We start from the raw sequence: 113,750 nt of genomic DNA on the forward strand, positions 1-113,750 counted from the left end.
CCTCGATGCGCGCGGCTGAATTGATGGTGAAGGAGGCGACGCGCAAATACGAGGCCGGGCTCGACTGCGGCGCCGAGGCCAACATGGCAAAAATGCTGGCGGCGGATGCATCCTGGGAAGCGGCGAACGCCTGCGTCCAGACCCATGGTGGCTTCGGCTTCGCCGAGGAATACGACGTCGAACGAAAATTCCGCGAGACGCGGCTCTACCAGGTCGCGCCGATCTCGACCAACCTGGTGCTGTCGTTCATCGCCGAGCACGTGCTCGGCATGCCCCGCTCCTACTGAGGTCGCGCCATGGGAGCACTTGACGGGATCAGGGTGATTGCGGTCGAGCAGGCGGTCGCGGCGCCGTTCTGCTCGTCGCGCCTGGCGGATGCCGGCGCCGAGGTGATCAAGATCGAGCGTCCCGAGGGCGACTTCGCCCGCGGCTATGACGCGGCGGCCAAGGGCCAGAGCAGCTACTTCGTCTGGCTCAACCGCGGCAAGCAATCGGCGGTGGTCGATCTTGCGACCAAGGAAGGCCGGGCAGAGCTCGAAAAGCTGATCGCGAGCGCCGATGTGCTGATCCAGAACCTCAAGCCCGGCTCGATGGACAAGCTCGGGTTTTCGCGCGAGCGGTTGCTGCGCGACTATCCGAAGCTGATCTCCTGCACCATCACCGGCTATGGCGACGAGGGCCCCTACGCGCATCGCAAGGCCTATGATCTCCTGATCCAGGCCGAGAGCGGGCTTGCTTCGATCACCGGCAATCCCGACGGCGCCTCGCGTGTCGGCATGTCGATCGTCGACGTCGCGACCGGCGCCACCGCGCATGCTGCGATCCTGGAAGCGCTGATCGCGCGCGGGCGCATGGGCAAGGGCGCCGACATCCGCATCTCCATGTTCGACGTGATGGCGGATTGGTGCACCGTGCCGCTGCTCAATTCCGAAGCCGGCAATCCGCCCAAGCGCATGGGCCTGCGCCATCCCTCGATCGCGCCATACGGCGTGTTCACCTCAAAAGACGGCAAGGACATCCTGATTTCGATCCAGAGCGAGCGCGAATGGAAGACGCTGTGCGCGGAGGTGCTGGACCAGCCCGCGCTACCGAGCGATCCGCGCGTCGCCAACATGGTCGAGCGCGTGCGCAACCGCGACTTCACCGACAACACGGTCGCAGACAGCTTCGCGAGCATGACGCGCGATGAATTGTTGAAGCGGCTGTCGGATGCCGACATCGCCTTCGCCGAGGTCAACACCATGGCTGATCTCACCACCCATCCGCATCTGCGGCGTATCGAGGTCGATACACCGAGCGGCCGCGTCAGCTATCCTGCGCCGGCGCCTATCATCGTCGGTGAGACGCGCACCTACGGCGCTGTGCCCGCCATCGGCGAACGGCCCGGCCAGAAGAAGTAGCAAGAGCGAGGCGTCATGACCGAGAAGCTCGACATCGATCATTTGCGGCAATGGATCGGCCGCACCCAGGACGCGACCGATATCGTCACCGCGCAACTCGTCAAGGGCCTGCGCGCGACGCTGTTCCAGGAGGTCGGCGAGCCCAAAAAGGGCGACGCGGCGCCGTTCACGGTGCACTGGTGCCTCACGCAGCCGGTGTTTCCGATGTCGATGCTCGGCCCCGACGGTCACCCCACCCGTGGCGGCTTCCTGCCGCCGGTGCCGCTGCCGCGCCGAATGTGGGCCGGCGGCGAGATCGAGTTCATCGAGCCCTTGTGCGTCGGCGATGAAACGACCCGGACCTCGCGGATCGCCGACGTCACCGTGAAGACCGGCTCGACCGGCACGCTATGCTTTGTCGCGGTCGAGCACACCATCACCTCGCCGCGCGGCATCGCCATTCGTGAACGGCAGGACATCGTCTATCGCGAGATGACGGGCAGCCAGCCCGGAGGCGCGAAAACCCCGCCCCCGCCGCCCGGGGCGCAGCACCGCGAGACGCATGTTTCCGATCCCGTGCTGCTGTTCCGCTATTCCGCTCTGACGTTCAACGGCCACCGCATCCACTACGACCGCGACTACGTCACCAAGGTCGAGGGCTATCCGGGCCTGATCTTCCATGGGCCGTTGCAGGCAGCACTGATTGTCGAGATGGCGGCAAAACTGCGCGGCGGCAAGGCGCCGAAGAAATTCAGCTATCGGGGCATGCAGCCGCTGTTCGAGGGAACGGAGTTTTCCGTCAATGCAAACGAGACCGACGCCGGCCTGGAGCTGTGGACGGCGAATGCGGAAGGGCAACCGACGATGAAGGGAACGGCGGTGTGGTGATACACTCTCGTCGCCGTTGCGAGCGCAGAGGCGATGTAGAAGTCTAGCAGGCTGTTGAAGAAGTCTCTGGCGAAGCGTTTTGGATCGTGATTCCCTAGGATCAGGATTTTGCTGGGGTGGCACGATGCGGGGAAGTGACGAACGGTCTGGCTCGCTGTTCAGTTATGTTGACCTGGAGGCTCGGGTTCGCGTCGACCACCCGCTGCGGGCGATCAGGGATCTGGCAAATGCGGCGCTGGGCGATCTTTCTGGGGAGTTTGGCAAGCTCTACACGGACTTCGGTCGGCCCTCGATCGCACCGGAGAAACTGCTTCGGGCGATGCTCCTACAGGCGTTCTATGGGGTTCGCTCGGAAAGGCATCTGATGGAACGGATGGAGTTCGATCTTCTGTTCCGCTGGTTCGTCGGGCTTGGGGTGGACGATGCGGTTTGGGACCATTCAACCTTCTCGAAGAACCGCGACCGGCTGCTTGAAGGTGAGATTGCGGCCAAGTTCTTGAACGCGCTTTTGGCGCAGCCGAAGGTGAAGCGTCTTTTGTCGAGCGATCACTTCTCGGTGGACGGCACGCTCATTGAAGCCTGGGCTTCGATCAAGAGCTTCCGGAGGAAGGATGGCAGCGACAAAGATCAGGACGGTCCGGGACGCAATGCCGAGCGCAGCTTCCACAAGGAGAAGCGATCCAACGAGACCCATGAGAGCACGACCGATCCTGAGGCCAGGCTCTATAAAAAGGGCGACGGCCAGCCGGCCAAACTCTGCTATATGGGCCATGCGCTGATGGAGAACCGCAATGGTTTGGCGGTTTTAGGTGGAGTGAGCCAAGCTACTGGCACCGCCGAACGAGAGATTGCGCTTGCCATGATCGACAGGCGCGGGTGTGCGAAGCGGGTCACTCTGGGGGCGGACAAAGCCTACGACGTCACGCAGTTCGTGCATGACCTGAGAGATAGATCGGTTACTCCGCATATCGCGATCAATGGACATCTGAGTAAGACCGGCAAGCGGCGCAAGACGGCGGTCGACGCGCGTACCACGCGTCACGACGGCTATGACATCAGCCAACGCTGCCGCAAACGCATCGAAGAAGTCTTCGGCTGGATCAAGAGTTCCGCTGGCCTGGCCAAGGTCAAGCTGCGAGGCCGCGACCGGGTGGATGCCGTCTTCGTCCTGGCGCTTGCGGCCTATAATCTGATCCGGCTGCCCAAGCTTCTGGCGGCACCGGCATGAGCATCCGAGGTAGATGGCGGGTCGTCGAGACACCAGGCTACGACATGGCCGTGGCGGGCGCCTACATCCTGTTCGATGACGACGGCGGCGAGTTCGCCTTCGATTGCCTCACGGGCTGCATTCATGGAGCCTGTGACGGCGATGCCGTCCAGTTCGGCTGGCAGGGAAACGACGAAATGGAGCCAGCCAACGGTGATGGCTAGGCCGAACTGCGGGATGACGGCTCACTCGAAGGTGAAATCTGCCTCCTTAATGGCGACGACATCCCATTTATCGCGCGTCGCTCGAAGACTTCTTCAACAGCCTGCTAGACCCTCACCCTGAGGAGCGCGCCCTTCGCGCGCGTCTCGAAGGGCGAGGCCGAGAGCCGGGCCTTCATCCTTCGAGACGCGCGTTCCGCGCTCCTCAGGATGAGGAACTAAAAAGGGACGGAAACAATGGCAAAGAACGGAAAAACCGGCAGCAAATCCGTCTCCGTCAAAGAGGCAACGCTCGACCTGCTGCGTGGCTTCGGCATCAAGCGCGTGTTCGGAAATCCGGGCTCGACCGAGCTGCCTTTCTTGAGCGACTGGCCCGACGACATCGACTATGTGCTCGCGCTCCAGGAAGCCTCCGCCGTCGGCATGGCCGACGGCTACGCGCAGGCCACGCGCAATGCCGGCTTCGTCAATCTGCATTCGGCGGCCGGCGTCGGCAACGCGCTCGGCAATATCTACACCGCGCATCGCAACCAGACGCCGCTCGTCATCACCGCGGGCCAGCAGGCGCGCTCTATCCTGCCGTTGCAGGCGTTCCTCTACGCCGAGCGCGCGTCCGAATTCCCGCGGCCTTACGTCAAATACAGCGTCGAGCCGGCGCGGCCTGAGGACGTGCCGGCCGCGATCGCGCGCGCCTATCACACTGCGATGCAGGCGCCCTGCGGCCCCACCTTCGTCTCAATCCCGATCGACGACTGGACCCATGCGACGACGCCGGTCGAGGCGCGAAAGGTCAGCCGCGAACTCGGACCCGAGCCCGAGGCGATGAAGGCGCTGGTCGCAGCGCTCAATTCCAGCAAGCACCCTGCCCTCGTCGTCGGCCCCGGCGTCGACCGTGCCGGCGCCGTCGATCTGACGGTGCGCGTGGCGGAAAAGGCCAAGGCGAGCGTCTGGGTGAGCCCGTTCTCGGCGCGCTGCTCCTTCCCGGAGCGCCATCCGCAATTCGCAGGCTTCCTGCATGCCTCGCCCGGCCAACTTTCGGATGCGCTGCGCGCGCACGATCTCGTCGTCGTCATCGGCGCGCCGGTCTTCACCTTCCATGTCGAGGGGCACGCCTCGATCTTCGACGGGGGCACGACCATCTTCCAGATCACCGACGATCCGGATGCCGCCGCGGTGACGCCGGTCGGCACCAGCATCGTCGCGACCATGAAGCCGGCGCTGAACGCGCTGCTCGACATGCTGCCGGAGAGCAAACGCGCGACGCCAAAGGGCCGCACACTGCCACCAACGCCGAAGGCGGCCGATCCGCTGCCGGTCGAATTCCTGCTGCATTCGCTGTCCGAGGCCATGCCGGAGGGTACTTCGCTGGTCGAGGAAGTGCCCTCGCACCGTCCGGCGATGCAAAAGTTCATGCCGATGCGCGGACAGGACAGCTTTTACACCATGTCGAGCGGCGGCCTCGGCTACAGCCTGCCGGCCGCAGTCGGCATGGCCCTGGGCAAGCCGACCAGCCGTACCGTCTGCCTGATCGGCGACGGCTCGGCGATGTATTCGTTCCAGGCGCTGTGGACCGCCGCGCAGCGCAAGCTGCCGCTCACCGTCGTCGTCATCAACAATTCCGGCTATGGCGCGATGCGCTCCTTCAGCCAGGTCATGCAGGTGCGCAACGTGCCCGGGCTGGAATTACCCGGCATCGATTTCGTCAAGCTCGCCGAAGGCATGGGCTGCGACGCGGTGCGGGTGACGAAAGCGGCGGAGCTTGGCGAGGCGCTGAAGCGGGGGATGTCGTCCGAGGGCACGAGCCTCGTCGAGGTCGTCGTGGATTCCGCCGTGCCGCTGCTCTACGCACAGAAGAATTGACGCATAGTCATTCCGGGGCGATGCGAAGCATCGAACCCGGAATCTCGAGATTCCGGGTTCGGGTCCTGCGGACCGCCCCGGAATGACCTCCGGTCACTTCCCGAACTCCTCCCGCATCTTGGCCTGGATCTTGGCCATGCCGCCGATCCAGCGGTCGTAGTTCTCGGTCTTCTTGCGCATGTAGCCGAGCACCTGCGCGTGCGGCAGGATCAGGAACGTCTCCTGCGCAATGCCGGCGAGCGCGTCTTTCGCGACCTGTTCGGGCGAGAGGTCGCCGTCGCCACTTTGGGGGCCCTTGGGGATCCCGCGCAGCATGTTGGTGTCGACGCCCTGCGGGCAGAGGATCGAGACGCGGATGTTGTGGGCCTTGTGCGAGATCGCAAGGTTTTCCGCAAAGCCGACCGCAGCGTGCTTCGTCGTCGAATAGGCAGGGCTGCCGACCTGCGAGAGCAGGCCCGCGGCCGAGATCGTGTTGAGGAAATAGCCGCCGCCGCGCGCTTTCATACGCGGGACAAGGTGTCGTGCCGCGTAGACGTGGGCCATGACGTGGATCGCCCAACTTCGCTGCCAAGGCTCGTCCGACGAGCCGCCGGCGTTCACTGATAAGGGATCGAAGCCGCCGCCGATGCCGGCATTGGAGCAGAACAGCTCGATCGGGCCGAACTGCCGCTCGCTCTCCTCGATGACGTGGGCGATGTCCTTTTCCTGTGCGACGTCGCATTTGAAGGCGGCGCCGTTCACGGTCGCCGCAACGGCTCTGGCGCCGGCGGCCTCCATATCCGCGACCACGACCTTGGCCGCGCCTGCCTGATGAAACACCTCGCACAGCGCCTTGCCGATGCCATTGGCGCCGCCGGTGACGACCACGACCTTGCCGGCCACCTGCATCCGACGTCTCCTCTTATGCCGCTTATACCGCTTCTGTTCGCGCTCAGCTCAGGACGAGATCGAGCACCGCGGTATAATGGCACGCCGCGCCGGCCAAGACAAAGCCGTGCCAGATCGCATTCTGGAAACGCAGGCGCCGCCAGGCGTGGAAGATGACCCCGAAGGAATAGAGCGCGCCACCCGCGACCACGAACCACAGCGCCATGGTCGGCAGCGCCTTGACCACGGCGTCGTAGAGCATCAGGCCGCTCCAGCCCATGGCGAGGTAAATACCGACGGCGACGCGGTCGAAGCGGCCGGGCCAGCCGAGCTTGAGCACGATGCCGAAGATCGCCACGCACCAGACACCGACGAGCAGCGCCAGAGCGAAAATGCTGTCCTTCAGTTCCAGGATGAACGGCGTGTAGGTCGCGGCGATGAGGAGATAGATCGCCGAGTGGTCGAAACGCCGCAATATCCATTTGGCCGGCGACACCGGCCAGAGATTATAGGTCGCCGACAGCACCAGCATCGAGAGCAGGCCGGCGACGTAGATCGAGACGCCGACGATATCAACCGTGCTCGCATTGGCCGCCGCCAGCACCACCAGAACGGTCGCCGCGACGATGCCGGTCAGCACGCCGACGGCATGGATGACCCCGTCAGCGATCAGCTCGGCACGGTCATAGTCCCAGCCAATCGCATCGGCTGCGGCATGGACGGAGCTGGACGCAAGTTGTTTCAATCTGAAAACGCTCATGGCAGTCCGAAGGCGACGCGGTGGCACTCTTGTGTGGGTCTTTCGTGGTCGGCGAGGCGTTCAAAGGCTGGTTCACCCGAAAACGCGGTGGAAGTATGAAGCTTGATTTTCGTCAGGCAGTTGCCACTTTTGTGACTAGTCCAATTTGCCTATTCCGCCGGCACGAGAGCCCTCGCCTCCCCCATGGTATTCAGCTTCCAGGATATGGTCGAAGAGGCACGCCTGTCGGCCCGGGCGCTCCTCGACTATGGCGAACATTTCTTCAACCCGACCGTCCGGCTCGGCGTCACCGGCCTGTCGCGGGCCGGTAAAACCGTGTTCATCACCGCGCTGATCCATGGGCTGACGCGCGGAGGCCGTTTTCCGGTGTTCGAGGCCTTTGCCTCCGGCCGCATCGCACGTGCAAAACTCGCGCCGCAGCCCGACGATGCCGTGCCGCGCTTCGACTACGAGAACCATCTGTGCGCGCTGACCGAGGACCGTCGCTGGCCGAACTCCACCGTCGACATCAGCGAGCTCCGCCTCGTCATCGACTACCAGCGCCAGAACGGCGCGGACCGTAACCTGACGCTTGATATCGTCGACTATCCCGGTGAATGGCTGCTCGACCTGCCGCTGCTGCAAAAGAGCTACGAGCAATGGTCGGCGGAAAGCCTTGCGCTGTCGCGCGCGGCGCCGCGGGCGCATCTGGCGGCCGACTGGCACGCGCATCTGGCAACGCTCAAGCCGGAGGCGGCCGAGGACGAGCAGGCGACGCTGACCTCGGCAAGGCTGTTCACCGAATATTTGCGCGCCTGCCGCGACGAGCGCTTCGCCATGAGCCTGTTGCCGCCCGGCCGTTTCCTGATGCCTGGCAGTCTCGCCGGCTCGCCGGCGCTGACCTTTGCGCCGCTCGAAGTGCCCACCGAGGGACAGGCGCCGGAAGGATCGCTCTGGGCGATGATGGTGCGCCGCTACGAAGCCTACAAGGACGTCGTGGTGCGCCCTTTCTTTCGCGACCACTTTGCCCGCCTCGACCGCCAGATCGTGCTGGCCGATGCGCTCGCCGCGTTCAACTCCGGCCCCGAAGCGCTGCACGACCTCGAAGCCGCTCTCGCCGGCATTCTGGATTGCTTCCGGATCGGACGCAGCACCTTCATCTCCAGCCTGTTCCGCCCGCGCATCGACCGCATCCTGTTCGCGGCGACCAAGGCCGATCATTTGCATCATTCCAGTCACGACCGCCTCGAAGCCGTATTGCGGCGCGCGGTGTCGCGGGCTGCAGCGCGTGCTGAAAGCACGGGCGCCGAGATCGACGTGGTGGCGCTCGCCGCCGTCCGCGCAACGCGCGAGGCGCAGGTCGCGCGCGGCCGCGACAGATTGCCGTCCATCCTCGGCACGCCAGCGGCCGGTGAAAACGCCGGCGGCGAGTTTTTTGACGGCAATACGGAGGTAGCGACCTTTCCGGGCGACCTGCCTGCCGACCCGGAAGCGCTGTTCAACGGCGCCGAGTCCTTCCGCGGGCTTTCGACCTCCGCCGCCGAGACGAGCGACTTCCGCTTCCTGCGCTTTCGTCCGCCAAAGCTCGAGCGCGAGGGATCCGAGGAGCCGGCGCTGCCTCACATCCGCCTTGACCGTGCCTTGCAGTTCCTGATCGGAGACAGGTTGGAATGAACGAGCGACACCAGCAGCGGCGGCCCGCGACGTTCCGGCTGGATGACCCCGGCGTCGTCGTGACGGAAGCCGACGAGCCCGCACGGCTCAGCCACGGCGCGATCCAGATCACGCCCGAGCCTGATCCTTTGGCGCTGCCCGTGCCGGTCGAGACGCCGGTCGTGGTGCGGCGCGGCTTCCCCTGGGGCACGCTGTTCTGGTCGGGCCTTGCCGGGCTGACGCTGCTCGGGGTCGGACTTGGCGTCGTCCATTTGATCGAGGATCTCTTTGCGCGCAGCGAGAGCGTCGGCATCGTCGGTCTCGCTCTGGCTTTCGTCACCACGCTCGCGCTCGCGGTCGTGGTCGGGCGCGAGGCATTCGGCCTGATCCGGCTCGCGACGATCGAAAAACTGCACCAGCGCGCCGCCGCCGTGCTCGCCAGCGACAACCGCGCCGAGAGCCGCGTCATCGTGCAGGATCTGCTGCGCATCGCACATCAAAACCCGCAGCTCGCACGCGCCCGCGCGACACTGCAAAACCACGCCGGCGAGATCATCGACGGCGCCGACATGATCCGCCTCGCGGAGCGCGAGCTGATGAGGCCGCTCGATGCGGAAGCGCGGCGGCTGGTGTTCTCGGCCGCGCAGCGCGTGTCGATCGTCACGGCGGTGAGCCCGCGCGCGCTGATCGACGTGCTGTTCGTGTTCGTGGCCTCGCTGCGCCTGATCCGCCAGCTCGCGCGACTCTATGGCGGCCGCCCCGGTGCGCTCGGCATGATCCGGCTCTTGCGCCACGTCATCGCCCATCTCGCCATCACCGGCGGCATGGCCGCGAGCGACAGCCTGGTGCAGCAGATGCTCGGCCACGGGATCGCAGCAAAGTTGTCGCAGCGGCTCGGCGAAGGCGTGCTCAATGGACTCTTGACGGCGCGGCTCGGGCTCGCCGCCATCGACGTCACGCGCCCGCTGCCGTTCGCGGCGCTACCGCAGCCGAAGCTGTCAGATCTTGCGACGGACTTGCTGCGGAGGAAGGAAGACGAGGAGTAGCGTTCGCGCGACACGCACTCGGTCCCCCTCTCCCCTTGCGCTCCAAAGGACCCGAGAACCCGATTGGGACGCGGTCGCCCCTAACTCCTGCCGTACTGGTCTTCATCGTATGCCTGAAGGATGCGGACAAAATCGGCCATGCTGGATCGATCCCGATTGTCGACCATAGCCGCAACCTGAGTATTGGACGCGGGCTGGCTCCCTTGCCAAAACCGCATCACGAGATCGGCGATGTTTTTCATGGCGCACTCTCCGCAGTCAACTGTGGCAGTGGACACTAATTGCTGAAGCGGCGACGCGCGGCTCGATCAAGGGAAAGGCCGGCGGGCGCTACGCCGCCGACGCTTGTCCTGCAACTGCCTGCACGTGGGCCGGTTCCGTTGCTTTTCACTTCGCATTCAATAGCTAGCACTGAGCACTCGGTTGACGCCATTGTGCGCGGGTATGAAGTGATCGTACTGAGGTACGCTCGGGCTAATCATCGGTATAAGTCGATCAGACGTCGGTTTAATCCCAAGTGCACACAAAAGAATGGCCGCCTGCGTTGCCACAAGCGGCCCAAGTCCAGGGAGGAAACGCCCAAGGAGGGCAGCGATAGCGGGAGCGCTACCGCATCCCGATAGATACGACGATCGCGATTGGCGGCTCAATTGAACGTCGGTAAACGTCGGGTATCCCAACGATGTAACGGACCTATACGAAGGTTTAAGGCGCTCGCCCCCAAGCCGACCACTTCCGCAACGCGTAGGCCGTCACTGCCAGCGCGTTACGTCAAGCATCGAGCACCGCCGCGACCTTGACGCGAACCGTGCCAGCTTCGAGCGCACCCCATCACCATCTGCTACGCGAGCGCTCGTGTCGCTACGTCTCCCGCCAGCACGCGCCACCAAAACAGCGGCGAGTCCTTTGGCGGGGACAGCTCCGGGGTCCAGCCGGTGAGCTTTTCCAGCGCGTAGGTGTCCATCACGAGGCCGCGCCAATGGCGGTCGACCTGTTCGAGCGGCTCGCGTGTGACGGGCAGTGAATTCCACAGCGGCAGATGATTGTCGGGCTCGCGTCCGACATAGAGGCCGGCATGGCCGCGGATCCGGTCGATGCCGGGATCAGCGAAATCCTGGAAGCGGCCGCGCTCGTTGATCTCGATGACCGGCACGCGCCCCCTAAACAGCCAGCGCAGCATGGCGTAGGTGCGATAGTCCGTCGTCGCGATCCAGGTCGCACCGGTCTTGTCGAGCTGCGCTTGGGCGCGCGCCGCGACCTCGTCATAGCCGGCTTCGGCGCCGATCGGATCGATCTTGCCGAGGAAATTCCAGGGCGCGACCATGTAGTAGAGAAACACGGCGACGACGAAGGCAATGCCGGTCGTGACGGCCGTGTTGGCCCAGAAGTTTGCCGATCTCGTCATCCGCTCGGACCAGCCCTCGCGCCGCAAGCTCACGAGATTGATGGCCGCAGCGGCGAACCCGACCGGCCACATGAACATCGGCCAGGTCTCGCCGACCCGCAAGGTGAGCGATTTCCAGAGGAAGTAGAGGAACGGCACCAGCACCGCGGTCGAAAGCAGGATCGCGACCGGCTCGCGCGTGCGGTAGCCACGCCACGCCGTCAGCGTCAGGCCGGACAGCACCACCGGCAGCAGGACGAAGCCGACCAGACCGAATTGCAGGCCGATGTAGTCGCCGATGGTGCGCCAGGAGATGCCGTAATTCGCGGTCGCGCGCACGCCCTGGAAGCGGAACGAGGCCCAATCGTGCTGCGCGTTCCAGATCAGGACCGGGGAGAACACGGCTATCGCGATCAGCACGGCGAGATAGGGATAGGGGCTGCGCAGCCAGCGCCAGCGCCAATCCGGCACCAGCGCGAAGGCGGCCACCGCGGGCAGGAACATGATCGCGGTGAATTTGGACAGCAGCGAGAGCCCCGCGAAAAATCCGGCAGCGAGCCACCAGCGGCCGTCGCCGCTCTCTGTCAGCCGCACCAGCGACCAGAACATCGCGACCGCGACGGGGATCATCGCGACGTCGGGCGCGACCTTGGACATCAGCAGCCCGTAATAGAGCGCCGCCTCCGGCATCAACAGCGCGAACACGATCGCACGCGCGTCGCGGGTGACACGGCGCACGATGTCGGCGAGCAGGCACTGCGTGACCAGCATCGCCACGATGCCGCCGAAGCGGACGCCGAGAGGCGTGTCGCCGAAGATCGTGGTGCCGAAGCGGATCAGCCAGGCAATGCCCGGGGGATGATCGAGGAAGCTCAGCGCAGCTTCCTTTGACCAGGTCCAGTAGTAGGCCTCGTCGGTGCGCAACTCGAGCATCGAGGCATAGACGATGCGCAAAGCCGTCATCGCCGCGATCACGAGCGCGGCAATGATGAGGCGCCGGCGCGCGGCGCCGTCGGGCTTGGCTGTCTTGTCGGGGGCTGTCGTCACGGGCGCGCTTTTCCCCGACTTGGAAGGGGGAGTCAATGCGGGGGATGTTGCCGCGCGTGTCCATGTCATGCCCCGAATTGTAGGGCGGGCAAAGCGACTTGTCCGCCGTAGCTCGAAGAGCGAAGGCGGAAGCGTGCCCACCATCTTGCGCCGTGCCCGGGAGCGGTGGGCACGGCGCAAGAGCGCCTTTGCCCACCCTACAATTCCGTGTCTGCGGCCCCATGCCGCGCAAGTGATCGGGCAAGCTGTTCTCGGCCGGAATTAAACTCTACGATGGCTGATCTACATGACGAGCTGATACAAACGAATCATGGCAACCACTCTCGCACGATTTTCCGAACTCTTCCGCAGCACCAGCATTCGCCAGGTGCGGCTGGTCTGCGGCGTCATCCTGTTTGCCTATGTGGTCAGCCATTTCCTCAACCACGCACTCGGCAATATCTCGGTCGAGGCCATGCAGACGGGCGTCTATTACCACGTCCTGTTCTGGCAGTTCCTGCCGGTCGCGATCCTGTTCTACACCGCGGCATTGCTGCATGCCGGGCTCGGCGTCTTCGCGCTGTATCAGCGCCGGCAGTTCCGCTGGAAGACGGTCGAGCCGCTACAGCTCGTGCTAGGCCTCAGCATCCCCGCGCTGGTAATGGCGCATCTGATCGGCGTGCGGCTCGCCCATACGCTGTATGGACATGAGAAGCTCTATCCGCAGGAGCTCTATCTGTTCTTCGTCGCGTCCTCCGCCCGGCTGTGGCAGATGACGATCCTGCTGGTCGTCGCCTGGATCCATGGCTGCATCGGGCTCTATTTCTGGCTGCGCATGAAGTCGTTCTTCCAGCGTGCCGCACCCTGGCTGCTCTCCGCAGCCGTGCTGATCCCGACGCTGGCGATGCTCGGCATCTACCAGGGCGGACGCAGCGTCGCTGCAGACAGCGACGATGCGGACTGGCGCGCGGCCAATCTGACCCAGCGCCAGGTCGGCACCGTCGCGCAAGACCACACGCTCAACCGCATCACCGGCGGGCTGACGTTCGGCTATCTCGGCCTGCTCGGCATCGTGCTGCTCGCGCGCGGCGTGCGGGGCCTGCGCGAGCGCCGCGGCGGCATGATCGCGCTGTCCTACGGCAACGGCAAGACGGTGCGCGTGCCCAAGGGCCTCAGCGTGCTGGAGGCGAGCCTGCGCCACAACGTGCCGCATGCCAGCGTCTGCGGCGGCCGCGCGCGCTGCTCGACCTGCCGCATCCGCGTGATCGGCGATCATGGCATCCTCCCCGAGCCCTCGCAGCGCGAAGCCTTCGTGCTTGCGCGCGTCGGCACCACCGATCCCTCCATTCGCCTCGCCTGCCAGCTGCGGCCAACCTGCGATCTCTCCTTCTTCCAATTGTTCACGCCGCACACCGCGGCAAGCACGGAAGGCTCAACGCCGGCGCGGATCGGCCAGGAGCGCTATCTCGTCAGCCTGTTCGTGGACATGCGCGGCTCGACCCAGCTTGCCGAGAAGCGGCTGCCGTTCGACACCGTCTTCATCGTCAACCGTTTCCTGGGCGCAGTCTCGCAGGCGGTGATCGAGAATGGCGGCCAGCCGAACCAGTTCGTCGGCGACGGCATGCTGGCGCTGTTTGGCCTGGCCGCCAATCCGCAAACCGCCTGCCGCCAGGCGCTGCGCGCAGCCGGCAGCATCGCCAGCCATGTCGACGAGCTCAACGAGCTTCTGAGCCATGATCTGCGCCAGCCGATCCGCTTCGGCATCGGCATTCACGGCGGCGAAGTCATCATCGGCGATATCGGCTATCGCGATCACATCGTATTCACCGCGCTCGGTGACGCCGTCAACGTCGCGGCGCGGTTGCAGGACATGACCAAGGCGCTCGCCTGCGAAGCCATCGCCTCCGACGAGGTCCGCCATACCGCCGGCCTTGCCGAGGACGCGCTGCCGCAGCAGGAGGTCGCGATCCGCGGCCGCGACGAGCCGATGACAGTGCGCGTCATCGCCGATGCACGGCTGCTCGCCGGCCTGGTCGATCGCGAAGAACGCGCCGCGGCCTGACAACACGCGTTCGTGCTGCGATGCAGCGTCAGGGTTACGCTGCGAAAGCACGAATTGACTTCGCGCCCGCCGATGCGACAGATGATCGCGAGATCAGCGGTGATGACCGCGACTCGACCGAAATGCTCCGGAGGGAGACAATGATCGACAGACGCGACCTGCTCAAAGGAGCAGGACTTGCCGCGGTCGCGGCCACACTGAGCTCGACCAAGGCGTTGGCACTGGACACCGTGACCCTGCCCTTCGCCAATGGCGAGCGGCCGCTGGTGAGATATCCGCAGAAGCGGCCGATGATCGGCCTGACCAGCCGGCCACCGCAGCTCGAGACGCCGTTCGCGATCTTCAACGACGGCCCGCTCACGCCGAACAACGCGTTCTTCGTCCGCTATCACCTCTCCGACCTCCCCTACAATCTCGATCCCGACAAGTTCACGCTCGAGGTCAAGGGCAAGGTCGACAAGCAACTCAAGCTGTCGCTGACGGACATCCGCAAGATGAAGGCGACCGAGATCGTCGCCGTCAACCAGTGCTCCGGCAACAGCCGCGGCTTCTCCGATCCGCGCGTCGCCGGCGGTCAGCTCGGCAACGGCGCGATGGGCAACGCGCGCTGGCGCGGCGTGCCGCTCAAGGCCGTGCTCGAGATGGCCGGCGTGCAGGCCGGCGCCAAGCAGGTCACCTTCAACGGCATGGATGGCCCGGTCAGCGACAAGACGCCGGACTTCGTCAAGGCGCTCGACCTTGATCACGCAACCGACGGCGAGGTCATGCTGGCCTATGGCATGAACGGCGAGGACCTGCCGTTCCTCAACGGCTTCCCGCTGCGCCTCATCGTGCCCGGCTATTACGGCACCTACTGGGTCAAGCACCTCAACGAGATCACCGTCATCGACAACGTCTACGACGGCTTCTGGATGAAGTCGGCCTATCGCATCCCCGACACGCCCTGCAATTGCGTCGAGCCGGGAACCGCGCCGAAGGCAACGATCCCGATCAACCGTTTCACCATCCGCTCCTTCATCACAAGCGTCGCCGATGGCGCCAGGCTGAAGGCCGGCCGCACCACGCTACGCGGCATCGCCTTCGACGGCGGCACAGGCATCAAGGAGGTCTCGGTCTCGATCGACGGCGGGAAGAACTGGACGCCGGCCAAGCTCGGCAAGGATCTCGGCAAATACTCCTTCCGCGAATGGAAGCTGCCGGTGAAGCTCACGGCCGGCCCGGTCGAGCTGAAGGTGCGCGCGACCAGCATTGGCGGCGAAACCCAGCCGGACACACCGCGCTGGAACCCTGCCGGCTACTTGCGCAACGTCGTCGAAACCGTCCGCGTCACGGTCGCCTGAAGGAGAATGACGATGAAGCGCACCGTTCTCCTCACGCTCACTCTCGCGGCCGGCATTGGCGCCGTCACCGCCGCCCCCATCGGCTACCAGAATCCGGACGAGGTCGCCGCCTTCAAGCCCGGCCCCAATCTCGACGTGGTCAAGAACAACTGCACGGCCTGCCACTCGGCCGACTACGTCAACACCCAGCCACCGATGAAGGACAGGAAAGCCTTCTGGCAGGCCGAGGTGACCAAGATGATCAAGGTCTACGGCGCGCCGATCGACGATGCCGATGTCGGCAAGATCGTCGACTATCTCGCCGCGACCTATTGAGGGGCCGCCCGCCGCCGGCCCGCCAAATGACCGCGAAACGGGCAAAAGCGGCAAAAACGCCGCGAAGTTGAGCGAATTTCCGCAGGAAAGCGGCATGGTTTGAGCTACCAAGCCCGTAACATTCCGGTGTATCCTGCTTCGACCGAGCCGGCCGGTTTGCGGGGACTGGCGGCTCGTGCTTGTGGAGGAAAGTCCCGCGGAGAAGACGTGATGCCCAAAGGTACGGTCAAGTGGTTCAACCCGACGAAGGGTTATGGATTCATCCAGCCTGCGTCGGGAGGCAAGGATGTGTTCGTGCATATCTCGGCAGTGCAGAAAGCCGGTCTGTCCACCCTGAACGAGGGTCAGACGGTGGAATATGAAGAGATCGCAAACCGGGGCAAGACGTCCGCAGAAAACCTCAAGGTATAAGCCCTTCGGCATTTCGCCGCCTCCCGGATCGGATCCGGGAGCACGGGCCAAAAAAATTTAGAAGACGATCAAGTGCATTCGACGACAGGCGTTGCGATTGCGCGAGGGGTGAGCTTTTTTGCGCGTAAAACCCCTGATCGACACATCCTCCCCGACAATCGCGACGGCACGTTTCAGCCGACCGGCAAAGGTGCGTCGCGCTTGATCTCCTCCATCACCGCATAGGTGCGCGTCTCGCGCACGCCCGGCATCGACAGCAAGGTCTCGCCGAGAAAGCGGCGATACGCGGCCATGTCGGAAAGGCGCGCCTTCACGAGATAGTCGAAGCCGCCGGCAACCATGTGACACTCGAGCACTTCGGGCGCGAGCTTCACCGCGCGCGCGAACCGCTCGAAATTGTCCGGCGTGGTCTTGTCGAGGAGCACCTCGACGAACACCAGAAGGCCGAGCCCGAGGCGGTGCGGATTGAGCCGTGCGCCATAGCCTTCAACAAACCCCTCGCGCTGGAGCCGCTTCAGCCGCTCGCCGATCGAGGTCGGCGACAGGCCAATGCGCTCGGCCAGCTCGACATTGGCGATTCGCCCATCCTGCTGAAGAATCCCAAGGATTCTCCGGTCGATTTTATCAAGATCCATACTATCCACGGAATTCACGTAGCTATGCTTTATTATCTAAGGCAAAATCGTTATCTTGTCTATCGAACTACGGCGATGTGCGGATTAGGTTTGAGCCGCCACAGGACACGCCATGTCGAACATTTCCTCCCCCTTAAGCGCGGCTTACGCGCCCGATGACGCCGAGATTGCAGCCCCACTGTTGCGGACGGCGCACCTCGCCCCTCCCCAGGAGGCGCGGATCGACCGCACCGCCACGCGGCTGATCGAGGCGATCCGCAAGCGTGATGACCGGCTCGGCGGCGTCGAGGACATGCTGCGCGAGTTCGCGCTCTCGACCAAGGAGGGCCTCGCGCTGATGGTGCTGGCCGAAGCCCTGCTCCGCGTGCCCGATGCCCGCACCGCCGACCAGTTCATCGAGGACAAGCTCGGCGAGGGCGATTTCGTCCACCACGAGACCAAGTCGACCGCCTTCCTGGTCAACGCCTCGGCCTGGGCGCTCGGCCTGTCGGCACGCGTGATCCAGCCCGGCGAGACGCCGGACGGCACCATCGGCCGGCTGGTGAAGCGGCTGGGCGCGGCCGCCGTGCGCGCGGCGACGCGGCAGGCGATGCGGCTGATGGGCAACCATTTCGTACTGGGCGAGACCATCGAGCAGGCCCTGGAGCGCGCTCGTCCACGTTCCGGCCAGCAGCCGCGCTACTCCTTCGACATGCTCGGCGAAGGCGCGCGCACCGCCGCTGACGCCAAGCGCTATTTCGATGCCTATGCCAGCGCGATCGACACCATCGGCAAGGCGGCGGGCGAACGTCCCCTGCCCGACCGGCCGGGCATTTCCGTCAAACTCTCGGCGCTGCATCCGCGCTTCGAGGCGATCAGCCGCGAGCGTGTGATGAAGGAGCTGGTGCCGCAGCTGCTGGAGCTCGCTCAGCGCGCCAAGGCGTTCGACCTGAATTTCACCGTCGATGCCGAGGAAGCCGACCGGCTGGAGCTGTCGCTCGACGTGATCGCGGCGACGCTCGCCGATCCCTCGCTCGCTGGCTGGGACGGCTTTGGCCTGGCGATCCAGGCCTATCAGAAGCGCGCGGTCGCCGTAATCGACTATGTCGACGGCCTCGCCCGCGCGCATCGTCGCAAGCTGATGGTGCGGCTGGTCAAGGGCGCCTATTGGGACACCGAGATCAAGCGCGCGCAGGAGCGCGGGCTGGACGGCTATCCGGTATTCACCCGCAAGGCGATGACGGACCTCAACTACGTCGCCTGCGCGCAGAAGCTGCTGAGCTTAAGGCCGCGCATCTTCCCGCAATTTGCGACCCACAACGCGCTGACGGTCGCAACCGTGCTGGAGCTTGCCGGCGATAGCGGCGGATACGAGTTCCAGCGCCTGCACGGCATGGGCGAGGCGCTCTACGAGCAACTCGCGCAGGATCACCCAAAACTCGCCTGCCGCACCTATGCGCCGGTCGGCAGCCACCGCGACCTGCTCGCCTATCTGGTGCGGCGCCTGCTGGAGAACGGCGCCAACTCGTCCTTCGTGGCGCTAGCCGCCGACTATCGCGTGGCGATGACCGCCCTGCTGCAACGCCCCGCTGACATCATCGCAAAACCGCAAGCTGCGCATCACCCGAAGATCCCGCTGCCGCGCGAGCTGTTCGCGCCGGAGCGGCGCAACTCCCGCGGCGTCGAGTTCGGCGAGCGCGCCGCGCTCGATCGTCTGCTGGCCGACATCGCAGCCGAGCCAACCGATCTCAAGCCTGTCACTGAGGCCACGCCCGAGCAGTCGAACGCGGCGGTCGCTACGGCGCGCACGGGCTTTGCGGCCTGGAGCCGGACGTCCGCTGGCACCCGCGCGGCGGCGCTGGAGCAGGCCGCGCATCTCCTGGAGCAGCGGGCTCCGCACTTCATCGCGCTGCTCCAGCGCGAGGGCGGCAAGACGCTCGACGACGCGCTCTCGGAGTTACGCGAAGCCGCCGATTTCTGCCGCTACTACGCCGCGCAGGGCCGAAAGCTGTTCGGCACAGGCGAAGCGATGCCGGGCCCGACCGGCGAGAGCAATGTGCTGACCTTGCGCGGCCGCGGCGTGTTCGTCGCGATCTCGCCATGGAATTTTCCGCTCGCGATCTTCCTCGGCCAGGTGACGGCGGCGCTGATGGCCGGCAACAGCGTGGTGGCAAAGCCCGCCGAGCAGACGCCGCGGATTGCACGTGAGGCCGTGCGGCTGCTGCACGAGGCCGGCGTTCCCGCAAATGCGCTGCAGCTCGTCACCGGCGATGGCCGGATCGGCGCCGCACTGACCGCGCATCCCGATATCGCCGGTGTCGTGTTCACCGGGTCGACCGAGGTCGCCCGCGCGATCAACCGGGCGCTCGCCGCCAAGGATGGCCCAATCGTGCCGTTGATCGCGGAGACCGGCGGCATCAATGCCATGATCGCGGACGCCACCGCGCTGCCCGAACAGGTCGCCGACGACGTCGTCACCTCGGCGTTTCGTTCTGCCGGCCAGCGCTGCTCGGCATTGCGGCTCCTGTTCGTGCAGGAGGACGTCGCCGACCGCATGATCGAGATGATCGCTGGCGCCGCGCGCGAGTTGAAGATCGGTGACCCCAGTGACGTTGCGACCCATATCGGCCCGGTGATCGACCGCGAGGCCAAGCAGCGGCTCGATGCGCACATTGCCCGAATGAAGACGGAGGCACGGCTGCATTTTGCAGGCAGTGCACCAGAAGGCTGTTTCGTGGCGCCGCATATTTTTGAGCTCGCTCATAGCGGGCAGCTCACCGAGGAGGTGTTCGGCCCCGTCCTGCATGTCGTGCGCTACCGTGCCGAAAATCTCGAGCGCGTGCTGGCCGCGATCGAGCGCACCGGCTATGGGCTCACGCTCGGTGTCCACTCGCGCATCGACGACACCGTCGATGCCATCGTCGAACGGCTGTCGGTCGGCAATGTCTACGTCAACCGCAACATGATCGGCGCCGTGGTGGGCGTGCAGCCGTTCGGCGGCAACGGCCTGTCCGGAACCGGCCCCAAGGCCGGCGGCCCGCATTATCTGGCGCGCTTCGCCACCGAGCAGACAGTCACGGTCAACACCGCTGCAGCCGGCGGCAACGCCGCCCTGCTTGCGGGCGAGGAGTAGCGCCGAGATCGCGTCAATTACCGTCACCCTGAGGCCGCCGCGAAGCGGCCCTCGAAGGGCGACGGCCCGGCTGCATCTCGGCCGTTCATCCTTCGAGGCTCAACATGGGGCGCGGCGCGCCCCATGTTCGCACCTCAGGATGACGGAACTGATAGGCGCAAAGCACGGCTGCGCAATGACCTGCTATGCCGTTGCATCCCGCAAAAACATCGGTCAAATGATCGGATGATCGAGACGCGCTAATTCCAGCGCGCGGGAAACAAGCCGGAGCGGCGGCACGATGCAGAAGGGCATTTTCGACGGCCTGAAGGTTTTGGATTGCGCAAGCTTCATCGCCGCGCCCGCTGCCGCGACCGTACTGTCGGATTTCGGCGCCGACGTCATCAAGATCGAGCCGCCCGGCATGGGCGATCCCTACCGCAATCTGCCGAACCTGCCGGGCTATCCCGCGAGCGAGCACAATTTCGCCTGGCTGCTGGAGGCGCGCAACAAGAAGAGCCTTGCGCTCGACCTCACCAAGCCGGACGCGCAAGCCGTGCTGTACAAGCTGGTCGCCGAGAGCGACGTCTTCATCACCAACATGCCGCCGCAGGTGCGCGCCAAGCTCGGCATCACCTATGACCATCTCGCCCATCTCAACGAGCGGCTGATCTACGCCTCCTTCACCGGTTACGGCGAGAAGGGTGAGGAGGCCAACAAGCCCGGATTCGACAGCAACGCCTATTGGGCGCGCTCCGGCCTGATGGACCTCGTGCGCGCCGACATCAACACGACGCCGGCGCGTTCGATGGCGGGCATGGGCGATCATCCCTGCGCCATGGCGCTCTATAGCGCGATCGTCACCGCGCTCTATCAGCGCGAGAAGACCGGCAAGGGCGCGCATGTCGCCTCAAATCTGATGGCGAACGGCGTGTGGGCCGCGAGCGTGCTGGCGCAGGCAAAACTCTGCGGCGCCAAGTTCGGCGAGCGGCGGCCGCGCGAGCGCGCGCTGAATGCGGTGACCAACCACTACCAGTGCAAGGACGGCCGCTGGATCATCCTCTCGCTGCTGAGCGAGGATCGGCAGTGGCCGACGCTCGCGCGCTGCATGGGGCGGGAGGATCTGATCACCGACGCGCGCTTTGCCACCAAGCCGGCCCGCCATGCGCGCTCGGTCGAGCTGATCAGGATCTTCGACGAGGTGTTCGCCACCAAGGATCTCGCCGAATGGCGAAAGATCCTCGACGGCAACGGGCTGGTGTTCGGTGTCGTCGGGATTCTCGACGACATCCCGAACGACCAGCAGATGCTCGACAACGAGGTGCTGGTGCCGTTCGAGAACGACACCATGCTGACCATCAACAGCCCGATCTGGGTCGACGGTACAACGAAGGTCCAGCCACGCAAGCCGCCTGAAGTCGGCGAGCACAGTGACGATATCTTGCGCGAGGCGGGATACGACGAGGCGACGATCAAGACGCTGCGCGCGTCGGGTGCGGTGGCGTAGGGGCGCTGCCCTCGCACAACATTTACGGATGTCGTCCCGGCGAAGGCCGGGACCCATACCGCGGACTTCAGCCGATGGAAGTTCGCGCGTTACGACCGCGACGCGATCCAGATCAGTGCGAATATCATCGCGCCGATCACGACGGCGACCGCGATCGCCCAGGTGCTGACCCGGATGCTGCCGGTGATCTGCTTGGCTTCCTCGTTACGCGCGATCTGGCGATTGCGCTCCTTGTTGGCTTCGCTGCTGTCCGTCATCGGTCATCCAAAATCGGTTCTGGTCGCCCTAACGCGTCTTCACAAAGCACATGCCGATGCGGGTCGAAGTCGCAGCGGCCTGACAGGCAAGACCTTTACCACAGGTCCATGACGTAAAACTCTTGTCGGCGCCGGCCGATCCCGGCGGTTGCAAATAACAATGCGCGCCCCATCCGTCCTGATATTCGGTTCCCGCAAGCTCGGTACTGCCGCGAAGCTGCGGCCGGCTGGCGAAGCCGCGCGAGAAGTCAGGACGCCTGCCCTGCGCAAACGCGGTCAGGATGTCGCGGCGGCGAACCTGGTCGCCGAAGAAATGCGGCGAGGCCGGCACGATGGTCGACGGCTTGTCTGCGAGCCAGTCGACGCCCGGGAAATGGAAGCCGCCGATGCCGCGGGTCTGGTGGCAGCCGGCGCAGGTGATGTCGTTGAGCCGGCGCTGGAAGCCCGCAACCGAGCGGATGTTCTGCAAGCCGATGCCGCGCTCGCTGGCGGTCTTCAGCGCGCCGACCACGTCGCTGTCGGTGAACGCGGGATCGCCTTTGCCCTCACCCTGCATCAGGCCGAATTCGGGCTGCAGCGCCGACGTATCGAGGCCCGCCGGCGTCGGCGCGATCGCGGCTTTTGCGAGGAATTTTTCCGGGATCAGGACCGTGCCGCGATCGAACTCGCCAAAATGCTCGGGGGCGAGCAGCCAGTCCTTGAAGTCGCGCCTGAGCGCATCATCGCCAAGAATGCGATCGCGGTCGATCTGGTTCTCCAGCGTCGACTCTTCGAACAATTTGGTGTCGGGATTATATTTGAACACCTTCAGGAGATAGTCGGTGCGGAAATCGTGGCTCGCCGATTTCGGCATGACCGCGATCTGGATGTTTGTCTCGATGCGGTCGAGCATCGCATCGGAGGGAAACGGGAGTTGCTCGACGAGATCAAGCGGATTGTCGTTGGCGAGCCAGCGCCGCGCGATCTCCGCGCAGGTCGCCGGCTTTCCGCTCGGCACTGTCTGCCGTTCGTCCCGCGCCTTCAGCACCAGATTGAACGTCATCGGCAGGCGCGATGCGGTCTTGCCGCCATCCGGGTTCGTCTCGAAGCGGGCAAGACGGTAGATCAGCCGGATCTCGCCGCAGGAAGCCTCCGACACGTAGGCGCGGTCCATGCGGTTGACGATGCCCGCCAGCACAAAGCGGGTGTCTCGGGAGTTGAGATTGGCCCGGTCGAACAGTTGAACGTCGAAGCCTTCGCCGGCGCCAATCGTCTCGCTCGGCGCATCCGCCTTGTGGCGCGCAACGTAGCGATCGAACTCCGCGTCGATCGCGGGCTGTATCCGCGCAAGCTGCGGCAACCATGCAAACAACATGTCGGTCGTGAGCGGGAAATTCGCGTTTCGCTCGCTCCATAACAACCGCGAGATCGTCAGCGCGTCATGCTGATCGAGCTTGCGCAGCTGCTCCGGATCGGTGATCGCGGTGCCGCGATCCAGGCCTGCGTTCTCCGCAGCCGACGGCGACAGCGCGCCGCTGCATAGCGCGACGAGGGCAACGAGAATTCGCAAACAGCGACGGCTCATGCCTCCACTAACACCGCCGCCATCGGCCTATTCAAGCAAAAAGGCGCTTCACATCGCGGTGAAGCGCCTTTCCTCAAACTCGGAGTCGTCCGGCTTAGCGCGCGACGATCAGGCCCTTGGTGGTGACGACGACCCAGCGGCCGTCCTGGCGGCGGATCGCATCGATCCGACCGAGACCCGGCACGGGGTCGCCGGCATAGACCTCGTACAACCCGCCGCGGCCTTCGATCAGCGCACCACCATTGGCGACGTCGCGGAGGCGCCAGCCGTCGATCGTCGGCAGCCGCCCGATTTCGGGCTTCGGCACCGGGAGCGGTACGGCGGCCTGTACAGGAGCTGTGGCCGGCGCTGCTGCGGGCGTCGCGGCGGCGACCTGAGCAGGGGCCGGGGCGATCGAGCCCGTGGTCTCCTTCGCCGCGGTGGTCTGCGCGGGCGCAGCGGCCTGCGCCGAGCGCAGCTTGTCGACGGCATCGGACAGTTTTGCGAGCTTGGCCGCAGGCTCAGCCTGCGCCTTCTCGAGCTTGTCGAGGCGGTCGCTGGTCTTGTTGAACTGACCGGTCGCGGACTTCGAGGTGTGATCAAGGCCCGCCTTCAACGCGACGACGTCGGCATCGATCCGCGCGACGGAGGATTCCAGTGCGCTGGTGTCGGCAACCGGTGCCGGTGCAGCAACCTGGTTCGCCGCGAAGTGCATGACGCCCGCGGTCGCGAGCGCGCCGCTGATCGCGCCGACGACGGCTGCGAGCGCGACGACGGCGGCCATCGCCGAGAGCCGGCGCTTGCCACCGGTGTCCTTTGCCTCCGCCTTGACCTGCGGATCCGGGTGATCCCAGGCGCGGTCTGACGGCGCCATGACGATCAGCTTGCCGGGCTTCAGCTCAGGCTTGGGTTCGTGCAGCTTGGGCTCTTCCGGCTTGGGTTCTTCGGGCTTGGGCGCGTCGAGCTTGGGCACCACCAGCCTGGGCGGCTCGACCTGCGGCGCTTCGGCCGTGGGGGCATCCGGCATCGGGGCATCCGGCTTGGGCGCCTCATGGTCGGGCGCGATCGATGGGGCGTCGGCGCGCGTTTCCAGGCCAGCCTCCGACGAAACCTCGGCGGGCTGCGGTCCAGCGGCCTGTTCGGGCATTGCTTCGCTCACGGCTCAAATACTCCAGTCAGGATTGACCTTTTGGTAACTTTCATTGCTTGCGAAATCCTTACCCTTGGACCCGCTTACCGAAATTTTAGGAACTCATCCGGGGCCGAATTGGGCCGGGATCATGGAACCGGCGTGGCGGGCCGGGCGCAAAATTGCGTTCGGCACGGGCGGGCCGATCCGCGATATCGGGCGAAGCTGTTGTTTGCCTGACAAATTTCCCCGGTTAACGTGGCCTTAACCGTCCCGTCAGCGCCAAGGACGTCCGTTTGCGAGGCGAAGCACGACGCTTCCCCAATAGTCGTCCTGGCGAAGGCCAGGACGACACTGGAAATTCACATCACCACCGGCTTGTCCGGCAGCTCGTTCGGGTGCGGGCCGCGCGGCTGGAAGTGGTGCGCGAGCTCGCGCGAGACGGCTTCGATGCCCTTGATCACGCCGTGTTCGAACCGGCCGGCGCGGAACTCGCCTTCCATCTCGCGGCAGATCTTTTCCCAACCTGCGGCGCCGACCTTGGCGTCGATGCCGCGGTCGGCGACGATCTCGACGTCCCGGTCGGCGAGCAGGAGATAGATCAGCACGCCGTTGTTGTGCGCGGTGTCCCAGATCCGCAAATGCGAGAAGACGTCGAGCGCGCGCTCGCGTGCAGGCTGGTTGCGAAAGAGCGGCCTGCCGTCGAGCGCGCCTTCGACGACGAAGCGGACCTGACCGGAATGGGTGGTCTCGCCTTGCTTGATCGCCTGCTCGATGCGGTCGAGCACTTTTGGCGTGAACACCTGCTTGGCGCGCCAATGGTGCTGAACGAGATGCCTGGTGATGCGCTTGATACTCATGGCCTACCAGCTCCCCGAGGCGCCGCCGCCACCGAAACCGCCGCCGCCGCCGCTAAAACTGCCGCTGTCGCTCGACGACGAGCCGCTGCTCCAGCCGCCTCCCGAGGAACCGCTCGACCAGGAGCCGCCGCGCGCGGAGCGCCTCCCCGGACCTGATGTCGGAGCGAGATCAGCGATGAACGCCAGGATAAAGGCGATGGCACCGACGCCGAGCGCCAGTGCCAGTGCCAGTGCCAGTGAGCCGATCATGAACCAGGCCATTGCCGCAAGCACACCGCCGGTCGCAACCGAGCCAAGCAATCGGCCAAAGATCGTGCGCAGGATGCCGCCGACGAATAGCGAGGCGAACAAAGCAAAGGGAGCGACAGACCCGAGATCGTTCAAGTCGCTGGCAAAGCTCGTGCTGCGTTGAGGCGCCGGCAGCGGCTCGCCGTCGATCACGCGCATCATGCGATCGACGCCATCCGAGATGCCGCCGGCAAAGTCGCCGCTCCTGAATTTTGGCGTGATGACCTCGTCGATGATCCGCCGCGAGGTCACGTCGGTGAGCGCGCCTTCGAGGCCATAACCGACCTCGATGCGCAGGTGACGGTCGTTCTTGGCGACGAGCAGGATTGCGCCGTCATCGATCTTCTTGCGGCCGATCTTCCAGGCATCTGCGACGCGGATCGAGTACTGCTCGATCGTCTCCGGCTGCGTCGACGGCACGATCAGGACGGCGATCTGGCTGCCCTTGCGGTTCTCGTAGTCCCGCAAGCGCGAGGACAGCGAGGCGACATCGCCGCTCGACAGCGTCCCGGTCAGGTCGACGACGCGCCCGGTGAGCTGTGGCACGGCGACGTCGGCTATGGCGGCGAAGGCCCAACTGACCAGCAACGCAACAAGGAAGGCGCCGCGCGGTGCGAAGGCAGGACAGGCGCGCAACAACCTCACTGTCATCGCCCGGCTTGACCGGGCGATCCAGTATCCCAGAGAAGCCGGAGCGATACGGAGAGGCTGCGGCGTACTGGATTCCCCGCTTTCGCGGGGAATGACGGCGGAGGACGTGGTGGGCATCGGGGCCGAACGCGCTTACTTCGACGGCGACGGCGCCGGGTTGAAATCGACCTTCGGCGCGGTCGAGATTTCCTTCTCGTTCTCGACGCTGAAATTCGGCTTCTCCTTGTAGCTGAACATCATCGCAGTGAGGTTGGTCGGGAAGGAGCGGATGGTGACGTTATAGTCCTGCACCGACTTGATGTAGCGGTTGCGCGCCACCGTGATGCGGTTCTCGGTGCCCTCGAGCTGCGACATCAGATCCTTGAACAGCGCATCAGATTTGAGCTGCGGATAGTTTTCGGTGACGACGAGGAGGCGCGACAGCGCGCTGGACAATTCGCCCTGCGCGGCCTGGAATTTCTGGAACGCTGCCGGATCATTGAGCACCTCGGGCGTTGCCTGGATACTGCCGACCTTGGCGCGCGCATTGGTGACCCCGAGCAGCACGTCCTTCTCCTGCTGGGCAAAGCCCTTCACCGAGTTGACGAGATTGGGCACGAGATCGGCGCGGCGCTGATACTGGTTCACCACCTCGGACCAGTTGGCCTTGATCTGCTCATCCTGACTCTGGATCGCGTTGTAGCCGCAATTGGTCAGGCTAAGGCAGGCGAGCGCTGCCAGCACAGTCAGGATCTTGCGCATGAAATTTCTCCCGGTGGAATCTGGCGCAAACTATCAGATTGGTCATGGCGCGTGTCGAGATTTTCGTCATTCCGGGGCGATGCGAAGCATCGAACCCGGAATCCTCCGCCGCATTCGCGCGAACATCTCGAGATTCCGGGTTCGCGCTGACGCCCGCCCCGGAATGACGGCTAACCCACCTTCACGTCGCGGATCGCCTGCCAGATCTTCTGCGGGGTCAGCGGCGTATTGAGCTGGGCGATGCCGAGCTCGGCGAGCGCGTCCATCACGCCGTTGGTCACGCAGGGCGGGCCGCCGATGGCGCCGGATTCGCCGCAGCCCTTGGCTCCGAGCGGGTTGGTGCGGCAGGGCGCGGAGTCGTCGAGCGTCACCTCGATCGGCGGCACGTCGTCGGCACGCGGGATGCAATAGTCCTGGTAGCTCGCGGTGAGGAGCTGCCCCTCGGCATCGTAGGCGACACCTTCGTAGAGCGCCTGGCCGATGCCCTGGGCGACACCGCCATGGATCTGGCCGGTGACCAGCATCGGGTTGACGGCAACACCGACGTCATCGACCGTGGTGTAGCGCACGACGCGGGACACGCCGGTCTCGGGATCGATCTCGACCTCGCAGACATGCGTGCCGTTCGGCCAACTCGCACCGTCCACCTCGCCTTCGGAATCGACGCTGAGCTTGGCGCCTTGCTCCTTCTCGGCGATCTCGAACAGGCTGATGCGACGGTCGGTGCCGACCACGGTGAGCATGCCGTCCTGATACTCGATATCCTCGACCGAGGTCTCCAGCACGTTCGACGCCTTCTCGCGCGCCTTCTGGATCAGGTCGTTCGAGGAGACCGCGACCGCCGTGCCGCCGACGAACAGCGAGCGCGAGCCGACGCTGCCGAATCCGGTCGCAAGATCGGTGTCGCCCTGCACCACGTCGATCTTGTCGAGGGGAATGCCGAGCGTATCGGAGATCATCTGGGTGTAGGTGGTCTGAAGTCCCTGTCCCATCGCCATGGTGCCGGAATGCAGAATGACGCGGCCCTGCGAGGTCGCGTGCAGGCTGACCTTCTCGGTGTGCGCGCGGCCACCGGTCCACTCGATGTAGGAAGTCAGCCCACGGCCATAGAGCAGGCCCTTCTTCTTCGCGGCGCGCTTGCGCGCGGCAAAGCCGTCCCAGTCGGCAAGCTTCGCAGCGCGGTCGAGCATGTGCGCGAAGGCGCCGGAATCGTAGACCTGTCCGGCAGCGTTGGTATAGGGAAGCTGCGCCGGCTTGATGTAGTTGGCTTTGCGGATCGCGCGCGGATCCATGCCGATTTTTCGCGCCGCGGCGTCGAACAGGCGCTCGACGATGAACACCGCCTCGGGGCGGCCCGCGCCGCGATAAGCGCCCACCGGTGCGGTGTGGGTCATTACCGTCTTGATCTCGAAATGCACCAGCGGCAGGTCGTAGACGCCGGTCTGCACGAAGGGACCGAGCACCAGCGGGATGATGTTGGCGGCGCCCGAGGAGTAGGCACCGGTGCAGCCGATCGACTTGACGCGATAGGCCAGTACCTTGCCCTTCTCGTCGAGCGCGAAAGAGGCGGTCGAGGTGAGGTCGCGGCCATGGGTGCCGCCGACGAACTCGTCGGTGCGGTCGCCGCGCCAGCGGATCTTCTTGTTCAGCTTGGTCGCGGCGTAGGCGACGATGCCGTCCTCCGGATAGAGGTTGGTCTTCTGGCCGAAGCCGCCGCCGATGTCGCCGACCAGCACGCGCACACTTTCGATCGGCCGCTTCAGCACCGCACCCGCGAGCACGTCGCGGGTCGAGGCCGGCGTCTGCGACTGCACATGCAGGAGAAGCCGGCCGGACTTCTTCTCGATCTCGGCAATGGTCGAGCGCGGCTCCATCGCAGACGGCACGAGGCGCTGGCTGACGAGATCGAGATCGACCACATGCGCGGCCTTGGCGAAGGCTTCTTCCACCTTGGCAGCATCGCCATAGGCCATCGCGCCGACGATGTTGTCGGGCGCCTCCGGCCACACCACGGGCGCACCGGGCTTCACTGCCTCGACGGGATCGACGACCGCGGGCTGCACATCGTAGTCGACCACGATCGCCTCGGCCGCGCTCTGCGCCTCTACGCGCGATGAGGCAACCACCGCCGCAACGGCCTCGCCGGCATAGCGCACGACCTCATGGGCGAGCAGCCGGCGCGGCGGCACCGTCATCGGCTTGCCGTCGGGGCGCTTGAAAATATTCAGCGTGGGTATCTCGCCGATATTGTCCTTGATCAGATCGGCACCGGTGTAGACCGCGGCCACACCTGGCATCGCGGCCGCGGCGCTGGTGTCGATCGACGCGATCTTTGCGTGGGCATGCGGCGAGCGCAGCACGTGCAGCCACAGCGCGCCATCCTCCGGCTTGTCGTCGATGAACTGTCCCTTCCCGGTGAGCAGTCGCTGGTCTTCCAAACGCTTGACGGGCTTGCCCGCCCCGAAACGCAAATTGCCGGGAAGAATGTTCATTCCGCTTGTCCTCTAAGCCTAAAGTGCGGCCGCCTTTTAGCGGATCGAGGCAAACGAGGCCAGCCGACGTTTTGTGCGGGCAGGACCCTCAAATTCGTCATGCCACGACATGTTCGTCATTCTGGGGCGATGCGTAGCATCGAACTATGGTGCGCAATTGCGCACCTGAGAATCTCGAGATTCCGGGTTCGCCCTTTGGCACCCCGGAATGACAGTCATGAAAGATCTCGCAACGCCGCCTCGACGATCTTGCGCTGCTCGGCCGTCAGTGCGGCCTGCGGCGGGACGGGGTCGCCGACGTCGTAGCCCTGGATCGCCAGCCCTGCCTTGATGCAGGCGGCGAGGTTGAAGCGGGCGAAGGCTTCGTTGATGCGCCACAGCTTGCGCTGGAGCGCCATGGCCGCATCCCAGCGTCCGTCCTTGCAGAGATCGTAGAGCGTGACGCTCTGGCGCGGGATGATGCAGGCTGGTCCCGCCATCCAGCCGAGACCGCCGATCAGCATCACCGCGGCCGGAATATGTGCGGAAGCCGAGAACACGCGGATCTTGTCGCCGCAGCGGTTCATGATCGACAGCAGCCGGCCGGTGTTGGTCGAGGCGTCCTTGATGTAGCCGATGCGCGGATGCTCGGCGAGGCGCGCAATGACGTCGAGCGTGAGATCGGAGCGCTGGAATTGCGGATTGGTGTAGATGACGACGGGAATGTCGACAGCGTCCGCAATGCTGCGGAAATAGGATTCGACCTGGGCCTCGGTGAGCGGGAAGTACGCCTCCAGGATCGCGAGAATGCCGTCGGCGCCGAGCTTCTGGTAAGCCTTCGCCTGCGCGACCGCATCGGCGGTCGAGGTCGAGGCAACACCGGCCACCACCGGCACACGGCCCCTCGCGGTCTCGATCGTGGTCTGCACGACCGTCGCGCGCTGTGCGGCGTTGAGATAGGCGAACTCGCCGGTCGAGCCGAGCGGCGTCAGCCCATGCACGCCGGCGCCGATCAGGTCGTCGCAGAGCCGGGCGAGCACATCGGTGCGCACCGTGCCGTCCGCATCGACCGGCGAGACGAGATAGGGAAAGACGCCGTGGAAACCGGGCATGTCAGGCAACCCTGCGGCAGATCGGGCGTTGCAGGTCCGCCCATGTGGTTTCGCGGGTGCTAACATGCCCCCGTGAGACCGACAAGCAAGCCGGCGAATGATCTTTCGGAAAACCGCTCCACACTTTTCCGGATCATGCTCTAAGGCTTGATGAGATCAGGTCTGTCGCAAGCGACTACCAAAATCCGCAAAACAACCCCATGCAAAGTAGCGAATGATTGCGGCGCGATGCGCTGAAACGCTTCGGCCTAGCGCTTCGTCTTGTCGAGCACCATCCTGCCCTGTGAAGCAATGCCACCCCACCTGGCGGACCAACCGACTTTCGCGGCGGAAGGTCGCTCGGTGCCCTTCTGATCCCAAGCTCCCTGCAGCGCAAACAGGGCGCCTTGAGGATCGGCGCATCGCACGATCCAGCAACCATCGGGCAACTCGCTTGGACCCTGGAGGACGCGGCCTCCGCCAGCATGAACGCGCTTGGCGGCCGCCCCGATGTCGTCGACATTGAAGTAATAGAGCCAGCACGGCTGCGATACGCTTGGAAGCTTGGTGAGCATGCCGCCGATCGTCTGCCCGGCCACCGAAAACGATTCATACAAGTCTGCCGGATCGGTTCCAGCATGGGCCTTCTGCCAGCCAACAAGCTCGCCGTAAAACGGAAAGATCTTGGTTCGGTCTTCAGCCAGCAACTCGTGCCAGCCCACGCGCCCGGCCTCGTCCAATCCGCCGGGTTGCCGTTGGCCATATGTCAGTCCTGTGACCAGCGCAAACGTCGCTCCTTGCGGATCGGCAACCACTGAAATTCGGCCGATATTGCTGTCGGTGGGCGATACCAGAATGGCGCCCCCAAGACGGCGGATCTGCGCGGCCTTCGCATCCATGTCATCGATGGCGACGTAGCCGACCCACCGCGGTGTCGCCCCCAACCGCCGTCCCTCTTCCGGCAGATCCATGAGACCGCCTACCGGAATGTCGCCGGCCGTAACCACGCTGTACGCCAATCCTGCCGTCGAGGCGTCCTTCACGTCCCAGCCCACAACCTCGCCATAGAAGGCGCCGGCTGCCGCGAGGTCGGTGGTCATGAGCTCGTACCAGGCGAAATGTCCGAGGTGATCGACCAAACCAGTTTCTCCGTTCAGGCTGGGGACGATTGTGGCACTGCATCAGGGGCCCGCAGCGCAGACGGGGTGAGGAACCAAAGGCAAACTCGTTCATGAAGATGAATGCAATCTGAACGAGCGCGACTGCATCTTGGTCCGTTCGTGAATCTTGCCTGCCTTGTCCGCTCGGCGTACACTTTCCTCCGTGGATGTCCTTCCTGCAAACATTCGGAGGATGCGACCATGCAGCGAGTGAAGCAAGCGTCGAAAAAGAAGCGCGTAGCCAAGGCCGCCGTGCCGGCGTTGGGAGCCGCCGGGTTGACTTTTTCGCTCGCCGGCAGCGCATCAGCAGCGGCGATACCAACAGACGACGTTCAGCAGAGACTCAACTTTTCACCGGGGCATGCGATCATGCTCGGTGAAGAGGAAATGACTGACGTCAGCCTCGCCACCTTCCATCTCTTCGACAAGGAAGACGCAAGTAGCCGCGTACAAGTGGCTTGGCGCGGATGCGGCGGTTGCCGCGGCTGCAGAGGCTGCGGCGGCTGCAGAGGTTGCCGATGCGGCGTCGGTTGTCGATGTGCCGGATGTGCCGTGGTGGGATGTGCCGTCGTATCCTGCGCGGGCTGCTGTGCATCGTGGGGCCGCTGCCGCTTGTGCTAGGAGGCAGCACTCCTGACTGTGTATCGACACGTCGCGATTTCTTTGGCCGGGCCCGCGAACGACCCGGCCAATTTGTTGCTTTCGTGCGCCCGCAATCGGAAGTGACAGGAACAGGATCGGCGTGCTGACCCGATGACAGTCAATGGCAAGAGCCGCGCTGCGAGGCAGACCCGCAAAGGCATTTTGCGATTCGCGCCCAACTTCACTGCCTATGTAATTCCTCCCGATGTGGTCTGTCTCTATTCCGAGAGCCGCAAGTTCTTCCTGCACGGCGATCTGTATTGTGCAGTAGCCACAGCGATCGGAAAAAATGGCAAGGCTGCGCCCGAGATCGTTCGCCGGCTTTCGAAGAGTTTCCCCACCGACAAGATCGAGGAAGCGATCAGGCGGCTGCTGGAGCGCCGATACGTCGTTAGCGGAGCATCGCACGCATTCGCAGGCGCCGTTGATGGATATTGGGCTAGCCTTGGCCTGCCTCCCGAGGCGGCGGAACAAAATCTCCGCGCCTGCCCCGTGCGGGTCGAATCGATCGATGTCAAAGGCGCCAAAGAACTTGTCGCAGCCATGAGCAAGCTCGGCGTTCAGATCACCAAGCGGGCGCCTGCGCTCACGATCACGCTGGTGAACGACTATCTTGATCGGCGGCTCGCTGACCTGAACGGGGAGCGCGTGGCCGACAAGACGCCCTGGCTGCTGGTGCAGCCGTCCGGCGTGTTTCCGCTGGTGGGACCTGTGTTCAAGCCGGACGAGAGTGCCTGCTGGACCTGCCTGTTCGATCGCATGATCCGCAATCGGGAGATCAAGGGCTTTCTCGACCGCGGACCGGCGCAGCCGGTCGCCGTATCGCCCCTGGTCGACGACACCGTAGGACAGATCGCCATCCACTTCGCCGCCGTCGAAATCGCAAAAGCGATCGCCTCGGGATTTCGTACCGATCTGTGCGATCACATCGCAAGTTTCGACCTGACTGGTGCCGTCATCGCCAAGCACTACGTCGCGCGGCGCCCGCAATGTCCGACCTGCGGCAGCAAGAAGCTGCAGAATCCGCGCCGGACGGAGGCGCCGATCGAGATTGCCGAGGGCAGAAAGCTCATCATGACCAGCGGCGGTTACCGCACCGTGACGTCGCAAGCCACCGTTGCGCGGTTCCGCAAGCACGTCAGTCCGCTGACCGGCGTCGTCTCGCGGCTCGAGCGGATCGAGGCCGATCTGCCGATGAACACCAATTATTTCGCTCACCACAATTTCTCTGCGCCGGCCTCGAACGTCGACCAGCTCAGATCCGGACTGAGCGGCGGCAGCTTCGGCAAGGGTTCCACGGCCGAGCAGGGCGAGGCCAGCGCGCTGATGGAAGCGATCGAGCGCTACTCCGGTATTTTCCAGGGTGACGAGATCAGGACGACGCGCCGCTTTACCGATTTCGCTCCCGGTGACGCTCTTCTTCCCAACGACGTCCAGCTCTTCAGCGACACGCAGTTTCAAAACAGGCATGCCCCGCAGGCCGACGATTCACATCCGGTTCCCGAGCCGCTCGATCCCTCGACCAAGACCGAGTGGTCGCCGGTCTGGTCGTTACGCGACAAACGGTTCAAATATCTTCCGACCGGCCTCTTGTACTTCTTCTATGGCGGCTTCCACACGGATTCCAACGGATGCGCGGCCGGCAACACCCGCGAGGAAGCCATCGTTCAAGGCTTCCTCGAACTGGTCGAACGCGATGCCTACGCCATCTGGTGGTACAACCGGGTGCACCGTGCCGAAGTCGACCTCGCGCAATTCGACGATACCTATGTGCGGGATCTGCAAGCCCAGTTTGCCGATGCGGGGCGCCGGCTTTGGGTGCTCGACATCACCAGCGATCTCGGCATTCCCTCTTACGTGGCGATCATGCACTGGATGCAGAACGGACACGAGAACATCGAGTTCGGCTCCGGCTCGCATTTCGATCGCCGCATCGCGCTGCTGCGCTCCCTCACCGAGCTCACCCAGTTCATGTCGGTCGGCATGATGGGCGGCGGAAGTGGCGAGAAGCCGACGCTTGACGGTGTCACGCCGCTGCGACTGGACGATTATCCGTTCCTGATCCCAAGCGACAATCCGATCGTCCCGCCGGCACCGAGCCTCAAGGTTCACGACAATACGCGCGACCAGGTCAATGCCTGCATCGAGATTGCGATCCGAGCGGGATATGATTTCCTCGTGCTCGACCAGACGCGGCCCGACGTCGAGGTCCCCGTCGTCAGAGTGCTCGTTCCGGGCCTGCGGCATTTCTATCGCCGCTTCGCGCCCGGCCGGCTTTACGACGTTCCGGTGAAGCTTGGACTATTGGATCGCCCGCGACTGGAAAGCGAACTCACTCCGTTCCTTCCACACACCTGAAGGTTGGCATCGTTGCGCAACTTCCGGAAAAAGCAGACCAGGAAGATCGCACCCGTCATCGCCGCCCGATTGAACGGTCGTTTTTCTCTTCACATGCAGGCGGACGGAAGCATCGCCGCTGCCCTGGGCGGCTATTCGGTCAATCTCGGACAACTCAGTGCGGCGGCCATCGATCGCGCGGGACATCTCGCCACCGGTCTGCCGTTCGCCTCCTTTGCCGGCAAGAGCGTCCTCGCAAGGCAGGTTCATGCCCTGGTGCAGCGAATGGCACGGCACGGGCTTCTCGAATTCCGCCTGTCCTCTCCGCGCGACGAGCAGGACCTGGTCGTCATCGAGCCGCAGGTCGCCGAATACTGGCCACAACGCGCAAAGCTGGGCAACGGTGATACCGTCGTGTTGTCGCGCTTCGCCTATATGCGCCGGCGCGGCAACGAGATGGTGCTGGAATCGCCGCGCGCCGGCGCGCTGTTCCGGATTTGCGATCCCGCCATCGCGGCCACCCTCGCGGCCCTGTCGCGGCCCCAGAAGATCAGCAAGCTTCGCCGCCAAGCGGCCTCCCTGAATCTCGATCTGCTCGGATTGCTGCTCGACAGCCAGATGCTGATCAAGCTCAATGCGAAAGACGGCGACGGCCTTCGGGTGGGTGAAGGTGACGGCAATCTTGTTCTCTGGGACTTTCACGATCTCGTGTTTCACACGCGGAGCACGGAGGGTCGGCATGCCAATCCGGTTGGCGGCACGTTCGCCTATGCGGGCGTCGTTCCACCGCTGCCGGCGGTGCGTCCGCCCTGGCCCGGCAAGACAATCGACCTCCGCAAATTTTCCACACCGAATCCGATCTCGCCCTTCGCGGAGCTGTTGCGCGAACGCCATTCAATACGCGATTTCGACGACCAGCACCCGGTCACGCTCGCCGAGCTCGCACAGTTTCTCGGCACGACAGCCCGCGTGCTGTCGGAATGGAAGAGCGGCGCGAATCTGGACGGCGGCCCTGAAGTCACCTACAGCACGAGGGCTTATCCATCGGCGGGCAGCGCTTACGAGCTGGAATTGTACCTGGCGGTCTCGAACTGCGAGGGGCTTGCGCGCGGATTCTACCACTACGATGCGGGTGGTCACGCACTGGTAGCGATCGGTGCTTCCGCCCAGCAGCTCCAGGCGCTTTCGACGGCGGCCGCGTTTGCCATGGACGCGCCCGGTCCACCGCAAATCTTGATCACGATCGCCGCGCGCTTTGGGCGGATCTCCTGGAAATACAGCTCAATCGCATATTCGCTGATCCTGAAGGATGTCGGCACCATGATCCAGACATTCTATCTGGCGGCGACCGATATGGGCCTTGGCGGCTGCGCCATCGGCACCACCAACATCGACCTGTTTGCGAAAATCACCGGGCTCGACTTTCATGTCGAGAGCCCGGTCGGTCAATTTGCACTCGGACGCGGCAAGAAGCCGCTGGCCGCAAGCTAGAGAGCCAGCCCCGATTTTTGGGCCTGACCTCAAGGACGCTCGATGCCGTTCATATCTTAAGCAGCCGCACCCGCGTGCCCCAGGGATCGACGGCTTCAACGCCGTTGCCTAGCGCCGTGACCTGCGCACCCGCCTTGCGCAGGCGCTCGTCCTGGGCGGCGAGAATGTCCTGCTTCTCCGTCACCAGCGAGAACCAGGCGAGCCCGGTCGTGGTGTCGTCGCGGCGGCCGGCGCCCTGGCTCTGCCAGACGTTCATACCGAGATGGTGGTGATAGCGGCCGGAGGAGAGGAAGGCGGCGCCGTTGCGGCGGCGGGTCGCATCGAGGCCGACGGTGCCGTGATAAAAGCCTTCGGCCTGCACGAGGTCGCCGACACGCAAGTGCATGTGCCCGACGCGCAGGCCCTCCGGTGCCTTGGCGTAGTCGCTGACACGGGTGTTGGTGAGCGACAGCAGATCCGGAATGTTCAGCTCGTCGGATGCCATCTTCACCGAGCCCTCGCTCCACTGCCATTGCGAGGGATCGCGGTCGGCATAGACCTCGATGCCGTTGCCTTCGGGATCGTCGAGATAGACGGATTCGCTGACGAGATGATCGGCAAAGCCCGACAGCGGCACACGATGCGAGGCGGCATGCACCAGCCAGCGCGCCAGATCCTTGCGCGTCGGCATCAGGAAGGCGGTGTGATAGAGGCCGGCCGCATTGCGCGGCTCGATCGCGGCATCGGGATGCGCTTCCAGCACGAGCAGCGTCACGCCGCCGGCGCCGAGCCGCGCTGAACCTGCCGAGCGCTCCATCACCGAGAGGCCGAGCACGTCGCGATAGTAATCAGCGACCGTATCGAGATTTTTGACCCGCAGCGTCACCATGCCGACCCGCATCGGCGTGCGGCTCGCATAGGTCGGCCCGACGCTGACCGGATTGCCTTCGGCGCGCGCCGCGGCCGCGGCGGCCGCCGCGAGCGTGGTGGCGCCAGCAAGGTGAAGCAGCGTGCGGCGGGTAAGATCGATGGTCATCCGGGTCTTCCGAAAATGCGTTGAGGCCGTGCGGCGCAATAGCCGGCCGATTGCTACACGTTCCCGTGACCTCCTCCCAATCACATGTTCGTCGGCCGGGACATTACGGAGCTTCCTGGCCATCCGGCCAGTTTCCGGATCGCCCGCGGCATCCCAGATTTGGGACAACCGACAGGAGCCCTCCATGACCGACCCCACCCCCCTCGCTGCGCTCTCGTCAGCGCTTTCCGATGTCGCTACGCGCGCCGCGCCTTCGCTCGTCTCCGTCCACTCGCATCGGCTGCGGGCCTCCGGCTTCGCCTGGAAGGCGGGCCTCATCATCACCGCCGATGAGGCACTGGCCGACGAGGGCGAGGTCGAGATCAGGCTCGCCGACGGCAGCACGCGGAAAGCCACGATTGTCGGCCGCGACCACACCACCGACATCGCGCTGCTGCGCGTCGATGCCGACATCCCGCCGGTCAAGCTGGCCTCCGCCGCCCCCGCGCTCGGTTCGCTCGCCGTCGTCGTCGCAGCCGACCGTGGCGCACCCACGGCATCCCTCGGCATGGTGTCGCTCGCCGGCCCACGCTGGCGCAGCCTGCGCGGCGGCGACATCGAGGCGCGGATCGAGCTCGACGTGCGCCTGCGCCACAGCCATGAGGGCGGCCTCGCGCTGAATGCACAGGGCGAGCCGTTCGGCATGGCGGTACAGGGTCCGCGGCGCGTGCTGGTGATCCCGGCCGCGACCATCGAGCGCGTCGCGGCGCAGCTCGAGACGCGCGGCCGGATTGCACGCGGCTATCTCGGGCTCGGCCTGCAACCCGTGCGGCTCGATGACGGCGTCGGCGCGATGGTGATGAATGTCGACAAGTCCGGACCATCCGCCGCGGCCGGAATCCGGCAGGGTGACGTCATCGTGGCCGTCAATGGCGAGAAGCTCGCTGGCGTCCGCGCGCTGTCGCGATCTCTCGGACCTGAGAGCGTGGGCTCGGTCGTCGACGTCGCGGTGCGGCGTGGCGGCGAGCCGGTGAGCTTCAAGGTCACGATCGGCGAGAGGCCGGAGGCGTGAGCGAGGACACGACGCAGGACATCGCGATCGCGCTGGAGATCGGCGATCCCGCCCTGGCCGATCGACTTGCATTGCTGCTCGGCAGGGTCGCCGGCCTGCGCCTCGTCGCGCCCGGAGATCCAGCCGCGGTGGTCGTACGCGACCGGCAGGTATCGCCGGCCGATATCGAGCTGACGCCCCGCGAGTTCGACGTGCTCGCGCTGATGGCCGAGGGCGCCTCGAACAAGATGATCGCGCGCCAGCTCAGCATCTCCGTGCACACCGTCAAGTTCCACGTCGGCTCGCTGCTCGACAAGCTGGATGCCACCGGCCGCACCGACGCGGTCGCGCATGCCGCGCGGCGCGGCGTGATCAACCTGTAGGATCAGAGCGCAGACGGCGGCGGGAATCTGAGCGCGACGGTCAGTCCCGGCGCGTTGTCACGCAGCGAGACCTCGGCACCGTGCAGGCGCGCAACGGCTGCGACGAGGCTCAAGCCGAGACCATTGCCGGGCGTGTAGCGGCTCTGCTCGAGACGGTAGAAGCGCTTGAACACCTGGTCGTGCTGGCCGCTCGGGATGCCTGGGCCGTCGTCGGCGATTGCGATCACTGCGGCGCCGTCCTTGGCGGCGCAGGTCACGCTCACCTGCCCGCTTGCGCGACCGTGCTTGATCGCGTTGTCGACGAGGTTGGCGATGGCGTCGAACAGCAGGTCACGATCGCCGGTGACCCTGACCTCGCGATCGCCCGTCAAGTTGAGACGAGTCGCAACCTGCTCGGCCGCGGCATCGTAGAGCTCGACCACCTCGCCGGCGATCTCCACGAGGTTCAGCTCGCGGAACGCACCCTTGCGCGCGCGGGTCTCGATCTCGGAAATGCGGGTGATCGATGCGAACATGCCGAGCACGGCATCGAGATCGGCGATGGTATCGCCGATCAGCGCCGCATCATTCTCGCTGTTGCGCGGGGCGTGATAGGCCTTTTCCAGCCGGCCGCGCATGCGCGTCAGCGGCGTGCGCAGATCGTGCGCGACGTTGTCGCTGACCTGCTTGACCTCGCCCATCAGCGTCTCGATGCGGTCGAGCATCTGGTTGAGGTTTTCCGCGACGCGATCCCATTCGTCATGGCTGCCGCGCAGGGGGATGCGCTGATCGAGGCCGGAAAGCATGATGGCGCGGCTGGTGGCGTTGATCTGCTCGATCCGCCCCACCGTCCGCCGCGTCACCAGCACGGCGGCCACCGCGGCGAGCACCAGCAGCAGCAGGGCGACCGCGATCATCGCGAGCTCGATCATCCCGGTAAAGCCGTCGTGATCGCCGACCTCGCCGACCCGGCTCTGCACATAGGCGAGCGTCCCGAAATAGACCCATGCGATGATCGCGGCGACGATCAGGCCGAAGACCGCAATCGCGATCAGCGCCAGGCGGAACGTCGATGATTTCAGCGTGTTAGCCAGGAGCACGGAGACAATATCCGATGCCGCGGATGGTGTGGATCAGCGGATAGGCTTGGGCATCGTCGACCTTGCGGCGGACGCGGCCGACATAGACGTCGATGATGTTGGTGGAGGGATCGAAATGCAGGTCCCAGACGTGCTGGAGCAGCATCGCGCGGGAGACGACGCGGGCCTCGTTGCGAACGAGATATTCCAGCAGCTGGAATTCGCGCGGCAGCAGCGGGATCTTCTTGCCGCGACGGCTGGCGTTGCGGGAGATCAAATCGATGGCGAGATCGCCGACGCGCAGGATCGTCTCCTTTGCGATCGTCTCGCTGCGGCGGCCGAGCGCCTCGAGGCGCGCGAGCAGCTCGACGAAGGAGAACGGCTTGACGAGATAGTCGTCGCCGCCGGCGCGCAGGCCCCGCACGCGGTCGTCGACCTCGCCGAGCGCGGAAATGATCAGGAAGGGCGAAGCGATGCCGTCGTCGCGCAGCTGGCGCATCACCGCGATGCCGTCGATGTCGGGCAGCATGCGGTCGATGGTGATCACGGCATAGTCGCGCTGGCTGCCGCGGCTGAGCGCCTCGCGCCCGGTCGCGGCGAGATCGACCTCGTAGCCGCTCGTCGTCAGCTCTTCGGCGAGCTGGCCTGCGGTCTCCAGGTCGTCCTCGACGACGAGAATGCGGCGGTGACCTCCGGTCATCCTTCAACTCCGCGCGACGATCGCCACCAGACTATCCCGTTCCGGGGCAGGACGGAACTGCCCGGCGGCGATCGCGACAACGGTGCGGTCACGCGATGCTAGTACCAATCGTCCCCGCACACATTGACCCACTGCCAGCCCCAGGGCGTCCAGCTCCGGCGCCAGCAGCCGTCGTAATAGCCGGCATAAATGAAGGGCGCGCCGAAGAAGAAGCGATGGTGATGCCGGAAGAAGAAAGCGTGGCGGCCGATGAATGGCCTGCCGTGCCAGCCGGTGCCGGCGAAGCGCGGGCCGACGAAGGCTGCACGGGCGGCCATCGGGCTGCCTGCAAAGCGCGGCGCGAAGGCCGCGCGGCCTGCAATCGGAGCGCCGGCGAAGCGCGCGCCACCAAGGCTCGCTCCGCCAAAGCGAGCACCGCCCATGCCGCCAAAGTGAGCGCCACCCATACCGCCGCCCATGCCGCCGGCACGCATGCCACCGCCCATGCCGCCACCGCCAAAATGCCCGCCGCCACCACCGCCAAAGCCGCCACCATGCCCGCCGCCGCCACCGCCGCGTTGGGCTAAGACGGGCGACGCAACCGCCAGCGTCGCGGCGACCGTCGTCGCGACGAGGCCGGTGAGAAGCCTGTTGGTCATCGGAATATCCTCCATACAGAGCGGCGACAATCGCGCCGCGCGAGAAGGACCAGATGAGGAGATGGCAGGCTCTCCTTCAACTTACAAATGCGCCAGATTCTGACGCGGAAGTTAGGAATGCACGACTCTCTCGCTCCCTCTCCCCGTCTCACGGGGAGAGGGTGGGGTGAGGGGTTGCTCCGCGAGTCCGATTTCGCCTGGGCGATCACCCGTCAACTCCACGCAAGTCGGAGCGACTTTTGACCTTGGCCCGCGGGGTTGCCTTGCCCCTCACCCGGTTCGCTGACGCGATCCGACCTCTCCCCGCTGAAGGGCGGGGGGAGGTTAAGACGAGCGCTCGCCTTACGCGGGCTTGCCGCGGCCGCTCTTTTCGGCGGCACGGCGCAGCGCTTCGGCGAGTGCGCCGCCGCCGGAGGATTCCTGCTTGCGCGGCGCCGATGAGGTCATGCGGCCGGCGTTGCGCGAATTATCGCGCTGCATGCCGGGCGCGTCCTTCGTGGCGCCGACCTCGTCGTCGAGCCGCAGCGTCAGCGAGATGCGCTTGCGGGCAACCTCGAAGTCCAGCACCTTCACCTTGACGATGTCGCCGGGCTTCACCACCTCGCGCGGATCCTTGATGAAATTCTTGGACATTGCCGAGATGTGCACGAGGCCGTCCTGATGCACGCCGATGTCAACGAAGGCGCCGAAAGCGGCAACGTTGGTCACGGTGCCCTCGAGGATCATGCCCTTCTGAAGGTGCTTGATCTCCTCGACGCCCTCCTTGAACACCGCAGCCTTGAACGCCGGGCGCGGGTCGCGGCCCGGCTTTTCGAGTTCGCGCAGGATGTCGGTGACGGTCGGCAGGCCGAAGCTCTCGTCGACGAAATCCTTCGGCTTCAGCGTACGCACGATCTCGCTGCTGCCGATCAGCGCCTTGATGTCGCTCTTGGTCGCCACGAGAATCCGGCGCACCACCGGATAGGCTTCCGGATGGACACCGGAAGCATCGAGCGGATCCTCGCCGCCGAGGATGCGCAGGAAGCCCGCGCACTGCTCGAACGCCTTGGGTCCTAGCCGCGGCACCTCCTTCAGCGCCTTGCGCGACTTGAACGGACCGTTGGCGTCACGATGCTGCACGATGCTCTGCGCCAGGCCGGAGCCTACGCCCGACACGCGCGCGAGCAGCGGCGCGGAGGCGGTGTTGACGTCGACGCCGACGGCGTTCACGCAGTCCTCGACCACGGCATCGAGCGACTTGGCGAGCTTGGCCTGGCCGAGGTCGTGCTGATACTGGCCGACGCCGATCGCCTTGGGCTCGATCTTGACGAGCTCGGCGAGCGGATCCTGGAGGCGCCGGGCGATCGAGACCGCGCCGCGCAGGGTCACGTCCAGGCCCGGCAATTCCTGCGATGCGAAGGCGGAGGCCGAATAGACCGACGCACCGGCTTCCGACACCACGATCTTGGTCATCTTCAGCTCGGCGAGGCCCTTGACGAGCTCGGTCGCGAGCTTGTCGGTCTCGCGCGAGGCGGTGCCGTTGCCGATCGCGATCAGCTCGACGCGATGCTTCAGTGCGAGCCTGCCGAGCGTCGCGAGCGACTCGTTCCACTGCCGCTGCGGCTCGTGCGGATAGATCGCGGTCGTGTCGACCACCTTTCCGGTCGCATCGATCACCGCGACCTTGACGCCGGTGCGGTAGCCGGGATCGAGCCCCATGGTGACGCGGGTGCCGGCGGGCGCGGCCAGCAAGAGGTCGCGCAGGTTCGAGGCGAACACGCGCACGGCCTCGGTCTCGGCCGCGTTCCATAGCCGCATCCGCAGGTCGATGTTGAGATGCACCTGGATCTTGGTGCGCCAGGCCCAGCGCACGGTGTCGATCAGCCAGCGGTCGCCCGCGCGCTTGAGGTCGGCGATGCCGAACCGCTTCATGATCTTCAATTCATAGGCGCTGGGCACGCCCGCCGGCAGCGCTTCGGCCTCGGCCTGGATCTGCAGGTCGAGGATCTCCTCCTTCTCGCCGCGGAACATCGCGAGGATGCGGTGCGACGGGAGTTTTGTCAGCGGCTCGGAGAACTCGAAATAGTCGGCGAATTTCTCGCCCTCGGTCTTCTTGCCCTCGCGCACCTTGGAGGCCATGCGCGCATTGGTCCACATCTCCTCGCGCAAGCTTCCGATCAAATCGGCGTCCTCGTCGAAGCGCTCGACCAGAATGGCGCGGGCGCCGTCGAGCGCGGCGGCTACATCGGCCACACCCTTCTCGGCGTTGACGAAGACTTCCGCCACCACCTTCGGATCGTTCGTGGGCTCCGCCATCAACTGGTTGGCGAGCGGCTCGAGGCCGGCCTCCTTGGCGATCTCGGCCTTGGTGCGGCGCTTCGGCTTGAACGGCAGGTAGATATCTTCCAGGCGCGCCTTGCTGTCGGCGGCCATGATGGTGGCCTCCAGCGCCGCGTCGAGCTTGCCCTGCTCGCGGATCGATTCGAGGATGGCCTTGCGGCGGTCTTCGAGCTCGCGCAGATAGACGAGGCGCTCTTCCAGCGTGCGGAGCTGCGCGTCGTCGAGCGCACCGGTGGCTTCCTTGCGGTAGCGAGCGATGAAGGGAACCGTGGCACCGCCGTCGAGCAGCGTTACCGCCGCCTCGACCTGCTCCTCCCGGGCCCCGAGCTCCTGCGCAATCTTCTGGTTGATGTTTGCCACGCCAGTTTCCTCTAATCCAAGCACGCGACGCGAACCGAACCACCGGTCGCGGGACGCCGCTTATGGACCATCCCGACTTGATTCATCAAGGTACGCCACGGAACCGTCGACAGGGGATTTTTTTGTTGCGCTGATGCGATCTCGCCACATTCGGCTGGTTGCACGCCGAGGCGACCTGCAAGGGGCCCGGCCTCAGGACGACGTTCGGCGGCATGGCTTTCGCCCATCCCGTCATTGCGCGCGCGACGGCACACAGGAATATCGATATTCCGAAGTCCTGTAACGTGAGCTATTTGGTCGCGGGAATTGACCCATCGCTGGCGTTGCCCGACCGGCAGCGCTCACAGCGCGACGCGCGGAAGGTCTTCAATCTCAGGATTTAGTCCCGCACGGCGTGCCGGCAGAACTATCGGCAAATCGTCAGATTCGGCGGCGCAGCCATGCGGGTCCCGTCGATTGACACGCCCTTGCGCGAAACTATGGTCGCCGCCGAACGAGAGGATTGAATCGCCATGACTTTGCCGATGAGCTGGAACGAGTGGGCGCAACATGATGGCGTGGCGCTGGCTGCGTCCGTCAAGAAGGGCGAGGTCACCCCTGCCGAATTGGCGCGCCAGGCCGCGGCAGCGGTCGCGAAGGTCGATTCCGCATTGTCGGGCGTGGTCGAGCTGTTCGACGACGTGATCGCGGATCCCGCCAGGGACGGCGCCAATCTCACCGGCCCGTTCGCCGGCCTGCCCTTCCTGATGAAGGATCTCGGGCCCACCATGAAAGGCCGCTTGCAGGAAATGGGCTCGCTGCTGATGCGCGGCAATCGCGCAGGCGCTGACACCTTCCTCACCTCGAAATTCCGCCAGGCCGGGTTGAACCTGATCGGGCGCACCACGACGCCCGAATTCGGCGTATGCAGCTCGGCCGACAATCCGGCCGTCTATGTCACGCGCAATCCCTGGAATACCGACTACACCACCTGCGGCTCGTCGGCGGGCAGCGCCGCGTCGGTGGCGGCCGGCATCGTGCCGATTGCGCATGCGACCGACGGCGGCGGCTCGATCCGCATTCCCGCAGGGGTCAACGGCAATATCGGGCTGAAAGTGTCGCGCGGCGTGTTCTCGCTTGCGCCGCATATGTCCGATCTCACCGGCCTCGTCTCGATCCAGGGCTGCCAGTCACGCAGCGTGCGCGATACCGCCGCCTTCGTCGATCATGCCCGGGGACCTGCGCCCGGCGAGTTCATGCCGTTCTGGACCACGGCGCAGCCCTACACAGAGATGATCAAGCGCGATCCCGGCAAGCTCCGCATCGCGCTGTCGCATCAATGGGGCGATTATCGCGCGACGCCGCACATCGCCGCCGAGCTGGAGACGGTCGGCCGCTTCCTCGAAGGCCTCGGCCATCACGTCGACTTCACCCTGCCCGAGCTCGACTTCCGTGCCGCCTTCGACGCACAGACCACCTGCTACATTTCCAACTTCGCCGTCGTGATTTCCAACATGCTCGCCGCGCGCGGGCTGGAGCGGCCACCGGAGGATCTGATCGAGCCGATGAACATCCGGATCTGGGAGGCGGGCCGCGACACGAGCTTTGCCGAGCGGGCGAAGATGCAGGCGGTGTTCAACACGACATCGCGCGGCTTCGGCGCGTTCTTCGAGCAGTGGGACGTCATCCTGACGCCGGTCACCGCGCTGCCGACGCCGAAGGTCGGCACGAAGGAGTATCTCACGATCTCCGACAATCCGGATGTGCTGGACTGGTTCGGCAATCTCTGGCGCAATTTCGCCTTCACGCCGTTGGCGAACCTCTGCGGCATGCCGGCGATCTCGCTGCCGCTTGCGGAGAACGAGCACGGCCTGCCGCTCGGCATCCAGGCCATCGCCAAGCAGGCCAATGACGGCCTCTTGCTGCAACTCGCAGCACAAATCGAGCGCGCCATCGATGGCAAGTGGAATGCGGGCAAGAAGCCGAAGGTGCACGTGACGAAGGGCTGAGCGGGCGGAGCTCATCCTGACGTCGTCCTGGCGAAAGCCAGGACCCATTATCACAGGCCTTAGTTGCTAAGGCGCGATGATGGCCGACATCTCTCGCAGCAAGTGCATTTTGGGGTTATGGGTACTGGCCTTCGCCAGGACGACTTCCAATCTCAATTCTTCATCGCCGGAATCGTTTCCGTCGGCTGCTGCTGGCCCTGCTGCATCATGGCGAGGGCCTTGTCGAGCGCTTCGCGCAAGGCGATGGCCGCGGCGGGGCTACAGCGGATGTGTCCGGTCTGAATCACGTCGACCCGCACGCCCGGGCCGACCGGCATCAAAAGGTTCGCGGCGAGCTCGATCTGGATCGCGCCGTTGTGATGGCCGAAGCAGGAGACGCCGTCGAAATAGATGAATGGTGCCCGCTCGGCGCTTCCTGTCGAAATGGTCACGCCCCCTGGATTTGTCGCCGGCGCGTCGGGGTCTGCCATGAGGTTCCTCGTCGTTCTGCAAACAGATGGACCCGCACCATCGTTGCTTCTCCCCCACATGTCGAGCCCCGAATGGCGCCTGAGATTTTTGCGGAAGCGACGAGAACGGTCTAAAAGACGGCCATGTCAAGATCGCAAGATACGACGCTCCCGTTCGACGCACTTGTCGAGGCCATCAAGGGCCGCCGCTCCGATTATGGCTATATCAGTGGGCTCAGGCTCGACCGCGCAGCGCCTGGTGAGGCCTGGTCGAGCCTGCCCTACCGCCCCGTCTTCGTCGGCGACACCGAGACCGGCGTGCTGCATGGCGGCGTCGTCACCGCGATGCTGGACGAGAGCTGCGGCATGGCGGTGCAGCTCGCGCTCGACGGCACGCGCGCGATCGCAACGCTGGATTTGCGCATCGACTACCAGAAGCCGGCCACACCCGGCCTCGACATCAGGGCGCATTCGATCTGCTATCGCACCACGCGCTCGATCGCGTTCGTGCGCTCGACGGCCTACCAGGAGTCGGAAGACGACCCGGTTGCAACCGCGACCGCCTGCTTCATGATCGGCGCCAACCGCACCAACATGCTTGCCGACCGCGCGACGGACCAGCACAGCATCCCGACGCTGGACGCGCCGGAGGATCCGGCCGGTCCCTTCGCCAACAGCCCGTTCGCGCGCTGCCTCGGCATCCGGATCCAGGACGGCGGCACGCTGATGATGCCGTTCTCGCCAAAGATCATCGGCAACCCGATCCTGCCCGCGATCCATGGCGGCATGACCGGCGCGTTCCTGGAGACAACGGCCATCGTCGGCGTGACGCGCGAGCTCGGCATCTCCGCGCCGCCCAAGCCGATCGGGCTGACGATCAACTATTTGCGCTCGGGCCGCGCGCTCGACAGCTTTGCCAACGTCTCGATCGTCAAGCAGGGCCGGCGCATCGTCGCGTTCGAGGCAAGGGCCTGGCAGGGCGACCCGGACAAGCCGATCGCATCCGCCTTCGGCCATTTCATGCTGCGGCCAACACCGGGGAGTATTGAGGAATAGCCGCATTGGGGCTTGACGGCCGACGCGCGCGCCACAACGATGACGGAGGTTATTGTCTGAGCATGGTCTTTTCGGAAAACCGCTTCACGCTTTTCCGGATCATGCGCTAGGAGGGGTATCCGATTGCGGCACCCGATCGACATCATCGCCATGTTCGCCGCCATATGGCTGTTGGCGTCGATGGTGCTGGACGCGCTGACTCCGAAGGAACTGACAGCGGTCATGATCGGTATCGCGATCGGACCCGCGGTGATCATCACCGCCATCTTCTACTATCTGCGCTTTCCGCGGACCGATTTCGCGGTGCTGTTTGCCGCGCTGTGGCTGATCTCCGACATCGCCATCGCGTTCATCTCGCCAAAACCGCTGCCGAATTTCCTGATCGTGCTCGGCTTCGTACCGCCGCTGCTGGTCGGCGCGGTGCTGCACTGGCAGCGCTTTGCGCGCCGGCACGAGCGACTGGTGTGGCCCTCGGCAAGGCGAAGCTGAGACGCACCGCTCTCACACACCCGCAATCGCGAGATCGTAGGCCGCAATCGTCGCACTGGCGCGCGCCGCAACGTCGGCCGCGGTCATGCCCGGCTTGTAGAGGCTGCTGCCAAGGCCAAAGGCACGAACGCCGCTTTTGACGTATTCGGCAAAATTCTGTTCGGAGACCCCACCGACGGCCGCGATCATTGCGCTTGCCGGCAATACGGCGCGGATCGCGGCAATGCCCGCGGCGCCCAGCACGCTCGCCGGAAAGAATTTCAGGCTCGATGCGCCGGCGCGCGCCGCAAGCAACGCCTCGGTCGGCGAGAACACGCCGGGCATGGTCACCATGCCGTGCTCATGCGCGCGCGCAATCACCTGCGTGTCGACATTCGGGGCCACCAGCAGCTTGCCGCCGGCCTCATTCAGCCGATCGACATCGGCGGTCGTGAGCACCGTGCCGGCGCCGACCAGAACCCCGGCCGGCGCGCGCCTGACCGCGATCTCGATCGAGCGGAACGGATCAGGCGAGTTCAGGGGAATTTCGATCGCGGTCATGCCGGCCTCGATCAGCACGCTGACGATACCGTCCGCCTCGTCGGGCTTCACGCCGCGCAGGATTGCGACCAGCGGACGCTTCATGGTCGGAAATGGCACGCTCATGTAAGGGATCCTTCTATCTCGTCCAGATGGCGCGCGCCGCCATCGCAAGGCCGCGGCGCACCGCCTCGTCGGCGTCGATCGGCTCGACCGCCACCGCGAGTGTTTCAAACGCCAGCCGATACAGCATTTCCAGCCGCCCCGATGCAACCAGCCTGATGCCGCTTTGCGGCCAGCCGTGTGCGAGCCCCGCCGCGAGCTCGATCCCGATCAGGGTGCCCGAGATGGTTTCGCGCGCCGCGGCCGGCGTGCCGCCGAACAGGAGCTGCCGCGACCGTACCTGGAACAGGAGGTTGGCTGCGGATGCCGGGGTCTTGAACCCAGCCGCAACCGCTGACCTGAACGCCTCGCGGTCTTCCAAGTCATCGGCCCCAGTGACAGCGTGCGAGAGGATCGTCTCGCGCGAGACGACGCTGAAGAGCTCGCCTGTCATGAAGGTGGCAAAACGCGCGACCGTTCCGCCGCTGACGCTGACCCATTTCGAATGCGTGCCGGGCATGCAGACCAGCGCCTCGCCGGCTGCATCGAGACCAAGCACACCGAGCAACTGGGTCTCCTCGCCTCGCATCACATCCGGCGCGCCGGCGTCACGCTGCGCAATTCCCGGCAGAATGCGGATGTCGCGCGACTGTCCGGCGACCGGTACCGCGCGCGCCAGGATCGCAGCGAGCGGCGCCGGGGTATCGACATAGCCGGCTTCGACCCAGCCCTGGCGGGCCCCGGCCATGCCGCAGATCAGCACCGGCAGCTCGCTTCCCGCTCCGACCGCATCCAGATGCGATTGCAGCACGGTGGCAAAACCGGTCTTGGCCGCCGCCATCATGCCTTCGCTGCTGCGGCGCTCGGCCAGAACCCGGCCGTCACGGTCGATGAGCCAGAGCCGGAAGCTCGTGGTGCCCCAATCCACCGCGGCATAGGCAGCTTCCGTCATGATACCCCACGTCCTCCGATTTGATCGTCTGGCCCTGACATGACGGCTCGTTGAGGCGGCGTCAATCGGGAACCGGCACGCTGGCGTTGCTTCGCCTGCTCACCAGGCATCGATGCAGGGGCGTTTCTTGGAGGTGCGCTCTGGGGGCTTCGGTACGGAGCGCAGGCCCGCCATGATCCAGCGCCGCGTCTCGGCGGGATCGATGACGTTGTCGATTTCGAACACCGAGGCGATCGAGACAGCCTTGCCGTTGGCATAGAGCTCGGCGACCTTGTTGCGATAATAGGTCTCGCGCTCGACCGGGTCGGCGATCGCCTCCATCTCCTTGCGGAAGCCGAGCCTCACATACCCTTCGAGGCCCATGCCGCCGAACTCGCCGGTCGGCCAGGCCGCAGTGAAGAAGGAGGCGTGGAAGCCGCCGCCGATCATCGACTGTGCGCCGAGGCCATAACCTTTGCGCAGCACGATGCCGAACAGCGGCACGGTGAGGCTCGCACCCGTGACGAACATGCGGGATACGTGGCGCACGATCGCGGTCTTCTCCGCTTCCGGCCCGACCATGAAGCCGGGCGTATCGCAGAGCGAGACGACGGGTAAATCGAAGGCGTCGCAGAGCTGGAGGAAGCGCGCTGCCTTGTCGCCGGCATCCGCATCGATCGCGCCACCGAGATGGCGGGGATTGTTGGCGATCAGGCCGAACGGCTTGCCTTCGATGCGGATGAAGGCGGTGATCATGCCGACGCCGTAGTCGCGGCGGAGCTCGAGCACGGAGTCGGTGTCTGCGATCAGATCGATCACGGTGCGGATGTCGTAGACGCGCAGACGGTTCTCGGGGATCGCACGGCGCAAGAGACGCTGATCGGCCGCTTGCCATTCGCCCACCGCCCCCTGGAAGTAGGACAGGTATTTCTGCGCAACCCGCGTCGCCTCCTCCTCGTCCTCGACAAGGATGTCGATGACGCCGTTCGGGGACTGGAACGAGACCGGACCGACCTCGGCGGGATGATAGACGCCAAGACCACCGCCTTCGATCATGGCCGGACCGCCCATGCCGATCGAGGCGTTCCTGGTGGCGATAATCACGTCGCAGCAACCGAGCATCGCCGCGTTGCCGGCAAAACAATAGCCGGAGACGACGCCGACCACCGGCACGAGGCCGGAGAGCTTGGCGAATTGCAGGAACGACGGGCCGTCGAGACCGGTCATGCCGAGACGGTCGGTGTCGCCCGGCCGGCCGCCGCCACCTTCGGCGTAAAACACCAGCGGCATGCGCCATTGCTCGGCCAGCGTCAGCATGCGGTCGATCTTCTTGTGGTTCATGTGGCCTTGCGTGCCGGCGAGCACGGTGTAGTCATAGGCGACCACCATACAGCGCGCATCATCGGGGCCGAACTTGTCCGCATTGACCGTGGCGACGCCGGTGATGAGACCGTCCGCAGGGGTGTTCTTGATGAGGTCGTCGAGCTTGCGGCGGCGACGCTGCGCGGCGATGGCAAGGCTGCCATATTCCATGAAGGAGCCGTCATCGACGAGCTGCGCAACGTTCTCGCGCGCCGTGCGCTGATTGGTGTTGCGGCGGCGCTCGACGGACGCCGGGCGATTTTCGTCGCGCGTGTTGGCCTGGCGCGAAAACGTCTCGGCGAGATCGGGGCGGATGTGATCGAGATCGATCACGGCTTCCTTGGCCGCGCTGTCGGCTGCGACGTCGAGCGGCTCGAGATAGAGGATCGGCTCGCCATGCAGCAGCGTGACGCCGTCGCCGGCCACGAGCTTCGTCACCCGGCCGCCCTGCTCGGCCATCACCAGGTGCTCCATCTTCATGGACTCGATCACGGCGAGCTGCTGGCCGGGACGCACGATCTCGCCCTCTTTGACCTGGATCGTGACCACGGTGCCCTGCAAGGGCGCCGCGACCATCACCGTTCCCTCCGGCACCTCCTGCACGGCATGCGATTGCGCCGCGTGATCGCCGGGCTTTTCGCTCGCGGCGAAGAACAGCGGCCGCGCCGCGCCGTCGGCGGCCTCCACGAGTTTGCCGACGTTGCGATCGATGAAGTCGGTCGCGATACGATTGGTCTTGAAGTCGGGATGGGCCAGCACCGCCTGGAGGAAGGGGATGTTGGTGACGACGCCATCGATGCGGAATTCACGCAAGGCGCGCGAGGCCTTCGCGACCACGTCGTGCCAGGCCTCGCCCGGCGTATGGACGATGACCTTGGCCAGCAGCGAGTCGAAGGCAGCGCTGGTCTTGTAGCCGGCATAGCCAAAGCTGTCGACGCGCACCCCGGGGCCCGACGGCGGCTCGAACACGGCAAGCACGCCGCCGGTCGGATGCGTGGTCCCAAGCTCGTCCAGCGTCTCCATGTTGACGCGGAGCTGCATGGCATGGCCGCGCGGCTTCGGGATCGAAGCCTGGTCGAGATCTAGAGAAGCCAGCGAGCTACCTGAGGCGACCGCGAGCTGGGCCCGGACGAGATCGACGCCGAGCACCTCTTCCGTCACGGTGTGCTCGACCTGAAGCCGCGGATTGGCCTCGATGAAGGCGAAGCTGTCTTCAGCGGCGCCATCGACCAGGAACTCGAAGGTGCCGAGATTGTCGTAAGCCGCGTGCGAGGCGAGCTGCTTCGCCGCGTCGATGATGCGGCCGCGCAAGCCGTCGCTGAGCGAGGGGCTGGGCGCCACCTCGATCAGCTTCTGGTGGCGGCGCTGGACGGTGCATTCGCGCTCCCAGAGATGGCTGATCGCGCCATGATGGTCGCCGATGATCTGCACCTCGATGTGGCGCGCCTTGCGGATCAGGCGCTCGGCATAGACGCCGTCAAAGCCGAAGGCTGCCTTCGCTTCAGACTGGCAGCGCGCATAGGCTTCCGCCAAATCCGCAGCCTTCTCCACGACGCGCATGCCGCGGCCGCCGCCACCGGCCATCGCCTTGATCACGACCGCGGCAGACTTGCCGAGGGACTCGAAGAACGCCTGGATCTCGCCAAGCGAGGACGGCCCGCTGGTGCCGGCGATGATCGGCACGCCGCAGCGCCTGGCCAACTGACGCGCCGCGACCTTGTCGCCGAACAGCTCGAGCGCAGTGACCTTCGGCCCGACGAAGGCGATGCCGTCAGTCGCGCAGGCCTTGGCGAAGTCCGCGTTCTCGCTGAGGAAGCCATAGCCGGGATGCACAGCGTCGCAGCCCGCCGCCTTCGCCGTCTTCACCACGCCTTCGATGTCGAGATAGGCCCGCGCGCCGCGGCCGGGAATTTCGATCGCCTCGTCGGCGACCCGGACATGCAGCGACAGCGCATCATCGGCCGGAAAGATCGCCACCGTCGCAATGCCGGCATCCGCAGCGGCCCGCGCGATGCGGATGGCGATCTCGCCGCGATTGGCGATCAGAAGCTTTCGGAACGACATTGAGCGGGCCTCCATGCACCGCCTGTTTGCAGCGGGCATGGAAGGACGTCAACGACAAGCGGGGGTGGAGTCAAGGGTGACGCGTGTTATGGCGCGCGCCGGTGCCACGAGGCGGAATTCTTCACCTCGCCCCGCTTGAGGGGAGAGGTCGGATCGCATCGTCAGATGCGATCCGGGTGAGGGGGAGTCTCCGCGAGCTCATTCCTCACCGTCATGGCGGATAGAGCCCCTCACCCCACCCTCTCCCCGTAAGAACGGGGAGAGGGTGGGGATAGACCGGAGATAAAGGTTCACGCCGCCCTTACGCCGGCGACGAAGGTCGTCACCTCGTGCTGCAGCGCCTGCAGCTTCTGCGTCAGCCGGCCGCTCGATTGCAGCACCTGACCTGCGGCATGGCCGGTCTCGGAGGTTGCCTCCGTGACGCCGGAGATGTTTTGCGAGACCTGGTTGGTGCCCGACGCGGCGTCCTGCACGCTGCGGGCGATGGCTTGCGTCGCGGCGCCCTGCTCTTCCACGGCCGCTGCGATCGAGGAGGAAATCTCGTTCACCTCCATGATGGTGGTGCGGATGCTCTGGATGTTGCCGACCACCTGATCGGTCTCGGCCTGGATCGCCGAAATCTGCGCACCGATCTCGTCGGTTGCCTTCGCGGTCTGGCTCGCCAGCGACTTCACCTCGCTTGCGACCACGGCAAAGCCCTTGCCGGCTTCGCCGGCGCGCGCCGCTTCGATGGTGGCGTTAAGCGCGAGCAGGTTGGTCTGTGAGGCGATCTGGTTGATGAGGTCGATGACCTCACCGATCTTGTGGGCCGCCTGAGCCAGCCCCTGCACGGTGTCGTTGGTGCGCTGGCCGTCGGCCGCCGCCTTGTCGGCGACTTGCGCGGCCTGCGCGACACGCTGGCTGATCTCCGTGATCGACGACGAAAGCTCGCCGGCGGCGGAAGCCACGGTCTGCACGTTGCTCGAAGCCTGCTGGCAGGCATCGGCGACGATGCTCGCGCGCGCGCTCGCCTTGTCGGCGGTTTCCGACATGCCTTGCGCCGCCTGCTGCATCTGTTGCGCCTCGTTGAAGACGTCGCGGACCACGGCCTGGACACTGGCCTCGAACTTGCCGGCGAGATCGACCATCACCTTGCGCTTCTCGGCGTCCGACTTCTGCTTCAGCTCCTGCTGCTCGGCATGCATCTGGTGCACGGCCGCGGCATTGTCCTTGAACACGGCGAGCGCCTTGGCCAGCCCGCCCACTTCGCCACGGCGGCCGGTATAAGGCACCTCGAACGCGCTGTCGCCGGCGGCAAGCCGCTCCGTGAGCGCAGTGATGTTCGCGAGCGGCTTGGTGACGCTGCGGCCGATCAGGAAGGAGGCGACGAGAACCAGCGCGAAGACGGCAAGACACACCCATGCGAACGTCATCGCGGTCTGGCGGAACACGGCGTCGACGTCGTCGAGATAAATTCCGGTGCCGATGATCCAGTCCCACGGCGCAAAGCCCTTCACATAGGAAATCTTCGCCACCGGTTGCTCGAAGCCGGGCTTGGGCCAGAGATAGCTGTAGAAGCCCGCGCCCTGCCCCTTCACGACGTTGACGAAGCCCATGAACAGCGCGTTGCCAGCAGGATCCTTCATGCCGGAGAGATCCTTGCCGTCGAGCTCGGGCTTGATCGGATGCATGACCATTTTCGGAGCCATGTCGTTGATCCAGAAATACTCGACCTTGTCGTAGCGCAGGCTCTTGATCTCGGCCTGGGCGGCGGCCTGCGCCTGCTCGCGCGTCAGCTTCCCTTCGCTCTCCAGCTTCTGGTAGTGCGACAGAATGCCATAGCCGACGTCGACCATCTGCTGGGTCTTGGCCTGGCGGTCGGCGACCATCTGCGCACGCATGGTGTAAAGCGCGATCGGCGCCAGCACGATCATTCCGAGGAGGCTGATGGCGACGATCAGAACAAGCTTGAAGCTGATGCGGGAAAACATCTTGGTGCTCGCATGAATTGGCAGAATGCTGAAACGCCAATTTATCCCGAACCGCTTAGCAAATATTTAAGCATTCGGGCTCCATCGCGCGTCACCAAAGCGCGGATCGCGCTTTAGGCTATTGTTTGAGCATGATCTATGTCGCCGGCACCCCGTGCAGGAGACGATTGCGATATTCCCCCGGCGAGGCCTTGAACCAGCGCCGGCAGGCCCGGAAAAAGCTGCTCTGGTCGGCGAAGCCGAGGAGATAAGCTGCCTGCCCGAGCGACAAATGCAGCCGACCGAGATATTGGTCCGCCAGTTCCCGCCGCGTATCGTCCAGAAGCTGCACGAACGAGGTCGCTTCCTCTTCCAGCCGCCGCTGCAAGGTGCGCTCGCTCATGCAGAGCTCGACCGCGACATCGTCTCGCCGCGGCTCACCGTCGGGAAGCCGCCGCACGATCGCCTCCCGCACGCGAAAGCTCGTCTGTGCGTGATCGAAGTGGCGCAGATATTCGCCGGCATAACGCTCGTGCAGCTCGGCGAGTTGCGGATTGAAAGTCGGCAGCGCCAGGTCCATGTCGCGGCGCGCCAGCGCGACGCTGTTGCGCTCGGCGTTGAACGTGACCGGGCAGCGGAACGCGGCGTGATAGGGCGAGATATCCGCGGGCGCGGGATAGGTCAGCGCGATGGCACGCGGATTGACCTCGCTGCGCGCGATCCAGCGGCAGAAGCCGATCACGGTGACGAAGATGAACTCGATGCGCTGACGCGGGACCGGCCGGCTGCCGCCGAACAGCACGAAATCGATGCGACAGCAATCGCTCTCCTCCGTCATGCTCATGGTCAGCGCGTCGCTGAGGATGAGCAGATAACGGTTCAGCCGCTCGAAGGCACCGCGCAGATCGGCGCATGACATCATGGTGTAGCCGACCACGTCGAATGCCGCCGGACGCGCGACCTGGTGCTGCGCAAGCGATAACGCCGGATTTTTCGACCGTTCGACCGCGAGTTCCCAGAGGTGGCTGATCTTCTCGGTGGCGAGCCTTGCGCTCGGACCTTCCAGCTCCTGCGGATCGATGCCGGCGGCCGCAAACAGGCTCGCGACATCCAGCCCCTCGGCGGCGAGCAATTCAGCGATGCTCCGCACCCAGACCGCGGCGGTCGTCCGCTTCGACATCCCCAACGCTCCTCCAGCGCTTGTTGGTTGATTGGCGCCGCAACTGCCGACGCGCCCCGGCCGCCTGTCTCGGAATATGACACGAAACGGCTGGCCGTGCCACTGAAGCAACGCTTCGCGCGGTCGAACCTGAAGCGAGCACGCGCCGTTACCCTGCAGTCTCGACATTGTCATTCCCGTGGGCTCTTATCTCCGCACGACGCCATCTTGATGTGAACATGGAGCCTGCCGCAGGCGGGCGTATTGGAGATCGCCATGGCGGATCTGGAAGGCACCGAGGGCATGCCATGGCCGCTCGGCTGTTCCCGCAATGAGGCGGACCAGAGCTGCAACTTCGCGCTCTATTCCAAGCACGCGACCGCGGTCACGCTCCTGCTCTATCGTTATGGCGAGTTCGCGACGCCGCTTCGCGTCCTCCCCTTCTCGTTTCCGGCCAACAAGACCGGCCGTGTCTGGCACATGCGGGTGTCATCAGACGCGGTCGCAGACGCAAGATATTACGCGTATCAGGTCGATGGTCCTTTCGATCCCGGCAACGGGCAGCGCTTCGATCGCGACAAGATCCTGCTCGATCCCTATGCGATGGGCGTGCTCTTCCCTCCCGCATTCAGCCGCGATGCCGCGATGGCCGCCGGATCGAACGCGGGCAAGGCGCCGCTCGGCCTGCTCGCCGATGGCGCGACAGCCCCGCCTCCGGACCGGCCGTCGGCACCACGCCATGACCACGAGCTGATCATCTATGAAATGCATGTGCGCGGCTTCACGCGGCGAGCCAATTCGAATGTCGCTGTGGAGCAGTGCGGCACCTTTGCCGGTATCGTCGCAAAAATCCCGTATTTGAAGGAGCTCGGCATCACCGCTGTCGAGCTGATGCCCGTGCACCAGTTCGAGCCGGGGACGACCAATTACTGGGGCTACATGACGCTCAACTTCTTCTCACCGCACGCGCCCTACAACGTGGCCGGCACGCCGGAGGGTGCGCTTCGTGAATTCCGCTTCATGGTCGACGAGCTGCACAAGGCCGGCATCGAGGTGCTGCTCGACGTCGTCTACAATCACACCGCGGAGATGGGCAATGGCGGCCCGACCTATTCCTTCCGCGGCATCGACAACTCGACCTACTACGCGCTGTCGCCGACCGACTTCTCGAGCTACGTCAATTTCAGCGGATGCGGTAACGATTTGCGGACCGTGCACCCGGCACCGCGGCTGATGGTCGTCGACAGCCTGAGATATTGGGCGAACTCGATCGGCGTCGATGGCTTCCGCTTCGACCTCGCCTCGATCTTCGCCCGCAACGAGGACGGCTCGCTCAATTCCGACGATCCGCCGATCGTCGTGGAAATCTCCGGCGACCATGATCTCGCCGATATCAGGCTGATCGCAGAACCGTGGGACGCCGGCGGCGGCTACCAGATGGGCCGTGCCTTTCCAGGCCGCTCCTGGAGCCAATGGAACGATCATTTCCGCAGCACCGTCCGCGGCTTCGTCAAGGGCGATGGCGGCCTCGTCGCCGATCTGATGACGCGCCTCTACGGCAGCACCGACCTGTTTCCGGACACGCTGACTGACGCCAACCGGCGTACGCAGAGCATCAACTTCGTCGATTGCCATGACGGGCTCAATCTCTGCGATCTCGTCAGCTACACCAATAAAGACCAGCGCAGCTGGGGCTGCGGCTACGAGGGCACGAACAACGTGCCTCCCGAGGTGGCCGCGCTGAGGAAGCGGCAGGTCAAGAACTTCTGCTGCCTGCTGATGCTGTCGAACGGCGTGCCGATGTTCGTTGCGGGCGACGAGTTCATGCACAGCCAAAACGGCAATCCAAACGTCTACGACCAGGACAACGAGACCACCTGGCTCGACTGGGACCTCGCTGAAACCAACGCCGACGTGCTGCGCTTCTTCCGCATGATGATCGGCTTCCGCAAGGCCCATCCGGTGATCGCAAGGAGCACCGGCTGGGGCGCCGACTGCACGTGGCACGGCACCGACGGCGATCCCGATCTCGGCAGCGGATCGCGCTCGGTCGCGCTGCATCTGCGCGGCGCATCGACGGGCGGCGCCGACATTTTTGCGATGTTCAATGCGTATTGGGAGATGCTGAGCTTCAATCTCCCGGCGTCGTCGATCTGGAGGCGCGTGGTGGATACGGCGCTGGACAGTCCGCTCGATATCGTCGCGGAGACGAATGCGCAGCCATACATCTCCAACTCGTACAGCGTCGGCCCGCGATCGGTCGCGGTCCTCGTTTCGAGCAAAGCGGCTTAGCCGGAAGGCCGTCGCTACTTCGTCCTCTCGGCCGTGCGCGTCTCCTGCGCCGCCAATTGCACGTTGTCCGGCCTGGACGGCAGCATCGGCTCGACGACGTTGAACAGCAGGAAGTTCTTGGCCCGGTCGAGCGGCGTCCGCGGCAGGACGCGCCAGAAGCGGCCGTCCGGGGGCGCGATACAGCGGGGATTCATCGAGACGCCGTACTTCAACGCCGCGCCCGCGAACAGGCGCCCTCCCTTGTCGACGACGCTCTGATCGCTCTGGGATTCGACCGCAAGCTTCACGAGGCTCTTGATCTCGTCCGACGAAGCCTTCGCACTGGCGGTGAGCTTGTCCTGCGCGTCGCGATCAAGCTTGTATTCGGCCGTCGCCTGCAGGATCTTCTGCCCCTGGCACACATAGCCTCCGCCATGGAGATACTGCATCGCGACCTCGTTGCATTGCGGCTTGCTCATCAGCTTGGTGAAGATCTGCAAGTTCGCGCCGAGCGGAATTTCCTCGATCATGACGTCGTTCAGCGAGGCGCGCACCTTCACGACGTAGTCCTTGTCCGCGCTGCCGCTGATGACCCAGCCGAGATCGATCTTCACGCCGGTGTTGAAGCGCCCGTTGCGCTCCAGGTTTTCCTGCATCTCCCAGCTGCGCGACGATACGACCGCGCCATCGAGGTCCGCCTTGTCGGCGTGGCAGATCGCCTTGAATTCCCTCACCTCGGGGTCGACATAGTAGAGCGATCCGACCTCCATGAGATTGGACGGCGGATTGATCGGCACGAAGCCATAAGTACGCAAGGTGTCGCCCAGAGGATCCTCACCGCCGGACATGTTCCAGTAGTGCAGCGCCAGCGGAACGGCCACCGTCGCCACTGTCGCCGCGAGCGCAAACTTCGTCATGGTGCGCATGACTACCTCCCGCCATCAATGCTGGCGTCATTCGGTTGATCTGAGCCTGCTTATCGGCCGGGGCAGCAAGCCGACCCGCACGGGACATAGCCCGCGGGACAGGCGAACACCGGCGCGAGACTGCAGCTCGTTACCAAGATTGCGGCGAGCAGTCCGAGGATCCTGACGATACGCATGACGCTTCTCCCGGTCATACCGGCCCGGTCACATCCGGGCATGCGTCCCCCTCTGCGCATCAGCCTACGCGCGACACCCGTTGAGGTCGTGTGAAGTCGTTCACACCCGCGACGAAAAACCGCGCCTTCGCGAACGAGTGCAGCCACCGGGCTGCGCGCTCGGAAACGTCAATTTTCGTTTCAAAAGGAGACAGGCCTAATAGCTGATAAAGCAGGCGCGCTTGCGCGAACTCCAGGTGTAGCCGGATGGACATGGCCGCCGGGGCTGCGCGCCCGCGGGGCACTCGTTCCAGACGCGCGCGCCGCTTCCCCATCCATCGGCGGCGCAGGCCCCGGAAACGGTGGGGTGGCAGCCGGGGCCACATCCGTCAGCGGCGGTGGCAAGACCAATGCCGGCAACGGTTGCGGTGAGCAAAGCGGTGACGAAGAGCGCTCTCATGATGTCCGCCCCTTCTGGTTGTCTCCGGCCTCCAGCCGTCGGCAGGAGCAGCGGGAACCCGGAATGACGCGCAGACGGGGGCTTTGGTTCCCGGCGGTCAGTGGTTACCGGATGCGCCGTGGCCGCGCTGATAGGTGCTCGGCGACGGCCAGTTCCAGGTGCCCAGTGTCGCCCGGTCCGGCTCGAAGATCTCGATCTTGAGCGGATAGCAGGCCGCGACGTCGCTGGAATGCGTCGCGCTGCAATCGCCGCCCGGGCAGGCCGACAGCGCGCCGAGCAGATCGATCTCCGCGAAGAGCTCGATGAAATCGCCGGGACGGACCGGACTGGCCTTCATGAAATACTGGTGCGTATCCGCAGTGAAGCCGGTGCACATGAAGACATTGAGCACGTCGTGGACGTGATGCTCGACCGCACGCGCGTCCGTCTTCAGTTCGGCAGCCAGCGCGCGCGACAGGTTGGAGTGGCAGCAGAAATCGTAGGACGCGCCGCCCAGCAGCAGGTTCGTATAGGGATCGCAGCGCGTGCCGATGACGTCGTGGATGCCGGCGCCATCCGTGTCAAAACCGTACCAGCCGAGCGTATCGTGGCTGATGGTCGCCATCGGCCGCAGATGCGGCATGGTGCTCCACAGCCGGTCGCCGGCGCCGACATGCGTTGCGTGAAGCGCGCGCGTCTTGCCGCTGAAGAAGCGCTCGGAGAGATCGTGGGCGTTCCAGAGATTGAGATCGCCCACCTGCGGGCCTTCGATGCTGACGATGCGGAAGAACTGGCCGCGCAAGACGCGAAACGCGCGGGCATCGCGCGGCGGCACCACGATCTCCTGCGTCTTGACCATCGTGCTCCGCGCGGCTTCCAGCACGGTCATGTCGGGCTTTGGCATGGTGCCTGCGGGATAGACAACAGTCGGCTTGGCCGCCCGGCGTGAGGCTGCGTCGGCGGGGGCAGGTGGGATTTTGGGAGACATGAGTGACCTCAAGGTGAGCGCAGAGCGCGATCGCGCCTGCAGATCATGCCGCAAGCTCCTGCGCCATAAAAGATCAGGACCGCCGCAACGCGCGGTAAACCCCGTGCTCGAATTGGCGATAGGCGTTGAGAGCTTCGCGGTCCGCGAAGGGCAGGATTTGCATCATGATGACGCCCGCAAGGCGCTTCGCCGGATCGATCCAGTAGTAGGTGTTGAACAGGCCGGCCCAGGTCAGGCTGCCGGCGCTTCGGCCATCCGGGACGGGATCGAGATTGATCATATTGCCCAGCCCCCATCGCAGATGAGTGCCCGGAAAGAAGTTCACGTCGTTCGACAGGGCCGGATTGGTCGTCTTGAGGATTCCGGCCTCGAGAGGTCCGATCTGGTTTTCGGACATCAACGCAACCGTCGCCGGCTGAAGGATGCGGTTGCCGCGCAGGCTGCCGCCGTTGAGCAGCGCCTGTAGCACGGCCAGGTAATCGGACGCGGTGGAATAGATGCCGCCTCCACCCAGAAACACCTTGCTCCCGCCCGGCTTTTCCAGCGGCTGCACCAGAAGCTTGCCTTCCGCATCCCGCACGAACAGGCTCGCCTCTCGCGCGCGCTGCTTGTCATCGAGCGCGACGACGGTGTCGTTCATGCCGAGCGGACCCGTGATGCGGTCGCGGAAGTAGCGCTCGAGCGGCTCGCCGCTCGCGATCTCCACCATCCGGCCGACACGGTCGAGACTGCCGCCATAGGCCCATCTTGCACCGGGCTCGAACATCAGCGGCATGCGCGGCAGGTTCGGCTTGCCGCGCGCGACCTTGAGATAGCGGGCGACCTTCGGATCCCAGAGCAGATAGCTGAAGCCGGAGGTGTGCGACAACAGATGGCGCAACGTCAGCGGCCTTTCGGGAGGATGCAGTTGCGGGGCACCCTTCGCATCGAAGCCGGCGAGCACCTGGACCTCTGCCAGCGCCGGATCGATATTGGCGGCCGGCTCGTCCAGATGCAGCCTGCCCTGCTCCACGAGCTGCAGCGCGGCGACCGATGTCAGCAATTTGACCATCGAGGCGATGCGAAAGATCGTATCGGTCGACATGCGCGAGGCGGCATCGCCGTTGCGCAGGCCGAAGGCGCCCTCGTAGAGCACCGACTGCTCGTTCGCGGCCATCGCCACCACGCCGGGAATCTTCTGCGCGCCGACGCTGGCCGACAATGCGCCATCGATCTCCCGGCTGCGCAGCGGCGCCAGCGACGATGCGGCCCGGCCGGGCACGGGAATGGCGGCGGCCATGCTTGCGGCCGCAAGCCCGACGGTTTGCTTGAGCGCATCACGCCGGCTGAGCGGACCCCACATGAGGTTTCCTGGAAGCTGATCCGGATTCTGATCTAGTATAACCCAGACAACCCCGGGTCGCATGCCCCGAGGTGACTCGACGGGGCTGATCAGGGCATCAGCCGAGGGGGAACCAGGATGCAAGTCGCCGGCCTCGTGCTTCCCGTATTTGCCATCATCGTCACCGGCTGGCTCGCCGGTTGGCTCGGCTACATCTCGCGGTCGCTGGCCGACGGCCTGGTGCATTTCGCCTATAACGTGGCGATGCCGGCGCTGCTGGTCGTCACCATCGCGCAGGAGCCGGCGAGCAATTTGCTGGAATGGCGCTTCCTGTTCGCCTTCGGCGGCGGATCGATGCTGTGCTTCGCGCTGGTCTTTCTCGTCGTTCGCATGGCTCTGGGGCGCGACCTCGCCTCCAGCACGATGCAGGGCATGACCGCGGCGATGACCAATACCGGCTTCGTGGCGCTGCCGGTCCTGCACTCGATCTATGGACAGCCGGCCGTGCTGCCCGCGGCCATCGCGACCGTGTTCGTCGCCGCGGTGATGTTCCCGGTGACCGTCATCCTGCTCGAGAGCGGCGGCCGCGACGCGGCTGGTGCTGCGCACCCCTCCGCACTCGCAAAGCAGATCCTGCTCAACCCGATGGTCCTTTCGACCCTGATCGGTCTTGCCTGGGCGATCACGGGCCTGCCGATTCCCGGTCCACTCAAGGCCTATCTGAACATCTTTGCGGCCGCGCTCACGCCGTGCGCTCTGTTCGCTATCGGGCTCGGCCTCTCGATCGAAGGCGTGCGCGCGAACCTCAAGGCGTCGCTCGTGCTCGCGACCGTCAAGCTCGTGCTCATGCCGCTGCTCGTGTACGGACTGTGCGTGGCCTCGAACCTCAACCCCTTCTACACGATTGCCGCCGTCATCTGCGCCGCCGTGCCGACGGCGAAGACGGCGTACATCCTGGCCGGCGCCTACAAGGTGGAGCATTCGCTGGTCGCGGCCACGGTCTCGATCACGACTCTGCTGTCGGTCGCAACGCTGTTAGGCTGGCTCTACGCGCTGCAAGGCCTTGCGGCCAAAGCGGGCTAGCTGTGGACGCGGCGCTGTTTTTTTTCGCGGAGCCTTCCTGTCACCTTCCGGGAGGACAGAACAAAATGTCGAAAACAACCCCATGCAAAGTAGCCGACGGTGCCCGAAGCATGCATTGCTGATTTTACGAAATGAACTTGACACGTCGGGCAAATCACCTGCAATATGCCATCATCGCACGACCGACTTGATCGACCGACGCTCCCCCACCCTTAGGCCGCCAACACCTCTCGCGCCGTTGCTGCGAAACGTGGCGGAAACGCCTCGGCGCACCATCGCGGCAAACTCACTCAATTGTTCGAGCAACAACCGGTCCTGAACGGAAGGAGACGGCAATGGCGACATTCTGCGGAAGCTGCCTCTGTGGTGAAGTGGCCTTCGAGGTCGAGGGCCCGTTCGACCGTTTCCTGAACTGCCACTGCTCGCGCTGCCGGAAGGCAACCGGGTCAGCGCATTCCTGCGAGGTGATCGTGAAGACCTCCGCACTGCGATGGCTGCGCGGCGAAGCATCGGTCACACGCTACGACCTGCCGACGGCGCGAAGCTTTGCGACCGCCTTCTGCAAGATCTGCGGCAGCCCCATGCCACACCTCACCCGCAGCGGACGCGAGGCGATCATCCACGCCGGCGCATTCGACGAACCGCTCGGCGCGACCCCGGACCGGCACGTGCAGTGGGCCTCACGCGCGGAGTGGTACGTGCATGGGGAGGGGCTGGAGGTGGAGGAGTAGTTCGTTGGCGCGCTCCGCTGATCGCCCTGGAGTTGCATATCGACACAGAACAGGGTACAGGGGCGCACAGCAACTTCATTTGCAGGAGGCGATCATGCTGACGATTGCACGCTTCCCGGGTTCGATGCGCGATAGTTAGCGCGTGCCCCGGGATTTTAGTCCCGGGTGAGACCTCAAAACCCTCGACTCTTCGAATCTGAATCTGCCTGCGAACGCCTCGCGTCCGCGCGCGCGGAAACTATTGTCATGACCTCGTCTCTTGTCCTGGTCCCACGCCGGGGGGCCGGGCGTTCGAACATGCTCGAACGTCAACTCCGGAGGTACCATCCCCGCTTCGAGGGAGCGGTGCGTGCTCTGGCGATGCGCCACCCTCGCATTGCGGACCTCGCCGCGAGCTTTCCTGCGCTGCTCTTTGCGCTGGCCGTCCCGCGCGCCGGGCTCGATCCTGCGCATGCGCTTGCGCGCATCATCGACGGCTTGGCGCTAGCGGACATAGCGGCGGCGGCTGGCGTACCGATGTGGCTGCGCAAGCTGCCTCCAGAGGCGTTCGTGCGTCCGATCACGGGGCTGCCCGACGGCGAAGTGTTTCGCCGGCAGATCGCCAACCACATTCCGCGCTCACACAGGCTCGCGCCGACGTGGCTCGAGGCCGTCGCTAACGTTGCCGAGCTGGCGCATGAATCGGCGGCGGTGTGGATCGCGCGCGAATGCATCCGTGAGCCGCGGCGCATCAAGCCGGCGCGCTTGCGGCTCATCAGTCTCTGGTCGTGGTTTTCCGTCGCGCCGGCAACGTTCGGACGTGAGCTGATCGAGCGGCCGTGGGCGCCGAACATGCATATTGGTCCGGCGCTCGCGGCCGCCGACGACTGGCGATTGAAAATCGCGCTGCATGTGAACCTTGGTCCGCGCCCGATCAGCGACATGTGGCTCCACGCGGGTCACGTCGACGGGTACGATTTCCATCCGTTGAACTCGATCGCCTCGATCGCCGAAGAGGCGATCGCGATGAGGAACTGTCTTCGCACCTATGGCAACAACCTCGCCCACAATCGCTCGCCGCTCTGGAGCGTCAGGCGGAACGGAGAGCGCGTCGCGACGCTGCGCGTTGCCTGCCGCTATCGCGATCCGCTCCCCAACATCGTCGAGCTCAAGGGCGCCGGTAACAGAGATGTATCGCGGGAACTGTGGTGGGCGGCGCGCCGGTGGCTGCACACGCATGACCTGTCGAAGATCGATATGGCGGGTCGCGCATGGGGCACGGCACCGCTCGATCGCGACACCTGGCTGTCGCTCTGGCGGCCCTATTGGATCGCCAGGCGCCGCATCCCGGAATGGCTGCCGGTCGCGCCGTCGCGCGATGCTCTGGAGGCGTTGTGAGCTGCACATGGCGCTCCCTAGGGGAATCGAACCCCTGTTCAGCCTTTGCAGGCGGCGCCGCTCCCGTTCGGCTGCGGGCCATTAGCCCGGCGCGCCCTTGACTTGGATCAACCTCCGCCCCCGTAGCCAGTGTCCAAGTCATTGCTCCACGCACCTTCGGCTGAAGAGGTGTGACCAATCGTGAGGCCGCTCCTTGTTGGGGGCTTGCGTTTAGCAGGGGTGCCGGAAGAGTGATGTCCGTAACCTGATAACGCTGCGGAGAAGCCTACCATGCAGTTGTCTAAGGTCGCCGCTTTAACACTTATCGTTGACTGTCTAACCCTACTGTCCGTGTCTTCTGCGCAGGCCGCTCCTGAATGTTCCATTTCTGGGACACTAGCGGATTGGGGCGAGAATTCGACGGCCGACATTGACCTCGCGTCCGGGGGAAGTTGCCAATTTCCAATCAAAATGCGCGGCACGGTGAGTGGCTCGGACATCTCTCAAAAGCCGTCACACGGCAAGCTGAAAAGGCTCAACCCGTCTACGTTCGAATACAAGGCGAAGGCAAAATATAAGGGGAGCGACACATTTGCCATCAAAGCAACGGGTCAGGGGCCGACGGCTTCTGGCACGTCGGTAATCACCGTGCACGCGACGATGAAATAACGTCCACGGCCGCTTTACCCGCGAGTATCGGCCGTTCGAGGAAATGCCACCGGCGTCGCCTCAGATCGTCGCGCTTCTCGCATCAATCTTGGCCACATCGCCGCGCCGCCGCAAAATCATCATGCGCCTCCTGCAAGCAGCGGCGCCGGCCTGAAGGAGAACTCCGCCGCGAACCGCTCGCAGAAAGCTGGCCAAACCTCCGGATTCACGAGATGCGGCGGAACAATGCCGGAAAACAGCGCGATCCACTGCCGCGCCGCGGATGCGGCCATCTCGCGCAGCGCTTCATCGGTCATGCCGGCAATGTGCGGTGTCACGATAAGATTATCGAAAGCCAGCAGAGGATGATCGACCGGCGGAGGCTCCTTCAGGAAGACATCGAGCGCCGCACCGGCGATCGCGTTGCTGGCCAGCGCCGCAGCAAGTTCGTCCTCGCGGACAATACCACCGCGTGCCGTGCAAATCAGATAGGCCGAAGGCTTCATCACCTCGAAGATCGCGGTCCCGATCATACCGAAGGTCTCGTCATTGCGCGGGCAATGCACCGACACGAAGTCCGATAATGCAACCAGTTCGTTCAGCGAGACCTTCCTTGCTCCGTGCCTGGTGATCTCCGCCTCATCGAGATAAGGATCACAGGCCAGCACCGTCATGCCGAACAGGCCGCGGCACAATTCAGCGACGCGCTTGCCGACGAAGCCAAGACCAATCAAGCCGACGGTCTTGCCGCGAATCTCTCGGCCGATATGACCGTACCGATCAACCGTTTCGGAGCGACGCAATTGCCTGTCAGTCACCGAGATCCGCTTGGACAGCGCCAGCATGAAGCCCAGCGTGTGCTCTGCGACCGCCTCGAAGTTCGATCCGGCCTGATTGCAAACGGCGATACCGGCCCTGGTGCAGGCCGATACGTCGATCACGTCAAAGCCGGCGCCGCTGGAGAAAATCGCCAAAAGGTTGGGACAGCGCTTGATCAGGCTTGCATCGGCAAACCACGGCGTATGCATATCTCCCCGCGTCGACGCCTGATAGCCGTGGGCACGCTGCAGATTGGTCCAATTGACGTCTTCCGGATCGGAATAGCTGAGCTTCGTGAGATCTATACTGGAACAATCACCAAGCATTTGTTCGGCAACCGGATCCAACCAGCGCTCGAAGAAACTCAGTCGCGCGATATTGGTGGCCATGACGTCCTCAAAGGCAGCGACGGTTCAGACGATGTCAACCGTTGCTCGATTTGAACGGCTGCGGATGTGCCGGAAAGCGGGCGGAGCTGTCGATATTGAATATGCGCTGGGCGTTGAGACCGAGGATATTGCGCTTGGCTTGCTCGTCCAGGAACGGAAGGTCCCAGATCGTGCTCGGCAGATCCATGTCCCAATGGGGATAGTCCGACGAGTACAGCAACTGGGTCCTGGCGTTGATCATCTCGAAGGTCAGCTCAAGCGCCTTGCTGTTGTTGACCATTTCCATCGGCTGCGTCGTGTAGAACATGTCGCGCATATAGTCGCTGGGCAGCTTTTTCAGCGCGGGACATTCCGACGTCCGCATCCGGTAATCGTTGTCGAGGCGCTGCATCAGCCACGGCACCCAGGCGATGCCAGATTCGATCCAGATCACTTTCAATTTCGGGAAACGTTCCGGCAGCCCGTTGACGACCCAGTTGGCGCAATGAACGGCGTTGAAGAAGGTGAAGCCCAGCGCATGCGCCGTAATGAAGCGATTGGTCGTTGCCATCATCTGGTCGGTCCAGTTGTAGGAACCGTGGAACGCCAGTGGCAATCCCATTTCCTCTAGCAATCGGTACGATTTCATATAGGCGTTGTCGTAGACACCCTTGTAGCGTGTCGACACCACCATGAATCCGATCACGCCCTTGCAAGTGCCGAACTCCTGAATCATCCTGTACGTCGCTTCGGGATCATTGAAGGGCAGATACAGCATGGTGCGCAGCCGCGGATTGAGCGGCAGCAACCTCTCGATCATCCAGCGATTGTAGGCGCGAGCCATCTGGGTCTCGACTTCGGCTTGCGGATGCAGGCCCAGAAACAGCATTGGGGTCGGAAACAGGCAGGCATAGTCCACACTGAGCGAATCCATCCAGCTCATGGCCTGCTCGGCATCGCGATGAGCGCCGACGCCGACGGTTTTCTCGGTTTTCCGGCCAAAGTAGCGCGTGACGCGGCCGCCGAGGTCCTGATAGCCGGGCTGATCGTACAGCAAGGCGGAAACGCTCTTTGTCTTTAGCGTGTTCAGCATCACCTGGCGAAGCGGCTCGTTCTCGACATACTGAATCACCTCGACAATGTTGTCGGTCTCGTAGTGATGACAGTCGACGTCGATGATCAGCACGTCATCGAGACCGCGATCTTCCGCCTGTTTACGGGCATTGGCGAGATGCCGACGAGTCTCGAAGCCATTCATCGACAGGTCGTATTCGGGAGCGCTCGAACGAAAATCCATATCATTCACCTCAACGCGTTCCCGACCAGGACTGCCACATGCCGAGCTCGAACAATTCGAGGTTGGCTGATTTCAGCAGACCGGTCGCAGCGACCATGATGGAAGTTGCACTGATCTGCGTCCCGACGGGCAGTGGCAGAGATTTCTCGCCACCGTCGAACTTGGTTCCGAGCATGTTGACGCCGGCCGTGAACAGATCATGCAGCGAGGTCACGGGAAACCGATCGGCCTCGCCGTTGGCCTCGATGTCACGCATCAATCGCGCCAGCTCGGCGATCAACATTGCCGCTCTTGCGCAGTCCGGCGAAGGAGAAGCCGGCGATGGTGCCGCTGAGGTATCCAACTCATACAACGACATAGATGTCCCCGTCCCGCTCGACGACCTCAAACTTGCGGATGCCGTGCTTGCCGTCGCCGGCGCAGCGGCCTGTCTCGACGTTGAACTCCCAGCCATGCCAAGGGCAGACCAGATGCAGATCTTCGGTAAAGCGCATGCCGTGATAGGTGCGATCTTCCGCAATGATTTCTTCCGGCCTGTGCACCAGGACGCCTTCGCAGACCGGACCGCCCTGGTGCGGACAAAGGTTGAGAAAGGCGTGGAGCCTGCCCTTGGCGCGAAGCACACCGATCTGCTGCTTCCGATGTTCGATCAAGGCGCGATCGCCTTCCTTCAAATCTGCGGATCGCCCAGCAAAAACTTCCATCCGATATCCTCACGAGCTATGCCGCATGCAGATTGGCGATCGATTGACCTTGTGGGAAACGAGAATTCTTCCAAAGCTTATGAAAATGCTGAATATGCCATTCCGCCGCGGATAGCCGCGAGACAATGAGCCCCGAGCGAGCGTAAGATGCACAACAGATACTTGCCCTCGACCAGCTATTTGCTGGCTTTCGAATCCGCAGCGCGGCACCTGAGCTTCACCCGCACCGCGATGGAGCTCAACATCACCCAGACTGCCGTCAGTCACAGGATCAAGGCGCTCGAGGATTTTGTCGGTGTGCGGCTCTTCGACCGCGACACCACCTTCATTCGCCTCACACCGTGGGGGCACGAATATCTGGAAACCGTCCGCGGCGCCCTGACTGCCATCTCCGGCGCAACGTCGCGCCTGATCGACGGCCAAAACGAGAACTCGTTGTCGATTACAGCGCACATCAATTTCGGATTGAACTACCTGATCCCTCTTCTGCCCGATTTTCGAAAAGCGTTTCCCAAAATCGCGTTGCGGGTCAACACAATCACCTCGTTCGATGAGCTCGAACGGCACGACTACGACGTGGCCGTGCGTTACGGATCCGGACATTGGCCCGGTTACGTCTCTTGCCGACTCAGCCATGACGAGTGCTTCCCGGTCTGTAGCCCGGGACTGCTGAAGTCCGGAGTCGTCCTGACGAACCCCCTGGACCTGAACGGCGCGCCGATCATCCGCACCGCGTCGCAGATACTTGGCGACGACTGGCCTCAATGGCTGGAAGCCGCGGAGGCAAAAGACGTCCAATTGAACGATGCAATCGTTTGCGATCGGCTCTTTGCAACCGTGCAAGCAGCAGTTCACGGCCTGGGGGTCGCGATGGGGCGCGCGTCCGTCGTCAACAACGAGTTGGCGACAGGCGCTCTGATCGAACCCTTTTGCATCCGCCTGCCGCTGACCACCGGCGCTTACATCACTGCCGATGTCGATAAGGCCACGCGCCCTGTGGTGCAGGACTTTACAAATTGGCTGATAAGCCGAATTGGCGGCCACGAGCCGATTTCTCCGCCACCCGCGGTGTAGCGCGTACGCCTTGTGCCGCGGATCGACGGGGCGGTATTCGGCGGAGCGCTGCCCCGCCGAAAGCAGATTTCGGTGGACTGGTTTCTGCAAGGTCATCCGCTGCAGGGAAATGGAAGATAGGACCGGTCAATGACTTTCGCGGCGTCGATCGACGTCGCAATCAAGCCTTCGCGCGCCATGGCGTCCAGCGGCCCCTGAAACAGCGCTGGCGAGAGACATGCGTTGGGGTCGCGGTAATAGTCTTTCTCGGTCAGAAAAAATGAATCGATCACCTCAGGCGGGGATTTGGACAACGCGGCCGTAACCTCAATGGCCTTCTTGCGGTTTGCCGGATCGTAGAGCCACTTCAGCGCATCGACATAGTCCGCAAGCCACGCCCTGACGGCCCCAGGTTGCGCCTTGAGATAGTCGTTGGTCGCGGCCTGGAAGATCACCGCATAGGGCGGAAACGCGTCTCGTCCCTGGAACACCTGACGAATTCCGCCCTTGGCGCGCTCATTGGCAATGAAGGGGAGCGGCAACACGCCGGCATCCACGCGCTTTTCGCGGATCGCAGCCCCGATGCTCGGGAACGATATCTCGACGATCTTCACGTCCTTGCGCGGATCGATGTTGTTCTTCTTCAATACCACGCGCAGCAGAAGGTCGGTCGCAGTACCGAATGCATTGACCGCAATCGTCTTGCCCTTGAGATCGGCAACGCCGTGGATCGGGCTATCTTCAAGTGTGTAAAAGCCCTGCGTTGCGTAACCTTCGCGCGCATCCTGGAAATTGTCGGCAATTGCCTTGATGCCGTTCGGCACGGCTCCGCGGGCGACGGTGGTGGCGAACGCCGGCAGGGACAGCGTGGCGAGATCGGCTTGACCCGCGGCAAGCAGCGACGCCGCTTCCGGCGTACCGCGCGTATAGGTCACATCGAGGATGTACTCCTTGCCGTGACGCTTCAAAACGTTCTCCTTCATCCAATCGGTGAAAAGAACGGTATTGATCTCGTTCGCGCCCAGTCCGCCGCCCGTTGCATAGCGAATGTGCGGGATGCCCTGCCCGCGGGCAGCATGGGGAGAGACAACCGCCGCCGCCGAGATGGCCGCGCCGATCTGCAGGATCGCGCGGCGCGAGATTGGTTTGGCCGCCTTTATCACCGGGGCAGGCATGGATATCGTCTCCTTCGGCTCGGACAATTGGACATTAGGATCGTAAGACAATATCATCTGGCGATCGATGTCCGGTGACCAAAATGGCGTCTTTGGTGCGAAAGCTGCTGAGCTCGCGACCGACCTGATCCGCGGCCGTACGCTTCTTCTCGCGGCGACGATCTGATCGCTACCAGCCGTGCAGCAGGTGATCGACTCCTTGCGGTGTGTCGATCGCGAGGTCGGGGTCGATCTCTCGGTAACGCCCGCGATAGAAAAGGAGCGGACGCGGGTTACTGCTCGACGTGGTCGTATACGACATCACGCGGCCGACCAGGATCAGATGATCCCCGCCGTCATGCTTGGCATAATCCTCACATTCGAAGCAGGCGCTGGCATGGGGGATGAGCGGCAGGCCGTTAGCGCCAGTCATTTCTGCCATGCCGTCCCATTTGTCCGTGAGCGCGCGCGCAAAGCGGTTCGAAACATCGCTCTGCGCTTCGCTCAGGATGTTGACGGCATAGTGCTTCGCGCCGGCCCAGGTATCGTAGGCCTTGGCGCTGCAAGCGATACTGAACAGAATCAGCGGAGGATCAAGAGATACCGAATTGAACGAACTCACCGTAGCGCCGATGCGTTCACCATCGGGCGCCAACGTGGTCACGATCGCAACACCGGTCGGAAACAGGCCGAGCGCATTACGAAATGCCCGGGAATCTATCGTCATCACAGGAGCTCCAGGATTACGGATCAAAAGGTTGCCGCCCCGGCCAACCGGGAGACGCAAAGTCGCGGATGGATTTCCAGACCTCGAACGATCTGTCTGGCCGTGGCGCGAAAAAGGCCCATCGATGCTCACCATTGAGGCAGAGGATTGACAGCAGATTGTCATATGATCTTAATGTCTGATTATAGAACTAGGCACCCGGAATCGAACGATGGGATTGATGGAATTGACGCGACCGTCTCCAGCAACGCAGGACATCGGTCCGACCCGTCCAGGTTCGAAGATCGCCATCACCGGCGTTTCGAAGCAATTCGAGCGTCGCGGGGAATCGGTGTCGGCGCTCGATCGCGTCGATATGTCCATTGCGGATGGCGAGTTCGTCTCGATCGTCGGCCCGTCGGGCTGCGGCAAGAGCACGCTGCTCTATATGCTCGGCGGCTTCGTCGCCTTCGGAAGGGCTGATCGAAGCCAACGGCCGCCGCGTCACCGGACCGGGCATCGATCGAGGGGTGGTCTTTCAGGAATACGCCCTGTTTCCCTGGCTATCCGTGGAAGACAACATCGGCTACGCGCTCGCGCAGAAGGGCATGAAACGGGACGAGCAGCAGCATATCGTATCGCGCTACGTCAAGCTCATGGGCCTGTCGGGGTTCGAAAGGTCATTTCCGCGGGAACTTTCCGGTGGGATGAAACAGCGGGTGGCTCTGGCGCGTACGTTTGCCTACGAACCGGATATACTGCTGCTCGACGAGCCGTTCGGCGCCCTCGACGCGCAAACGCGCGAGGTCATGCAAGACGAGCTGCTGCGGCTTTGGAAACTCAATCGCAAGACCGTGGTGATGGTGACGCATGACGTGGACGAGGCCGTCTATCTGTCGAACCGCGTCTGTGTGATGTCCAAGCGCCCCGGACGTATGGTCGAGGAATTCCGGATCGTTCTCGATCACACGCAAACGCGCGAGAACGTTGTATTGTCGGATACTTACCGCGAATTTCGCAACGCGGTGTGGCTTTCGGTACGCCGCCAGGTGACGCCAGCAAACGGCGCGCCGGCATGATCGGACCGTCTTTCCGACACTTCGTCGATCAAGCTGTGCCGATCGCGCTGTTCATTGCGATCTGGCAGATCCTGCCGTCGGCCGGCCTGATCGATCCGGCCATTCTGCCGACCCCCCTGCTTGTCGGGAAGGCCTTGTGGCAACTGGGTCAGACCAAATCCTTCTACATGGACCTGGGCATGACACTGTGGCGCGGCTTCGCCGGCCTGATGGTGGGCGCCGGACTAGGCATTCCACTCGGCGTACTTATGGCCACCAGCGCGCGCGCTCATGCTTTCTTCGATCCGCTGGTCAAGGCGACCTACTCGCTCCCCAAGACCGCGCTGGTCCCGCTCTTCATTCTGTGGTTCGGCATCGGCAGCATGACCAGCATCGTCGCGGTCGCGATGTCGACCATGTTGCCGCTCATCGTCTATACCTATCATGGCGTTCAAGGTACGCCCAACATCCTTGTCTGGAGTGCCCAGGCCATGGGGACCAATGCCCGGGCGCTGACTTGGCGCGTGAGGCTACGCTCGGCACAACACGGCATCCTGACCGGCTTAAGGATCGGGCTTGGCTTCTCATTCCTGATTGCGATTGCAGCGGAGATGATTGCGGCCAAGGTCGGTATCGGCAAGTTGCTGTTCATGTACGGCGAGACCGGTTCCTACGACTATATGTTTGCTGCCGTTGCCGCCGTGGTTTTGTCCGCCTATGTGGCCGACCAGGCGTTGCTATGGATTTCCAACTATTGCCTGCGTTGGCAACAACCACTGCTGGCGGGGCAAGGCTGATGGTGACCGAACGGACGAAACGTAGCGGCTTCATCGAAGCCGCATCGTCCCTCTACCCTCTCATCCTTGTAGCTGCCGCCTGGGAGATGGTGACGCGTGCCGGATTGGTTCGGCCGATCTTCCTGCCGCCACTGTCGCAGGTCATTGCAAGCTTTCCGGACTTGCTTGGCAATGGCGAGATTCTGTCCCCCCTGGCCATCAGCCTGGGCCGCGCGGCAGCCGGCCTTGCCATCGCCGCGGTCGCGGGAATTTCGCTCGGCTTTCTGATGGCACGGATCCGCTGGATCAGATGGCTGTTCGAACCTCTCATCGCCCTGAATTTCCCGTCCCCCAAAGTCGCCTTCCTGCCGATCTTCATTCTCTGGTTCGGAATCGACCATATGTCGAAGATCGCGCTCGTCGTCACGACCTGCATCTTCCCTTTCATCATCGCCGCCGAAGCCGGCGCGCGGACTGTGCCGCGTGCGCAGATCTGGGCCGCCGAAATGATGGGCACGTCGCGCTTCAACATATTGGCCCGGCTGATCCTTCCAGCGGCCTTGCCATCGCTGATGAGCGGCATTCGCATCGCTGTGCCCTACGCCCTGGTCTCGACGTTCACCGCGGAAATGATCGCCGGCGGGGGCGGTCTCGGCGGCGGCCTCGTCTATGCGCAACGGCTCTTCGAAACAACCACGGTATTTGCGCTGCTTCTGCTCATGATGCTCACCGGATACTTGATCGATTTTGCCGTGCTCGCGCTGCGCCGGCGTGTGCTGCACTGGCACGAAGAATCGTGAAACCGCCGACGTCCAAGAACCGAGCGGGCCGCAATCCATAAGGTGTAAAGTACGAGGTTGGCCGAATTCACTTCTCGACGAGCGCCGCCAGACGGCCCCAGCGGATCTCTGAGAATACCCGCTCGACGTTCACGGTCAGCGACTGCGTAACGCGGACGACGGCCTGAAAGTCCTGGTGGCTCACGCCTTCGAACAGAATGTCGTTGACCTGACGTACCAATGGGGCAATGCGCTCGACTTCGGCCTCTCCATACGGCGAGAGCGAAACCAGGACGCTGCGGCGGTCCACCTGATGCTGACGCTTGACCAGCAGACCATGCTTGATCAGCCGATTGACTTCTGTCGTCACGTGAGGCGCGGCCAGCCGCACATGCTCGGCAAGATCGCGGATGGTAACCCCGCTGGCCTTTTGCCGATAGGCGGTCCCAATCAGCACCGCGAATTGACTGCCGGTCAGGTCGAGTGCCTTGCCGAAAACATCCCGGCACCGCAGCAGACCGTCCAGCGCCGTGACCATGGCGTAAAGTCCATCGCGGAAGCCGCGATCATGACCGTCCTTGAGGAAATCTTCCCGCGAGATGGTGATTGGCGGGCTGTAGGCGCCATGATCAGGGCGCGCTGAAGCCGGCGCAGCCCTGCGCGGGCGCGCGTCGCCCCTGCGAACACCCGCCAGCCTCTGCGGGGCACCGCCGCTCGATCGCTTATTGCTCAAATCCGATACCTGTCTGCTTTGCAACGCACTCGATTTTTTAGCACCGTTAAATCCGGCCTCCAATCAATCTATTCCCGGCACAGTCAGTTGACAGCTACATATATATGTACATTATGTATGTATATCTAGTCAGGAGGCAGGGATGAGTTTGCAAAAGGTCAGCACCACCGCGCCCAACGGCGCATTCCGTACCGGCGCGGACTTTCTGGCCAATCTCGCGACGACGCCGCGTGCCGTGTTCGTCGATGGCGAACGCATTGCCGATCCGACGGCGCATTCGGCCTTCCGTCAGGGCGCCAGGCAGATTGCCTCTTTGTACGACTTCGCTTTTGCGCCTGAAAATCTTGAGGTCATGACGTATGTGGAACCCGAAACGGGGTTCCGCGCGCTTCGCTGCTACCAGATTCCGAAGACCCTCGCCGATCTGGCCGCCAAACGCCTCGCCGCCGAAAAGTGGGCCGAACAATCCTTCGGCTTGATGGGCAGAACCCCGGATCACGTGGCGAACTTTTTCACCGGATACGCCGCCAAACCATCGGTATTTGCCAAGTCGGGGCCGCAATACGCCGAGCGCGTCGTCAATTTCTACAAGTATCTTCGTGACCACCATCTATACGTCGCCTACGCAATCGTGCCGCCACAGATCGACCGCAGCAAATCCGCGGCCAACCAGTCCGAACCCGATCTCTATGCCGGTGTCGTCCGAGAGGTAGACGGCGGCATCATCGTCAAGGGAGGCCAGCAGCTCGCGACCGGCGGCGTCTTCGCGGACTATCTGCATCTCAGCAGCATCCATCCGCTGCAGCCCGGCGACGAGAACTATGCGATCAGCGTTGCGGTCCCGATGAACGCGCCCGGCGTCAAGCTGTTCTCCCGTCGCGCCTTCGCGATGCAGGCCACCAACTCCTACGATTATCCGCTGACCAGCCGCTTTGACGAGACGGATAGCTTCGTGGTGCTCGATGACGTGTTCGTACCGTGGGAGCACGTGTTCATCTACCGCGACATCGAACTGTGCCGCGATCAGTGGTGGAAGACCCCGTCGCACACCTACGGAAATCATCAGGCGCAGGCCCGTTTCGCCACCAAGCTCCGCTTCCTGATGGGCATGGCCAAGCGCATGAACGAAGCGACCGGCAATGACGGCGCCCCGCCGGTCATGGTGCAGATGGGAGAACTGGCTGCGCTGGCATCGATTGTGGAGGGAATGCTGCTCGCCCAGGAGGCGCTCGCCACTTTTGATGACGAAGGCGTGCTGTGGCCATCCAAGAACATGCTTTATGCGGTGATGGCATTGCAGGGCGAGATCAATCCGCGCATGATCGACATCGTGCGCGAACTGACCGGGGCAGCGATGATTACCCTGCCCTCTTCGGTCAAGGACTTTGAAAATCCGGAGAGCGTCCGCGATATCGAGCGTTACTACCGTTCGTCCAACATGAGCGCACGCGACCGCGTTGCCCTGATGCGGATGGCCTGGGACTTTATTGGCACCGAGTTCGGCAACCGTCACCAGCAATACGAGAAATTCTACGGCGGGGCGTCCTTCATCGTGAAGATGAATATGTTCCGGAACTACGACTTCAAACGGGCCGGTGCACTTGTCGATCGCGCGCTAAGCCTTCCACCGATTTGACGGCAGGCAAATTCATCTGCTTTGATCATTCAAATGGCGCCGATCGATACGGCGCCATTTTCCTTGCCGTTCTATCGTCTCACTCTTGCAGAGCTTCCTCTCGCTTGTCGCGAATCGACGGAACGACGAGGATGATCAAAAGCACGATTGCGGCGATGAGGAAGGACAGGCTGATCGGCTGAGTCACGAATGTGGACGGGTTTCCGCGCGAGATCAGGAGGGCCCGGCGCAGGTTTTCTTCCATCATTGGACCGAGAACGAAGCCAAGGATCAACGGCGCCGGCTCGCAATCGAGCTTGATGAAAATGTAGCCGAGCAGGCTGAGCGCGGCCAGAAGGTAGACGTCGAAGACATTGTTGCCTGCGGAATAAACACCGATGACGCAGAACGCGAGAATTGCGGGGAATAGCAGCCTGTAGGGAATCTTGAGCAGCTTGATCCAGATTCCGACGAGCGGCAGATTCAAGACCAACAGCATCAGGTTCCCGATCCACATCGATGCAATCAGGCCCCAGAACAACGACGGACGCTCGGTCATCACCGTCGGACCGGGCGTAATGCCCTGCACCATCAGCGCGCCGATCATCAGGGCCATCGTGGGATTCGACGGCACGCCGAGAGTGATCATCGGAATGAACGACGTTTGCGCGCCGGCGTTGTTGGCCGATTCCGGCCCGGCGACGCCGCGAATGTCGCCGTTGCCGAAATTACGCGGCGGCCTCGCGACCTTCTTTTCCAGCATATAGGAGGCGAACGATGCCAGCAGGGCACCGCCGCCAGGCAGCACGCCGAGTATCGATCCCAACGCGGTACCTCGCAATATCGAGGGCGTCGACAGCTTCAGATCTTCCAGTGACGGAAGCGCCCGGCCGATTGGCTGGGCCGTCACGTCCTGGTCCTGATCGGTCTCGAGATTGCTGACCACTTCCGAGATCCCGAACAACGCCATGCTGATGGCAATGAATCCCAGGCCATCCGTTAATTCCGGAATGCCAAAGCTGTACCGCGCTGTTCCCGAATTCAGATCGGTGCCGACCAGGCCAAGCAGCAGACCCAGCACGACCATGGCGATGGCCTTAATGACCGACCCGCGCGCGAGAACCACAGCAGCGATCAAACCAAACATCATCAACGAGAAATATTCGGCTGGACCGAAACGGAGGGCCACCTCGGTCAGCAGAGGTGCAAAATAGGCAATGGCGATGGTCGAGACGCAGCCTGCAAAGAACGAGCCGATCGCGGCTATGCCGAGCGCCGGGCCCGCGCGGCCCAGGCGCGCCATCCTGTATCCGTCAATCGCCGTGACCACTGACGACGATTCGCCGGGAATGTTCACAAGCACGGCCGTGGTCGAACCACCATATTGCGCGCCGTAATAGATGCCGGCGAGCATGATCAGCGCCGATTCCGGCGGCAAGACAAACGTTATCGGCAGCAGCATGGCGATGCTTGCAACGGGACCCAGGCCCGGCAGCACGCCGACCAGCGTCCCCAGAAGCACGCCGACGAAACAATACAGCAGGTTTGAAGCACTGAGCGCGACGCCGAAGCCAAGCCCGAGATTGGAAAGGATGTCCATGGCGGGTCCTAGAGCGCAGGCCAGAGAGAGATCGGCAGTTTCAGCGCATAGACGAACAGAGCCGACGACAGTGCCGCAAGGAATGCCGCGAGCAGTATTCCTTCACGCCAGCGGAATTCGCGATTGGCAAGCCCTCCCAGCAGCACGAGGACGATCAACGAAAGGACGAGACCAAGCGGACGCAGCAGCGCACCGAACAGGACGATGGCGCCAAGCAGGCAAACAAGTCCTCGCCAGTTCAGCGCCCGAACGGTATCTTCCGCACCCACGATGCTCTTGAAGGTGATCACGACACCTATCAATGCCAGCACGATCCCGAGAATCAGCGGGAAGAAGCCGGCGCCCATTCGCGATGCCGTCCCGAGGTTGTAACTTGGGGCGAGCACTGCGAAGCCTGTGCCAAAGGCCATAAACAACAGCCCGGACGCAAAGTCCTTTTGACTTTTCACGCGCATCTTTGATTCTGACCGTCGCTGAAGCCGCGATTTATTGGAAACACCCGGGTTGAAGATAGCCCGACAATCGAGAGGCGCCCGAACGAGTGCCCGTCTTCGCTTGTGTGGTGATCAGGCCATCTCGTAGCCAATAACGGCCTTGATCTCGAGAAAATCCTCGAGCCCGTAAAGACCCATTTCGCGACCGTTTCCCGACTGCTTGTAGCCGCCGAACGGCGCCTCGACATCCTGCAGCTTGCCGTGCGGCGCGCCATTCAGATAGACACGCCCCGCACGCAACCGCATCCCCACCCGGCGCGCCTCCTCCACGGTCCCGGCCCACACATATCCGGACAGGCCGTAGATCGTGCCATTTGCAATCGCGATCGCGTCGTCTTCGTCCTTGTATGAAATCATCGACAGGACCGGCCCGAAGATTTCCTGCTGGGCAATCGTCGAGTTCGGATCCACGTCGGCGAAAACCGTCGGCCGCACATAGTAGCCGCGGTTGAGGCCCGCCGGCTGCCCGGGACCGCCGGTCACCAGCCTGGATCCTTCCTTGATGCCGGCCTCGATCAGGTTCTGCACCCGGTCATATTGCATCTTGCTGACAAGCGGACCCAGTTTGGTTTCATCTGACAAGGGATCGCCCACCACCACAGCCTCAGCGGTGGCCTTCGCGAGCGCGACCGCTTCTTCCATCTGGTCCTTGTGAATCAACATCCGCGTCGGCGCCTGACACGATTGGCCGGTGTTGGTGAAGGAACGGAGGACTCCTGCCGGGACGGCCTTTGCAAGATCGGCGCCAGGAAGAATGACGTTGGCGGATTTTCCTCCCAGTTCCTGATGCACCCGCTTGACCGTATCGGCGGCCGATTTTGCAACCAGGATGCCCGCGCGCGTCGATCCGGTGAACGAAACCATATCGATATCCGGATGCGAAGAAATCGCCTCGCCAACCACCGGGCCATCGCCGTTTACGAGGTTGAAGACTCCCTTCGGCAAGCCCGCCTCATGCAGGACCTCGGTCAACAGTATCGCGCTGAGGGGCGCAACTTCGCTGGGCTTTGTCACCACCGTGCAGCCTGCCGCCAGTGCGGGAGCGAACTTCGATGCGATCTGGTTGATCGGCCAGTTCCCAGGGCGTAATGAAGCCACAGACGCCAATTGCCTCGCGCACAATGCGCGTGGTACCCATCATGTGACCGAAATCATAGTCCCGCAGCGTGACCCGCGCCTGTTTGAAGTGCGCCAGCGTGGTATCCGCCTGCACCGACTTGGCGAACCACAGCGGTGAACCCATTTCCGCGGTGATGACGGCCGCGATTTCGTCAAAGCGACGCTCGAACGCCACGATGATGCGGTCGAGCAGATCCAGCCGCTCCTGCTTGCTGGTTTGCGAGAACGACGGAAACGCCGCGCGCGCCGCTTTCACCGCGCGATCGACGTCCTCGGCGCATCCCAGGCTGATCTGTCCCGTCGGTTCTTCGGTTGCAGGATTGATGACGTCAAACAGGTCGGGCTTGACCGGATCGACCCATTCGCCATTGATGTAGAACTTGGTGTTGTTCTTGCTCATGATCTGTTCCTGAATCGGTTCAATTTGTCTGACTTCACTTGGGCGAATTCACTCGCCGCGGGAAAGCGGAGGGTTGGAATAGCCCGGCGCCACATGGGCATCGATCAAATACGGGCGGCCGGCGCGAACTGCGGCGAGGCCACGCTCGATGGCAGCCTCGAGCTCGCTGGCAGTCTTCACCGGACCTTCGGACGCAATGCCTTGCGCCTTTGCCATCGCAGCCAGATCAATCACCGGCTCGGCGATGCGCTGACCGATCCAGCGGTTCTCCGGCGGGCGCCCGCGCATCCGAGCGACGGCTTCCTGATGCAGTTCGTCGTTGAAGTTCGAACGATTGTTGCTGACGATGAACAGCGCAGGAATTCCGTAGTGAGCCGCGGTCCACAGGGCCGATACGCCCTGCATGAAATCGCCGTCGCCGAGAACCGCAACCACCGGACGGTTCTGATCCTTCAGCGCCAACGCGACACCAATCGTAAGGCCAGGACCGGCCGCGAGACCCGCACCGCCGTCATGTCCCATGAAATCCAGGGGATCGCGGAACTGATAGACGTCACCAGCCCAACCAATCGTGACATGGGCAAGCGTGAACGTCTGATTGCCACGCACCTTGGCAAGCGCAACCTCGATGTCGCGCGGCCCCATTTCCGTTTCAGCGTTCGGCGTATAGGCGGGTTTCGGAGCGGTGTTCCGATTGTCGCCTTTCCACAAGCTCTTGCCGGCAAGTCTGGTCTCCAGCACCGTCAGCACGTCCTCGACGAAGCCGTCTGCGCCAGCAACGACGGGAATGTCGACCGGCGGCAGTGCGAAATAGTCCATGCTCCAGCCGCGATGCAGACTGGCGTCGAGCGTTACATGGGCAATCTTTGCCGGATAAGCTTCCGTTTTCCGCATCATCTGCAGCAAGACTCCATTGAGATCGACCCAATCGAAGCTGACGATCACATCGGCTTTGCGTACGGCTTCCTTCGCGGTCGGGCTTAACCAATAAAAGGGCGGCACGGCGTGCAGCTTGTGCTCGGTCGGAAAAATCGCGCGCTCGCGAATGGAGGTCATTACCGACGCACCAGTCAGCTCGGCAAGCTTGACGCGATTGTCCCATGCCTCGCGCGAACGGCCCCCTCGCCCGAACAGAATCAACGGGTTCTTGGCGCTGGCCAGCAGTCCGGCCACGGCCTCGATATCTTTCCGGCTCGCGCGCGGCGGCGTGGCGGGCTGATACCGCGTGGTGGATGGTACCTGCATCGGCTCGTCGAGTTTCTGCTCCTGCAGGCCGGCATCGAGACAGATATAGACCGGGGCGGTCGGCTGGCTGTTGGTGAGTTGCGCACCGCGGAGAAAGGCCTCGACGATGCCGTGCGGCGAGCGCGGCTCGTCATCCCATTTGATAAAGTCGCGCAGCAAGGCACCTTGATCCTTGGCCGTATGAATCCAGTCGATCCAGGGTCGACGCTTTTCCGGCGCTACAGGACCGGTCGCTCCGATCACGATCATCGGCGCACGATCGCACCATGCATTGAAAATGCCCATGGAGCCGTGCAGGAGACCGACATTGCTGTGCAAGACGCAAGCCATCGCCTTGTCGGTCGCCTTCGCGTAGCCGTGCGCGATCGAAACGACATGATCTTCGTTGAGACACAGCAGCATCTGTGGCGTTTCATTGCCAAGATTGTTGACCAGGCTGTCGTGGAAGCCGCGGTAGCTGGCCCCCGGGTTCAGCGCGACATAAGGAATATCAAGGACGCGAAGCATCTGCGCCGCAACGTCGCTGCCCCATTCGGCTGCATTGGAGGGGGTCACCGCGGGACGTTCAATATTCTTCATCGTTCCATACTTCCTCGGTAGGCGCTGCTGTTCGCCTGGTGCGCAGCGCGGTTCGTTGAGTTAAGGGATTCGACGCGATCGGTGCAGCTTGCCGCAGATAATCTGGACCGAGGTCGGCGAGACCGGGACATCCCAGAAGCGCCAGCGACGTTGCGATCTCGTCGTGCAGGATCGTCAGCAGCCGTGATACGCCGGCTGCGCCATTGGCTGCGAGCCCGGCGGCTTGCGCCTTGCCGATGCCGACGAAATCCGCTCCCAGCGCGATGGCCTTCAGCACATCGGTGCCATGGAGAAAGCCGCCATCGATGAAGATCTTGCAGCGGCCCGCGGTAGCTTGCGCAACCACCTGAAGCTGATCAAGTGTCGCAGAGGTATGGTCAAGCTGACGGCCGCCGTGATTGGAGATGTACACCACGTCGACGCCGTTCTCGACACAAAGCGCCGCGTCATCTGCAGTCATGATGCCCTTGAGGATCAGCGGCATTGCGGTTCGGCGACGCAGCCAGCCTATCGTGTCCCAGGTTAGTGCCGCCTGCTCGCGGGTAATCTGGACGTCATGACGATCGGCAAAGTTGACGCGGTCGACCGCGGCGGCGGAGGAGAAGCCGTTGCTCAGGTCCCTCTCGCGCCGGCCGTAAACGGCAGAATCGACGGTCATGCACAGCGCAACGCAGCCCGCCCCCTCCGCGCGCCCGACGATACCATCGAGCCAGTTCCGATCGCCGCGCATATAGAGCTGCAGGACGAGATCGGTCTTTGGAGAGAGCCGCGCAACGTCCTCCAGGGAGGGCTGGGCCATGATACTGAGAAACATCGGCACGCCGGCATTCGCGGCAGCTTTCGCACAAGCAAGCGCGGCCTCCGGATCGAAGAGACCGAGAGAGCCGATCGGCGCCAGAAAGATCGGCAAGGATGCAATACGATCGAAGAAAGGGCGTTCAATCGAAAGTTTGGAGACGTCGCGCAGAACGCGCGGCAAAAACTCGCGTGAATCCAGCGCCATTCTGTTGCGCGCGATCGTCGTCTCGGTTTCGGAGCCGCCTACGAAATAGTCCCAGACCTCCGGACGGAGCCGACGAGCCGCAAGTCCAAACAGCCCTGCAATCGTGCGCTCGTCATTCGAATGCTCCATGCCCGACTACATCAACCCATCAATTCAGATGTGATGACGTTATGATTGTCAGACAATCATGTCAATGATGCGCCTGCGCTTTTGCAGGCCTGCGCAACGATTGAGCAGCACCGACCCGAACGATGCAAAACTGATTTGAGACACGCGAATGCAAAAACGGTCGAGCGAACGGATCCAGCCCTTCAGGAAGTCGCCCGCCTGGCCTCCTGCTGAAGTTGACGGGGCTAAGCAGCGCTCTCGTCAGCGTTCATGAGTTCGTAGGCGGCATTTGCCGACGCATGGGCATTCTCGACATGCTTGATTGCGGCATTGCGAGCTGCATTGCTGTTCTTTGCGGCGATTGCCTCGTAGATCGCCTTCATTTCCTGCAAGCTTACCTTGGCTCGGCCTGGCCGCGACATCGACCGGGCACGCAGGAAGTTGATCCTGGCCAACAGGCCGGACAGAGTCTCCTCGATGATCCGATTGCCGCAGATACGCAGAATATGGGCATAGAACTCTGCGGTCGACGCGACTTCTGCCTGCATGTCGTTAACGCGTGCCGCCTTGCCGAAGGCGGCAAGAGACGCACGCATTAGCTTGAGATCGTCTGCACTGGCACGCTTGGCAGCGATGAAGGCGGCCTCACCTTCAAGCAACGCACGCACCTGATAGATCTCGGCCGCCTGCTCCCGGGTCAGAACCGGTATTTGCGGCCCGCGATTGGGTATGATCTCGACCAGCCGCTCCGCCTCGAGGCTCCTCAACGCCTCCCGGATCGAAGACCGGCTCACCCCCAGCATTTCGCAGAGCTCAGCTTCCACCAAACGATCGCCTGGCTTGAATATGCCCTCGATGATTGCCTCGCGGAGCTTCTCAACGATCTGTAGCTGAACGGTCTTGGGCGATATCCGAAGGTTATGAGTCGCCATCTTTATCGTTTTCCGATTTGCCGCGACCCGATGCGATCGAACACGGTATAGCTTGCCTTGAACCAATCATTCTTCGCGAGACGGTCGCGCCAAGCCGTTTTCCTGGCCTTCTCCCGCTCAGGCGACTGTAAAGCCCGCGCATCGGCGAGATAATGCAATGCGATATGAGTGTAGCTTTCAGGAACGCCATCGGTAACGCGCATTCGCCGTACCATCAACCAATCTGAACACTCCATCAACAGCGGAATATGCTCGGTTTCATACCATGCGTCGAAATCCGGACGCGCTTCGGCAGGAATATTGAAGCACACCGCATACAATACGGGCGCATCCAGCAGTGCTGAATTCGCGTTCTCGGCCGGCCGCACCGACGCCTCGCTCGCGAGGTCGCGCGTGAAACCCGTAACATTGGCCAACATCCACGCGGTCTCTTCCGATGGATTGTTTTTGATGACTTTATAGGCATCGCTGGACAAAACATCGACATTGTCCATCTCGTAGACCGCTAGATAGCCCGGACCATCCTGGCGCCGATAGCGCTGCGCGCTGATGAAGCCCGGACAGCCCATTCGCACCGGGATGTGATGCGTGTCGTACCAGTTGTGAAATCTGGCGGTGCCCCCTTCTCCAGGAGTCATTTCCGAGAACAGAACAGCTTGGCCCTTGATTTGCATCTAATAACGCCTGATTGACAGATTGTCCGACGAAATGCTAGCTGTTTGCCCGCTTCTGTCAAGTACTTCGAAAGTCGCCAAGAATGGAACTGAATATTCGCCGAACTTACGCCCTCGTCGAGAACAAGAGCGAGTTGGCAGGACAAAGAGTTGCCACTCCGATCCGCAAGGTTGCCGTGGTCGCAGTCCTCGCCAATCCATATGTCGGCCGGTACGTCGAAGACTTGACTTCTCTGATCGAAGCAAGCGTTGGCCTCGGCGCCTCGATGGGCCAAATGTGCATGGAAGCTCTCGGTCCTTATAAAGCGCAGAGCTACGGCAAGGGCGCGCTCGTCGGACTGGATGGCGATGCCGAGCATGCCAGCGCGTTGGTTACGACCGCTTATGCCAACCCGATCCGCGACGCGATCGGCGGCGGCAAGGCCTGGATCTCATCCATGGTCAAGCTGTCGCCCCCGGGGGGCCTGATCGACATCCCAATGAACCATAAGGACGATGTCTATGTCCGTTCGCACTATGACGGGATGACCATCGCCTTGCAGGATACGCCGATGCCCGACGAGATCGCCATCATCTTCTGCATGGCGAGCCACGGCCGCCTCAATGCGAGGGTCGGCGGGTTGACCCATGACGAAGTGGTCAGGCGCGACAATCTGAAAGAGCTCCAATGAAGACGGCGGTTGTCAACCTCGGGTCGATCATGAGCGGCGACCTGAAATCACCGGTCATACCGGGTGACACCATCATCACGAATGAAGGCCTAATTGTTTCCGCCGGCACGGCCTCGAGCAATGCGGTCGAGAACTGTGACGTGGTGATCGATGCCGGCGGCGCCATCGCGATCCCGGGCCTGATCGACTCTCATGTTCACATCACCTTCGGAGACTATACGCCTCGCCAGAAGACAGTCGGCTTCCTCGAAAGCTATGTCCATGGCGGCGTCACGACGGCAATCAGCGCCTCCGAGGTTCATGTTCCCGGCCGTCCAAAGGACGTCGTTGGAATCAAGGCCCTGGCCGTCGCCGCCCACAAATGCTTCGAGACATATCGTCCCGGCGGCATGCGCGTGTGCGCGGGATCCTTGATCCTGGAGCCGGGCCTTCGCGAAACCGACTTCGACGATCTCGTTTCGTCCGGAGTCTGGATGGTGAAAGCCGGCTTCGGCGCGTTCAAAACGCCGTTCGAGTACGCGCCACTTGTTGCCATGGCCAAGTCGCGCGGCATGGTCTCAATGGTCCATACCGGCGGATCGTCCATCCCCGGGTCTTCCGGAATCTGGGCCGACCATGTTCTCGCGATCAATCCCGACGTATCGTATCACGTGAACGGCGGCCCGGTCGCGATGCCGGACGAGGACTTCCCCCGGCTCGTCAACGAGTCCGATGTCGCGATGCAGGTTTGCACCGCCGGAAATCTTAGAACAACGCTTCTCGTTGCGGATCTGCTGCGCAAGGCAGATCGCAACGAACGTCTGCTGATTGCGACGGACACGCCGACCGGAAGCGGCATCATGCCACTTGGCATGCTGTACACGATCAGCCACTTGTGTTCGCTCGGTGGCATGGCCCCCGAACTGGCCATTGCGGCCGCAACGGGCAACAATGCGCGCGTTTACCGCCTCAACAGTGGCGTAATCGCGCCCGGACGTGACGCCGATCTCGTCATCATCGATGCTTGCCTTGGCGGGTCGCAACCGGACGCTCTCTCGGCGCTTCGTAACGGCGATGTCCCCGCTGTCGGTGCTGTGATCACGGCTGGTATTCCGCGTTTCGTGGGGCGCAGCCGCAACACGCCGGAAGCGACACGCCGCGTTACCGTGTCTCAGAGCAAGGTCGTACAGGACTTCTCAGGAGCGGCGCACTAACACGTACGGAGCTTGCGATTGGCTCCCTTCTTGCACGGGATTCTGACGAGGACATAACGAACCGCCTTTTCAGTACGTCGACGGAGTGAGGAAGCACGAGAATGAAAACTGGATCTATCACGCGGCGGCGCTTCATCGTCTCCAGCGCAAGCGCCATTCCTTTAATCGCGGCGCCTGCAATCCTGTCGGCACAATCCACGCCGCTCACGATGAAGGTCGGAACGCCGACGCTGAATGACGTTCAGCATGAATGGATGAAGATCTTTCAGCGCATCCTCGAAGCGGACACCTCAGGTCAGATCAAGGTCGAGATATATCCCGCAAGTCAGCTCGGCTCGATCCCGCGCATGATTGAAGGCACGCAATTTGGATCGATACAGTGCTTTGTCGGCCCGCCGGAATTCCTGGTCGGCGTCGATAGTCGCTTCGAGGTGCTCGGTGCGCCCGGCCTCTTCAAGGATATGGCCCATGCCAATCGCGCGATCCAGGATGCGGCTTTCAACAAGGCCTTCCTCGCGCTCGGCGCCAACAAGGGATTGAAGGGAGTTGGCATCTTCGTGAGTGGACCAACGATCTTCAACACCCGCACCAGGATCGAAAAGCTTGGCGACTTCGAAGGGCAGAAGATTCGCGTCCTGGCGTCGGCGATCCAGACCGAACAATTGAAGAAGGTCAAGGCCACCGCCGTGCCTATGCCGCTCGGCGAGGTCCTGCCTGCACTCCAGCAAGGTACGATCGACGGTGTGATGAGCGTACTGTCTGTCCTCGCAGCGCTGCGCTTTTACGATGCGGCCAAATATGTGGTCGAGACCGATCAGGCGATGGTGACGGTCGCATCCGTCGTCAGCAAGCAGTGGTACGATGCGTTGCCACCTGCCCTGCAAATGAAGGTTGATGAGGCCGGCCACAAGGCGAGTGTCGAGGTCTTCCCGTGGGCTGTCGACTTCACTACGAAGCAACGCGCGGCATGGACGGCCAACGGAGGCGTCATCACCGAGCTTTCTGCGGAGGATCGCACCGAGTTCGTGAAGCGAGTGCGGCCGATTGGCGCCGAGGTCACGGCAAAGAAGGCTCCGGAGCGCGAGCTGTTCGAACTGCTATCCAAAACCGCGGAGGCCGCGGCGTGACAGCCGAGCTGGCCGGCGGCGGCGCGACCGCCACATCGCCCGGTAAGCTGCTCCGGCTTGGAAACGGCATTTCGATGCTATCGACCACGATTGCCGGCATCGCCATGCTTACGATCGTGGCGATCAACGGTGCAAACGTGGCTGGACGTTACTTCTTTGCGAGTCCGATACCCTGGGCCGAAGAGTCCATGCTCTATCTGATGATTCTGGTGGTATTTGCCGCTGTCGCGAGCGTTACCTGGAGAGGCGCACACATCAGGATCGAACTGATCCTTGAAGCGATGCCGTTTCGATTCCGGCAAATTGCCGCTCTGGCGTCGGCCATACTCACCATCGGAATCTGCCTGGTCGTGGCGCTTAGCAGTTTCGACGTTGTTTCCCAGCTTTACGCGTTCGATCAGCGCAGCGATGCCATGGAGTTTCCCGTCTGGATTCCGCAATCCGCAGTGTTGATCGGATTATTGCTGGTCGCCGCCATGACCGCATTGCGTCTGGTCGTCTACGGACCGACCGTCTCCGACCACTCCTGATATCGAAAGAATATCGATGAACGCGCTGGTCTTCGGAGTGTTGCCCATCACATTGCTGGCGATCGGCACGCCGATCTTCGTGACGTTGCTCATCGCAACAGCGGCCGGCATTCTGATGATGGGTGGCATTCCCTTGCGTGCCGTTCATACAGCCTTGTTCGGCAGCCTCGATGCCTTCTCCCTGCTCGCCGTTCCCCTGTTCATTCTTGCGGGCGACATCATGGCCCGCGGCGGCATCGCCCGCCGCTTGATCGAACTGATCATGGCCGTCGTCGGAGGCGTTCGCGGATCGTTGCCGTTGGCGACGGTTGCGTCGGCGTCGGCCTTTGGCGCGATGTCCGGATCAAGCGTCGCCTGCGTCGCAGCGATCGGCAAGCTTACACTGCCATCCCTCGAGAAAGCGGGTTACGGACGCACCTTTTCAGTCAGCCTCATCACCGCCACCGGCGTGATCGACGTGATTATCCCGCCGTCGATCCCGATGATCATCTACGCGATCGCTGCACAGCAATCGGCGACGCAATTGTTCCTGGCCGGCATCGTGCCAGGCCTGATCGTGGCATTTGCGCTGGGCATCTATGTGGTGATCTTGTCCAGGATGCGAAACATTCCGATTGGAGCGAAGCCGCGCTGGGACGTCATCTGGCCGGCGGCACGCCGTTCGGTATGGGCTGTGCTTGCGCCGGGCGTGATCCTCGGCGGCATCTATGGCGGTGTCTTCACGCCCACTGAGGCAGCTGGCATAGCATGCGTCTATTCGATCTTCGTTTCCGTGATGGTATATCGCGAACTCACATGGGCTGACATCTGGTCAATCACACTGGAATCGTCATTCCTGGTGGCTCAGATCATGATCATTGTCGCAGCCGCCGGCACCTTCTCCTGGCTGATCACGACCAGCGGCTTTCCGGCCATGCTTGTGTCCCTGATCGACAGCCTGTCACTGCAGACCTGGGCATTGCTACTCGCCATCAACATTCTCTTGCTGTTGGTCGGGAGCGTCCTGGAGCCGCCGGCCGCCATCCTTGTGCTGGCTCCACTGCTGACGCCAATTGCGAACAAGGCCGGTATCGATCCGATTCACTTCGGTATCATCGTCACCGTGAATCTCGCGATTGGAATGTTCATGCCGCCTTTCGGACTCAATTTGTTTGCGTCGAATGCGATCTTCAAGACACCGCTGCCGCAACTTTATCGAGGCGTGATCCCCTTCTTCTTTATCTACCTCTTCGTCCTCGCTTTGATCACCTACATCCCGGCCCTGACATTGGTGCCAATGGCGCTGTATCGCTGACGGTACGATCGGATGTCGGCTCTTCAATTCCCCCTGCTACACCGAAGGAGATTTTCCCGATGAGACGCATTCTGTTGATCGGGTTGTTCGGACTATTCGGCATTGCAGCAGCGGTGGCCGAGACGTTTCCATCGAAGCCCGTCACGCTTGTTATCCCCTATTCGCCGGGCGGATCGTCTGATGTCGTCGGACGCAGTCTGGCGCAGAAACTCAGTGAAATCTGGAAGCAGCCTGTGGTGGTCGAGAACCGTCCGGGAGCCACGACGACGGTCGGCGCGGAGTATGTCTCGCGTGCCGCACCGGATGGCTACACCATGCTGCTGGCCGCGCCTCCCTTCGTCATTACCCAATACGTCTATCCGAATCTCGGTTACGACACCGAGAAGAACTTTGAGCCCGTCTCATTGGTCGCTTACTTTCCGCTTATCATGGTCGTCAATCCATCGCTGCCCATCAACAACCTGAAGGAGCTAATCGAGTATTCGCGCAAGAACCCGGGTATGGTCTATCCCTCCCCCGGAGCGGGCACGACGCCTCATCTGATGGGTGAGATGCTTGCAAAGCACGAGAAACTCGACACCATCCATGCCCCCTACAAGAGTGGCGGACAGGGTGTCATCGATCTGGTCGCCGGCCGTTTGCAGTTTTTCGCCGGCGCGCCAGCCGAAGTCATGTCGCACATGAAAGGCGGCAAGCTTCGCGCGGTTGCCGTGCTCGACGACAAGCGGCTCTCAGTTCTTCCGGATCTCCTGACGTCACCCGAGCAAGGTTTCGGATATCTGCAGGCCCAAACCTGGTCGACGGTCGTCGTTCCCAAGGGCACCCCGAAGAGCATTGTCGACAAGATGAGTGGCGACATCGCCACGGCCTTGCAGGACCCGGGGTTGAAGGAACGACTCGTATCCCAAGGCGCGGTCGTCGTCGGATCAACGCCGGAGACGCTTCGCGATTTCTACCGCAAAGAGCACGCGAAATTTGGTCCGCTGGTCAAGGCAATCGGCCTGAAACCGGAGCAATAGGCCTGCCGATCTCGAAATTTCCCTCGATCTCCCGGTGCACAAATCGTGCACACACACCTTCTAACCGATTGAAAAATTTGAACTCACGCTCGAATCCATCATTGGACAAATTGTGGCGCCGTTCCCAGGCGCCAACTGCTTAGGCGGGTCTGACAGCAATCAACACTGCGAGCTGGATAGGATTTGAACCTATCACCTTCAGGTTATGAGCCTGACGATTGCCGAAACGGCTATTCGACACGCTGGCCCGCGCGCCAGCCCATCTCCCAGAAGTCTGCCTCGAGTCGGGTGGCTTCCTTGAAGATCGCAATCAGCTCTGCCTCGCGGGCCGGCGTGGCGTAGAGATCGGCGAGACGCTCCAGGTGCGCCCGCGCTTTCGCCGCGACCTCCTGGTATGGCACGCCGGCATACTCGGCGATCCAAACGCGATAGGGGTTCGTCGCAGCGTCCGCATCGGGTAGCGAGGCGAGCCGCGTTGCGATCTCCGCGTAGCCGATCACGCAAGGGGCAAGCGCCACCTTGAGTGCTAGCAGATCGCCGCGCATTCCTGCGTCGAGCACGTAGCGTGTATAGGCCAGCATCTCGACCGCCGGAGGGTTTGTTCAAGGTCGCTCGGGGACAGGCCCCAACCGGCACAGAGCTTCACATGCAGGTTCATCTCGACATCAAGGACGGCCGAGAGGCCGGCCGCTGCTTCACGCATGTCGGCAAGCTTGGGCGACTTGTAGACCGAGAGCGCATAGGCGCGAGCAAACTCGATAAGGAAAAGATAGTCCTGAGCGAGGTAGTGACGAAACGCCGCTTCGGCGAGCGAGCCGTCTGCCAACCCGTTCGTGAAGGGATGCTCGGTGTAGGCCCGCCACTCAGCGGATGCTTCTGTCTTTAGACGCTCGAAGAAACTCACGATCTTTTTTGCCTGGCTTGCTTTCCCATGAACGTCTTTGGCTCGCTACCGATAGCGCGTTGCGAACCGGGTGGACGCTGACCTTGAACAGGCCGCCGCGATCAGCCGGCACGATGGCGCACGGAATTCGCTGCCGCCGGTCGCGGGGACTGACTTGCGTTCTCACGTTATCACCAACAGATGGCACATGCCCTAAGTCCAAGTTTCAATTGTGGACGAACCGCACCAGTTTCGCACCAGAAACAACCCGCACGAAGCGCGACGAACGTGGTCGAATTCCACAGAAAGCGCAGGAAAATCAACGGCGGCGGCCATTATCCCGCGCTTCGTCACTCCCAGCCGTACTTTAGCGGTCCGCAAATTACATCTCCGGCTTCAATCTAGCCATGATTTCTCAGCCCGATCGTAGATGCGGCGGGTATTTTCGCCGAAGGATCGCGTTTCTAAGGGTCGAGAACCTGCGAGCGGAACGTGCAACTCGGCGATGTCCACACAAGACAATGCGCGTGATCCGGCGACGACTGCCGATGATTGCGATACGAGGATGCCGCGCCCTTGAGAGGCAATTCGCGATCTGGTCGAAACCGTAACGATGTTGTGTTGCGCGGAGTCCACGGGTCTGGATGGTTGCTGCCGTGGAATGACGGGCCGAATGAAATGCACTCCATTGAAGGACAAAGAATTTTCGATCTTCTCAGACTGAAACCCACTCTACGAGCTAGGCCCAGAAATCGGTTTCGTGCACCTGGGAGGCGCGGTCGGCTGTTTGCATGCTCGGCTTCGAGCGCTGGGACGCTGACCGAAGGAGGATCAAATGCAGGTTGCAACTACCCGCTCGTCCAGGAATTGGCCTCTGGATTGCTTCCGTCGTCGGGAAATGAACGCAGAGTATCGCGATCCCAATACAGCGCTCCAGCTTGATCTCGACCTAGAGGCAGGCCATATGTTCACGAGAAGAGCTGTTGTTCAGGGTTTGACCGTAGCTGCGCTGAGCTGCACAAGCTGGGTCTTGTCGAGTTGGCAAACAACGGCGTTACCACGGTCCACAATTGGTCCAACAATACCCGCACGCCAGCACATGCGGACGCCGAGCTGACAGCGCGCCGCGACGCAATGGTGCGCGCCCGTTTCGCCTATGCGCATCCGGACCTGCTCGATCAGACCAAGCTAATCGATTTCAACGACAGCGACCGGGTTAAGGACCAATGGTTCGGCAAGACCTCGCCGTTCGAAGGCGTTGTTCACCTCGGCGTAAACCTTCGGGGGATGAGCCAAAGCACGGAGGCGGTGTTCCACGAGGAAATAGGACTGGTGATGAAGCGAGGACTTCCTCGTGCCATTCACGCCGGATAGTTACCGCCAAACACCAACAATGCCAACGACTACGAGAAGCGCGGTTATCTCGGCCCGGACCTGCTAATCGCTCACTATGTGGTGGGCGACGGTGGCGACTTCGCGGCGCTGGCGAGAACAAGGACTCCGCTCAGCTTCGCAACCGTTTCGGAAATGCGCCTTGGCAAGGCCGGTGACCACTGTGCCGCCTTGATGCGCATGCGAAGAGCGGGCTTGACGCTCTCTCTTTCCGTCGATGCCAGTCTCATCGGTCCGCCGAACATGTTCGAACTGATGCGAACTACGTGGAATCTGGGCGTTCCGTGGCAGGGCTCAGAATCGGCCGATCAGAAGCCGATTGGCTATTCCGAAATCATTCGCATGGCGACTATCAACGGCGCCACCGGGGGCGGTTGCCCGGACCTCCGCGCAATACTGCCGTGCCTTTTCGACATCTTTCCGCAGATTGCCGAATAGCGCTTTGCGATGGCCGACAGCGCTTTGAAATTGTAGCAGACTGCCTGCAACCGCGCGGCAGTCGCGTCGATATCGGAAACCCGTATCGCCGCGATGTCGGCCCCGGCCGACGAGGATCAGGCGATAGCCGCATTCACCCAGTGTTTCGCCAGGGCGGCGCCGAGCCAGAGCTGGTTCGCAGCCGCCGTCAAGAAGGCGCAGAGCCAGCTCGACTTGCTGCCACCGCGCCGAGGCGGGCCACGACCGGCTTCCCGAGAAGCGGCGAATGTATCACTGAAGCATAGTCGAGTATCGCTCAGTACTAGTGCGAGTGCAAAACTGCATCGCTGCCTAAAGTTACGGTCGGCAGCTTTTCCGTTTTTTAGTAGTTGCCCACTAGAACGATTGCCGAGGAGCTCTGGTGTGCAGGTGGTCGTCATGGAAGAACTGGACTCCGAGTACAAGCCCGCTTGGACCAATGGTTGGATCGCCGCCGCTTTGGCAGTGATTGCGATGATGTTGCTGGCCGTTGATGTTGCGGACCAGAACTTAGACTCTCCCGGCGGAGGCGTCGAAGGTACCAACTCCTATGCGGCAGTGTTTGCTGCTGGAGCGACAGTCAGTCCGACCGATCCCGGCAAACCGGTGCGCGGTCTTGCGCTCCTTGCGCAGAACCGATCCGTGAAGAAGGTCGCGGCCCTGCAAAGCGAGGCCACCCAAAGTACCGCTGACTAGCCGGCAAACGACACGCTTTGCAAGGCACGGCCAACCCGACGCTGATCTTCGATACGATCAAGTCCAAGACAAAAAACGAGCCGCCCAGGCTCGCCGGCGCAAATCACTTACATGCGTATCCCAGGAGTCTTGACAATGAAGCATGCGATCGTTGCTCTTCAGATTTTCGCGACGCTGACCTCGTCCGCAAGAGCCGAGAGTTTCACGCGCGAGCAGAAATCGACCATCGACCTTGTTGCCCGCATCATCGTTGCAGGCACCGACGACAACTGTCGGCATGTTGTGACAATCGACCGCGCGATTGCCGAAGAGCTCCTGAACGCAGGGGTTACACCTGATCAGCAGATGGACTCGATGGAGGTCACCCTGTCGGTTTCGAGAGCCTATGCGCGTTCGAGCTACGACTCGAATCCTTCGCGGTTCTGCAAGGAGGCGTGGCAATTTGCCGGGGAAAAAGGAACGCACAAGCGGCAAATGCTTGAAATAAAATAGCCCGGCCCGGGAAATCGGTGCAGTCGCGCTAGCTGATCTGGCTGAGGGTCCAGACCGGCGGCACCCAGGCCGGCGCCACCCAAGACGCCACCAACATATTTTGCGCAAAGAGCGCGGTAGGCGGCGGCTTCCGTGACGATGAATGCGCTCCCGCTCGGCGCGCGTTGTACGATTTCGACTAGGGATGCGGCCTCAAGACTTGTGCTTACGATGCAGCCGACAGCCCGAAAGGCTCTTTCGAGCTGGTCCGAGGCGAGCTCGGACCCGACGTAGCGCCGCCAAGCTTGCAGAAAGCAGCGCTTCAGCTCAATCAGGGTAGCCCCAGCGGGCGGCAGAACGACAACGATGCTTGCGCAAAGGCCGGCCGATCGCCTTTGCGAAACATGCGCAGCAGCGCGGCGATGGAAGCATCCAACCAAAGGGCATTTTCCCCCAACAGGAATAGATCTGCACAGCCGGGAACGGGACCCTTCTTCCGGAAGAACTCCAATAGCCCATCGTCGTCCTTCGGTTTGGCCGCGTCCGACATCCGGTCCTCCGCAGAGGGCGCTCCGATCGCTCCAGCAGTTCAAATTGGAGAGGAGAGCCCGCGGTTACAATGCACAGCGAACGATCGCGCCCTGCGCCAGCTCCAAGGATTCGATTAGTCAACAAATCAGGACGCTAAATTGGTATGCGACAGCTGATGAGTCGTCGGCATCCGACAAGACACCAACTGGACACCACCCGCAGGCCAACAGCTAAGTTATTGAAAAATGGCGCTCCCTAGGGGAATCGAACCCCTGTTTCAGCCTTGAGAGGGCCGCGTCCTAACCGCTAGACGAAGGGAGCGTGAGGGACAGGACATAGCCGCGAATTCCGTCGGCGGCAAGCCTCGTTCGGGGGCGATAATCCCGGATATGCGGCGACTGCGGCTCAAGCTTAACCGCGCGATGGCCCATCCGGGCTCGCGTTCACTCAGAACCACTGGGAACACTCACGGCGCCTTCAGCTTCTCGATCGCGGCGGCGCCGGCGGCCGGCTCCAGCCGAAACAGCCCCGCGCCCGCAAATGCGGACTTCAATGGCGACGTCGATCGGATCTGCTGCCCGCTGCTGCCTGCGATAGCCTGGTTGAGCAGGTCCTGACCGATGGCGCCACCGCGCTGCGTCCCGACCCCGAAGTAGTAAGTCTGGCCGGCCTCGATCGGGACTTCGACCTCGTAGTCCGTCATGGACATCGTCGTGTGGGAGGCGATCTTGTAGGTGCCCGGCGGGCGCTCGACGGAGAAAAACGACCCCATCTCGAGCTTTCCGACGGGCTTGTCGTCGATCTTGATCTCCGACGAGGCGGCCAATCCGCCCATCGCGCCGAAAATGCCCTTTTCCCGCAGGAAGCACAGCCGCGCGAGCCGAGCGCCCTTCGGTTTGGCCTGAGCTGCAGGTCCGGTTTGTTTGGCCTGCGCTGCAGGTCCAGCCTGCTTAGGCTGCGCGGCGGCCGCTGCAGGTCCTGCGCATCCGACCCATCCGACGACGACAGCAATTGCAACGACGAGTGACTTGATACGCCCCATTCCCAGTCCCAGCCCCAGCCCATATTCCCCGGGGCAAGACCTAAATCAGAAGTTGCACGGCAAGACAACATGGACCGGAGAACGATGCTCAACTCATCCCGAGCCCGGCTTTACGGCTCATAGGCAAATTTCAGCCTGCCGGCGGGCCGCAAGGTGTGGGCATCGAAGGTGCGGATTTCGGTGCCCCCGCCGACGTCGAGGGTTACCATCACGCGGTCGCCGGCCACCGCCGTCGAGACGATCTTCGCGCCCTTCGGCAGGGTGGCAGTGACGTCGCTCAAGGCCTCGGTCGCCCTTCCCTCGGACTTGAAAAGGCGGTAGCCCACCGCGATCAGGACGGCGCAGATCGCCAGCGCCGTGGTCAACCCCGCGATCAGCATCATCCGCCGCACCCGCGCGAACAGCGCGGCCTGCTCGGAGGTCGGTTCGGGAACAGCGGTTTCGGTCGTCATGCAGGGCTCTGGGTCAGCGCAAAGGTTGGAGGTTGTCGTCGCCGGCGACGAGGGTTCGGCCCGGCTCGATCGGGTGCTGGCCGCCCGCCTGCCGGACCTGTCGCGATCAAGGCTGAAAACCCTGATCCTGGCGGGCTCGGTGACACTTCGTTCGGAGGCGATCCGCGACCCCGCTTATCATGTCACATCAGGCGATACGATCACAATCGACGTGCCGGAGGCCGCCCCCGCTGAGCCCCTGGCTGAGGACATCGCGCTCGATATCGTCTTCGAGGACGACGACATCATCGTCATCAACAAGCCCGCGGGCCTGGTCGTGCACCCGGCGGCCGGGCATGAGACCGGCACGCTGGTGAACGCGCTGATCGCCCATTGCGGCACCTCGCTGTCCGGCATCGGCGGGGTGCGCCGGCCCGGCATCGTGCATCGGCTGGACAAGGACACCACCGGGCTGATGGTGGTCGCCAAGAACGACCTCGCCCATCAGTCGCTGTCGGCGCAATTCGCCGACCATGGCCGCACCGGTGAGATGCGGCGTGGCTATCTCGCCTTTGCCTGGGGCGTGCCGAGCCGCCAGCGCGGCACGGTCGATGCGCCGATCGACCGCCACCCGCATGCGCGGGAGAAGATGGCGGTCCGGCAAAACGGCCGCGCGGCGGTGACGCATTGGGAGATTCTCGAGAGCTTTGCCGGGCGCGACGGCAAGCCGGTGGCCTCGCTGCTCGCTTGCGAGCTCGAGACCGGGCGCACCCACCAGATCCGCGTCCATCTTTCCCATATGGGCCACCCCCTGCTGGGGGATGCCGTCTACGGCCCCCACTTCAAGACCAAGGCGAACCAGCTCGGGCCCGAATCGCAGGGGGCGCTGGCCGCCCTCGGCCGGCAGGCCTTGCACGCCTATCTGCTGGTAATTGAGCACCCGCGAAGCGGAGAACTCCTGCACTGGGAACAGCCTTTGCCGGAGGATTTGCTTCTCCTCGAGGGGAGGCTGAAAGCGGCGCTATGACGCAGGCTGCTTCAGAAAAGCTTTACATTACAAAAAGTTATGGCAGCCACACGGGGACGTGACGTCAGTAATCCTTCCCTAAATGACCCCCGATGGGGTATATTGCGCCTGCGTTCGAAGATGATCGGACGCGGAACATCGCAGCCCGGCCGGCTTTAACCAAGCGGTCGTCTGCCTGGCCCGCCGCTATCGGGGGCCTGAACCTTTGGAGGGCGCAAGTATGGCCCGTGCAGCCACGTTGCCGGTTCTGAATGGAGAATCCGGCCTTTCCCGTTACCTCGCCGAGATCCGCAAGTTTCCCATGCTGGAACCCCAGCAGGAGTACATGCTCGCCAAGCGTTGGCGCGAGCATGACGATCGCGACGCGGCGCATCAACTCGTCACCAGCCACCTCCGTCTCGTGGCCAAGATCGCCATGGGCTATCGCGGCTACGGCCTGCCGATCTCCGAGGTCGTCTCGGAAGGCAATGTCGGCCTGATGCAGGCGGTCAAGCGATTCGAGCCCGAGAAGGGCTTCCGTCTCGCCACCTACGCCATGTGGTGGATCAAGGCGTCGATTCAAGAGTACATCCTGCGTTCCTGGTCGCTCGTGAAGATGGGCACCACCGCGAACCAGAAGAAGCTGTTCTTCAACCTGCGCAAGGCGAAGAGCAAGATCTCGGCGCTGGACGAGGGTGATCTGCACCCCGACCAGGTGAAGCTGATTGCCAAGCGCCTTGGCGTCACGGCTCAGGACGTCATCGACATGAACCGCCGTCTCGGCGGCGACGCGTCGCTGAACGCACCGATCCGCGACGACGGCGAGGCCGGCGAATGGCAGGACTGGCTGGTCGATACCTCGCCCAACCAGGAAGCCTTGATGGCCGAGCACGAGGAATACGATCATCGCCGTGACGCCCTGAACGGCGCCATGGGCGTGCTCAACCCGCGCGAACGCCGCATCTTCGAGGCGCGGCGCCTTGCGGACGAGCCGATGACGCTGGAAGACCTCGCTGCCGAGTTCGGCGTGTCGCGCGAGCGCGTCCGCCAGATCGAGGTCCGTGCCTTTGAGAAGGTGCAGGCCGCGGTCAAGGGCACGATCGCGAAGCAGGAACAAGCAGCGCTGGAAGCCGCGCACTAAGCGCGGGATTTTTCAGCGCCAGAAATTGGCGGATCGAAGAGACTTAAAAGCCGGCGGCAACGCCGGCTTTTTTGTTGGCTAGCAAGAAGCACCGTGCACGCGGCGTCCCTTTTCGATGTTTTGGTTCGGACAAGCAGGACGAGGGAGCGCTCCCTATTCGCCCCACTCCCTCGCCAGGGTCGCGAGCCAGCAGCCTTCGCAGTAGCGTCCGTCCTTGAAGTCGATCCAGTTGTGCGCATAGACGTGGTCGAGCGGGATGGCGTAGCGCGCCCGCAGGACAGCCACGAGGGTACGCCACGCCGCAACCTGCGCCTCGGTCGGCCCCGTCGTCACGTCCGGAAAATTGCCGGCAAACTCGACACCGATCGAGTTGTCGCGCACGACCTGATGGTAGGTCGCGGAGTTGTCGATGAAGGCGTTGTCGTTGCGATTGGCGCCATCGCCATGGGTCGGCACTAGGTTTTCAGGGACGGCCCAATAGACCGTACCGTCGGTCTCGACCCATATCGTGACGCCGCGCCGCGTCGGGTTCTTCGATTGCGCCAGCGCCCCCATGCGGGCGGATCCCGCCGGCCCCTCGGTCTGGTGCACGATGATGTTGTGCCAGGCATGGGCAGCACCGACGTCGCCCCAGGGTGCCAGCCAGACCATGTTCAGGCCGGGAATCGTCGGCGTGCCCGACGCCCGCGCTATTCTGGCAAGGTCGGGATCGGTTGCCGCGGCCGGAGCGAGCAGTGCAAACGCGGCGAGCAGCATCGCGAGAAGGCGGGAAAGCATGAGGCAAACCTAAAGCGCGATGACGATTCATTCCAATCTCATCGCGCTTTAGCATGCGTCAGGCGAACTTGCGTGCCGCTTCCGTTGGCAGTTGCGGCAAGTCCGGCTGGAGCGGCGGCGCGGGATCGTAGACCGCAAAATCGTTCTTGCCGTTTTTCTTGGCGCCATAGAGCGCATGGTCGGCGTTCGCCATCAGCCGGTCGGGAAACTGGCCGATGCCGCGCTCCCACTGCGCGATCCCGATCGAGACCGCGATCGGAATCTCGCCTCCTGCGCAGGTTTCGGCATCCCTGCGGCAAACGTCCAGCACGCGGCGGGCAATCAGCGCGCCCTCAATCTGGGTCGAGGACGGCAGCACGATACAGAACTCGTCACCGCCGGTGCGGGCGAGCATGTCGCCTGGCCGAAGGCGCGTCTGTGCCATCAGGGTGAAATGCTGCAGGCAGGCATCCCCCGCGGCATGTCCATGGGTATCGTTGATGGCCTTGAAGCCGTCGAGATCGATGACCAGCAGCGAGAACGGCTCGCCGCTGCGCTCCGAGCGGGCGCACTCCTCGGTGAGGCGCTGCAACAGGTGCCGCCGGTTGGCGACGCCCGTGAGGTCGTCGAGCAGTGCGAGATCGGCGACCTCGTTGCGCAGGCGCTCGATCGCCATCAACAGGCAGCCGAAATTCCAGGCCATCGCCAGGAACACCAGAACCAGGATCAGGCCCGCTTGCAATCCATTGAAGTTGATCGCGGTGATGGCGCCGCCAAAGCCGAGCAGCGCGGCAACGGAGCGGATCACGTGCGCGGACAGCAGCATGAAGGCGACGATCGCGGCGAGACGCGCGCCGGGATTTTCCCGGCCATCCTGCTTGCCGAGGAGGAGCGGCAACACCATCAAGATCGGCGTCGATTGTCCCAGCGAATAAATCAGGACGCGCGCGGGCATGTAGTCGATCACGACCAGGAACCCGGCGAGGCCGGCCGTGGTCAGCAACGAGACCGCGATCGCCGTGCGCCAGGCCACCGGCTTGTCGTAGAACCGCGTCACGCCCATGCAGGCGAGCCAGGACGAGAAGATCATCAGCCCGCCGCCGGCAATCAGCGGAAAGCGCGGATCCATCACGCCGCGCAGCATGGTGATGCCGGCACCGACCGCCGCGAGCACCGCGGCCGCCGTCCAGAACCGCGCCGCCTCGAACTTGGGATAAGCGTTGGCCACGTAGGCCCAGATCAGGCCGAGAGCCAGGAAGTTGATGACGATGACGATCCAGAGTGTCGACACGCTCAGCATGGCGACTGCGAGACACGCGTCGTCTCGCCCTCTCCGTTTGGCAGCCGTCCGTCCATAACCATCCCCGTCTTGTTACCGGGACAATGCGCGCGGCGCGCTTAACGGAATCTCACCGCGATCTTCGAAAGCGCGCCTTTGGTTTTGGATTGATGAACGCCGCGCGCGCGTTGCCGGATCGTTAGCCATGTCGTGCGGGCGTCTGGCGGACGGCGGCAAGGCGGATTCGCAGACGGAAATCACCCATAAAAGCGTTTGATCTGTGGATAACGTAATGACAGCGGCGTGACAGCGCGGGGCAGGCGCCCGCGAATCTGCTGAGTTTGGTGTCGAGGATGTTGCGAGGCTGGCCCTCCGCCGAGCATCCCTCGTGTCGCGTTCCACCATTAACCCTTGAGAGGATACTATGGCTAAGAAAGCGAAGAAGGCGAAGAAGGCGAAGAAGGCCAAGAAGGCGAAGAAGAAGTAACGCTACTTCTTGTTCTGCCCGGGTGGAGCCTCGCTCCGCCCGGGCGTCAGTGGGGCGGTTCTAAAACGGCGGGCGCGGGCCCGCTTTTTTATTGGCCAGGCGTCGACTGCTTCACTCCATTCCTCGCCCTTTGCGGGGAAAGGCGAACAAGCCTACCGCTCCGCGAACGCCAGCCTCGCGCCGAGCGCGGCAAAACCGGCGGCAAAGCTGCGGCGCAGCCAGGCCATGACGCGCGGGCGGGAAATGACGCGCTCGCGCAACGAGGCGGCAAACAGGCCGTACACCACGAACACGGCAAAGGTCATTGCCATGAAGACACCGCTCAATTCCAGCATCCGCGCCAGCACATGGGCTTCATCAGCGCCAATGAACTGCGGCAGGAAGGCGAGAAAGAAGATCGAGAGCTTTGGATTGAGGATGTTGATCAAGAACCCCGTGACAATCACCCGCCAGCTCGAACGCTCCGCGATGTTCGCCTCCACCGCCAACGCTCCGGTCTCGCGCAGCGCCTGCCAGGACATGTAGAGCAGATACGCCACCCCGCACCATTTCAGCGCCGCAAAGGCCAGCGCGCTGGTGTGCAGCACGGCGGCAAGCCCAAGCATCGCCGCCGTCATATGCGGCACGATGCCGAGCGTGCAGCCGAAGGCGGCGGCAACGCTCGCCCGCGAACCGCGCGTCAGGGCCGCCGCCAGCGTGTAGAGCACGCCGGTGCCTGGTGAAGCGACTACGATCAGGGAGGTAAGCAGGAAGGACAAGGTCATGACCCGACCTTATCACAGCCCTGATGGCGAGAAAGCACCGCCCGAACGGCCGTCAGGAGAGCTGGGCGAGCTCGGCCTCGCGCAGCACGTCGAGCGGAGCCCAGGGCTTGGCCCAGAACTTGGCGCCATCAGGCAAGGGCTGCGTCAGCGGACGCCCGGAGGTGACGACGACGTCCAGTCCTGGATTGCGTTCCTTCGCGATGTGGGCAAGCTCGACCCCGTCTGTACGGCCGCCGAGTTGCACGTCGGTCATCAGGAAACACAGCGTGCCCGCCGCCACGTCGAGAACGTGCCGGGCATCCTCGCCGCTTGCACACTGGATGACATGATAGCCGCTCTCTTCCAAAAGAAGACTGAGCATCTCGCGCTGCATGGCATCGTCCTCGACAATCAATGCCACTGAACGAAATCGCCGGGCCTGTCCCATGGGCTGCTCCTGAATTGCTGGCCAAGGGCCTCAAGTATCCTATGTTAAAAAGGGAACCGCGAATTGGTTCGGCTTCGGGCCAAATATTGTAAGTAGTGTTCCCTCCCTTGAACCCATGGAGCTCGTATGACGACGATCCGCGGCGCCGCCGCCATCACGGGAGCCTCGAGCGGCATCGGCCGCGCGCTGGCGATCGAATTTTGCCAGCGCGGCTGCGATCTCGCACTCGCCGATCGCGACGAAGCCGGGCTGAAGGCACTGACTGCCGAAATCGGAGGCAGAAGCAAGGTCAGCGTGCATCGCGTCGATGTCGCAGAGCCGGGCGACATCGCGCGTTTCGCGAGCGAGGCGGTCGCGGCGCATCCCGCGCTCAACATCCTCGTCAACAATGCCGGCGTCGCGCTGCTCGGCTCCTTCGGGGAAATCGATCAGGCGCAGATGGAGTGGCTGTTTGACATCAATTTCTGGGGCGTGGTGCACGGCACGCGCGCCTTCCTGCCGCATCTGAAGGCGAGACCGGAGGCACATATCGTCAATCTGTCCTCCAGCTTCGGCATCATCGCTCCGCCCGGACAATCAGCCTATGCGGCCGCGAAGTTCGCGGTGCGCGGCTTTTCGGAGAGCCTGCGCCATGAGCTTCAGGTCGCGGGAAGCCCGGTGAAGCTGTCGGTGGTGCACCCCGGCGGCATCGCCACCAACATCGTACGCAATTCGCGCACCGGCGTTGGCGTCACCGACAATGCCCGCCGCGCGCAGTCGATCGAGTGGTTCGAGAATGCCGCGAAGACGACGCCGAAAGCCGCCGCCCTGCGCATCATCAAGGGAATCGAACGCAACGAGCCGCGCATCCTGATCGGCAACTACGCCCGCTTCATGGACCTTCTGCAACGCTTCCGCCCAGGGACGTATTGGAAGCCGCTACAGCGAAGGCTGGAGAAAATGGCGCAGGCGAAGTGAGAGTCAGGGGGCGCTCAGCAGTCCCACGCGTATCGCTGTCATTCCCCGCGAAAGCGGGGAATCCAGTACGCCGCGGCCTATCCATCTTCGTCACTGGACTGCACCCCTGAAGTGAGACACGATAATTTCAGTGACAGCGGGGTTGTCACGATGCGTTATCGCGCTTTGTTTTGGGCGAACGCGGTTTCGAATTCAAGAGGCGACTGATATCCGAGCGCCGAATGGAGGCGCTCTTTGTTGTAGACCTCTGCGATAAAGCTGTTGATGTGGCGGCGCGCGTCGCCCAGGTCAGTAAAGGCCCGGCCGTTGACCTGCTCGGCCTTGAGCGTCTTCATGAAGCTTTCGGCCTTGGCGTTGTCGAAGGGATTGCCCGGCCTGCTCATGCTGATGGTGATGTCGCGATCGGCCAGTCGCTGGCGATAGGCGATGGACGCATATTGCACTCCGCGGTCGGAGTGATGGATCAGGCTGCCGGGTGCCGGCTTCCTGGTGGCGATGGCTTTCTCCAGTGCAGCGATGGCGAGTGAGGCATCGAGCGTGTCTTCAAAAGCCCATCCGACAGCCTTGCGCGAGAAGGCATCCAGAATGACGGCGAGATAGGCGAAGGTCTTGGCGAGATGGACATAGGTGATGTCGGCGACCCAGATCTGATCGGGTGCGGATGGCACCAGGCCGCGGACCAGATTGGGGACGACGAGAACGCCCGATGGCCGTTCCGCAGGCGGCTTCAGGAACGGCGTCTTGCGCTGCGCGAGCAGATTATCCTGGCGCATAAGCCGCTGAACTTTCTTGGCATTCACCGCCATACCTTGGCGCCGGAGGGCAGCTGTCACCCGCCGATAGCCGTAGAAGACGTGCTTGAGGCAGATGCGCTGGATCACATCGCGCAGCTCGCAATCTGCTGTCTCGCTGCTGCGTTTGGCGAGATGGCGGTAATACGTCGCGCGCGGCAGGCCCGCGAGGCGGCATAGTCGCTGCACGTCGGCGTTTGCGTCTGTTACCTGCGAAGTCATCGCTTGGATGACTTCGACGATGCGGATGCGGGTTTGCCTTGCGCTGCCGGCCGCTCCAAGGCGCGCAAGGCTTGTCGAAAAAAATCGAGATCCATCTGCTGGCGCCCCACCAGCCCTTCGAGCTCGGCGATGCGCGCTTTGGCGAGCGCGAGGGCGGAGCGCTTGTCGTTGTACGTCGCTAGCGGCTTCAGCTTGCGGGGGCCAGGCTTGGGTCCGCGCTTGCGGTTCAACCCGTCTGGCCCATCGGCCTTCCACGCCTTGATCCAGTCGTGGAGAATCTTGCGAGAAATCCCGAGTTCACGGGCTACCGGCAGAACGCCGTCGCCTCTCTCAACCCGCTTGATCGCCTTTATTTTGTAGGCCGTCGGAAACTGACGGTTCTTTCCTTGTACTGCCACAGGTCATCCTTGAAATGCCTGTCACTGAAATTATCGTGTCTCGCTTCAGGGGTGCAGTCCAGTCACTGTCACTGGAATACTGGATCACCTGCTTTCGCGGGTGATGACGGTTGAGAGTGTGGAAGGCGCTTGCCACAAGTTCGTCATTGCGAGCGCAGTTCGTAGCGTGGGCAAAGCGACTTGTCCGCCGTAGCTCGAAGAGCGAGGGCGGAAGCGTGCCCACCGTGTGTTTGTCCGCAAAACAAGGTGGGCACGGCGCGTTGCGCCTTTGCCCACCCTCGCATTTCTCTTCACTGCCCCATCAGCCGATCGGCAAAATACCCGATGGTCTTGCGGTAGATCAGCGCCCTGTTCCACTCCCGCATGGCTTCGAAATTGGCGGTGCCTTCGCCGTAGGGCTGGCCCATCTTGAAGCCGTTGGTGTGCAGGAGGTTCGCGGTCGAGGCGAGCACGTCGGCGACGCTGTGGCGGAGGTCGACGCGACCGTCGCCGTCGAAATCGACGCCGTACTTGATGTAGGACGACGGCAGGAACTGCGTCTGCCCGATCTCGCCGGCATAAGCGCCGATCAGGTCGCGCAGCGGCAGGTCGCCGCGCTGCACGATCTTGAGCGCGGCGAGCAGCTCGCCCTGGAACAGCTCGGTGCGGCGGCAATCATGCGCAAGCGTTGCGAGCGTCCGGATCACCGGCAGCTTGCCCATGTCGCCCTTGCCGAAATCGCTCTCCAGCCCCCAGATCGCGACCAGTATCTGCCGGGGCACGCCGAACTGCTGCTCGATGCGCGAGAGCAGCGCGGCGTGGCGCTGGAGCAGCGCGCGGCCGCCATTGATGCGGCCGGGACCGACGCGGGTCGAAACATACTGTTCAAAACTCTTGTTGAAGGTGTAGCGCTGGCGCCGGTCGAAGGCGAGCACCGCGCCGTCCTCCGTCAGCCCGCCCAGCGCGGCACTGGTCACGCCAGAGGAGATGCCCGCGGCCTGCGCTTCGGACGCCATGCCGGCGACGAACGCATTGAAATCGCCGCCGCAGCGGGTGGCCTCAGCCGAGCCGCTGGCCAGAAGAACGATGGAAGCGATGGCCAGACCGAACCTCAGCATGTCGAATCCCTAAATCTCTTGCGCAAAAACGGCGGCGATCATGCCCGGGAAAGCCAGGCACGTCAAAGCTAGCGGCGCCTCATGTCGAACAACGTCTTCAATCCTATCAGGATGAGGATGGGTGCCTGGCTGCCATAGCTGCGCGCCAGCATCGCGCCAAAGATGATGCCGGCCTGCATCATCACGATGCGGCCAAGCGTGGTGCCGACGACCGGACCAACGCCGTCGGCCGGCGATGGCGCCGCCCCGGCGCGCATGGGCCGCTTTGGCGAGAGTCGCGCCTGGATCGCCTCGACGACATCGGGCCGCGCCGGCGAGCGGCAAAAGTCGACGAGACCGGCCAACGCCATCAGCACGAGCGGCACCCAGGCGCCGGACTTGACGACGAACTCGCGAACGAAGCTCGCCGCACCGGTGATGCGATGCGACCAGTCGCCGGAGAACACCACCCACAGGATCAGGAAGTGCCCGGCCATGAACGCGAACAAGAGCCCGCCGAACAGTTTGACCATGTCCGCATTGGTCGCAGCCCGCGTGCGGCCGTTGACGGTGATCTCACCGAGAAGATGCTCCGGTAGCCGCGCCAATGTCAGCACCATCCAGAAGCCCGCGACCGCCGTCTCCATCCAGTACAGCATCAGCAGCTGAAAGGGATCGACGTGGCGATAGAGCAAGCCGTAGAGCGGCAACCCGTTGGCGGCCGCCGTCAGCAGGTTCTGCGCGATGAGGACGGGCATGGCGGGGAGCGGTGCGAGCGTTCGTGGTCGGGGGCAGCGGGCCTTGATCGTTCGGGTCAGCCCATCAGTCGTCCCATGAGTCGTCGCGGCGCCGGGAATGGTTCGATCGCGGCGAAAAACTGTCAAAGTATCTTTCCGCGAAGCACGTGTGCGGCAATGGATCGAGCAGCAGGTGAGCATCCCGATTCGGCGCTCGGACAGAACCGGCGAGGCGACAGGCGAGACTAATGTTCTGCGCCCCGTTTTCTCCCAACCGACAGAGAGTGCCGATGCCCGCGCTGCGCCACATCCTCGGACCGCTTGCCCTTGCCGCCCTGCTCTCGTTCCACGCCGTCACCGCCGCTTCCGCACAAACCCGCGATGTCGCGGGTGCCCGGGACTATCCCGGCGTCGGCCGGTTCGCGGGCAGCGTGATCACGGGCTATGTGACAAAGGATTTCGACGCGACGCGGATGCAGGCAGCGGCATTCAGGGACGGCCAGCCCACCGACGCGCGGCGGCTGGAAGGCCGCGTCGTCCGCATCGCCTACCGCACCAATCCCGGCCCCTCGATCCTGGAAGTGTCCCGAAATTTCGAGACACAACTTGCAAAGGCCGGCTTCGAGACCCTGCTGGCCTGCGATACGGATGCCTGCGGCGCCATTCCCTTTACGGAAAGCATCGACACGTTGCCGGTCCCGCAGATGTGGGTCGACGGCTTCAACTACCGCTATTTTGCGGGACGCAAGACCGACGGTGGCCGCCAGACCTATGCCAGCGTCATCGTCAGCCAGAACAACCAGGAGATCTATGCACAGCTCATCGTTGCCGAGTTAGGGGCGATCGAAAACAAGATGGTGGATGCCGCCGCAATGGCAAAGGGCATCGGTGAGACCGGACACATCGCGCTCTATGGCATCTATTTCGATACTGACAAGGCCGTGCTCAAGCCGGAAAGCCGCCCGACGCTGGAGCAGATTGCAAAGCTGCTGACAAGCCAGCCGCAGCTCAACGTGTTCATTGTCGGCCACACCGACAGCCAGGGCGCCTACGACTATAATCTCGATTTGTCACGCCGCCGCGCCGAAGCGGTCGCGGCCGAGCTCGTGAAGAGTTTTCGCATCGCGCAGACGAGGCTGCGTACGGCAGGCGTCGGACTGCTCGCGCCGGTCGGCTCCAACGCGACGGACGCCGGCCGCGCCCTCAATCGCCGCGTGGAGCTGGTGGCGCCATGATGACGGACCAACTTTCTCGTCATCCCTCATTGCGCAATTGCGCAATGAGGGCGGCCCGGAATCCATTGAACCACGGAGCCGGCGGCGAGATGGATTCCGGGCTCGCGCTACGCGCGCCCCGGAATGACGAGCGCGAAACTCCGCCCCTAACGGCTTGATGCTTCGCGCGCTGGTGCTAACCTCGATCCACCGGTGCAGACAAAGCTGTACGTCATGCCCAACGACCAACAACCTCCTCGCCCGACGCGCCTCGCACTCCTGCGCGTGCCCCTGTTCCGGCTGCTCGCGATCAACCTTGCGATCGGCGCCTGTGCCGCGACGCTGCTTGTCGGCGGGCTGCTGCTCATCAATCCCGCCCACTTGCGTGATCTCATCTTCGCCGACAGTTCGCCGGTCGTCGCAATTTTCCTCCTGCTCGGCTCCTTCCTCGTCACCTTCGGCTCGGCCGCGATGGGCAGCGCGATCATGGCGCAGGGCCGCAAGGAGGATGATGGTGGAGGCGGCGGTGGAAAGCTGCAGCTGACCCCGCAAAAGCTGATCGACGAACCGCGTTAGCGCGCACGCATCGAATGGCCATTGACGCGCGATGGAACCGATGCAACCGGCTGCTGCCGCGGACAAACGCGGCGAGTTCCAATCGCGGCGTCGTGATCGAGATAGTTCGACAGGCCAAGCAAATCGTTCGAATCTCAAACGCAAAACGCGACGGCGATTAACATATGTGTGTTGCGCAAGCGACATCGCCCTGTCACAATTTTTTCTTGCCAGCACGCTGATCCAGCGATACACTTCTATCTTAAGTTGTCGTCCTTGCCAGCCCCGGGCGACGCTGAAGTCCAAAAATAAACGGCGGGCTTTTCGGCCCGCCGTTTATTTGAGGCTGAGGGCCGCACCAGACCTGACGCGGCATTTGACGCTTCCATCTCGCAAACAATTGTCGTCGATCGATTGCGCTGATCGACTCCGCGGCCACGAGCTCCGCACCGGCAGCCAGCAAAGCCATTTGACTATGGCGCCCTGATCGATCACAAGCCGGCCATGGCCAAAAAACCCGGAACCAATCCCAAAGGCGAATTCGCCTTTTTCAACGTCGTCTATGAAGACGATTCCCAACGCTCCAACCGCCGCGTGCCTGCCGAACTGCTCGGCGGCCTCGACGGCGACGACCCCGCCCGCAGCTTCATCATGGAGCAGGACCGCGAGATCGCCGAAAAGTCCGGCCGCCCGGCGCTCGAGATCAAGCGGATCGAGCGGGTCGGCGCGAAGAAGAAATAGGCCGACACAGGCAGGCGCTCACCAGCGCCCGCTCCGCTTGTTCCAGGCAAACAGCAGATCGGCAAAACGGTCATAGAAGAACCGCGTGAACGGCAGCGCCACGCGATTGCCCAGCAGGGCCGCAAGCCACCCCTCCCCCGGCGTCGTCAGCCACAGCGCAATCGCGACATCCGCGCCGACGACGAGGCGGCCGGCCTCATCGGTCGCATGCAGGCGTCGCCTGACGTCGTCGAGCGATGCGCCAAAGTGCGCCAGCGCGTCGGGCTGCTCGTTGATATCCTTGAACTCGATCGTGCCTGTACGCACCAGCGCCAGCAGCTTGTTACGCTGCCAGTCGATGCCGGCGTCGCAGACGGGGCAGCGGGTGTTGTACCAGACGGTGAGGTGAGGACTCGGCATGAGCGGTTAAGCTCGCAGTAGTGGCTAAATAAGAAACGGCAGGCTCACGCCTGCCGTTCCGAATACCAAGAGTGGCCTTCCGATCAATTATCCAAAAAGCTCCGCAGCTTCCGGCTCCTCGACGGATGCTTCAGCTTCCTTAGCGCCTTGGCCTCGATCTGGCGAATACGCTCGCGCGTCACCGAGAACTGCTGGCCGACTTCTTCCAGCGTGTGGTCGGTGTTCATGCCGATGCCGAAGCGCATGCGTAGCACGCGTTCTTCACGCGGGGTGAGCGAGGCGAGCACCCGCGTGGTGGTCTCGCGCAGGTTCGACTGGATCGCGGCGTCGATCGGGAGGATCGCGTTCTTGTCCTCGATGAAATCGCCGAGATGCGAATCCTCTTCGTCACCGACGGGCGTCTCCAGCGACAAGGGCTCCTTCGCGATCTTGAGGACCTTGCGCACCTTCTCCAAGGGCATGCCGAGCTTCTCGGCGAGCTCTTCCGGGGTCGGCTCGCGGCCGATCTCGTTGAGCATCTGGCGCGAGGTGCGCACGATCTTGTTGATCGTCTCGATCATGTGCACGGGAATGCGGATGGTGCGCGCCTGGTCGGCGATCGAGCGGGTGATCGCCTGCCGGATCCACCACGTCGCATAGGTCGAGAACTTGTAGCCGCGGCGGTACTCGAACTTGTCGACCGCCTTCATCAGGCCGATGTTGCCTTCCTGGATCAGGTCGAGGAACTGCAGGCCGCGGTTGGTGTACTTCTTGGCGATCGAGATCACGAGGCGGAGGTTGGCTTCCACCATCTCCTTCTTGGCCTGGCGGGCTTCGCGCTCGCCCTTCTGCACGGAGTGCACGATCTTGCGGAATTCGCCGATCTCGAGACCGGTGAGGGCTGCGAGCTGATGCACCTCGTGGCGGAGGTCCTTGATGCGGTCCTTCTCGTGATGGACGAAATTCTTCCAGCCCTTGGCCGAGAGCTTCGAGACGCGGTTGAGCCAGCGCGGATCGAGCTCGGAGCCGGTATAGTTGCGCAGGAAGTCGTCGCGCGCGACGCCATGGCTGTCAGCAAGCCGCATCAGGCGTCCTTCATACGAGACGAGGCGCTTGTTGATGTCGTAGAGCTGCTCGACGAGTGAATCGATGCGCGCCTGGTTGAGGCGCAGCGACTTCACCTCGACGATGATCTCGTCCTTCAGCTTCCGGTACTTGCGCTCCTGGTGCGGCGAGAGCGACGGGCCGTGCGACGTGCTCTCGAGCTGGTTCTGGATGTCCTGCTCCTGGAGCTTGCGCAGCTTCTTGTAGTTGTCGGCGATCTTGTCGAAGATCTCGACGACCTTCGGCTTGAGCTCGGCCTCGATCGCCGCGAGCGACATCTGGTTCTCGAACTCGTCGTCCTCGTCCATGTCGGCTTCGGCGGCGGCTTCCGCCGGGTCCTTCTCGGCCTCGGTGCCATTGCCGACACCGGGCGCGGGACGGAACGGGGTTGGCGACGGCGGCGCGGCGGGCGGCGCGACGTGCGCGGGCGCAGCACCTGTCGCTGCGACGGCTTCACCACCTTCAGCCGGTACTTCGCCGTTCTCGCCTGCGGGACCGCCGATCATCGCGGTGTTCATGCCGGCCTTGGCGTCCGGACCGGCATAGGTCGCTTCGAGATCGATGATGTCGCGAAGGAAGATCTTGCCTTCGTTGAGCTCGTCGCGCCAGATGATGATGGCCTGGAAGGTCAGCGGACTTTCGCAGAGGCCTGCGATCATCGCCTCGCGGCCGGCCTCGATGCGCTTGGCGATCGCGATTTCGCCTTCGCGGGACAAGAGCTCGACCGTGCCCATCTCGCGCAGATACATGCGGACGGGATCGTCGGTGCGCTCGCCCGGCTCGCTCTTCTTGACCTCGGTGACGGCCTTCTGGGTGACCTCGACGAGCTCGTTGTCGGTCTCGTCCTCGCCGCCCTCGTCCTTGTCGTCCTCGCCTTCAGAGTCGTCGGCTTCGGTGACGTTGATGCCCATGTCCGAGAGCATGGACATGATGTCCTCGATCTGCTCGGGCGAGGTCTGGTCGGACGGCAAGACTTCGTTGAGCTGATCAAAGGTCACGAAGCCGCGCTTCTTGGCCTGCTTGATCATCTTCTTCACTGCGGCGTCGGACAGGTCGAGCAACGGCGAGGGCGCGTCCTGGGAATCCTTCTCCGGAGCGTCCGCTGCCTTGTCGTCCTTTTCCTTGTCCTTCGCCTGCAGCGTCTTTGCCTTGGTGGCCATCCATTGCTCCTAAACGCGCTTCATACAGGCGGCTCGCATGGGCCTGCCCGAATTCACTTGAACCTGTTTCGACGCTCTCGCTTCGTCAGATCTCGACACGGAAAGGGCGGCGCAAACCTCTTTTCGCCACCCCAGAACTTCTCTCGCCGGATTTGCCTAACGCTTCGTGAGCACCTTTGTCGCCGGCGAATGCAGGTAGAGTGCCAAACAGCGAATGCGCGGATTTATTCCTGACGCGTCTGTTATGCCTGCGGCCGCCTCTGGCCAAAGTGCTACAAGACAGTTAAGCCTCGATTAACCCTGTTTCTGCCGCCAAACCTTGGATTTGGCGAGTCTTTTTGCGGTTCCGGCCCCGGCCGTCCGCATGATTCTTATCTCACACGCTCTTCTGAGACCGGCCCGACAGCTCGCCAAAACCCTCGATCAGGGCTTCGGTGCCGTCGACCTCGGCCATCCTGGCCTTGACGTCACGCAGCCACGCCAAATTGGCCTCGCTGGGGTCTTCCCCCAAGGCCAGCTCGGCGTCTTTCAGCTCCCTAAGTAGTGAATGCCACTGCCGATGCAAGGCGACGAGCTGATTCCAGGTGGCAAGAACGTCATCCGGTGCTGCGCCCTCGCGTGCCCCGAACACGGCCTGGGTCGTGATGGCGCGCTCAACTCTTTGAAGTAGCGGAGAAAATCCGCCCCGATCGAGGTCGGCGCGCATCTTCTCGGCCTGCTCGGACGGGTCCGGGCTGTGGTGATGGTCGTTGGCGAAGGCGGCAATGATACCGGCACGGAGCTTGTGGGCCTCGGGATGGGCCAGCTCCAGCGCGGCGACCTCCTCCAGATGGTCGTGCAGCAGCCAGGGGTGGTTGATCAGGCTTTGCAGGATCAGGGCTTCCCTGCGGGAGATGGCGCTGCGCTGTCCCCGCATGATCGGGCTTGCCGCGAGCTGCGGGCTCGCCGCCTGGTACGGACCGGAGGGGAGCGAGGTGGGAATCGGGCCGCCGCGGCGCCCCTGGCCGGCGAATCGATTCGCGCCGCCCCCGCTGCGAGGCTGGAAGGAGCGGCCGGGCTGCGCGCGAAAATTGCCGCGACCGGCGAAGCCGCCGCGCCCGCCGTCTTCAGGCGCAAAGGTGCGCTGCAGGCGCACGGCGAGATCCTGACGATAGTAGCGCCGCACGACCTCGTCGCGGATGCCGTTGCTGAGCTCGTTGATGCGCGCCTCCAGCGCGGCGCGGCGCTCGGGCGTGACAAAGCTGCCGCCTTCGAGCTCGCGCGACCAGATCACGTCCGCAAGCGGTCGCGCCGCCGCGATGACCTCCTCGACCGCGCCGCGACCACCGGAGCGCACGAGATCGTCGGGGTCCTGCCCCTCCGGCAGCAGCGCGAAGCGTAGGCTCTTTCCGGGCGCGAGGAACGGCAAGGCAAGGTCCGCAGCACGATAAGCGGCCTTCTGGCCGGCCTTGTCGCCGTCGAAGCACAGGATCGGCTCGTCCGCCATCTTCCAGAGCAGCGCGAGCTGGCTTTCGGTCAGCGCGGTACCGAGCGGCGCGACGCTGCCTGCAAAGCCCGCGGTGACCATGGCGATGACGTCGACATAGCCTTCGACCACGATCAACGCCGCGCCGTCATGCGCAGCTTTCCGCGCGGTGGCGTGGTTGTAGAGATTGTCGCCCTTGTGGAAGAGCGGCGTCTCCGGCGAGTTCAGGTATTTGGCCGGGACGTCCTTCTCCAGCGCCCGCCCGCCGAAGGCGATGACGCGGCCGCGCAAGTCAGTGATCGGAAACATCACGCGGTCGCGGAAGCGGTCGTAGGGGACGGGGATGTCGTTGCCCGCGA

The 113,750-nt window shown here is 63.4% G+C and carries 102 protein-coding genes, 2 tRNA genes and 3 pseudogenes (2 of these 107 only partly in view); 47 read left to right on the forward strand and 60 right to left on the reverse strand.

Annotated elements, in window-relative coordinates; all coding sequences use genetic code 11:
• From NLM33_RS23370 to mdlC, 6 genes are all read left to right on the forward strand, one after another.
• On the forward strand, positions 1-287 hold the final stretch of the coding sequence (locus NLM33_RS23370) for an acyl-CoA dehydrogenase family protein (RefSeq protein ID WP_254099117.1). Its footprint begins 883 nt before the window's first position; the window shows 287 of its 1,170 coding nt (coding positions 884-1,170); the start codon falls outside the window, past its left edge; the stop codon is at positions 285-287.
• 9 nt (positions 288-296) lie between these two features.
• Complete coding sequence (locus NLM33_RS23375) at positions 297-1,400, forward strand: CaiB/BaiF CoA-transferase family protein (RefSeq protein WP_254099119.1); 1,104 nt, start codon at positions 297-299, stop codon at positions 1,398-1,400.
• Positions 1,401-1,415: 15 nt separating this feature from the next.
• Entirely contained in the window at positions 1,416-2,267 is an 852-nt protein-coding gene (locus NLM33_RS23380; protein ID WP_254099121.1) for a MaoC family dehydratase N-terminal domain-containing protein, read from the forward strand.
• Positions 2,268-2,391: 124 nt separating this feature from the next.
• A complete protein-coding gene (locus NLM33_RS23385) occupies positions 2,392-3,495 on the forward strand; it encodes an IS5 family transposase (protein ID WP_254094633.1) in 1,104 nt (367 codons plus the stop codon).
• Positions 3,492-3,698, forward strand: a complete 207-nt coding sequence (locus tag NLM33_RS23390) for a hypothetical protein (RefSeq protein ID WP_254094631.1) — start codon at positions 3,492-3,494, stop codon at positions 3,696-3,698. The genes NLM33_RS23385 and NLM33_RS23390 overlap by 4 nt, the downstream gene beginning before the upstream one ends.
• 234 nt (positions 3,699-3,932) lie before the next feature.
• Positions 3,933-5,555, forward strand: a complete 1,623-nt coding sequence (gene mdlC / locus NLM33_RS23395; protein ID WP_254099123.1) for a benzoylformate decarboxylase — start codon at positions 3,933-3,935, stop codon at positions 5,553-5,555.
• Between the two features lie 93 nt (positions 5,556-5,648).
• On the opposite strand, the gene NLM33_RS23400 is transcribed toward mdlC, so the two are convergent.
• Both NLM33_RS23400 and NLM33_RS23405 read right to left on the reverse strand, forming a co-directional pair.
• A complete protein-coding gene (locus tag NLM33_RS23400; protein WP_254099125.1) occupies positions 5,649-6,443 on the reverse strand; it encodes an SDR family oxidoreductase in 795 nt (264 codons plus the stop codon).
• Positions 6,444-6,486: 43 nt separating this feature from the next.
• Positions 6,487-7,182 (reverse strand): hemolysin III family protein, encoded by a 696-nt coding sequence (locus NLM33_RS23405; protein WP_254099133.1) that lies wholly within the window; start codon positions 7,180-7,182, stop codon positions 6,487-6,489.
• Positions 7,183-7,365: 183 nt separating this feature from the next.
• Between NLM33_RS23405 and NLM33_RS23410 the strand changes: the two genes are divergently transcribed.
• Positions 7,366-8,835 (forward strand): YcjX family protein, encoded by a 1,470-nt coding sequence (locus tag NLM33_RS23410; protein WP_254099135.1) that lies wholly within the window; start codon positions 7,366-7,368, stop codon positions 8,833-8,835.
• Positions 8,832-9,860, forward strand: a complete 1,029-nt coding sequence (locus tag NLM33_RS23415; protein ID WP_254099137.1) for a YcjF family protein — start codon at positions 8,832-8,834, stop codon at positions 9,858-9,860. The genes NLM33_RS23410 and NLM33_RS23415 overlap by 4 nt, the downstream gene beginning before the upstream one ends.
• A gap of 80 nt (positions 9,861-9,940) precedes the next feature.
• On the opposite strand, the gene NLM33_RS23420 is transcribed toward NLM33_RS23415, so the two are convergent.
• Together NLM33_RS23420 and NLM33_RS23425 are read right to left on the reverse strand one after the other, a co-directional pair.
• Positions 9,941-10,102 carry a hypothetical protein gene (locus tag NLM33_RS23420; protein WP_254099139.1) on the reverse strand — a complete coding sequence of 54 codons (162 nt, stop codon included), beginning with the start codon at positions 10,100-10,102 and terminating at the stop codon, positions 9,941-9,943.
• A 599-nt stretch (positions 10,103-10,701) separates the two neighbouring features.
• Complete coding sequence (locus NLM33_RS23425; RefSeq protein ID WP_254105863.1) at positions 10,702-12,207, reverse strand: glycosyltransferase family 39 protein; 1,506 nt, start codon at positions 12,205-12,207, stop codon at positions 10,702-10,704.
• 394 nt (positions 12,208-12,601) lie between these two features.
• On the opposite strand from NLM33_RS23425, the gene NLM33_RS23430 reads away from it, so the two are divergent.
• The 4 genes from NLM33_RS23430 (at position 12,602) to NLM33_RS23445 (ending at position 16,398) form a co-directional block, all read left to right on the forward strand.
• Positions 12,602-14,332 (forward strand): adenylate/guanylate cyclase domain-containing protein, encoded by a 1,731-nt coding sequence (locus NLM33_RS23430; protein WP_254099141.1) that lies wholly within the window; start codon positions 12,602-12,604, stop codon positions 14,330-14,332.
• A gap of 140 nt (positions 14,333-14,472) precedes the next feature.
• A complete protein-coding gene (locus NLM33_RS23435) occupies positions 14,473-15,672 on the forward strand; it encodes a molybdopterin-dependent oxidoreductase (protein WP_254099143.1) in 1,200 nt (399 codons plus the stop codon).
• A gap of 6 nt (positions 15,673-15,678) precedes the next feature.
• Positions 15,679-15,987: a cytochrome c gene (locus tag NLM33_RS23440; RefSeq protein ID WP_371929979.1), complete on the forward strand. Its 309-nt coding sequence runs from the start codon at positions 15,679-15,681 to the stop codon at positions 15,985-15,987.
• Positions 15,988-16,197: 210 nt separating this feature from the next.
• Positions 16,198-16,398 carry a cold-shock protein gene (locus NLM33_RS23445; protein ID WP_027527932.1) on the forward strand — a complete coding sequence of 67 codons (201 nt, stop codon included), beginning with the start codon at positions 16,198-16,200 and terminating at the stop codon, positions 16,396-16,398.
• A gap of 173 nt (positions 16,399-16,571) precedes the next feature.
• Here NLM33_RS23445 and NLM33_RS23450 read toward each other — a convergent pair whose 3' ends face one another.
• The gene (locus NLM33_RS23450; RefSeq protein ID WP_254099147.1) at positions 16,572-17,033 is read right to left on the reverse strand and encodes an Lrp/AsnC ligand binding domain-containing protein; all 462 of its coding nucleotides are present in this window, start codon (positions 17,031-17,033) and stop codon (positions 16,572-16,574) included.
• A 112-nt stretch (positions 17,034-17,145) separates the two neighbouring features.
• Here NLM33_RS23450 and putA point away from each other — a divergent pair, with 112 nt between their 5' ends.
• Positions 17,146-20,145 carry a bifunctional proline dehydrogenase/L-glutamate gamma-semialdehyde dehydrogenase PutA gene (gene putA / locus NLM33_RS23455; protein ID WP_254099149.1) on the forward strand — a complete coding sequence of 1,000 codons (3,000 nt, stop codon included), beginning with the start codon at positions 17,146-17,148 and terminating at the stop codon, positions 20,143-20,145.
• A gap of 280 nt (positions 20,146-20,425) precedes the next feature.
• Positions 20,426-21,631 (forward strand): CaiB/BaiF CoA-transferase family protein, encoded by a 1,206-nt coding sequence (locus tag NLM33_RS23460; RefSeq protein WP_254099151.1) that lies wholly within the window; start codon positions 20,426-20,428, stop codon positions 21,629-21,631.
• A gap of 89 nt (positions 21,632-21,720) precedes the next feature.
• Here NLM33_RS23460 and NLM33_RS23465 read toward each other — a convergent pair whose 3' ends face one another.
• From NLM33_RS23465 to NLM33_RS23505, 9 genes are all read right to left on the reverse strand, one after another.
• Positions 21,721-21,888: a hypothetical protein gene (locus NLM33_RS23465; RefSeq protein ID WP_254099154.1), complete on the reverse strand. Its 168-nt coding sequence runs from the start codon at positions 21,886-21,888 to the stop codon at positions 21,721-21,723.
• Between the two features lie 28 nt (positions 21,889-21,916).
• Complete coding sequence (locus NLM33_RS23470) at positions 21,917-23,452, reverse strand: hypothetical protein (RefSeq protein WP_254099156.1); 1,536 nt, start codon at positions 23,450-23,452, stop codon at positions 21,917-21,919.
• A gap of 94 nt (positions 23,453-23,546) precedes the next feature.
• Positions 23,547-24,578: a hypothetical protein gene (locus NLM33_RS23475; protein WP_254105864.1), complete on the reverse strand. Its 1,032-nt coding sequence runs from the start codon at positions 24,576-24,578 to the stop codon at positions 23,547-23,549.
• Positions 24,579-24,922: 344 nt separating this feature from the next.
• Positions 24,923-25,420 carry a TPM domain-containing protein gene (locus NLM33_RS23480; RefSeq protein ID WP_254099158.1) on the reverse strand — a complete coding sequence of 166 codons (498 nt, stop codon included), beginning with the start codon at positions 25,418-25,420 and terminating at the stop codon, positions 24,923-24,925.
• 3 nt (positions 25,421-25,423) lie between these two features.
• A complete protein-coding gene (locus tag NLM33_RS23485; protein WP_254099160.1) occupies positions 25,424-26,359 on the reverse strand; it encodes a YgcG family protein in 936 nt (311 codons plus the stop codon).
• 132 nt (positions 26,360-26,491) lie between these two features.
• Entirely contained in the window at positions 26,492-27,100 is a 609-nt protein-coding gene (locus tag NLM33_RS23490; RefSeq protein ID WP_254099163.1) for a LemA family protein, read from the reverse strand.
• Positions 27,101-27,270: 170 nt separating this feature from the next.
• Complete coding sequence (locus tag NLM33_RS23495; RefSeq protein WP_254099165.1) at positions 27,271-29,592, reverse strand: xanthine dehydrogenase family protein molybdopterin-binding subunit; 2,322 nt, start codon at positions 29,590-29,592, stop codon at positions 27,271-27,273.
• 215 nt (positions 29,593-29,807) lie between these two features.
• A complete protein-coding gene (locus NLM33_RS23500; RefSeq protein WP_254099166.1) occupies positions 29,808-30,683 on the reverse strand; it encodes a dihydrodipicolinate synthase family protein in 876 nt (291 codons plus the stop codon).
• 248 nt (positions 30,684-30,931) lie between these two features.
• Positions 30,932-31,801: a VOC family protein gene (locus NLM33_RS23505; RefSeq protein ID WP_254099168.1), complete on the reverse strand. Its 870-nt coding sequence runs from the start codon at positions 31,799-31,801 to the stop codon at positions 30,932-30,934.
• Between the two features lie 774 nt (positions 31,802-32,575).
• Between NLM33_RS23505 and NLM33_RS23510 the strand changes: the two genes are divergently transcribed.
• Both NLM33_RS23510 and NLM33_RS23515 read left to right on the forward strand, forming a co-directional pair.
• Positions 32,576-34,822: a TOMM precursor leader peptide-binding protein gene (locus NLM33_RS23510; protein ID WP_254099170.1), complete on the forward strand. Its 2,247-nt coding sequence runs from the start codon at positions 32,576-32,578 to the stop codon at positions 34,820-34,822.
• Between the two features lie 93 nt (positions 34,823-34,915).
• Positions 34,916-36,292 carry a SagB family peptide dehydrogenase gene (locus NLM33_RS23515; protein ID WP_254105865.1) on the forward strand — a complete coding sequence of 459 codons (1,377 nt, stop codon included), beginning with the start codon at positions 34,916-34,918 and terminating at the stop codon, positions 36,290-36,292.
• 49 nt (positions 36,293-36,341) lie between these two features.
• Here NLM33_RS23515 and NLM33_RS23520 read toward each other — a convergent pair whose 3' ends face one another.
• Entirely contained in the window at positions 36,342-37,307 is a 966-nt protein-coding gene (locus NLM33_RS23520; protein WP_254099172.1) for a VOC family protein, read from the reverse strand.
• 184 nt (positions 37,308-37,491) lie between these two features.
• On the opposite strand from NLM33_RS23520, the gene NLM33_RS23525 reads away from it, so the two are divergent.
• Together NLM33_RS23525 and NLM33_RS23530 are read left to right on the forward strand one after the other, a co-directional pair.
• On the forward strand, positions 37,492-38,358 hold the full coding sequence (locus NLM33_RS23525) for a S1C family serine protease (protein ID WP_254099174.1): 867 nt from the start codon (positions 37,492-37,494) through the stop codon (positions 38,356-38,358).
• Positions 38,355-38,720: a response regulator transcription factor gene (locus NLM33_RS23530; protein WP_254099176.1), complete on the forward strand. Its 366-nt coding sequence runs from the start codon at positions 38,355-38,357 to the stop codon at positions 38,718-38,720. The genes NLM33_RS23525 and NLM33_RS23530 overlap by 4 nt, the downstream gene beginning before the upstream one ends.
• A gap of 2 nt (positions 38,721-38,722) precedes the next feature.
• Here NLM33_RS23530 and NLM33_RS23535 read toward each other — a convergent pair whose 3' ends face one another.
• The 4 genes from NLM33_RS23535 to NLM33_RS23550 all read right to left on the reverse strand — a co-directional run bounded on the left by NLM33_RS23535 (position 38,723) and on the right by NLM33_RS23550 (position 43,795).
• The gene (locus NLM33_RS23535) at positions 38,723-39,799 is read right to left on the reverse strand and encodes a HAMP domain-containing sensor histidine kinase (RefSeq protein WP_254099178.1); all 1,077 of its coding nucleotides are present in this window, start codon (positions 39,797-39,799) and stop codon (positions 38,723-38,725) included.
• Complete coding sequence (locus NLM33_RS23540; protein WP_254099180.1) at positions 39,786-40,478, reverse strand: response regulator transcription factor; 693 nt, start codon at positions 40,476-40,478, stop codon at positions 39,786-39,788. Before NLM33_RS23540 ends, NLM33_RS23535 begins: the two co-directional genes overlap by 14 nt.
• Before the next feature lie 98 nt (positions 40,479-40,576).
• Entirely contained in the window at positions 40,577-41,116 is a 540-nt protein-coding gene (locus NLM33_RS23545; protein ID WP_254099182.1) for a hypothetical protein, read from the reverse strand.
• A gap of 342 nt (positions 41,117-41,458) precedes the next feature.
• Positions 41,459-43,795: a Tex family protein gene (locus NLM33_RS23550; protein WP_254099184.1), complete on the reverse strand. Its 2,337-nt coding sequence runs from the start codon at positions 43,793-43,795 to the stop codon at positions 41,459-41,461.
• A 512-nt stretch (positions 43,796-44,307) separates the two neighbouring features.
• Here NLM33_RS23550 and NLM33_RS23555 point away from each other — a divergent pair.
• Positions 44,308-45,783, forward strand: coding sequence for an amidase (locus tag NLM33_RS23555; RefSeq protein ID WP_254099186.1), 1,476 nt, complete (start codon positions 44,308-44,310; stop codon positions 45,781-45,783).
• Between the two features lie 152 nt (positions 45,784-45,935).
• Here the strand turns inward: NLM33_RS23555 and NLM33_RS23560 are convergent, their stop codons facing one another.
• Complete coding sequence (locus NLM33_RS23560) at positions 45,936-46,253, reverse strand: hypothetical protein (protein ID WP_254099187.1); 318 nt, start codon at positions 46,251-46,253, stop codon at positions 45,936-45,938.
• A 123-nt stretch (positions 46,254-46,376) separates the two neighbouring features.
• Here NLM33_RS23560 and NLM33_RS23565 point away from each other — a divergent pair, with 123 nt between their 5' ends.
• Complete coding sequence (locus NLM33_RS23565; RefSeq protein WP_254099189.1) at positions 46,377-47,288, forward strand: PaaI family thioesterase; 912 nt, start codon at positions 46,377-46,379, stop codon at positions 47,286-47,288.
• A gap of 123 nt (positions 47,289-47,411) precedes the next feature.
• On the forward strand, positions 47,412-47,777 hold the full coding sequence (locus NLM33_RS23570) for a hypothetical protein (protein WP_254099191.1): 366 nt from the start codon (positions 47,412-47,414) through the stop codon (positions 47,775-47,777).
• A gap of 12 nt (positions 47,778-47,789) precedes the next feature.
• On the opposite strand, the gene NLM33_RS23575 is transcribed toward NLM33_RS23570, so the two are convergent.
• The 5 genes from NLM33_RS23575 to NLM33_RS23595 all read right to left on the reverse strand — a co-directional run bounded on the left by NLM33_RS23575 (position 47,790) and on the right by NLM33_RS23595 (position 55,884).
• Positions 47,790-48,422: a 2-dehydro-3-deoxy-6-phosphogalactonate aldolase gene (locus tag NLM33_RS23575; RefSeq protein ID WP_254099193.1), complete on the reverse strand. Its 633-nt coding sequence runs from the start codon at positions 48,420-48,422 to the stop codon at positions 47,790-47,792.
• A 13-nt stretch (positions 48,423-48,435) separates the two neighbouring features.
• Entirely contained in the window at positions 48,436-49,350 is a 915-nt protein-coding gene (locus NLM33_RS23580) for a 2-dehydro-3-deoxygalactonokinase (protein ID WP_254099195.1), read from the reverse strand.
• 99 nt (positions 49,351-49,449) lie between these two features.
• Positions 49,450-52,755, reverse strand: coding sequence for a carboxyl transferase domain-containing protein (locus NLM33_RS23585; protein WP_254099197.1), 3,306 nt, complete (start codon positions 52,753-52,755; stop codon positions 49,450-49,452).
• A 290-nt stretch (positions 52,756-53,045) separates the two neighbouring features.
• Entirely contained in the window at positions 53,046-54,725 is a 1,680-nt protein-coding gene (locus tag NLM33_RS23590; protein WP_254099199.1) for a methyl-accepting chemotaxis protein, read from the reverse strand.
• A gap of 136 nt (positions 54,726-54,861) precedes the next feature.
• Positions 54,862-55,884 (reverse strand): AraC family transcriptional regulator, encoded by a 1,023-nt coding sequence (locus NLM33_RS23595; protein ID WP_254099201.1) that lies wholly within the window; start codon positions 55,882-55,884, stop codon positions 54,862-54,864.
• 255 nt (positions 55,885-56,139) lie between these two features.
• Here NLM33_RS23595 and NLM33_RS23600 point away from each other — a divergent pair, with 255 nt between their 5' ends.
• Positions 56,140-58,155, forward strand: a complete 2,016-nt coding sequence (locus NLM33_RS23600; protein ID WP_254099203.1) for a glycogen-debranching protein — start codon at positions 56,140-56,142, stop codon at positions 58,153-58,155.
• 14 nt (positions 58,156-58,169) lie between these two features.
• Here NLM33_RS23600 and NLM33_RS23605 read toward each other — a convergent pair whose 3' ends face one another.
• From NLM33_RS23605 to NLM33_RS23620, 4 genes are all read right to left on the reverse strand, one after another.
• On the reverse strand, positions 58,170-59,060 hold the full coding sequence (locus NLM33_RS23605) for a hypothetical protein (protein ID WP_254099205.1): 891 nt from the start codon (positions 59,058-59,060) through the stop codon (positions 58,170-58,172).
• Between the two features lie 372 nt (positions 59,061-59,432).
• Positions 59,433-59,675: a GCG_CRPN prefix-to-repeats domain-containing protein gene (locus tag NLM33_RS23610; RefSeq protein WP_254099206.1), complete on the reverse strand. Its 243-nt coding sequence runs from the start codon at positions 59,673-59,675 to the stop codon at positions 59,433-59,435.
• Between the two features lie 97 nt (positions 59,676-59,772).
• Positions 59,773-60,642, reverse strand: coding sequence for a DUF1989 domain-containing protein (locus tag NLM33_RS23615; RefSeq protein WP_254099208.1), 870 nt, complete (start codon positions 60,640-60,642; stop codon positions 59,773-59,775).
• A 73-nt stretch (positions 60,643-60,715) separates the two neighbouring features.
• On the reverse strand, positions 60,716-61,984 hold the full coding sequence (locus NLM33_RS23620) for a serine hydrolase (RefSeq protein WP_254099210.1): 1,269 nt from the start codon (positions 61,982-61,984) through the stop codon (positions 60,716-60,718).
• Between the two features lie 117 nt (positions 61,985-62,101).
• On the opposite strand from NLM33_RS23620, the gene NLM33_RS23625 reads away from it, so the two are divergent.
• The 4 genes from NLM33_RS23625 to NLM33_RS23640 all read left to right on the forward strand — a co-directional run bounded on the left by NLM33_RS23625 (position 62,102) and on the right by NLM33_RS23640 (position 65,802).
• Positions 62,102-63,046, forward strand: a complete 945-nt coding sequence (locus NLM33_RS23625) for an AEC family transporter (protein ID WP_254099212.1) — start codon at positions 62,102-62,104, stop codon at positions 63,044-63,046.
• Between the two features lie 335 nt (positions 63,047-63,381).
• Positions 63,382-63,777, forward strand: a complete 396-nt coding sequence (locus tag NLM33_RS23630; protein WP_254099214.1) for a GFA family protein — start codon at positions 63,382-63,384, stop codon at positions 63,775-63,777.
• Positions 63,778-64,074: 297 nt separating this feature from the next.
• Positions 64,075-65,154: a hypothetical protein gene (locus NLM33_RS23635; protein ID WP_254099216.1), complete on the forward strand. Its 1,080-nt coding sequence runs from the start codon at positions 64,075-64,077 to the stop codon at positions 65,152-65,154.
• Between the two features lie 270 nt (positions 65,155-65,424).
• Positions 65,425-65,802 carry a hypothetical protein gene (locus tag NLM33_RS23640; RefSeq protein ID WP_254099218.1) on the forward strand — a complete coding sequence of 126 codons (378 nt, stop codon included), beginning with the start codon at positions 65,425-65,427 and terminating at the stop codon, positions 65,800-65,802.
• Positions 65,803-65,921: 119 nt separating this feature from the next.
• Here NLM33_RS23640 and NLM33_RS23645 read toward each other — a convergent pair whose 3' ends face one another.
• From NLM33_RS23645 to NLM33_RS49695, 4 genes are all read right to left on the reverse strand, one after another.
• Positions 65,922-66,989: a hydroxyacid dehydrogenase gene (locus NLM33_RS23645; protein WP_254099221.1), complete on the reverse strand. Its 1,068-nt coding sequence runs from the start codon at positions 66,987-66,989 to the stop codon at positions 65,922-65,924.
• 34 nt (positions 66,990-67,023) lie between these two features.
• A complete protein-coding gene (locus tag NLM33_RS23650) occupies positions 67,024-68,265 on the reverse strand; it encodes an amidohydrolase family protein (protein ID WP_254099223.1) in 1,242 nt (413 codons plus the stop codon).
• A gap of 10 nt (positions 68,266-68,275) precedes the next feature.
• Positions 68,276-68,548, reverse strand: a complete 273-nt coding sequence (locus NLM33_RS23655) for a hypothetical protein (RefSeq protein ID WP_371929980.1) — start codon at positions 68,546-68,548, stop codon at positions 68,276-68,278.
• A 61-nt stretch (positions 68,549-68,609) separates the two neighbouring features.
• On the reverse strand, positions 68,610-68,969 hold the full coding sequence (locus tag NLM33_RS49695; RefSeq protein ID WP_371929981.1) for a Rieske (2Fe-2S) protein: 360 nt from the start codon (positions 68,967-68,969) through the stop codon (positions 68,610-68,612).
• 162 nt (positions 68,970-69,131) lie between these two features.
• Here NLM33_RS49695 and NLM33_RS23665 point away from each other — a divergent pair, with 162 nt between their 5' ends.
• Complete coding sequence (locus tag NLM33_RS23665) at positions 69,132-70,043, forward strand: LysR substrate-binding domain-containing protein (RefSeq protein ID WP_254099229.1); 912 nt, start codon at positions 69,132-69,134, stop codon at positions 70,041-70,043.
• 92 nt (positions 70,044-70,135) lie between these two features.
• Here NLM33_RS23665 and NLM33_RS23670 read toward each other — a convergent pair whose 3' ends face one another.
• Complete coding sequence (locus NLM33_RS23670) at positions 70,136-71,197, reverse strand: ABC transporter substrate-binding protein (protein WP_254099231.1); 1,062 nt, start codon at positions 71,195-71,197, stop codon at positions 70,136-70,138.
• A gap of 169 nt (positions 71,198-71,366) precedes the next feature.
• Positions 71,367-71,903 carry a flavin reductase family protein gene (locus NLM33_RS23675; protein ID WP_254105866.1) on the reverse strand — a complete coding sequence of 179 codons (537 nt, stop codon included), beginning with the start codon at positions 71,901-71,903 and terminating at the stop codon, positions 71,367-71,369.
• A gap of 355 nt (positions 71,904-72,258) precedes the next feature.
• On the opposite strand from NLM33_RS23675, the pseudogene NLM33_RS23680 reads away from it, so the two are divergent.
• The 3 genes and pseudogenes from NLM33_RS23680 (at position 72,259) to NLM33_RS23690 (ending at position 74,516) form a co-directional block, all read left to right on the forward strand.
• A pseudogene (locus tag NLM33_RS23680) lies at positions 72,259-72,961 on the forward strand (ABC transporter ATP-binding protein).
• Positions 72,958-73,737, forward strand: coding sequence for an ABC transporter permease (locus tag NLM33_RS23685; protein ID WP_254099233.1), 780 nt, complete (start codon positions 72,958-72,960; stop codon positions 73,735-73,737). The pseudogene NLM33_RS23680 and the gene NLM33_RS23685 overlap by 4 nt, the downstream one beginning before the upstream one ends.
• On the forward strand, positions 73,737-74,516 hold the full coding sequence (locus tag NLM33_RS23690; protein WP_254099235.1) for an ABC transporter permease: 780 nt from the start codon (positions 73,737-73,739) through the stop codon (positions 74,514-74,516). The genes NLM33_RS23685 and NLM33_RS23690 overlap by 1 nt, the downstream gene beginning before the upstream one ends.
• A gap of 67 nt (positions 74,517-74,583) precedes the next feature.
• Here NLM33_RS23690 and NLM33_RS23695 read toward each other — a convergent pair whose 3' ends face one another.
• Positions 74,584-75,291, reverse strand: a complete 708-nt coding sequence (locus tag NLM33_RS23695; RefSeq protein ID WP_254099237.1) for a MarR family winged helix-turn-helix transcriptional regulator — start codon at positions 75,289-75,291, stop codon at positions 74,584-74,586.
• 79 nt (positions 75,292-75,370) lie between these two features.
• On the opposite strand from NLM33_RS23695, the gene NLM33_RS23700 reads away from it, so the two are divergent.
• Positions 75,371-76,864: a 4-hydroxyphenylacetate 3-hydroxylase family protein gene (locus tag NLM33_RS23700; protein WP_256570547.1), complete on the forward strand. Its 1,494-nt coding sequence runs from the start codon at positions 75,371-75,373 to the stop codon at positions 76,862-76,864.
• A 79-nt stretch (positions 76,865-76,943) separates the two neighbouring features.
• Here NLM33_RS23700 and NLM33_RS23705 read toward each other — a convergent pair whose 3' ends face one another.
• The 7 genes and pseudogenes from NLM33_RS23705 to NLM33_RS23735 all read right to left on the reverse strand — a co-directional run bounded on the left by NLM33_RS23705 (position 76,944) and on the right by NLM33_RS23735 (position 84,997).
• Complete coding sequence (locus tag NLM33_RS23705) at positions 76,944-78,443, reverse strand: tripartite tricarboxylate transporter permease (protein ID WP_254099241.1); 1,500 nt, start codon at positions 78,441-78,443, stop codon at positions 76,944-76,946.
• 8 nt (positions 78,444-78,451) lie between these two features.
• Positions 78,452-78,898 (reverse strand): tripartite tricarboxylate transporter TctB family protein, encoded by a 447-nt coding sequence (locus NLM33_RS23710; protein ID WP_256570548.1) that lies wholly within the window; start codon positions 78,896-78,898, stop codon positions 78,452-78,454.
• Between the two features lie 111 nt (positions 78,899-79,009).
• Positions 79,010-80,456 (reverse strand): annotated as a pseudogene (locus tag NLM33_RS23715) (aldehyde dehydrogenase family protein).
• Positions 80,457-80,504: 48 nt separating this feature from the next.
• Positions 80,505-82,280, reverse strand: a complete 1,776-nt coding sequence (locus NLM33_RS23720) for a thiamine pyrophosphate-binding protein (RefSeq protein ID WP_254099245.1) — start codon at positions 82,278-82,280, stop codon at positions 80,505-80,507.
• Entirely contained in the window at positions 82,267-83,412 is a 1,146-nt protein-coding gene (locus NLM33_RS23725) for an alpha-hydroxy acid oxidase (protein WP_254099247.1), read from the reverse strand. The genes NLM33_RS23720 and NLM33_RS23725 overlap by 14 nt, the downstream gene beginning before the upstream one ends.
• A gap of 224 nt (positions 83,413-83,636) precedes the next feature.
• Positions 83,637-84,323 (reverse strand): GntR family transcriptional regulator, encoded by a 687-nt coding sequence (locus NLM33_RS23730; protein ID WP_254105867.1) that lies wholly within the window; start codon positions 84,321-84,323, stop codon positions 83,637-83,639.
• A gap of 2 nt (positions 84,324-84,325) precedes the next feature.
• Positions 84,326-84,997, reverse strand: coding sequence for a DUF4286 family protein (locus tag NLM33_RS23735; RefSeq protein WP_254099249.1), 672 nt, complete (start codon positions 84,995-84,997; stop codon positions 84,326-84,328).
• 83 nt (positions 84,998-85,080) lie between these two features.
• Between NLM33_RS23735 and NLM33_RS23740 the strand changes: the two genes are divergently transcribed.
• The 6 genes from NLM33_RS23740 to NLM33_RS23765 all read left to right on the forward strand — a co-directional run bounded on the left by NLM33_RS23740 (position 85,081) and on the right by NLM33_RS23765 (position 90,831).
• Positions 85,081-85,668: an amino acid synthesis family protein gene (locus tag NLM33_RS23740; protein WP_254099251.1), complete on the forward strand. Its 588-nt coding sequence runs from the start codon at positions 85,081-85,083 to the stop codon at positions 85,666-85,668.
• A gap of 29 nt (positions 85,669-85,697) precedes the next feature.
• The gene (locus NLM33_RS23745; RefSeq protein WP_254099253.1) at positions 85,698-86,861 is read left to right on the forward strand and encodes an amidohydrolase family protein; all 1,164 of its coding nucleotides are present in this window, start codon (positions 85,698-85,700) and stop codon (positions 86,859-86,861) included.
• A 101-nt stretch (positions 86,862-86,962) separates the two neighbouring features.
• A complete protein-coding gene (locus NLM33_RS23750; protein ID WP_254099255.1) occupies positions 86,963-87,988 on the forward strand; it encodes a TRAP transporter substrate-binding protein in 1,026 nt (341 codons plus the stop codon).
• The gene (locus tag NLM33_RS23755; RefSeq protein WP_254099257.1) at positions 87,985-88,518 is read left to right on the forward strand and encodes a TRAP transporter small permease; all 534 of its coding nucleotides are present in this window, start codon (positions 87,985-87,987) and stop codon (positions 88,516-88,518) included. The genes NLM33_RS23750 and NLM33_RS23755 overlap by 4 nt, the downstream gene beginning before the upstream one ends.
• A gap of 16 nt (positions 88,519-88,534) precedes the next feature.
• Positions 88,535-89,812, forward strand: coding sequence for a TRAP transporter large permease (locus NLM33_RS23760; protein WP_254099259.1), 1,278 nt, complete (start codon positions 88,535-88,537; stop codon positions 89,810-89,812).
• Between the two features lie 74 nt (positions 89,813-89,886).
• Positions 89,887-90,831, forward strand: coding sequence for a tripartite tricarboxylate transporter substrate binding protein (locus tag NLM33_RS23765; RefSeq protein WP_254099261.1), 945 nt, complete (start codon positions 89,887-89,889; stop codon positions 90,829-90,831).
• Between the two features lie 168 nt (positions 90,832-90,999).
• On the opposite strand, the gene NLM33_RS23770 is transcribed toward NLM33_RS23765, so the two are convergent.
• A tRNA-OTHER gene (locus tag NLM33_RS23770) sits at positions 91,000-91,092 on the reverse strand.
• Positions 91,062-91,735, reverse strand: a pseudogene (gene tenA / locus NLM33_RS23775) (thiaminase II). The gene NLM33_RS23770 and the pseudogene tenA overlap by 31 nt, the downstream one beginning before the upstream one ends.
• A gap of 1,017 nt (positions 91,736-92,752) precedes the next feature.
• On the opposite strand from tenA, the gene NLM33_RS23780 reads away from it, so the two are divergent.
• The 4 genes from NLM33_RS23780 (at position 92,753) to NLM33_RS23795 (ending at position 94,750) form a co-directional block, all read left to right on the forward strand.
• Positions 92,753-93,088 (forward strand): hypothetical protein, encoded by a 336-nt coding sequence (locus NLM33_RS23780; protein ID WP_254099263.1) that lies wholly within the window; start codon positions 92,753-92,755, stop codon positions 93,086-93,088.
• Between the two features lie 78 nt (positions 93,089-93,166).
• Positions 93,167-93,544, forward strand: coding sequence for a hypothetical protein (locus NLM33_RS23785; RefSeq protein ID WP_254099265.1), 378 nt, complete (start codon positions 93,167-93,169; stop codon positions 93,542-93,544).
• Positions 93,545-93,946: 402 nt separating this feature from the next.
• Positions 93,947-94,258: a hypothetical protein gene (locus tag NLM33_RS23790; RefSeq protein ID WP_254106209.1), complete on the forward strand. Its 312-nt coding sequence runs from the start codon at positions 93,947-93,949 to the stop codon at positions 94,256-94,258.
• 135 nt (positions 94,259-94,393) lie between these two features.
• Positions 94,394-94,750 (forward strand): hypothetical protein, encoded by a 357-nt coding sequence (locus tag NLM33_RS23795; RefSeq protein ID WP_254099267.1) that lies wholly within the window; start codon positions 94,394-94,396, stop codon positions 94,748-94,750.
• 310 nt (positions 94,751-95,060) lie between these two features.
• Here the strand turns inward: NLM33_RS23795 and NLM33_RS23800 are convergent, their stop codons facing one another.
• The 4 genes from NLM33_RS23800 to NLM33_RS23815 all read right to left on the reverse strand — a co-directional run bounded on the left by NLM33_RS23800 (position 95,061) and on the right by NLM33_RS23815 (position 96,754).
• Positions 95,061-95,279 carry a hypothetical protein gene (locus NLM33_RS23800; protein WP_254099269.1) on the reverse strand — a complete coding sequence of 73 codons (219 nt, stop codon included), beginning with the start codon at positions 95,277-95,279 and terminating at the stop codon, positions 95,061-95,063.
• A 227-nt stretch (positions 95,280-95,506) separates the two neighbouring features.
• Positions 95,507-95,581, reverse strand: a tRNA-Glu gene (locus NLM33_RS23805).
• A gap of 145 nt (positions 95,582-95,726) precedes the next feature.
• Positions 95,727-96,302: a DUF2846 domain-containing protein gene (locus tag NLM33_RS23810; RefSeq protein WP_254099271.1), complete on the reverse strand. Its 576-nt coding sequence runs from the start codon at positions 96,300-96,302 to the stop codon at positions 95,727-95,729.
• Positions 96,303-96,412: 110 nt separating this feature from the next.
• Positions 96,413-96,754: a hypothetical protein gene (locus NLM33_RS23815; RefSeq protein WP_254099273.1), complete on the reverse strand. Its 342-nt coding sequence runs from the start codon at positions 96,752-96,754 to the stop codon at positions 96,413-96,415.
• Here NLM33_RS23815 and NLM33_RS23820 point away from each other — a divergent pair.
• A complete protein-coding gene (locus tag NLM33_RS23820) occupies positions 96,753-97,760 on the forward strand; it encodes an RluA family pseudouridine synthase (protein WP_254099275.1) in 1,008 nt (335 codons plus the stop codon). The genes NLM33_RS23815 and NLM33_RS23820 overlap by 2 nt on opposite strands.
• A gap of 220 nt (positions 97,761-97,980) precedes the next feature.
• Positions 97,981-98,880 carry an RNA polymerase sigma factor RpoH gene (rpoH, locus tag NLM33_RS23825; RefSeq protein WP_254099278.1) on the forward strand — a complete coding sequence of 300 codons (900 nt, stop codon included), beginning with the start codon at positions 97,981-97,983 and terminating at the stop codon, positions 98,878-98,880.
• A 153-nt stretch (positions 98,881-99,033) separates the two neighbouring features.
• On the opposite strand, the gene NLM33_RS23830 is transcribed toward rpoH, so the two are convergent.
• The 4 genes from NLM33_RS23830 to NLM33_RS23845 form a co-directional block, all read right to left on the reverse strand.
• Positions 99,034-99,657, reverse strand: a complete 624-nt coding sequence (locus NLM33_RS23830) for a peptidoglycan recognition family protein (protein ID WP_254099280.1) — start codon at positions 99,655-99,657, stop codon at positions 99,034-99,036.
• 58 nt (positions 99,658-99,715) lie between these two features.
• On the reverse strand, positions 99,716-100,936 hold the full coding sequence (locus tag NLM33_RS23835) for a GGDEF domain-containing protein (RefSeq protein WP_254099282.1): 1,221 nt from the start codon (positions 100,934-100,936) through the stop codon (positions 99,716-99,718).
• A gap of 618 nt (positions 100,937-101,554) precedes the next feature.
• Positions 101,555-102,166 (reverse strand): LysE family translocator, encoded by a 612-nt coding sequence (locus NLM33_RS23840; RefSeq protein WP_254099284.1) that lies wholly within the window; start codon positions 102,164-102,166, stop codon positions 101,555-101,557.
• Positions 102,167-102,218: 52 nt separating this feature from the next.
• Positions 102,219-102,593, reverse strand: a complete 375-nt coding sequence (locus tag NLM33_RS23845) for a response regulator (RefSeq protein ID WP_254099286.1) — start codon at positions 102,591-102,593, stop codon at positions 102,219-102,221.
• Between the two features lie 126 nt (positions 102,594-102,719).
• On the opposite strand from NLM33_RS23845, the gene NLM33_RS23850 reads away from it, so the two are divergent.
• The gene (locus NLM33_RS23850) at positions 102,720-103,550 is read left to right on the forward strand and encodes an SDR family oxidoreductase (protein WP_254099288.1); all 831 of its coding nucleotides are present in this window, start codon (positions 102,720-102,722) and stop codon (positions 103,548-103,550) included.
• Between the two features lie 155 nt (positions 103,551-103,705).
• On the opposite strand, the gene NLM33_RS23855 is transcribed toward NLM33_RS23850, so the two are convergent.
• From NLM33_RS23855 to NLM33_RS23870, 4 genes are all read right to left on the reverse strand, one after another.
• Positions 103,706-104,563, reverse strand: a complete 858-nt coding sequence (locus tag NLM33_RS23855) for an IS3 family transposase (protein ID WP_254094386.1) — start codon at positions 104,561-104,563, stop codon at positions 103,706-103,708.
• A complete protein-coding gene (locus NLM33_RS23860; RefSeq protein WP_254094384.1) occupies positions 104,560-104,961 on the reverse strand; it encodes a helix-turn-helix domain-containing protein in 402 nt (133 codons plus the stop codon). The genes NLM33_RS23855 and NLM33_RS23860 overlap by 4 nt, the downstream gene beginning before the upstream one ends.
• 290 nt (positions 104,962-105,251) lie before the next feature.
• Positions 105,252-106,058: a lytic murein transglycosylase gene (locus tag NLM33_RS23865; protein WP_254099290.1), complete on the reverse strand. Its 807-nt coding sequence runs from the start codon at positions 106,056-106,058 to the stop codon at positions 105,252-105,254.
• A 68-nt stretch (positions 106,059-106,126) separates the two neighbouring features.
• On the reverse strand, positions 106,127-106,795 hold the full coding sequence (locus tag NLM33_RS23870; RefSeq protein WP_254099292.1) for a DUF6498-containing protein: 669 nt from the start codon (positions 106,793-106,795) through the stop codon (positions 106,127-106,129).
• Between the two features lie 269 nt (positions 106,796-107,064).
• On the opposite strand from NLM33_RS23870, the gene NLM33_RS23875 reads away from it, so the two are divergent.
• The 3 genes from NLM33_RS23875 (at position 107,065) to NLM33_RS23885 (ending at position 109,284) form a co-directional block, all read left to right on the forward strand.
• Entirely contained in the window at positions 107,065-108,009 is a 945-nt protein-coding gene (locus NLM33_RS23875) for an OmpA family protein (RefSeq protein ID WP_254099294.1), read from the forward strand.
• A 213-nt stretch (positions 108,010-108,222) separates the two neighbouring features.
• Positions 108,223-108,564, forward strand: a complete 342-nt coding sequence (locus NLM33_RS23880; RefSeq protein WP_254105868.1) for a hypothetical protein — start codon at positions 108,223-108,225, stop codon at positions 108,562-108,564.
• A gap of 483 nt (positions 108,565-109,047) precedes the next feature.
• Complete coding sequence (locus NLM33_RS23885; RefSeq protein WP_254099297.1) at positions 109,048-109,284, forward strand: hypothetical protein; 237 nt, start codon at positions 109,048-109,050, stop codon at positions 109,282-109,284.
• Between the two features lie 18 nt (positions 109,285-109,302).
• On the opposite strand, the gene NLM33_RS23890 is transcribed toward NLM33_RS23885, so the two are convergent.
• The 3 genes from NLM33_RS23890 to dnaG form a co-directional block, all read right to left on the reverse strand.
• Positions 109,303-109,683 carry a thiol-disulfide oxidoreductase DCC family protein gene (locus NLM33_RS23890; RefSeq protein WP_254099299.1) on the reverse strand — a complete coding sequence of 127 codons (381 nt, stop codon included), beginning with the start codon at positions 109,681-109,683 and terminating at the stop codon, positions 109,303-109,305.
• A gap of 83 nt (positions 109,684-109,766) precedes the next feature.
• Positions 109,767-111,926 (reverse strand): RNA polymerase sigma factor RpoD, encoded by a 2,160-nt coding sequence (rpoD, locus tag NLM33_RS23895; protein WP_254099301.1) that lies wholly within the window; start codon positions 111,924-111,926, stop codon positions 109,767-109,769.
• Positions 111,927-112,302: 376 nt separating this feature from the next.
• Positions 112,303-113,750, reverse strand: the 3' portion of a protein-coding gene (dnaG, locus tag NLM33_RS23900; RefSeq protein ID WP_254099302.1) for a DNA primase. 562 nt of this gene lie beyond the right edge of the window; the window shows 1,448 of its 2,010 coding nt (coding positions 563-2,010); its start codon lies off the right edge, out of view; it ends in the stop codon at positions 112,303-112,305.

It is taken from the genome of Bradyrhizobium sp. CCGUVB1N3 (assembly GCF_024199925.1).
GTDB lineage: Bacteria > Pseudomonadota > Alphaproteobacteria > Rhizobiales > Xanthobacteraceae > Bradyrhizobium.

Bases quoted from the DNA above. Each gene is read 5' to 3' on its own strand.
- NLM33_RS23375 (WP_254099119.1), top strand. From the start codon at position 297: ATGGGAGCACTTGACGGGATCAGGGTGATTGCGGTCGAGCAGGCGGTC.
- NLM33_RS23380 (WP_254099121.1), top strand. From the start codon at position 1,416: ATGACCGAGAAGCTCGACATCGATCATTTGCGGCAATGGATCGGCCGC.
- NLM33_RS23385 (WP_254094633.1), top strand. From the start codon at position 2,392: ATGCGGGGAAGTGACGAACGGTCTGGCTCGCTGTTCAGTTATGTTGAC.
- NLM33_RS23390 (WP_254094631.1), top strand. From the start codon at position 3,492: ATGAGCATCCGAGGTAGATGGCGGGTCGTCGAGACACCAGGCTACGAC.
- mdlC (WP_254099123.1), top strand. From the start codon at position 3,933: ATGGCAAAGAACGGAAAAACCGGCAGCAAATCCGTCTCCGTCAAAGAG.
- NLM33_RS23400 (WP_254099125.1), bottom strand. From the start codon at position 6,443: ATGCAGGTGGCCGGCAAGGTCGTGGTCGTCACCGGCGGCGCCAATGGC.
- NLM33_RS23405 (WP_254099133.1), bottom strand. From the start codon at position 7,182: ATGAGCGTTTTCAGATTGAAACAACTTGCGTCCAGCTCCGTCCATGCC.
- NLM33_RS23410 (WP_254099135.1), top strand. From the start codon at position 7,366: ATGGTATTCAGCTTCCAGGATATGGTCGAAGAGGCACGCCTGTCGGCC.
- NLM33_RS23415 (WP_254099137.1), top strand. From the start codon at position 8,832: ATGAACGAGCGACACCAGCAGCGGCGGCCCGCGACGTTCCGGCTGGAT.
- NLM33_RS23420 (WP_254099139.1), bottom strand. From the start codon at position 10,102: ATGAAAAACATCGCCGATCTCGTGATGCGGTTTTGGCAAGGGAGCCAG.
- NLM33_RS23425 (WP_254105863.1), bottom strand. From the start codon at position 12,207: ATGACGGCTTTGCGCATCGTCTATGCCTCGATGCTCGAGTTGCGCACC.
- NLM33_RS23430 (WP_254099141.1), top strand. From the start codon at position 12,602: ATGGCAACCACTCTCGCACGATTTTCCGAACTCTTCCGCAGCACCAGC.
- NLM33_RS23435 (WP_254099143.1), top strand. From the start codon at position 14,473: ATGATCGACAGACGCGACCTGCTCAAAGGAGCAGGACTTGCCGCGGTC.
- NLM33_RS23440 (WP_371929979.1), top strand. From the start codon at position 15,679: ATGACGATGAAGCGCACCGTTCTCCTCACGCTCACTCTCGCGGCCGGC.
- NLM33_RS23445 (WP_027527932.1), top strand. From the start codon at position 16,198: ATGCCCAAAGGTACGGTCAAGTGGTTCAACCCGACGAAGGGTTATGGA.
- NLM33_RS23450 (WP_254099147.1), bottom strand. From the start codon at position 17,033: ATGGATCTTGATAAAATCGACCGGAGAATCCTTGGGATTCTTCAGCAG.
- putA (WP_254099149.1), top strand. From the start codon at position 17,146: ATGTCGAACATTTCCTCCCCCTTAAGCGCGGCTTACGCGCCCGATGAC.
- NLM33_RS23460 (WP_254099151.1), top strand. From the start codon at position 20,426: ATGCAGAAGGGCATTTTCGACGGCCTGAAGGTTTTGGATTGCGCAAGC.
- NLM33_RS23465 (WP_254099154.1), bottom strand. From the start codon at position 21,888: ATGACGGACAGCAGCGAAGCCAACAAGGAGCGCAATCGCCAGATCGCG.
- NLM33_RS23470 (WP_254099156.1), bottom strand. From the start codon at position 23,452: ATGAGCCGTCGCTGTTTGCGAATTCTCGTTGCCCTCGTCGCGCTATGC.
- NLM33_RS23475 (WP_254105864.1), bottom strand. From the start codon at position 24,578: ATGCCCGAACAGGCCGCTGGACCGCAGCCCGCCGAGGTTTCGTCGGAG.
- NLM33_RS23480 (WP_254099158.1), bottom strand. From the start codon at position 25,420: ATGAGTATCAAGCGCATCACCAGGCATCTCGTTCAGCACCATTGGCGC.
- NLM33_RS23485 (WP_254099160.1), bottom strand. From the start codon at position 26,359: ATGACAGTGAGGTTGTTGCGCGCCTGTCCTGCCTTCGCACCGCGCGGC.
- NLM33_RS23490 (WP_254099163.1), bottom strand. From the start codon at position 27,100: ATGCGCAAGATCCTGACTGTGCTGGCAGCGCTCGCCTGCCTTAGCCTG.
- NLM33_RS23495 (WP_254099165.1), bottom strand. From the start codon at position 29,592: ATGAACATTCTTCCCGGCAATTTGCGTTTCGGGGCGGGCAAGCCCGTC.
- NLM33_RS23500 (WP_254099166.1), bottom strand. From the start codon at position 30,683: ATGCCCGGTTTCCACGGCGTCTTTCCCTATCTCGTCTCGCCGGTCGAT.
- NLM33_RS23510 (WP_254099170.1), top strand. From the start codon at position 32,576: ATGACAGTCAATGGCAAGAGCCGCGCTGCGAGGCAGACCCGCAAAGGC.
- NLM33_RS23515 (WP_254105865.1), top strand. From the start codon at position 34,916: ATGCAGGCGGACGGAAGCATCGCCGCTGCCCTGGGCGGCTATTCGGTC.
- NLM33_RS23520 (WP_254099172.1), bottom strand. From the start codon at position 37,307: ATGACCATCGATCTTACCCGCCGCACGCTGCTTCACCTTGCTGGCGCC.
- NLM33_RS23525 (WP_254099174.1), top strand. From the start codon at position 37,492: ATGACCGACCCCACCCCCCTCGCTGCGCTCTCGTCAGCGCTTTCCGAT.
- NLM33_RS23540 (WP_254099180.1), bottom strand. From the start codon at position 40,478: ATGACCGGAGGTCACCGCCGCATTCTCGTCGTCGAGGACGACCTGGAG.
- NLM33_RS23545 (WP_254099182.1), bottom strand. From the start codon at position 41,116: ATGACCAACAGGCTTCTCACCGGCCTCGTCGCGACGACGGTCGCCGCG.
- NLM33_RS23555 (WP_254099186.1), top strand. From the start codon at position 44,308: ATGACTTTGCCGATGAGCTGGAACGAGTGGGCGCAACATGATGGCGTG.
- NLM33_RS23560 (WP_254099187.1), bottom strand. From the start codon at position 46,253: ATGGCAGACCCCGACGCGCCGGCGACAAATCCAGGGGGCGTGACCATT.
- NLM33_RS23565 (WP_254099189.1), top strand. From the start codon at position 46,377: ATGTCAAGATCGCAAGATACGACGCTCCCGTTCGACGCACTTGTCGAG.
- NLM33_RS23575 (WP_254099193.1), bottom strand. From the start codon at position 48,422: ATGAGCGTGCCATTTCCGACCATGAAGCGTCCGCTGGTCGCAATCCTG.
- NLM33_RS23580 (WP_254099195.1), bottom strand. From the start codon at position 49,350: ATGACGGAAGCTGCCTATGCCGCGGTGGATTGGGGCACCACGAGCTTC.
- NLM33_RS23585 (WP_254099197.1), bottom strand. From the start codon at position 52,755: ATGTCGTTCCGAAAGCTTCTGATCGCCAATCGCGGCGAGATCGCCATC.
- NLM33_RS23590 (WP_254099199.1), bottom strand. From the start codon at position 54,725: ATGTTTTCCCGCATCAGCTTCAAGCTTGTTCTGATCGTCGCCATCAGC.
- NLM33_RS23595 (WP_254099201.1), bottom strand. From the start codon at position 55,884: ATGTCGAAGCGGACGACCGCCGCGGTCTGGGTGCGGAGCATCGCTGAA.
- NLM33_RS23600 (WP_254099203.1), top strand. From the start codon at position 56,140: ATGGCGGATCTGGAAGGCACCGAGGGCATGCCATGGCCGCTCGGCTGT.
- NLM33_RS23605 (WP_254099205.1), bottom strand. From the start codon at position 59,060: ATGCGCACCATGACGAAGTTTGCGCTCGCGGCGACAGTGGCGACGGTG.
- NLM33_RS23610 (WP_254099206.1), bottom strand. From the start codon at position 59,675: ATGAGAGCGCTCTTCGTCACCGCTTTGCTCACCGCAACCGTTGCCGGC.
- NLM33_RS23615 (WP_254099208.1), bottom strand. From the start codon at position 60,642: ATGTCTCCCAAAATCCCACCTGCCCCCGCCGACGCAGCCTCACGCCGG.
- NLM33_RS23620 (WP_254099210.1), bottom strand. From the start codon at position 61,984: ATGTGGGGTCCGCTCAGCCGGCGTGATGCGCTCAAGCAAACCGTCGGG.
- NLM33_RS23625 (WP_254099212.1), top strand. From the start codon at position 62,102: ATGCAAGTCGCCGGCCTCGTGCTTCCCGTATTTGCCATCATCGTCACC.
- NLM33_RS23630 (WP_254099214.1), top strand. From the start codon at position 63,382: ATGGCGACATTCTGCGGAAGCTGCCTCTGTGGTGAAGTGGCCTTCGAG.
- NLM33_RS23635 (WP_254099216.1), top strand. From the start codon at position 64,075: ATGCTCGAACGTCAACTCCGGAGGTACCATCCCCGCTTCGAGGGAGCG.
- NLM33_RS23640 (WP_254099218.1), top strand. From the start codon at position 65,425: ATGCAGTTGTCTAAGGTCGCCGCTTTAACACTTATCGTTGACTGTCTA.
- NLM33_RS23645 (WP_254099221.1), bottom strand. From the start codon at position 66,989: ATGGCCACCAATATCGCGCGACTGAGTTTCTTCGAGCGCTGGTTGGAT.
- NLM33_RS23650 (WP_254099223.1), bottom strand. From the start codon at position 68,265: ATGGATTTTCGTTCGAGCGCTCCCGAATACGACCTGTCGATGAATGGC.
- NLM33_RS23655 (WP_371929980.1), bottom strand. From the start codon at position 68,548: ATGTTGATCGCCGAGCTGGCGCGATTGATGCGTGACATCGAGGCCAAC.
- NLM33_RS49695 (WP_371929981.1), bottom strand. From the start codon at position 68,969: ATGGAAGTTTTTGCTGGGCGATCCGCAGATTTGAAGGAAGGCGATCGC.
- NLM33_RS23670 (WP_254099231.1), bottom strand. From the start codon at position 71,197: ATGCCTGCCCCGGTGATAAAGGCGGCCAAACCAATCTCGCGCCGCGCG.
- NLM33_RS23675 (WP_254105866.1), bottom strand. From the start codon at position 71,903: ATGACGATAGATTCCCGGGCATTTCGTAATGCGCTCGGCCTGTTTCCG.
- NLM33_RS23685 (WP_254099233.1), top strand. From the start codon at position 72,958: ATGATCGGACCGTCTTTCCGACACTTCGTCGATCAAGCTGTGCCGATC.
- NLM33_RS23690 (WP_254099235.1), top strand. From the start codon at position 73,737: ATGGTGACCGAACGGACGAAACGTAGCGGCTTCATCGAAGCCGCATCG.
- NLM33_RS23700 (WP_256570547.1), top strand. From the start codon at position 75,371: ATGAGTTTGCAAAAGGTCAGCACCACCGCGCCCAACGGCGCATTCCGT.
- NLM33_RS23705 (WP_254099241.1), bottom strand. From the start codon at position 78,443: ATGGACATCCTTTCCAATCTCGGGCTTGGCTTCGGCGTCGCGCTCAGT.
- NLM33_RS23710 (WP_256570548.1), bottom strand. From the start codon at position 78,898: ATGCGCGTGAAAAGTCAAAAGGACTTTGCGTCCGGGCTGTTGTTTATG.
- NLM33_RS23720 (WP_254099245.1), bottom strand. From the start codon at position 82,280: ATGAAGAATATTGAACGTCCCGCGGTGACCCCCTCCAATGCAGCCGAA.
- NLM33_RS23725 (WP_254099247.1), bottom strand. From the start codon at position 83,412: ATGGAGCATTCGAATGACGAGCGCACGATTGCAGGGCTGTTTGGACTT.
- NLM33_RS23730 (WP_254105867.1), bottom strand. From the start codon at position 84,323: ATGGCGACTCATAACCTTCGGATATCGCCCAAGACCGTTCAGCTACAG.
- NLM33_RS23735 (WP_254099249.1), bottom strand. From the start codon at position 84,997: ATGCAAATCAAGGGCCAAGCTGTTCTGTTCTCGGAAATGACTCCTGGA.
- NLM33_RS23740 (WP_254099251.1), top strand. From the start codon at position 85,081: ATGGAACTGAATATTCGCCGAACTTACGCCCTCGTCGAGAACAAGAGC.
- NLM33_RS23745 (WP_254099253.1), top strand. From the start codon at position 85,698: ATGAGCGGCGACCTGAAATCACCGGTCATACCGGGTGACACCATCATC.
- NLM33_RS23750 (WP_254099255.1), top strand. From the start codon at position 86,963: ATGAAAACTGGATCTATCACGCGGCGGCGCTTCATCGTCTCCAGCGCA.
- NLM33_RS23760 (WP_254099259.1), top strand. From the start codon at position 88,535: ATGAACGCGCTGGTCTTCGGAGTGTTGCCCATCACATTGCTGGCGATC.
- NLM33_RS23795 (WP_254099267.1), top strand. From the start codon at position 94,394: ATGAAGCATGCGATCGTTGCTCTTCAGATTTTCGCGACGCTGACCTCG.
- NLM33_RS23800 (WP_254099269.1), bottom strand. From the start codon at position 95,279: ATGTCGGACGCGGCCAAACCGAAGGACGACGATGGGCTATTGGAGTTC.
- NLM33_RS23810 (WP_254099271.1), bottom strand. From the start codon at position 96,302: ATGGGGCGTATCAAGTCACTCGTCGTTGCAATTGCTGTCGTCGTCGGA.
- NLM33_RS23820 (WP_254099275.1), top strand. From the start codon at position 96,753: ATGCAGGGCTCTGGGTCAGCGCAAAGGTTGGAGGTTGTCGTCGCCGGC.
- NLM33_RS23815 (WP_254099273.1), bottom strand. From the start codon at position 96,754: ATGACGACCGAAACCGCTGTTCCCGAACCGACCTCCGAGCAGGCCGCG.
- rpoH (WP_254099278.1), top strand. From the start codon at position 97,981: ATGGCCCGTGCAGCCACGTTGCCGGTTCTGAATGGAGAATCCGGCCTT.
- NLM33_RS23830 (WP_254099280.1), bottom strand. From the start codon at position 99,657: ATGCTTTCCCGCCTTCTCGCGATGCTGCTCGCCGCGTTTGCACTGCTC.
- NLM33_RS23835 (WP_254099282.1), bottom strand. From the start codon at position 100,936: ATGCTGAGCGTGTCGACACTCTGGATCGTCATCGTCATCAACTTCCTG.
- NLM33_RS23840 (WP_254099284.1), bottom strand. From the start codon at position 102,166: ATGACCTTGTCCTTCCTGCTTACCTCCCTGATCGTAGTCGCTTCACCA.
- NLM33_RS23845 (WP_254099286.1), bottom strand. From the start codon at position 102,593: ATGGGACAGGCCCGGCGATTTCGTTCAGTGGCATTGATTGTCGAGGAC.
- NLM33_RS23850 (WP_254099288.1), top strand. From the start codon at position 102,720: ATGACGACGATCCGCGGCGCCGCCGCCATCACGGGAGCCTCGAGCGGC.
- NLM33_RS23855 (WP_254094386.1), bottom strand. From the start codon at position 104,563: ATGACTTCGCAGGTAACAGACGCAAACGCCGACGTGCAGCGACTATGC.
- NLM33_RS23865 (WP_254099290.1), bottom strand. From the start codon at position 106,058: ATGCTGAGGTTCGGTCTGGCCATCGCTTCCATCGTTCTTCTGGCCAGC.
- NLM33_RS23870 (WP_254099292.1), bottom strand. From the start codon at position 106,795: ATGCCCGTCCTCATCGCGCAGAACCTGCTGACGGCGGCCGCCAACGGG.
- NLM33_RS23875 (WP_254099294.1), top strand. From the start codon at position 107,065: ATGCCCGCGCTGCGCCACATCCTCGGACCGCTTGCCCTTGCCGCCCTG.
- NLM33_RS23880 (WP_254105868.1), top strand. From the start codon at position 108,223: ATGCCCAACGACCAACAACCTCCTCGCCCGACGCGCCTCGCACTCCTG.
- NLM33_RS23885 (WP_254099297.1), top strand. From the start codon at position 109,048: ATGGCCAAAAAACCCGGAACCAATCCCAAAGGCGAATTCGCCTTTTTC.
- NLM33_RS23890 (WP_254099299.1), bottom strand. From the start codon at position 109,683: ATGCCGAGTCCTCACCTCACCGTCTGGTACAACACCCGCTGCCCCGTC.
- rpoD (WP_254099301.1), bottom strand. From the start codon at position 111,926: ATGGCCACCAAGGCAAAGACGCTGCAGGCGAAGGACAAGGAAAAGGAC.